The sequence below is a fragment of the Dyella sp. 05T440 genome (genome assembly GCF_056395965.1).
Genome location: NZ_JBFTKN010000002.1, coordinates 1 through 114,297, shown reverse-complemented (window position 1 = coordinate 114,297; position 114,297 = coordinate 1). Strand labels below are relative to the sequence as shown.

Genomic DNA, 114,297 nt, shown 5'->3' with positions numbered 1-114,297 from the left:
CTCGTTGGCAAGTGCCCGTCAACGCACCATGCACGCATCCCAACCCAAGGAGTTGTGCCATGTCGATTCACCCGCGCCGTGCCCTCATCGTGATCGATGTGCAGAACGAGTACTTCACGGGCAACTTGCAGATCGAATATCCGCCGTCGTCCCAGTCGCTGCCGCGCATCACGCGGATCATGGATGCGGCCACCGCGGCCGGCGTGCCGGTGATCGTGATCCAGCAGGATTCACCAGCCGATGCGCCGGCGTTCGCCAACGGCAGCGACGGCTGGCAACTGCATCCTGAGATCGAGCGCCGCCATCGCGACGCGCTGTTTCGCAAGCCGTTGCCGAGCGCCTTCAGCGACACGGGCCTTGGCGCATGGCTGGAGCAGCACGCCATCGACACGCTGACGGTGGTTGGTTACATGACGCACAACTGCAACGACACCACCATCAAGCATGCCTTCGATCGCGGCATCAACGTGGAATTCGTGCAGGACGCATCGGGTGCGGTCTCCTACGCCAATCGCGCCGGCCATGCGAGCGCCGAGGAGATCCACCGCGTGTTCAGCGTGGTGCTGCAGTCGCGGTTCGCCGCCGTGTTGAGCACGGACGAGTGGTTGCAGGTCTTGGCCGATGGTGAGCCGCCGGTGCGCGAGAACATCCTCGCTTCGTATCAGGCGGCGCGGGCGCGTCAGCCCGCAGCGGCCTGATCGGTCAACTGTGCCAGGGCAGTGAACGAGGCCCAGCTGCCGGGCTGCCCCGGCAGATGCGACAACTGGGCCACGGTGCGCAGGAATTGGGCGCGGGGGTATTCCACCGCGCCCAATTGCATCAGATGACTATTGGTCACCTGGGCATCGATCCAGGGAAAGTCCCAGGCGCGCAGCAGTTTCGCCAGTGCCGTGAGCGCCAGGCGCGAGCCGCCGCTTTCGCGGCTGAACATGGATTCGCCGCAGAACAACCGGCCCACGGCGATGCCGTAGATGCCGCCCACCAGGCGGTCGTGCTCCCACACTTCCACGCTGTGTGCATGACCCATCTCGTGCAGGCGCACATACGCGTCGATCATGGGCGTCACGATCCAGGTGCCGCTCTGGCCGGGGCGTGGCGCGGCGCAAGCTTCCACCACGTCGCGAAACGCATGATCCACCGTAACCCGCCAGTCCACCTGCGCCAGCCGGCGTCGAAGCGTGCGGTTGGGCAGCAGGGTGCTGGTGTGAAAGACGCAGCGCGGATCGGGCGACCACCACAGCAGTGGCTCGTCCTCGTTGAACCACGGGAAGATGCCTTGCGCGTAAGCGGCCAGCAGACGCCGGGGCGACAAGTCGCCGCCGAAGGCCAGCAGGCCGTTCGGATCGTTCAATGCCTTGCGCGGATCAGGAAAGTGTTCGGGCCTGGTCGCGTCGAGCAGGGGCAATCGAATCATGGGGCGCGGGTCGGGGCGATACGGGATCTGCGGTACATGCTACCGGCATGAGCTTGCGGTTAGCATGCCTCACTTTCACAACTCCAGGGATCGGGCATGCGTCGTCGCTTTTGCTGGTGGATGGTTTGTCTCGCGCCCGCGGCGATGGCCTCGCCTCCTGCGCTCGATCACGCCGTGTCGACACAGATCGACAGCAATGTTCAGGCGGTGCTGCAACGCACGGGCACACCTGGCGCCACCCTCGCGATCTACCGGGACGGCGTGGCCGTCTACCGCCACGCCTATGGCCTGAGCGATCGCGAGCGCAAAACGCCCGCAACGGTATCGACGACCTACGAAATCGGCTCGATTACCAAGCAGTTCACCGCCGCGGCCATTCTTCAGCTGCAGGAAGCGGGCAAGCTCGACATCAACGCCACGCTGGCGACTTATCTGCCGGATGCGCCGCACGCCAGGGAAGTGACGCTCGGGCAGCTGCTCTCCCATACCAGCGGCATGCCGGAGTATCTGGATGGACCCGACGTCGAGCAGTGGGCCGTCAAGCCGGCCGCGTTCGATCAGATCATGGCGCGCATCAAGGACAAGCCGCTGGATTTTCCGCCGGGCAGCCGCTGGTCCTATTCCAATAGCGGTTATGCGCTGCTGGGGCGGGTGGTCGAAGTCACCTCGAAGGAATCGTACGAACACTATGTGAAAACGCATCTGCTGGCCGCGGCCGGCATGACCCGCACGTATAACGTTGCCGACGAAACTCAGATTTCCGGTATGGCCAAGGGCTACCGGCACACGGATGGCAAGCTCGAGCCGGCGCCCACCATTCATGCCACGGTCGGCTGGGCAGCGGGCAACCTGGTCTCCACCGTGGATGAGCTGGAGCGCTGGAATGTGGCGCTGCGCAGCGGAAAAATCGTGCGTCCCGCCGACTACGCGCTGATGACGACGCCGGCGCCGGGCAGCACGGATTACGGCCTGGGCCTGTTCATCGACACGCTCGATGAACAGCCGCGCATCGGCCACACCGGTGGTTCGTTCGGCTTCACTACATCCAATCAGTATTTCCCGAAGCAGGACGTGCAGATCATTGCCTTCACCAATAACGGCGACAATCCGGAGCCGGGCCAGATGCTGGTGACCGCCACGTTCGAGGCCTTGTATCCGCAGATCGCTGCGACGGCACGCAAGCCTGCGGCTGGCGAAGATGCGGCGACGACGGCCGCGGTGCACAAGGCGTTCAGTCAATTGCAGCGCGGCGACCAAGACACCTCGGCCTTCGGCGACAAGTTGAAAGCGAAGCTGGCCGCCGGCCTGTCCGGTCGCATGGCCAGGCAGCTGTCGCCGTTCGGCGAGCCGTCGTCCTTCATCTTCAAGGGGCAGCGTCATGACAAGGACGGCATCTGGAACGACTACCGGATCGATTTCGGCCCCGGCAACAGCCTTCCGTTCGGTGTGAGGCTGGATGCCGACGGCAAGGTGGTTGGCATCTCCATCGGCTAGGGAATCAGGCGTCCGGCAGGTGTGCGTAGGGGCTGTGCTGCATCAGCTCCTGCGCGTAGTCGTCCATGCCTTCGGCTTCGTGTTGCAGCGCCTGCCTCACCGCATCGCGAAAACTCTTGTTCACCAGATAGTGCCGCGACTGCGTGCGTACCGGCAGGAAGCCGCGGGCGAGTTTATGCTCGCCTTGCGCACCGGGCTCGAAGCGCTGCAAGCCGTGACGGATTGCATGCTCGATGCCCTGGTAGTAACAGAGCTCGAAATGCAGGCCCGGCACCTCGACCTCGGCGCCCCAGTAGCGGCCATACAGCGTGTCGGTGCTTTGCAGGAACAGCGCCATCGCCACGATGCGTTCGCCATGGCGCGCCAGCGCAAGTTGCACCGCATCGCCCAGCGCGTCGCGCAGACCAAGGAACATCGACCGCGTCAGCGCGGCGTGGTTGCCCTTGGCGTCAAAAGTGGACTCGTAAAGCGCGTGGACATGCCGCCACTCATCGACGCTCAGCGAGCCGCCGCTGCGCATCTCGATCGCCAGGCCGCTGCGGGCCACGTGCGTGCGCTCCTGGCGGATGTTTTTCCGCTTCTTGTGATTGAGCGCAGCGAGGAACTGGGCGAAGTCCGCATAGGCATGGTTATGCCAGTGGAACTGCACATCGGAACGGACCAGCCAGGGGCTATCGAACGCCGCCAGTTCGTCGTCGCACAAAAAATTGGCATGCACGGATGAGAGGTTCATGCGCTCGGCGAAGGTGCGCATGGCGGTGGTCAAGGCTTGCTGGCGTTGTGCCGTGCGTTCGTCGTTGCCGGCCAGCAGGCGCGGTCCGGGCACGGGCGAGTAGGGCACGGCGTTGAGCAGCTTGGGATAGTAATCGCCGCCCGCGCGCTCCCAGGCGCTGGCCCAGCTCCAGTCGAACACGAACTCGCCGTGTGAGTTGCCCTTCAGATACAACGGGGCCGCGGCGATGAGCGCGCCGTCTTCATACAGGCCAAGGTGATGCGCCTGCCAGCCCCAATCGGGGCGGATGCATCCAGTGCGCTCCAGCAGCGCGAGGAAGGCGTGCGAGACAAACGGATTATCGTCGGCTCGAAGCGCATCCCAGGCGTCGGAGGGGATGTGCTCGATGCTGTCGTGGAAACGGGCTTCGATCACGGCGCTCCAAAGGCTACTGCAGAGACTGCGTCATCCTGACGTTACTTCAGTCTTCCATTCCGTCATTCCGGCGCAGGCCGGAGGCGATGTTCAACAGCCAAAGGCTGGTCATCCAGTTTCCGTGTAATGGGTTGTCGCGATAACCGTACACGGTCGCTACTGGATTCCGGCCTACGCCGGAATGACGGTCAAAAAACTCAGCTCGCCGGACCCTGCTGATCCAGCCAACGCTCCGCATCCAGCGCCGCCATGCAGCCAAAGCCCGCCGACGTCACCGCCTGGCGATACACATGGTCCGCCACGTCGCCGGCAGCAAACACACCCTGCACCGAGGTCATGGTGGCCATGCCGCCCAGGCCGCTGCGGATCTTGATGTAGCCGTCGTGCATGTCGAGCTGGCCGTCAAAGATGCCGGTGTTGGGCTGATGGCCGATGGCGACGAAGAAGCCGTTCACCGCGATCTCGCGGGTGGCGCCGGTGTTGATGTCCTTCACGCGCACGCCGTTGACGCCGGAGTTGTCGCCCAGCACTTCATCCACGGTGTGGTTCCAGATCAGCTCGATCTTGCCGGCCGCGGCCTTCTCGAACAGCTTGTCCTGCATGATCTTCTCGGCGCGCAGCTTGTCGCGGCGGTGCACGAGATAGACCTTGCTGCAGATGTTGGACAGGTACAGCGCCTCTTCCACGGCGGTATTGCCACCGCCGATCACCGCCACTTCCTGCTCGCGGAAAAAGAAGCCATCACAGGTGGCGCAGGCAGACACGCCGCGGCCCTTGTAATGCTCTTCGCTGGCGATGCCCAGGTACTTGGCGGTGGCGCCGGTGGTGATGATCAGCGCGTCGCAGGTGTACTCGCCCGAGTCGCCCTTGAGGCGGAACGGGCGCTGTTTCAGGTCCACGCTATGGATATGGTCGAACACCATCTGCGTCTCGAAACGCTCGGCATGCTGCGCCATGCGCTGCATCAGTTCCGGACCCTGCACGCCCTTGTCGTCGCCCGGCCAGTTGTCCACCTCGGTGGTGGTCATCAGCTGGCCGCCCTGCTGCAGGCCGGTGATCATCATCGGCTTGAGGTTGGCGCGGGCAGCGTAGACGGCGGCGGTGTAACCGGCGGGACCGCTGCCCAGGATCAGCAGGCGGCTGTGCTTGGTGGATGCGTTCATGCGTTCCTTCTATCCGCCGTGGTGGGCGGTGATGTTCGTGAATGGTGAGGGCAGGGGTGGAGCCGGTGGACCATGCTCAGGCGCATGGTGGTCAGGCGATCCACACCATATATGGGCTGTTAGCTGGTTTTCAGCAGGTTGGGCTGTATCTCGTTGACTTTGCTGCAACTGCGCAAAGGTGGTCTGCTTGCGCGGCGTCGCGGGAATGTGAAAACGGCCTGCCCATCTTGGTTATAATCCTTCGGGTTTGCTGGCGACTTGCATCAGTCATTCGCTCCATCCCTTGCGGCGGTTTCCTACGCGCCGACTAGGCACGATCGGTAGCGCGGTGTCCGAACCCGGAAGGATGGGGAAGACGCCGGGACGATTCAAGCACTGCCGGCCTTGAGGTTTGCCGGGCCGGGTGCGGCCTGGCGTCGTTGCCACTTAGCTTTCCCACAGGATCCACTCCCCATGCGTATTGGTATTCCCTCCGAAACCAAGACCCTCGAAGGTCGTGTTGCCCTCATTCCCGCCGCTGCTGCCGATCTGGTCCGCCGTGGCCACGAGGTGTTCATCCAGGCCGGCGCGGGCGAAAAGAGCGGCTTCTCCGACGAGGCCTATGCCAAGGTCGGCGTGAAGATCGCCGCCGACGCCGCTGCCCTGTACGAGGCTGGCGAGCTGATCGTGAAGGTGAAGGAGCCGGTTGCCGGCGACCTCGCCCTGCTCAAGAAGCACCACCTGCTGTTCTGCTACCTGCACCTGGCTGCCGAGCCGGCGCTGACCAAGAGCCTGCTCGACATCGGCCTGACCGGCGTGGCGTTCGAGTCGGTGGAAGAGAACGGCGGCCTGCCGCTGCTGCTGCCGATGTCGGTGATCGCCGGCCGCATCGCCACCCAGATCGGCACCACGCTGCTGCATCGTCCGCAGGGCGGCAAGGGCAAGCTGCTGGGCGGCATGGCCTCCACCCCGCGTGGCAAGGTCGTGGTGCTGGGCGCCGGCGCTGCCGGTGGCAACGCCGCTGCACTGGCCGCCGCTGCCGGCGCCAACGTGGTGGTGTTCGACAAGCGCCAGGATCGCCTGGCCGAGATGATGGCCATGGGCCCGAACGTCACCGCGCTGTACGCCTATGAGTCCTCGGTGGCCGAAGAAGTCGCCACGGCTGACCTGGTGGTCGGCGCCGTGCTGATCCCCAGCGCCAAGGCGCCGCGCGTGGTCACCGAAGAGATGGTCAAGACCATGGAGAAGGGCAGCGTGCTGGTGGATATCTCCATCGACCAGGGCGGCTGCTTCGAGACCTCGCGTCCGACCACCTGGAAGGAGCCGACCTATGACGTGCATGGTGTAACCCACTTCTGCGTCACGAATATGCCGGGTGCCGTGCCGCAGACCTCGTCGGTGGCGATTTCTGCCGCTATCCTGCCGTATGTGCAGCGTCTGGCCGCCGGCAACGAATGGCGCCAGTTCGAACCGCTGCGCGGGGGCATCAACGTCGACGGCGGCGAGCTGGTTCATCCGGCGCTCAAGGGCATGATCTAAGGTCTTGCCTGCCGTTTAGGCGGATGTTGTACCGTCCGGCCGCCCTCTGGCGGCCGGACTCACGCTTGAAGACAGGATAAGGATCACGGTGCCGCGTACCGCGAACGTCAAGAAAGACAAGCAAGAGCGCGAAGGCCTCAGTGAAGAACTGAAGCGCCGTTTGCGCGAGGCCGGGGCGCTGCTGCTGCTGCCGCTGGCGCTGTATCTATTGGTCTGCCTGTTCAGCTACAACGACCAGGACCCCAGCTGGGGGCATGCGGGCACGGCCGAGCACGCGCGTAACTTCGGCGGCGAGATCGGCGCGAATATCGCCAATGTGCTGCGCTACATCTTTGGCCTGATTTCCTATTTCTTCCCGTTGCTGCTTCTCTTCCTGGGCGTGCAGGTGCTGCGCCATCGCGGCGAGCGCACCGTGCAGCCGTGGGAGCCGTCGCTGCGCCTGATTGGTTCGGTGTTTTTCTTCATCACCGCGCCGGCGCTGCTTTATCTCAATTTCAACGATGAGCCGATCCTGCCCCAGGGCGTGGGCGGCATCATCGGCATGTGGGTGGGTCGCGGCCTGCTGCATGCGCTGGGCGACAAGGGTGCGCCGCTGTTGCTGCTGGCGATGTTCCTGATCGCGGTGACGCTGGCAACGGGCCTGTCGTGGTTCAAGGTCGCCGACCTCACCGGTCAGGGCGTGCTCAAGCTCGCCGGCTGGTTTGGCGGCAAGCTGCGCGAGGCGCCCGAAGTGCTGGCCGCCCGCCAGGCGCGCGCCGAGCGCGAGGTCGTCAAGAAGACCGAGGCCGTGAAGCAGGCCAAGCGCGAGCCGGTTCGCATCGAAACCGCACCTGCGCCCGTGGTAAAAAGCGAGCGCGCCAAGCTGGAAACTCAGATTCCGCTGTTCACCGGTGCCTCCGCCCCGGGCGAACTGCCGCCGTTGTCGCTGCTGGACGAAGCGCCGGAGCAGGGCCCGGGTTACTCGGAAGAAACGCTTGAAGTGCTGTCGCGCCAGCTCGAGCTGAAGCTCAAGGATTTCCGCATCGAGGCCAAGGTGGTGGGCGTGTATCCCGGCCCGGTCATCACGCGCTTCGAACTGGAGCCCGCGGCCGGCGTGCGCGGTTCGCAGGTGTCGAGCCTGGACAAGGACATCGCGCGCGGCCTCTCGGTGGTCAGTGTGCGCGTGGTCGACGTGATCCCAGGCAAGAACGTCATCGGCCTGGAAATTCCCAACGCCAAGAAACAGATCGTCTATCTCTCCGAGATCCTGCGCTCCGATAAATACGATGCGATGAAGTCGCCGCTGGCGCTGGCGCTGGGCAAGGACATCGGCGGCCGCCCGGTGGTGGCCGACCTGGCCAAGATGCCGCATTTGCTGGTGGCCGGTACCACGGGCTCGGGCAAGTCGGTGGCCGTGAACGCCATGGTGTTGAGCCTGCTGTACAAGGCCAGCGCCAAGGACGTGCGCATGATCATGATCGACCCGAAGATGCTGGAGCTTTCGGTCTACGAAGGCATCCCACATCTGCTGGCGCCGGTCGTGACCGACATGAAGGAAGCCGCCAACGCGTTGCGCTGGTGCGTGGCCGAGATGGAGCGCCGCTACAAGCTGATGGCAGCGGTGGGCGTGCGCAATCTCGCCGGCTTCAACAAGAAAGTGAAGGACGCCGAGAACGCCGGCCAGCCGCTGCTCGACCCGCTGTTCCGCCCGAACCCGGACATGCCGAACCTCGCGGCCGAGCCGCTGGAGCCGCTGCCGTATATCGTGATCATCATCGACGAGTTTGCCGACATGATGATGATCGTCGGCAAGAAGGTCGAAGAGCTGATCGCGCGCCTCGCCCAAAAGGCTCGTGCGGCGGGCGTGCATCTGGTGCTCGCCACGCAGCGTCCGTCGGTGGATGTGATCACCGGCCTGATCAAGGCCAATATCCCCACCCGTATCGCGTTCCAGGTGTCGAGCAAGATCGACTCGCGCACGATTCTCGATCAGTCCGGCGCTGAAGCGCTGCTCGGTCACGGCGACATGCTGCATCTGCCGCCGGGCACTGCGACGCCCGAGCGCGTGCACGGCGCCTTCGTGGACGATCACGAGGTGCATGGCGTGGTGAACTGGCTGCGTTCGCAGGGCGCGCCGCAATACATCGAAGGCGTGCTGGAAGAGGTCCAGGCCACCTCCGACGGCAAGTTCATCAACGACTCCGGTCTGCCGCAAGAGGGCGAAGAAGGTGGTGGCGATGCCGAGGCGCAGCTCTATGATCGCGCCGTGCGCATCGTGACCGAGACGCGCCGCGCTTCGATCTCTGGCGTGCAGCGCCACCTGCGCATCGGCTACAACCGCGCCGCCCGCCTGATCGAGCAGATGGAGCAGGATGGCGTGGTGAGTGCGCCCCAGCACAACGGCAACCGCGAAGTGCTTGCACCTCCGCCGCCGAAGAATTGATGGCTCGTCATTCCGGCGTACGGCGGAATGACGAACAAAAAACGTCTTGCCGTTAAGCCTTCACGCACCACAATTCCCACTCGCCGCCCCATTCGAAAAGCGCCCATGAAACGCCTGCTACTCATCGCCACCGCTGTCGCCGCGTTTTCCCTCAGCAGCCTCGCCATGGCCGCCGGCCCGGCCCGCGCCAAGCTCGATGCCTTTGCCGGCGACCTGCACTCGCTCACCGGCAAGTTCTCGCAGACGCTGAAAGATGCCAACGGCAACTCGGGCAAGACCAGCAACGGCACGCTCGCGCTGCAGGCGCCGCGCCAGTTCCGCTGGGAAACGCTGGCCCCGTCCAAGCAGACCATCGTCGCCGACGGCAGCCGTGTGTGGTTGTACGACCCGGACCTGGAGCAGGTCACGGTGCGCGTGCAGAGCTCCGAGGAATCGCATAGCCCGCTGACCGTACTCACCGACGTGAAGCAGATGGACAAGGACTTCAACGCCGTCGAGCAGGGCGACCACGATGGCCTGAGCTGGCTGCGCCTTACCTCCAAGGCCAAGGATCCGCAGTTCGACTACGCCGACCTGGGCTTCGATGCGAATGGCCTGGCGCGCATGATTTTTCGTGACCAGCTGGGCGCCGTCACGGACATTCGTTTTTCGGGTTGGCAGCGCAACGTGCCGATCCCGCCGGAGACCTTCAACTTCGTGCCGCCCCAGGGCGCCGACGTGATCGGCGACCTGCCGGTGATCCAGACGCAGCCGATCAAGAACTGAGCGCGCTGTGCTGCGCCAGCTCCCGCGCTGGGCTTGGGTGGGCGGCGGCCTGCTCGCGCTCGGTGCGGGCTGCATCAACGTGGTGGGCTATCTGTGTTTCCGCCATCAGCCGATCACCCATCTCACCGGCACCAGCACGGAATTCGGCCTGGCGCTGGCGCGTGGCGATGCGGGCGAGATAACGCATTGGGGACTGGTGATCCTGGCGTTCTTGCTGGGCGCCATGCTCAGTGGATTTATCGTGCAACAGGGCGCGCTGCGGCTCGGGCGGCGCTACGGCGTCGTGTTGATGCTGGAGTCGGCGCTGCTGTTTGCCGCCACGCCGTTGATTCATGGCGGCCACGATCTTGGCTTGTACCTCGCCTCGGCGGCGTGCGGACTGCAGAACGCCATGGTCAGCACGTATAGCGGCGCCACGGTGCGTACTACGCATCTGTCGGGCATCTTCACCGACCTGGGCATCTATCTCGGCCATCGATTGCGTGGCCTCGAGGTCGACTCCCTGCGCATCAATATCTGCCTGCTGGTGGCGAGTCATTTCATCGTGGGTGCCACGCTCGGCGCGCTCGGCTTCATGGTCTGGCAGGAGCGTGTGCTGCTGGCGCCGGCCACGCTCACCGGTGTGGTCGGCCTGGGTTATGCCATCTACCGGCATCGGCACTTCGACTGACGGCTGGGCGCCGAGCACGTGTTACTGGGCAGCCACGACCCGATTGCGTCCGCTGTTCTTGGCCTCGTACAGCACGCCATCGGCACGCGTCAGCCACTGCGACAGCGTCTCGCCGGCATGGTACGCGGCCACGCCGATGCTCACGGTGACTTCGATGGGCTGCCCCTCATAGGTCAACGGCTGTTCCGCAACCGCGGCGCGTATGCGTTCGGCTATCAGCATGCCTTGCTCGAGTGAGCTTTCCGACAGGCAGGCCACCAGCTCTTCGCCGCCGTAGCGGCCCACGCAATCGCTGTCGCGGCACTGCTGCTGCATGATTTGACTCACATGGCGGATCACCGCGTCGCCGGCGAGATGGCCGTGGGTGTCATTGATGCGCTTGAACCGGTCCAGATCCAGCAGTGCGATGCAGGCGCTGCCGTCGCTGGTTTGCGCACGCATTTCCTCGACCAGCTCCAGCAGGCGGCGGCGATTGCAGACGCCAGTCAAGGCGTCCGTATTGGCCAGCTCATCGAGTCGCTTGTTGGCCACCACCAGATCGCGTGTGCGCAGCTCGATCTGGTGCTGCAGCTGCTTGGCCTGGCGTCGCAGATACATGGTGCGCAGCTGGATCACACCGAAGATCGCGGCCAGCGCCAGCAATCCGGCCGCCACCATGGCCGATACCGTTTCGTACCAGCGCGGCTCGGCGCTGACGTCGACGGTCGACTCGATCAGGCGCGGCTGCATGCCATGCGTCTGTGCACGCAGGCGCAGCTTGTAATCGCCGTGGGGCAGGTTGGTGTAGATGGCGGTTGGTAGGCCGCCACGGGGGATGTCGATCCAGCTTTCGTCGAAGCCTTCCATCCGATAGCTGTAGCTGGTTTCGGCGGGCGCCTCGTAATCGAGCAGCGCAAAGTCCACCCGCAGGCTGCGATTGCGCGAACGGATCTTCAGCGATTCGCCGGCGCGCGGCAGTCGCCCATACGACAGTGGCACGCCATTGACGGCGGCATGAGTGATGGCGAGCGGCGGGTCGGGCTGATCGGATGGCTGCCATTGCGGGCGCACTACGGTGAGTCCACCCAATCCTCCAAACAGCAGCTCGCCACCCGGCGCGCGTGCCGCCGCGGCGTAGATGTAACTGGAAATGCGCAGGCCGTCGCGCACGCCCAGGTTGTGCACGGCATGCGTATTGCCGTCGATCATCGCCAGGCCGTTGGACAGGCTGACCCAGGGATTGCCGAAGTCATCCGGCTGCACCGCGTTGATGTTTTCGCTGGGCAGTCCGTTGGCCGAGCCAATGGTGGTGAAGCGATAGGGTTCGCCGGCGCTGTGTGGCTGCAGCATGGCCAGCCCGCCATAGGTGCCGATCCACAGGCCGCCTTGCGGATCCATGGCGATCGAGCTGGCCAGATTATTGGGCAGGCTGGTGTTGTCGCCGGGGCGGTTGAGCAGGTTCTGGAAACCCTTGTTCTGCGTGGTGCTGGTGGCGATGCTGATGCCGCGGCCGGTGACGTACCAAAGGTCGGCGCCGATGCGTGCGATGCGTCGCACCGTGTCGCTGGCCAGGCTGGTCGGGTCGTTCGCGTCGTGGCTGAAATGCGTGAGTGCGTGCGTTCGCGTGTCGTAACGATAAACACCGTCGTACGTGGCGATCAGCAGCCGCTGGCCATCCGGCAGCAGATGCAGCACCGGTTTGTCGTCCAGCTCGGGCACGGCCGAGCCGACGATGGCCAGCGTGTTGGGATCGACACGTGCCAGGCCCTGGGTGCCCACCCAGATAGTGCCATCGGGCATTTCGGCAAACGCCTGCACATCGCGGCGCGTCTGCACGCCGCCCAGTTCGAGATGACGTATGCTGGCGCCGGACAGATCGATCACGTCCACGCGGCCGGCACTCATGCCCAGCCATACGCGTTGCCGGCTGTCGACAAAAATACCGCGCACGTTGGTGTTGGCCAGCGAGCGGTGGTCGCTGGTCGAGGGCAGCAGGGCGAAAGCCTTGCGGGCGTTGGGGTCGTAGCGCGCCACGCCCAGATCGGTCGCTACCCATACGTTTCCGGTGCTGTCCTGTAGCAGTCCGCGCACGGAATCGCCGGGCAACGAGGAAGGCATCGCGGTATCGTGCGCGACCGCGTGCAGGCTATGCGTGGCCACGTCGTACGACAGCACGCCGCCACCATCGGTGGCCATCCACAGCACGTCGCCCGCCAACTCGGTGAAGGCGCGCACGGTCGGGCGGCGCGAACGATCGTGTTGATAGCCGCTGAAGCCGGGTATCGCATGCCATTGGCCCGTTTCATCGCGATACACCGCGCCCGACTGCGTGCTGCCGACCCACAGTCGTCCCTCGCGGTCTTCCAGCAGCGCCCAGATGCCGTCGTTCAACACCACGTCGATGCCGCTGCCGTCCGCCGGTCGATCGGGGCGTTTGAACGCCGTTTCTCCGGTGCGCCGGACGAACAGTCCATTGGTGTTGCCGACCCACAGGTTGCCGGCACGATCCTGTAGCACGCTGAAGCTGCGTTGGGCCATGCCATCGCCCAGCGGGATCGGACTGATGCGGTTGCTGCGCAGGTCCAGGTAATCGATGCCGCGCTCCGTCACGATCCAGATGCCGCGCTGGCCATCGGGCGACATCGCGTAGATCTTGCGGTCGCTGGTGCCGCCCTTGCCCACGGGGTAGGTGTGAAAGGTGTTGTCGAGCGGATTGAAGCGGCTCAGGCCGCCGGCATTGGTACCCACCAGCAGGCTGCCGTCGGGCAGGGTGAGCAGACAGCGCACATAGGCGTCCGGAATATCGGTCTTGCTGCCGCCATTGCCGGTGAATACCTGCATGCGGTAACCGTCGTAGCGCACCAGGCCGGACAACGTGCCGATCCAGATCAGGCCGCGCTTGTCCTGTTCGACCGTGGTGGTGATCGAATGCGGCAGGCCGTCACTTACCCCCAGACGATCGAACCAGGGGATGTCGAACGGCGCCCAGGGGTCGCTGTCGCGTGCCATTCCCAGCGACGGAAGGATCAGCAGGCAAAGCAGGGCAAACGCGCGCAGCGGCTTGCCGCGCCAGGCCGCGGGCAACCACGCGCTCAGCCCGACGTCCTGCTTGCTCGCCCGCCCCATCCCTTGCGCCACGTGCCGACTCCGTCCCGTCGTGTGGGGCACATCATAGCCATGGCGACAGGCGCCGTAGCGGTGGAGCCCGGGTATTTCCGACATGGTTTGCGCGAAAGCCGATATGACAGGCAGGGGATGGCCGATGAAATTGTCTAACAGGCGGCTCGCCGTCTAGGATCCCGAAGATGTCATCCCGGTCCCTGCCATTGCTTCTTCGCCTGCGCCGCCATCGCGGCTTGTGGGCGTTGGTGGTGGCTGTGCTGCTGATCAAGCTGGTCAGCGGGTCCGTATGCCTGGCCGATGGCGGTGAGCGTGATGCCAGCCCGGGGCGTGGCTACGCTGTTGCGTCGGCGGCCATGGTGGTTGCTGCACCTGTGCCTGCGGGTGATGGCGAATGCCTGCTTGGCGAAGGCGCTTCCTGTCATTGCGCCTGTCCCCATGCCGCCGGCTTGCCTAGCCTGGTGATGCTGACCGTGAACGCGCCCGAGGCGCCATTCCTCGTTTCATCCGCACACGCCGGACGCGTGCCCGCCGTCGCGGGCTCCCTGTTGCGACCACCTATCGCCTGACCTCGAACGCCTGTGTTGCGCCCTCCCGGGCGCATTCCTCGTGATCGTTGTCAGGAGATGGTTTCATGTCCGTTTTACGTGCGGCCCTGTTCGGGGCTGCCTGTTTGTTTTCTGTCGCCAACGCGGCGGCGGTGCCGATCAAAGGTGAGCGACCGCTTCCTGCCGCATCGCCCATCGGTGGCGCGATGCAGCTCGTATGGGCTGCCAACCCCGACATCCAGGCGGCTCGCGCCGAGCTGGAGGCGGCCCAGGCGCGGGTACGCGCGGCGGCCCAGCCTGTCTATAACCCCTCGCTGTCGCTCGATGCCGAGAACGCCGACGTCAATCGGCGCACGGCGGGGCTGTCGCTGCCGCTGGATATGTCCGGCAAGCGCCGCGCCCGTACTTCGCAGGCGCAGGCCCAGTGGCGCAGCCGCGAGGCGTCCTATGAAGTGCTGCGGCGGGACATCGCCTCGCGTTGGCTGAAAGCCTGGTCTGCCGCTGCCCTGGCTGCTCGCCAGCGCGAGCTCGGCGAGCGTCGGGTGAGCTTGATGCGGCGATTCGATGCGCTCGCCGCCGACCGCCTCGGTGTCGGCGATATCAGCAGTCCCGAACGCGATCTGGCCGCGCTGGCCCTGGGTGAATCGCAGATCCAGCAGGCTTCGCTGGCGGGTGCCGAGGCGGCGGCGGTGGCCGCGCTCGAGACGGTCGCCGGCGAGGCTGTGACGAAGCCGCCGCTGCCTGCAGGTCTGCCGCCGGCTTCGAACAGCATCTCGCCGATTCCCGTCGAGCAACGGCCGGAGCTGGTGAAGCTGCGCGCTGATGAAGAGTTTGCGCAGGCGGGCATCGACGTGGCGCGGCGCGCGCGTCTGCCCGATCCCACCGTCAGTTTGACCGGTGGACGCGTGTACACCGGCGTCAGGACCGACCAGGTCATCGGCGTCAGCGTGTCCATACCTTTGCCGGTGCTCAACAACGGACGCGCGGAAATCGACGCCGCACTCGCGGAAGCCGGGGCGGCTGCCGCCTTGACGCGCTCGCAGCAACTGGCGAGCCGCGCCTCGCTGCGTGAAGCGCAATCGCGTTACGACGCCTTGCTCGCTGCTGGCCACGCCTTTCGCCAGGGACGCGCCGCCGCCTTCGACGATCGCACCGCGCTGCTCGAAAAGCTCTGGCGGGCCGGCGAGATCAGCACCTCCGATTACCTCGTCCAGCTGAAGCAAAGTCTCGACACCGCGCTGTCCGCGCTCGCACTGGAAAGCCAGGCCTGGCAGGCCTGGTTCGACTACCTCGTCGCCGCCGGTCGCCTGACCGACTGGCTGGATGGCCGCACACAGGATGTATCTCCATGAATCATCTTTTCCGACGCGCCTCCTGCGCGCTGCTGTTTTCGCTTGCGATGAGCGCGGCTTTCGCGCAGCAGGCGGCCAATCCGCTGACACTGGATGCCCGTGCCGTGCAGGACGCCGGCATCGTCGTGTCCAGACTCGCTTCGCGCGACCTCGCGGAAGAAATCAAGGCGCCTGGCGAAGTGAAGGTCGATGCGTATTCGACTGTACTGGTGTCGCCGCGCATCGAATCGATGGTGCTGTCGCGCCAGGTGAAGCTGGGCGATGTGGTGAAGGCGGGGCAGCCGCTGGTCACGTTGTCGAGCGTGCAGGTTGCGGAAACCCAGGGTGCGCTCATCGTCGCCGAGCAGGAATGGCGCCGCGTCTCCGCGCTGGGGCCGCAAGCTGTCTCCGCCCGCCGCTACACGGAAGTGCAAGTGCAGCGCGACCAGGCGCGCGCTCGCTTGCGCGCCTACGGTCTGTCCGATGCGCAAATCCAGGGCGTACTGCGCGCCGGCTCGGCCAAGGCTGACGGGAGTTATGCCTTGCTCTCGCCGACGGATGGACGCATCACTACTGACCAGTTCCTCGTGGGTGAGCGCGTCGATGCGGGGCGCGCGTTGTTCACCGTGGTGAAAGAGGACTCGGTATGGGTCGAGGCGCAGATGCCGCCGTTCGAAGCGGAGCGCGTGGCCACAGGCGCCGCGGCACGCATCCTCATTCACCGGCAAAGCCTGCCCGGCAAGGTCGTACAGCGTTCGCACCAGACGGATGAAAAGACCCGCACGGTAGCCGTGCGCATTGCCGTGGACAACAGCCGCGACCTGCTGCACCCGGGAGAGCTCGTCGATGCTCGCGTTGCCGTGTCTGGACGCAGCGCACTCGCGGTGCCCGCCGAAGCCGTGGTGCTGTTGCAGAACCAGTCCACTGTCTTCGTCGTCGCCAGCGGCCAGGCGTTCGAGCCGGTAGCCGTGCAGACAGGCGAAAACCGTGACGGCTGGGTGGAGATACGCCAAGGCCTCAAGCCCGGCGCGTCCTACGTCAGCAAGGGCGCGTTCGCGCTCAAGGCGCGCCTGCTTCGCTCGCAACTGGGAGAAGACTGATGCTCGCGCGTCTCGTCGAACTCTCTTTACGCTACAAGCTGCTGGTGCTGATCGCTTTCGCAGTAATTGCTGCGCTCGGCTATCAGGCGCTGCGCAAGCTGCCCATCGATGCCTTTCCCGATGTCACGCCGGTGCAGGTCAACGTGTACACCGAGGCCCCTGGACTGGCCGCGGAAGATGTGGAGTCGCTGCTCACCACGCCGGTGGAGTCCGCGCTCGCCGGTCTTCCGAAAGTGGACGAGGTACGCTCGGTCAGTCTGTTCGGGCTGTCCTATGTGTCCGTGTATTTCAAAGACGACATGGACATCTACTTCGCCCGCCAGCTCGTCAATGAGCGTCTGCAGCAGGTGGGCGATCGCTTGCCTGCAGGCTATGGCAAGCCCGAAATGGGCCCCAATACCTCAGGCCTCGGCCAGGTGTTCTGGTACACCGTGGAGCGTGCCGAAGAGACCCTGAAGGGATCCCCCAGCGACAGCGACCTGCGCACGCTGCAGGACTGGAGCATCCGCCTGATGCTGCGCACCGCCGCTGGTGTCGATGATGTGACGTCGTGGGGCGGGCAACAAAAGCAATATCAGCTGCGCATCGACCCGATGAAGCTGATTGCGCACGGCCTGGGCTTCAAGCACGTGATCGAGGCCTTGCAGGCGAACAACGCGCAAGTCGGCGGCAACTTCGTCGATGTCGGGCGCGAGCAGTATCTCGTACGCGGTCTGGGGCTGGTGCAGAGCGCGCGTGACATCGAGCAGATCGTGCTCAAGACCGAAGACGGCACACCTGTCTACGTGCGCGACGTGGCCACAGTGGACGAGGCCGGCGCGCCGCGCACCGGCGCCGTGACACGCGACGGCAAGGAAGTGGTGATGGGGCAAGCGCTGTCGCGCATTGGCGAAAACGCCAAGAGCGTGGTGGATGCCGTAAAGGGCAAGCTCGCCACTGTGCAGCAAGCCTTGCCCGCCGGCGTGGTGGTCAAGCCGGTCTACGAGCGTACCGATCTGGTTAACAAGGCGGTGGGTACGGCGGTGCGTGCGCTGGTGGAAGGTTCGATCCTGGTGGCGATCGTGCTGTTCCTGTTTCTCGGCGAGTTGCGCAGCGCGCTGGTGGTAGTCGTCACCTTGCCGTTGGCCATGCTGATCGCCTTCATCTGCATGGAGCAGGCGGGTCTATCGGCCAACCTGATGTCGCTCGCGGGGCTGGCCATCGGCATTGGCATGATGGTCGATGGTGCGGTGGTGATGGTGGAGAACGCCTTCCGCCTGATGGCCGAGCGCAAGGCGCATGGCTTGCCTGTGGACCGCAGTGCCGCCGTGCTTGCTGCGGCGAAGGAAGTGGCGAGCCCGATCGCGTTCGCCATTGTCATCATCATCGTGGTGTTCCTGCCGCTGTTCAGTCTGCAAGGGCTGGAAGGCAAGATGTTCAAGCCGATGGCTTTCAACATCAGCTTCGCGATGGCCGGTTCGCTGGTGCTGGCCCTGACCCTTGTTCCGGTACTCGCTGCGCTGGCGCTCAAGCCCAAGGACGAGCGCGATACGCGCCTCGTGGCCTTCCTGAAGAAACACTACGGCGTCGTGCTGGCATGGGCGCTGCGTCGACGTCGCTGGGTGCTGGGCATGGCCGGCGGTGCGTTATTGGGCAGCCTCGCGTTGTTTCCCTTCCTCGGCAAGGAGTTCATGCCGAACCTCAAGGAGGGCGCGATCATGTGGCGCATCACTTCCATTCCTTCCGCGTCGCTGGATGAATCCATCGACCTCTCGCGACAAGTGGCCACGCGCATCAAGGCCTCGTTTCCCGAGGTGGAAACCACGCTTGCGATGATCGGTCGGGCGGAGAAGGGCGAGACAGCGGATGTGAACTACATGGAGGTCTACACGCCGCTCAAGCCACGCGATCGATGGCGCAAGGGACAGACGCTGGAAAGCATCGAAGCGGACATGCAGCGCGAACTTTCCGAGGCGTTGCCGACGGCCGTGGTGAGTTACACCCAACCGATCCAGATGCGTATCGAGGAGCTGATCTCCGGCGTGCGCGCCACGCTGGCATTGAAGCTCTACGGGGAAGACTTGGGCGAACTCGATCGCCTGAGCGCCCGAATCAAGGATGTGCTGGGCGGCGTGCCGGGCGTAGCCGACCTGGCCCTGGAGCCCAATATGGGCAAGCCGCAGATACGCGTCAGCGTGGATCGCGATGCGCTCGCGCGTTACGGCCTCAACGCCGACGACGTGCTCGCCGTGGTTCGCAACGGCATCGGTGGCGAGCCGGTGAGTACGCTGATCGATGGCGTGAAGCGGTTCGACATCGCCGTCCGCCTGAACGAGAGTGACAAACGATCCCTGCAGGCGATCCAGCGCATTCCGATCCAGGCACCAGGTGGCGCCATCGTGCAGTTGTCACAGGTCGCCGAGGTCACCGAGGCAGAGGGTTATTCCTTTATCCGGCGCGAGCAACTGCAACGCTATGCGGTGATCCAGATGGATGTGCGCGGTCGCGATATCGATGGCTTCGTACAGGAAGCGAATGCGGCACTCGCACAGAAAGTGAAGCTGCCGACGGGCTATTACACTGAATGGGGCGGTGCGTTCGAGAATCAGCAGCGCGCCTTGAAGCGGTTGTCGCTGATCGTGCCGGCCACGATCTTCTTCATCTTCATTCTGCTCTACACGGCATTCAACTCGACGAAGTACGCGGCGTTGATTCTCGCAAACGTGCCGTTCGCCACCATCGGCGGCATCTTGGCGCTGGCGATCTCCGGGCAATACCTCTCGGTGCCTTCCGCGATCGGCTTTATCGCCGTGTTTGGCGTGGCCATGTTGAACGGCATCGTGCTGGTGAGCTTTCTCAACGAGCAGCGCGCCAAGGGCATGGCTGTGCGTGAGGCCGTGCTGCGCGGCACGGCACTGCGTCTGCGGCCGGTGCTGATGACGGCCAGCGTGGCGATCCTTGGCCTCCTGCCCATGCTGCTTTCCAGTGGCGTGGGCGCGGAAACGCAGCGGCCGCTGGCAACGGTGGTGGTGGGCGGGCTGATCACCTCGACCCTGCTGACCTTGCTGTTGTTACCCGTGCTTTACGACTGGATGGAACAACGGGCGCAGTCGCGCCGCAGCCATCCCTAGGACTGTTCCTACTGCCATGGGTGACACGGCGGCGGCAAGTCCGTCCGTGTCACACTGACGCCATGACAACCCGGCGTGGCTGGAGATGGATGGTCATGGTTTTTCTATGGATAGTGATAGGTGCAGTGCTGGGCGGGCTGGCCTCCGAAGGCGGCCTTGCGGGCATCGTTGGCGGTGCGGCCGTGGGATTGATCTGGGGCAGGCAGCTGCAGTTGTCCCGCGAGCTGAAAAGCCTGCGTGCGCAACTCAACGAAGCCAGGCCCTCGCCGACGGTTGCCGCTGAGCGACCGTGGGTGACTGCCCAGGAGGCGCGCGAGGCAGTGCAAGAGCCGCCACCGGCGACGACTGTGGTTGCCGCTCCTCCGCCGGTTCCAACAGCAGCGGCCCCTGCGCCCGTGGGACCCGCCGCATGGCCTGCGGCTGACCCGACGCCTCGCGCTCCATCGACGCCGTCTGCGCTGGACCGCCTGACCAGCCGCGTGTGGCGCTGGTTCACCGAAGGCAACGTGCCGGTGAAGATCGGCATGCTGGTGTTGTTCGCCGGCGTGGCGGCCTTGCTCAAGTACGCCGCGGATGCAGGCATGCTGCGCGTGCCCATTGGTTTGCGCGTGGCGATGGTGGCGCTGGCCGCCGTGGCAGGACTCGCCTTTGGCTGGAAGAAGCGCGAGAGCCAGCGTGTCTTCGCGCTATCGGTGCAGGGCGGCGCGATCGGCGTGCTGGTGATGACGGTGTTTGCCGCGTTCCGTCTCTACGACCTGCTGCCTGCGGGCGCCGCGTTCGCCTTGTTGATCGTGCTGGTGGCCGGCGTGGGCGTGCTTGCCGTAATGCAGGACGCATTGGCGCTGGCCGTGCTTGGCCTGCTGGCCGGATTTGCGGCGCCCATCCTGGTGTCCACTGGCAATGGCAGCCACGTGGCCTTGTTCAGTTACTACGCCGTGCTCAACCTCGCCATCCTGGGCATCGCGTGGAAACGTTCGTGGCGCGTGCTGAACCTGCTGGGTTTTATCGCAACTTTCGGCGTAGGCACGGCCTGGGGCGTGCTTCGCTACGAGCCCGCGCTGTTTGCCAGCACCGAGCCGTTCCTGGTGCTGAATTTCCTGTTCTATCTGGTCATTCCCTGGCTGCACGTGGTGCGCGCGCCGGTGGATCGGCGCCTGGTGATCGATGGCTGCCTGATGTTCGGCAATCCGCTGATCAGCCTGTTGCTGCAAGGCGCGCTGTTGCATTGGGATGGCAAGGCGCTGGCAATGTCCACGCTGGTGGCAGCAGTGATTTACCTGGGCGTGGCCTATGTCTCGCGTCGCCAGCCGGCCATGCGTCTGCTGCGCGATACCTGGGCGGTGCTGGCCGTGGCACTTGCCACGCTAACCGTGCCGCTCGCACTGCGCGCCGATGTGACTGGCAGCATCTTCGCGCTCGAAGGTGCCGGCCTGATCTGGCTGGGCTTGCGTCAGCAGCGATGGCTGGCCACGTGGAGCGGCGTCGCGCTGCAACTGTTCGCCGGGTTTGCCTTGCTGATCGACCAGTTCATGCATGGCGGCTATGGCGCGTTGCCGGTGCTCAATCGCGAATTCATCAGTGCGCTGATGATCGTGCTCGCGGGCTTCGCCAGCAGCGGTCTGTTGTCGCGATGGAGTGCGGGGCGCGTGCTGTATCGCGTGTTCTCATTGGTGATGTTCGCCTGGGCGCTGCTCTGGTGGTTGGCCGCCAGCGCGCAGGAGATCGTGCATTTCGTACCGGATACGAATCTGTTTGCGGCCTGGATGGCGTGGCTCGCATTCACCGCATGGGCACTTGCCGAAGCGGCGCGCTATCGCTCTACGGCGGAACTCGGCGCGGCACTGGTATGGACGCCAGTGGCCTTCATGGCCGCCATGCTGCTGCTCATTCTGATGGCCGCGGGCTTTCACCAGCAGCCATGGCGCGGCTGGAATCTGCTCTCCGTGCTGTTCGCAGCCATCCTTGGTTGGCGCACGTTGCTCAACTTGCGCGACACCTCATGGGCAGGCGCTGCGGCGCACGGGCTGTGGCTATGGCGATGGATCCTGCTGGCAGCGGTGGGCGTGGCGGTGGCCGTGGATCGGCTGCGCTGGTTGTCCGATAGCTGGGTGATGCTGCTGAGTTTTGCGCCGCTGCTCATTGCGTTTGCGGTGTCGCACGCGCGGCCCCGCCTGATCGCAGCGCCCATGGAAAACGTCATGCCCTTGTGGCTGGCGCCGCTGAAGTATTCGCTACTCGCGGTACTTGGATTGGTCGGTTGCGTGGCCTTGTTCCATGCAGGCGACGCAACGCCCTTGCACTACGTGCCGCTGGTCAATCCGCTGGAGATGCTGCTGCTGTTGATCGCTCTCGCTTATGCAGCGTGGCTGGCCGAGCCATCGCTGCCTGCACTGTTGCAGCGCAGTCGCGGCCCCGTGCTGGGCGGCATCGTGCTGGCACTCGCTACCAGCTTCACCTTGCGTGCAGTCCATCAACTAGGCGGCGTGCCATGGGGTAGGGAGCTGGTCGATTCGAGCGTCACCCAGATGTCGCTCACCTTGGTATGGAGCGTGTTGGGCCTGTTTGCCTGGGTGTGGGGTTCGCGGCATGGCCATCGCCTGTTCTGGCTGGCGGGTGCGGTGCTCATGGGCGTCGTGCTGGCCAAGCTGATCCTTATCGACCGTCGTCAGCTGGGCAACCTGTTCGGTATCGGTTCGTTTATCGCCTTCGGCCTGTTGTGCAGCGTGATTGGATACCTGGCGCCGGCTCCGCCGCGCCGCTCATCGTCGATGGAGGAGACCGGGCATGCGCCTTGATATGCGTTGGATCGCACTCGCCCTGATGTTGCCCGTGGCGACGGCCCGGGCAGACAGCAATGTGGATTACGCCTATGCGTTTGCGCTGGATACGAAAGCATCGGGCGAGGCCTATCGGGTGACACTCACACCGGAGGTGTATGCCTCCGTCAATCCCAATGCCGATCTGCATGATCTGATCGTGGTCAACGCACTCGGCCGGCCGGTGCCGTTCGCGCCGCTGCCGCCCTCGCCACCCATCAGTCGTCCCTTCGAGGCGATGGCGCGGATGCTGCCGTTGCCGGTGTCGGCCGCCTTGGCCGATAGCGTCAAAGTGGAGCGCAATACCGATGGCGGCATCGTCATCAGCCAGACCGACCGCGCCGCTCCGGTGCAACATCCGGATGCATGGTTGATCGACGCGGGCCGCACGATCAGCCTTGATCAGCTCGCGCTTGATCCGGCCTCGCTGAGCGAGGATTTCCAGCTTCATCTGACGGTGGAAGGCAGCAACGATCTGCGGCAGTGGAACCTGCTCGCATCGGACCTCAGCCTGACCCGCGTGCACGGCGAGCAGGACGAAGTCGAGCAGCTGGCGGCGGAGGTGGCGAGCAGCGATGCGTATCGCTATTTTCGCGTGCGCCTTGCTGACGGCCAGGTGGATTGGAGCGCAGGCCACGCGCCCATCGCCAAACTGTCCGGCAGCATCACTGACGTCGCCGCCGAGCGCGCGTCGAAATTGCAGTGGCTGGTGGCCAAGGCAAGCGGGCAGGGCGCGGCCGACTACGACTACGCGTTGCCTGCGGCGCTACCGGTGGAGTCGGTAGTCGTTGCGTTGCCTGCAGCCAACAACGCCGCCCGCGTGCATGTGCTGGTGCAGGGCGCCGGCGCGTCCCCGTGGATGGAAGTGGCGGCACTCGATCTGGTTCGCGCTGGCGGCAAGAGTGGCGAGGTCACGGCCACCATCGGCGAGCGCAACGTGAAGCAGCTGCGCGTGCACAGCGACACGCCGCTCGCTGGCGCGCCCGCGGTGCGCGTGGGCTGGTTGCCTGCGCAATACGTATGGCTTCCCGAAGGCAGCGCGCCCTATCGATTGCTGGCGGGCAGCTACGCAGCGCGACGTGGCGACTATCCGGTGGGTGAGGCCTTGAGCCGCTTGCGCAGCCAACGCGGCGAGGAATGGCAGCCGCCCGTGGCACAACTGGGGCCGCGCATGGACGAGGCCGGCCCTTCAGCCCTGAACGCGCCGAAGGTCCCTTACGACTGGACCAAGCCCTTGCTGTGGGTAGTCCTGACGCTGGGCGCGCTGGTGGTGGCAGGCATGGCCTTCAGCCTGCTGCGCCAGGGCCGCGAGGACGCGCCGAAATCCTGATGCGATCGGGGGCATGCCGCCCCCATGGCCCGATGTCCTAGAATGCCCGGCATGTCACGCAGCGATATGTTCGATGCGCCGGGCCTGTTTGCCGAGCCCGACGATCTCAAACCCCTGGCCGAACGCATGCGGCCGCGCACCCTGGATGAAATCGTGGGCCAGCAACGCGTGCTGGCTCCCGGCAAGGCGCTGCGCCGTGCGCTGGAAGCGGGCCGCGTCCATTCGATGATCCTGTGGGGCCCGCCCGGTTGCGGCAAGACCACGCTGGCCTTGCTGGTGGCGCGCTACGCCGATGCGGATTTCCGCGCCATCTCCGCCGTGATGTCGGGCCTGCCCGATGTGCGCAAGGCGCTGGCCGAGGCCGAGGTGAATTTTGCGCAGGGTCGTCGCACGGTGTTGTTCGTGGACGAGGTGCACCGCTTCAACAAGGCCCAGCAGGATGCCTTCCTGCCGCATATCGAACGCGGCGTGATCATCTTTGTTGGCGCCACCACCGAAAACCCTTCGTTCGAGCTCAACTCCGCCTTGCTGTCGCGCTGCCGCGTGCATGTGCTGGAAGCCGTCACGGTGGACGACATCGTGATGGCGCTCAAGCGCTCACTCGAAGACAACGAGCGCGGCCTGGGCAGCATGCAGCTCGATGTCGCCGACGAATCGCTCAAGCTGATCGCCCAGGCCGCCGATGGCGACGTGCGCCGCGCGCTCACGCTGCTGGAAATTGCGTCGGAACTGGCCGAAGACCACCGCATCGACGACACCACGCTCACCCAGGTGCTGGCCGATCGCACGCGCCGCTTTGACAAGGGCGGCGAGCAGTTCTACGACCAGATCTCGGCGCTGCACAAATCGGTGCGCTCGTCCGATCCGGATGCGGCCGTGTACTGGCTGACGCGCATGCTCGATGGCGGCGTCGATCCGCTTTACCTCGCGCGCCGCATGACGCGCATGGCCGTGGAAGACGTCGGCCTCGCCGAGCCGCGCGCCTGGCGCATGGCGCTGGATGCGTGGGACACCTATGAGCGCCTCGGCAGTCCCGAAGGCGAGCTGGGTCTGGCGCAGCTCGCCATCTGGCTGGCCATCGCGCCCAAGAGCAACGCCGCCTACAAGGCCTACAACGCCGCCCGCGCCGTGGTGCAGCAGACCGGCACGCTCGACGTGCCGATGCATCTGCGCAATGCACCCACCAAGCTGATGAAAGGCCTGGGCTACGGGCAGGGCTATCAGTACGACCACGACAGCGAAGGCGGCGTCGCGCTCGATCAGCAATGCCTGCCCGATGCGCTGGACGGCACCGTGTTCTACGAGCCGGTCGATCGCGGTCTGGAAGTGAAGCTGCGCGAGAAGCTGCTCAGCCTGCGCGAAGCGCGACGCAAGGCGCGCGGCGAATAAACCCACCCTCCGGTACGTGGAGTTGAATCATGTCCATCACTTGGTATTTCGACTTCATCTCCCCGTTTGCCTGGTTGCAGTGGCCCAAGGTGAAACTGCTGGCGGCGTCTCGGCCGGTAACGTTGCGACCCATCGTGTTCGCCGGCGTGTTGGAGCGGCACGGCCAGAAAGGTCCGGCGGAAATCCCGGGCAAGCGTGAATTCACCTATCGCCATGCGCTGTGGCGCGCACGCCAGAACGGCCAGCCGCTGCGTTTTCCGCCGGCACATCCGTTCAATCCGTTGGCTGCGCTTCGGCTGTGCATCGCGGCCGGCAGCACGGTGGCGGCGACGGATGCGATCTTCGACTGGATATGGGCCCAGGGAAATGCGGGCGACAGCATCGCCGCACTGGCGTCGGTAGCCGCTCGTCTGGGCATCGCCGACCCAACGACCGCCATCGCCGATCCCGCCGTGAAGGCGCAGTTGCGCTCCAATTTCGACGAGGCCATGACTGAGGGCGTGTTCGGCGTGCCCACGCTGTCGCTGGATGGCCGTCTGTTCTGGGGCGAGGACGCGCACGCCTTTGCCTTGGCCTGCCTGGACGATCCCTCGCTGTGGGACGAGCCGGAGATGCATCGCCTGGGCGCGCTGCCGGTCGGCGTCTCCCGCACCGGCTGATCCCGTCGCCGTCGCTGCTGCGACCGACCTTGCGGCGCCCCGCACGGCGGGCATAGATTCGCCGCACCGTAGGTATCGAGGGAGAGCGAGCCATGCGAGTACTGGTAGCAGCACTGATGGGCGGGATCGTGATGTTTATCTGGGGCGCCGTGGCACATATGGCGCTGGGGTTGGGTGATGTCGGCATGCATCAGCCGGTGGCCGAAGACACGGTGTTAGCCAGCCTGCGGCCCGGATTGGGCGATCAGACCGGCGTCTACATCGTTCCCTCGGTCGACCCGGCCAAAATGCATGACAAGGCCGTGATGGAGGCCTATTCGGCCAAGACCAAGACAGCGCCCTATGCCTTCATCGTCTACATGCCCCAGGGCGAAGACCTCTCCGACATGAGCGGCCAGCTGCCGCGGCAATGGGCGTCGGACACCTTGTCCGCGCTCGCACTGGCCTTCGTGATGGGCCTGGCCGCCTTCAGCTTCATGACGCGCCTGAGCATCGCCCTGGCCGCCGCCGTGTTCGCCTGGCTGAGCACCCTGGTGCCGTACTGGAACTGGTACCGCTTCCCCACCAACTTCACCCTGGCCGCCCTGATCGAACAAGTCGTCGGCTGGCTCCTCGCCGGTGCGGTGATGGCGTGGTGGCTGGGGAGGAATGGGCGAAGGGTGCACTGATCGTCGCGCACAAAGGGGCGTGATCGGCACGCCCCGTCGCGCACAGGGTGCGCTCCCACAAAGGCGGGCCCCTACAGGGCGACCTGTCTGGGGTGCTCCCGCAACCCTTGTGGGAGCGCACCCTGTGCGCGACGGGGCGCCCATAATCAACGCCACGGCTGGCCGCCGACACGCTCTCCCATCGGCCTTCCTGGGTCCAGCCACCCCAAAACCCCAACATTGCCCCCCAGCCAGCCCCCCAGCGATAATCCAAGGTTCCAAGCCCCACATCTGGATTGATCATGCTGGACCCCGCACTGCTGCGTTCGCGCCTGGCCGAAACCGCCGCGCGCCTCAAGGACACCCGTGGCTACGAACTCGACGTGGTCGCCATCGAGGCGCTGGAGAGCCAGCGCAAGCAGTTGTCCACCGAGACGCAGGAGCTGCAGAACCTGCGCAATACGCGGTCCAAGGCGATCGGCCAGGCCAAGGCCAAGGGTGAAGACGTCGCCCCGCTGATGGCCGAAGTCGCCGGCATCGGCGACAAGCTCAAGGCCAACGAGCACGCCCTGACCGACGTGCAGGCCAAGCTCGCCGACATCGCGCTCGGCATCCCCAATATCCCGCACGAGTCCGTGCCGCTGGGCAACGACGAAACCCAGAACGCCGAGCAGCTGCGCTGGGGCACGCCGCGCACGTTCGATTTCCCGGTAAAGGATCACGTCGACCTCGGCGCCCGCCACGGTTGGCTCGATGCCGACGCCGGCGCCAAGCTGTCCGGCGCGCGCTTCACCGTGCTGCGCGGCCAGCTCGCCCACCTGCATCGCGCACTCGCCCAGTTCATGCTCGACCTGCAGACCGGCGAGCACGGCTACCTCGAATGCAACGTGCCGCTGATCGTCAACGCCGACACCATGAAGGGCACCGGCCAGCTGCCGAAGTTCGAGGACGACCTGTTCTCCACCGAGGTCAACGAGAGCAAGCGCTACCTGATTCCCACCGCCGAAGTGGCGCTCACCAACCTCGTCGCCGACAGCATCATCGAAGCGGACGCACTGCCGATGCGCCTCACCGCGCACTCCATGTGCTTCCGCGCCGAAGCGGGCAGCTACGGCCGCGACACGCGCGGCATGATCCGCCAGCACCAGTTCGAAAAAGTCGAAATGGTGCAGATCGCCGCGCCCGAACACTCGCACGCCCAGCTCGAAGAAATGGTCGGCCACGCAGAGAAAGTGCTGCAGCTGCTGAACCTGCCGTACCGCAAGGTGCTGCTGTGCACCGGCGACATGGGCTTCTCGGCCATCAAGACCTACGACATGGAAGTGTGGCTGCCCAGCCAGAACACCTACCGCGAAATCTCCTCGTGCTCCAACTGCGGCGACTTCCAGGCCCGCCGCATGCAGGCCCGCTGGCGCAACCCGGCCACCGGCAAGCCCGAACTGGTGCACACGCTCAACGGCTCCGGCCTGGCCGTGGGCCGCACCCTGGTCGCCGTGATGGAGAACTACCAGAACGCCGACGGCTCCATCACCGTGCCCGAGGTGCTGCGCCCGTACCTGCGCAACCTCACGCAGATCGCCTGAGGCACCGGACATGAGCATCCAGCGCTGGGACAAAGTGGAACTCGCCGCCAGCTACACCTTGCTGGTGATCCTGGCGACCGAACTGCTCACCCGTCTCGGCCTGGTCACCATGTTCCCCATGGCCACGGTGGACCTGGTGCTCAGCGCCATCGCCACCGTGCTGGTGGTGGGCTCCTTCTGGTTCGCCCGCCACAGCCGCAACCTCCGCTTCGCCATCATCGCCTTCGCCTCTGCGACGCAGCTGGTACCGATGGTGATCCGCCAACCGATCCTGTTACTCCCGCTGCTTGGGGCCGCCATTCCGGTCGCCATCATGCTGTGGGCGATGATTGCCTTGTCGAAAAAAGGGCAGGGAGCTGCACCGCATTCCTGATAGGATGACGACCCGCACAGCTCGTCATTCCTGCGAAAGCAGGAATCCAGTGCCTTAACGGCGCAACCCGAGCACACAAAACACGGAGAGATGGCCGAGCGGTTTAAGGCAGCAGTCTTGAAAACTGCCGTAGGTGTAAGCCTACCGTGGGTTCGAATCCCACTCTCTCCGCCAGAAATGAAAACGCCCCCGCATGGGGGCGTTTTCGTTTCTGATGGACAGACTGGGTGAGAACCCACCCGGGTCCGACAAATTTGTCCGGAACAAATTTGGACAGCCGTAGGCTGGCCCTGGAGCGCGAAGCGCGGAAGGGTTGGGTGCATGGATGCACCCAACAATCCCACCCGTCCACAAAACTTCAGTCAAGCTTTCCAACACCAGAGTCAAACAGCGTCGGTCGACAGAAAAGTGCACTCTGACCCTGGTTTTATCATCGACTATTCCCGCGGCTCCCCTTAAGCGGACGGATGGCCGGACAGCTATGATAGGCGGGCGAGAGGCGCTGACATGACGACGAGCTCACGGATCGAATGGACCGAGCAAACCTGGAACCCGACCATCGGGTGCACGAAGGTCTCTCCGGGCTGTAAGCACTGCTATGCCGAGACGCTTGCCCGTCGCCTGCAGGCAATGGGCCTGGACGCCTACCGCAATGGCTTCCGGCTGAATCTGCTACCCGACCGGCTTGACGAGCCCACGCGGCGGAAGAAGGCGACCATATATTTCGTCAACTCGATGAGCGACCTGTTTCACGAGCGCATCCCGGACAGTTTTCTCGACCAGGTGATGGCCGTCATTGCCAGCACGCCTCAGCATCGATACCAGATCCTGACCAAACGGCACGAGCGCCTGGCTAAATACTTCGCGACCCGATCCGTGCCCTCCAACGTGTGGCTGGGCGTGTCGGTGGAGAATCGCCGCCATGGCGTACCGCGCATCGACGCGCTGCGCAATATCCCTGCGAAGATCCGCTTCCTCTCCTGCGAGCCTCTCCTGCAGGACTTGGGTGACCTAGATTTGACCGGGATCCATTGGGTTATCGTCGGTGGTGAGTCCGGGCCGAAGGCGAGGCCCATGAGCCCAGAATGGGCGCGCGCGATTCATAGACAGTGCGACGCGCAGGGCTCGACCTTTTTTTTCAAGCAGTGGGGCGGCTGGGGTGCCGACGGCAAACGCCGCTCGAAGAAGGCCAACGGGCGGGAACTCGACGGCCGGCAATGGAATGGTATGCCCGACGCGGTGGCGGCCGCTGCGTTGTAACGCACATAGCAGGGGGCAAGGCCTGCCTCCTTAGACAAGGATGAAGCATGAAGCCACGTCCGGCTCAGGAGGCGCTCCAGCAATATCCCGAGCGCGAGCACTCTCTGGTCAAACACACTATTCTCGAGGCTTATCTCGAGCGGCTCCTGATGATCGTTGGGCAATGGGCGCCCAAGATCGCCTACATCGATGGGTTTGCCGGTCCGTGGAAGTCCACTACAGCTGACCTATCCGACACGTCTCCAGGCATCGCCATTCGCACGATGGCCAATTGCCAGGACAATCTGCAGAAGAAGCTCGGCAAGCCCGTGCGGTTTCGGTCGATCTTTATGGAGACCGACAGCGAACGTGCCAATTTCCTCGACGGGCACGTGCAAACCGCGCCGGCTAACATCACCCGGCCTGAAGTGTGGTGCAAACCCTTCGAGTCCAGCATCGCAGACGTGCTGCATTGGCTGGAGCCTGATGAGTTTGCCTTCGTCTTCGTTGACCCGTTCGGTTGGAAGGGCATCATCGAGGCCGACAGCTTGGCACCGCTGCTGCGACGACCGAAGACCGAGCTGCTCATCAATGTCATGTGGAACTTCATCAATCTCGCCACTGGTCATCCTGAGCAGAAGGCCAATCTCGCGGCAGTATTTGGCAAGGATTGGGAATCCGCCCTGGTGGGCACCGAGGGAAGAAGCCGCGTCCTTATGCGGCGATACCGCGACCAGCTCGTCCAGGCCTGTGTCGGTGCTCACCGGCAGCGACTGCGCACCGCCATGTTGCCGGTTGAGTACGTCGACAAGGACAAGGTGATTTTCTACTTGGTGTATACCACCGCCAATCCGACCGGTTTGACGACCTTTCACCAGGAGGCCGAGGACGTGAACCGGACACAAGCCAGGCTGAAGCTGCAGTATCGCCTGGATACATTCGCCAAAAAAAAGGGGCAGCCCGATATTTTCTCGGCCGACGCCCATGAGCCCGAGCGGCAGGTGTCGTTGAACCAAGTCAAACAGCAGTGGATGGCACATTTTCCCAACGTTGGGAGTGAACTGCAGGTGGACGCCGCCGTCATGGCCGACCTCATCGAGCACAGCGACTTCCTGCTCTCGGAGTATCTGATGGGCATAGGCGAGCTTATCGAGGCGGGCGTCATCGAGAACACCCAGGCGAAAGGGCACCGGACCAAGTTCCCTGTCAACTTCAAGAAGAAAGGCGAGCTGCTTCGACGGCTAAAGTAACACGTAGTACCTCGGCGCCGACCTCAAACACCCATCAACCTAGGTCGGAAAGCAAAGGTTTTTCTGGTGGATTGGCAATCAGCGGTGATCCAGGTTCACTTCTATCGATGGACTTCCATTTGAGAAGTGAACCTGGCCTCGCTTTTTCGCTTAGTCAAAGTCGCGCGCTTACACCTGATATCAACAGCGCATAACTTGCGACGATAAGTACTAATTTGGCGTAATAGCAGAATGTGTGCGGGTAGTTTAGCCACTGCGGAGCGTCGTCAATCTCGTCATCGTCTGAACCGCCGTGCTTTTTTGCCTGATAGCTGCCGTATCCTCTCCACTCGATGCCACCGAATGCGTACTGCAAAAAGTCGCACAAGAGTGTGAGTACCAGACAAAACAGAGCCAAAACAAAGTCGTTCGGAATCACCGCGGTTTGAGTGTTGTTCTTGAATACCCACACGACGGCAATGCCGGCAAAGGCCAGCTGCCGGACAAGTTCGCTAGCCTTGCCCGTGAAGTAGTCAGCGTGTGCCCATGCTTGTTTTAGCTGCATCAGGAAGCCTTCGGACCGCCGCTGTTCCCGTTACCCTTACGCTTCCGGATAGGGGGCGCGGTTACGGTTTCAGCGTCGTCTTCGACAAAAAGAGCTAGCTCCATGTAGTCAAAGGTCTTTCCGGCACTCATGGAGGACTGCCGCGCAATCCGCGTTTCGGGCCCCCTGACCATCGCCTTCTTTGCTACGACCTTCTTTACTGCCGGCCGTTTGGTTGCAGTGACCTTCTTCGAAGCAACTTTCTTGGCAGTAACCTTCTTGGTAGCAACTTTCTTAGTGGCTGCCTTCTTTGCAGCAGGCTTTGCAGCGCGCTTGGCTATGGTTGTGGCTTTCTTCGCTACCCGCCTAGCCAGGGGCTTCTTTGCCGCAGCCTTTCTTGCCGCTGGCTTCCTCGCCAATGGTTTCAAAGCCGCCTTCTTTCTCGCTTTCTTGTTAGCCGCTTGCTTCGCAGCCCCCTGCTTCACAGCGGCGTTCTTCACCGCCGCCTTCCTAGCCGTCGCCATTCCCTGTCCCCCCCCTTTTTTAGACGTAACCACCCGGCACTCTCGCCGGCATCCAATCAAGATTGCCGCCATCTTGCAACTGCATCAGTCTCCGGCAGTCACTTCCAAAGAGACTCTTTTTTCTGCCGCACTACGCGGTAGCGCTTGAAGCTGGCTCGTGCCTTGAATACCTCAACATCCTTCGCATTTTCCCCGAGAGCACGCGCGATATCTGCTCTGGCCAACTTCGATTGATCACCAACTATGACACGCCGAAGCGGTAAGCCACTCTCATCATAGTTGACGTAGTAGTGCCCGTCGGGCGACCGGTCTGTTAATTCGCAATGCAACCTGCGCTCTTTCTCGTACGCCCAGTGCGCGTATTTAGTAAGAAGGATGTCTTCCATGAACTCGTGAGACACGGGACCATCGGGCCAGAGCAAGCGCCCCTCCCTGTACTTAACGCGCGCGAGATTGCTGGGCGGCACATCGAAGCCTAGACAAACGCCACGATGGCTTTCGGCGTAATGCGCCCATTGAACAGGGTTCTGCCAACTCTTGCTAAAAGAGACAACGCCCTTTGTAGCATTCATCTCTTTCTTCATCTTTTTCAGCGCTACGCGCCGATCAGGATTTGACAGCTCGGCCGCGAGGAATTCGAATGGATCGTTCAAATTGGCGATGCGCGAAAGCCGCAAATGGCGAAACTCGATGATCGCCAGGGCGGTTTCCGCTTTGGTGAAGTGATAGACGAGCATGAAGGTCCTTTTCAAGTGGCGGTGATGATTCGGAGGCCAAGGATGGCAGCCCAACCAAGAAGAATGGTGCAGAAGAACGGTGCAGGGACAATTTTCGGGAGACCAAATTGTCCCTGGCGCTTTTCGAGCCATCACTGGCACTCCCGGCGCCCATGCTTTCTCACCTGCGCGGGGTCCTGTTGCCCTAACTCGTCTAATCAACGAGAGGACGATAAGCGCGGACCACAGGCTTCGCCCTTTCGAGATCGTACCGCGCCTGAAGTGCCAGCCAGTAGAAAGCGGTGGTGTTGAAGGCGAGGGACAGGCGAATGGCGATCTTGGGGGTGATGGGGTGGGTGTCGGCGATGAAGGCTTTGATCTGATTGGAGGGGATGCCGGTGCGGCGAGCAAGTTGGGCGGGGTTGAGTGCGTGCGGTATCAGGTAGGCGTGCAGCAGGATGTCGCCGGGGGCTCGCAGGGGTTGCGAGGGGTCTACTTCCGAGTGCGGGGTGAGTTGGATCAGTTCCATGGGGGTTCCTCCCTGTCGGACACGGCCGCGCAGCGGATAGGCGCTTACAGCGCTCCGTGTCAGTGAATGCTTGGCGTCTTCGTCGGTGATCGCCCGAGTGCGGCGCATCGCCATGCCGGCCGATGCGCCCTAACGGCGATCATCGGAGGCGTGTGGTGTTCAATCGAGGCTCGTCACCGAGCAGGCGGGCGTACTGCTGCAGGCAGTGGATGGCCGTACCGAGGCTGGTCGTGACGGCCACCGGAAGCGGCCATGGCAGCGGTCTGCCGGGGAATCCCCGCGCCTGCGCGTGGCGGCATTGCTCGCTGTCGAGACGCAGACGCGAGAGGGCGAGCACCGCCAATGCGATGTCGCCGCGAGTGCTGTGACGCAGGGTTTCGGGTCGTGCCACAGACGTGGATGACGGGCTGCAAGGCGGAGCGGTGAGGGTGTCGTCAGGGGGAACGGACGAGCGAATGCGTACCGTATGATCGCGGATAGCCATGATCAACTCTCAATCAGTTGTTGATGGTTAGCGGGTCGTGGGTGTTAGCCGCACTCACGGCCCGCGCCTCATGACCTGGTGGTCATGGTCACTCGCGAGGCCGTGCAACACGACAGCGCGAATGACTGACTGACCCTAACAAGCAGGGTTGGCATCGTCTGTCAGGGATCGGCGAGATGGGTGTCCATCTGGGCGAAGCGATGCGTGACGGTGCAAGGCCGATCGAATGTCAGCAGCATCCCCTTAGATGACATGAAGGCAGTGCGCGCTCTCAGCGACGCGCACGCAGACCCATGAAATTGTCCCTGGCACTTTTTCGCATCGGGTGGTCCCTGAATCAGAAACCCCTGATCTGTCGGCTGGATGTCGGCCCACTATGGATGCGGCGCCCAGTGGTGTGTACTATACACATCATGCTCGCGGCAGGGACGCCATGGGCAGCAAAGAGCTAATAAAACTGCTCGAACGTGCCGGATTTAAGCTGATCGGTGTGAATGGAAGTCACCACAAGTATCGGAACAGCTCAAACGTTACGGTCATTGTCCCTCATCCAAAGAAAGACCTGCCGCCAGGGACTCTGGCAGCTATCAAGAAGCAAGCCGGCCTGTGATGGTCGGCGCGGAACTCTATTGCGCGATTTGCCCGAAGGACTTAGACCATGCGTTTTCCCATTGCAATCGAACACGGCGACGAGAAGCACGCTTTTGGCGTCGTTGTCCCGGATGTTCCGGGGGCGTTTAGCGCGGGCGACAATATCGACGATGCAATCACCAGCAGCGAAGAAGCGATTCTGATGGTGCTTGAGGATTACATCGAACGTGGTGAGGCGTTGCCGAAGCCATCCACCATAGAGTCATTGCGACGCCGCAAAGAGTTCAAGGGTTGGACGTGGGCGTTCGCCGATGTGGATCTGGCCAAGTTGAGCGGCAAAGCTGTCCGCATCAACATCACCATTCCGGAACGTCTGTTGGCATCCATTGATGCCTTTGCGCATGCAAAAGGCGAGTCGCGCAGCGGCTTTCTCGCTCGCGCGGCTGCGGAAGCGATGGCGGCCTGATCGCGGTCGCGGCGCGCGAAAAAGGGATCGAGAAGAATAGTGCCAGGGACAATTTTCGGGAGCCCAAATTGGCCCTGGCACCTTTTCGCCTGGCACCTTTTCTACCTCATTCCGTTTCCCAGTGAGGATTTGGCACCCAGGCACGCAACCTCAATGCGGTAGCGGAGGTTGATCCACAGGGTCTCTCGTTGCGTGGTACTCAGTCGTCAGCCACATCAAACCCATGCCGGTGTTTTGCAGCGACAAGGACCACGTCTGGGTCCAGCCTCCGTTCGTGATGCTGACGATGGCCGAGTCACCGACCCTGTAGCCGCTCGTCCCCGGTGTCCAGGGAGGGGGTGGCATGATCGGCGCGTCCATGGCGGCGACGCTGCCTTTGGTTGTGACCTGATGCACGACCTGGACGTGGATGCTGGCACCGAGGCTGTCGCTTGAGAGGTTTGCTGGAGAGCCAACGCGATCGCCGGTGCGAGTGATTGCCTCAGTAAGCCATGCGCGGATCTGGTCGTATTCGGGCGATCCACGCGGAACATCGAACGTGTTGACGACCTTTCCATAGGAGACGACGTTGGAACTGGCAGGCGTGACCTGCGCTTTTAATGCAGTGATCGTTCCAAGGCAGGCTAAGCCTATAAGAATGACCTTCCTCATCTTCATCAAACGTTCTCCTTGTCCAATGGTTGAGAGCACGCCCGAGGTATCGCCGTGACATCGCCAGCTGTGTTTGAACAACCAGAAACGAAACGGTATGGGCCCGCGGATTCATCGCGATGCTCGGGGGACTTGGATGGCGAACGTCTAATGGGGAGGGCGAGGCACCTCGAGCGATCGGACAATCAATCGCTGTTGGGCTCGTGGTCAATCGCAACCTTCGATTTTCTGCGTAGGTCGTGCGATCGATCGGTGTAAGTGGTCGGCGCTACTTATTTATGTTGATACGCCAACCGACGATTTCGGGGCTCGAGAAATGGTGCCAGGGACCATTTGTCACCGATTCTTTTGGGCAGGCACCCGTGCCCCAAGCCACCAGCCCAGCGCCATGCTGCCCACAAGCACAAGCACCGACGCGTAGCCGCCACTCAACGACGCCAACGCAGGCCCCGGGCAGTAACCGGCGATGCCCCAGCCCATGCCAAACAGCAGCGCGCCAATGACCAGGCGTTTGTCGAAGCGTGTTGCATCAGGCACGTGGAACGCATCGTCGAACCAGGGCCTCGGACCGCTCCACACCCAGCGGTAACCAATGGCCGTTGTAAGCACGGCGCCCAACATCACAAACAGAAGACGGGGATTCCAGGCGCCGGCGATGTCCAGGAATCCAAGCACGACGGCAGGGGAGGTCATGCCTCCCAGGCTGAGACCCAGGCCGAACAGCAGGCCGGCCAGCAACGCGATGCCAAGCTTCATGCGCCCAGGCCTCCCAGCAGATGTCGTATGACGAAGACGGTTGCCATGCCGGCGGCCACGAAAAGTGCCGTGGCCAGCAACGAACGTCGTGACAGTCGGGCGACGCCGCACACGCCATGACCGCTGGTGCAGCCACTTCCAAGCCGGGTGCCCAAGCCAACCAGCAAGCCCGCTGTCGCCATCCAGGGGCACGAGACCACGGGCGCGCCGATGGCGCTCTCGCCTTGCCACAGAAATAGCAGCCAGGGCGCCGCAATGAGGCCGATCAGGAAAACGATGCGCCATCCCCGGTCCCGCGCACCCGTCAGCAGGCTGCTGGCGATGCCGCTGATGCCGGCAATGCGACCCATCGACGCCATCAGCAAGACCGCGGCAAGCCCGATCATGACGCCGCCAATCAACGAAGAGATCCAGGGGTGCATATCGGCACCGATCTTGGCGATTGCGATGGATCGAATATAGGCCCCGAGGGTTTCGGAATGCTAGTCGTCGACGTTTGGTTGGAAGGGCGAGTCAGGCTCTCTTCTCAACCAACGCCAAATGGGACCCGACTCGGTTCGCAGGGTAGGGCGGCTTCCACGCCAAGAAGTGCACGCCGCCCCTGTTTCGCGAAGCAGCTCCATCAAGGTGAAGCGTCAGCCTTGGCCGTCTCACCACCACACCCAACTGCAGGTGTCGTCTCGTCCGGCTTCACCGGCACCGACATCAGCGTGCCCCGCAAGGTGCGCAGCAACATGCGGCCGCACTCTTGGGCAAGCGGTTGGCCGCGCTCCATGCGCTCTTCATGGCCTTCCATATACCTGACCGTCTCATACGGTTGCTGGCTTTTTGCTTTGGAGGCATCGGCAATGGCGATGTCCAGGGATGTCGCGAGCAGTTCGGCGCTTGCTTCGATGAGCGGGGCGCCCTGGTTCTGCATCCAATAGGACTGTATGTCCTGTTCCGGCCGGGCGGAGGCTATGACGCGAATGGTGTTGATGTATGACGCCTTCTTGCGTTCGTTGGGCGCATAGATCTCCACCACGTCGTCCAGGACCAGCGTGGTCTGGTCCTGCGTCATCGCGTACTCCGGCGTGACGCGCACCCACCAGCCCTGGTGGTTGTCTTGTTTTTCGCGCACGGCCTCTCTGCCGGCGCCGACGGTGGCGAGCGACGCGCTGCGCCCCAGCAACGTGCCGGTGAGGAAGTTCTGGAGAACGGGCTGGTACGGATCGAGCACCTTGTCGGCGTCTTGCTGAATTTTTGTCTTCTTGGAATTGCGGCTCGACTTTTCGATGGCGGCGTGGGTCAACACGGCCGCGAGCAGACCCACCGCGCTGGGCGCGGGATACAACATGGCGCCGGCGGACGTGCCGGAACGATCGAAGTTGGCGACGCCGCTGAAGGACACCCTGGTATCCACCGGCACATCAAGCGACCAGTGCAGTTCAGCGGCTGCCGGAACATTGGCAACCGGCTTCTCGGTCGCCACCGAGGTGCGTGCAAACGTGCAGGATGCAATGGCTAGCATGGTCGCGGCGACCATCAATGCAGAACGGTTCATTCCCCTCTCCCTGGGCGTAGGTCCAGTGCTCGATCGGAACCGGCGACGGATGCCGCCGGTTCACTATGGTTTGCCGATCAACCCTTGAACGGCGCGAGGAACTGGTCCTTGCCCTTTTCCAGTGCCTGGAAATAGGCATTGGTCAGGCCGGGGAACGACGGCGGCTCATCCCACTTGCCATCGGACGCAATGCGAATGCCCACCGGCGAGTACCACTCGTAGGCGTTGGTGGCGAGGTTCACCTCGTAGCCCAGTCCGGTCACCACGCCCATCGGCTCGCTGGTGGGGATGTAGGCAGAGTAGGGACGCTCAAAGCCAACCTGCTGGATGTCGATGACAACCAGGTGATCGACCGAGTACTTCGCGCGCAGCGACGTGAAGTCCTTCTTTGCAAGATCGGGTCCGCTGGTCTTGGCGCTGGGAAGCTTGGACACGTCGATGTCTTCATTGATGACGACGGCATTGATGCCACGCTTGCGCAGAAGACTGCCAACGTCTTCCTTCAGTTTGGAAAGCCCTTCTTCGGGCAGCGAGTGCGAATAAGTGGTGAGCTTGGAATTGGCCATCGACGCGGCGGCCATGCATAGCAGGCAGCCAGCGCCCGGCGTATAGACGTCCGATTTGGGCAGCGTCGTCATGATGACGCCGACCTTCTGCGCATTCGCATTCTGCGCGTCAGGAGAAAACGCGATAGGCCGCTGCGGCGCTGCCGCACACCCAGTCAACAAGGCAGCCGCGGCTGCCAGAACGACTCCGATACGAAACTGCATGTGTTGCTCCCTGTGGTTGTCGGACGGTATGGACATGTTCTGGGCGACGCGCCCGTGACTACGCTGCGCGAACGTATGGGGTTCGCGCGAGCCAGCCATCGGCTCAGTGTGCGGAATGGGATCGGGTGCGCGCGTCAGGTGATCGCAGCGCAGGGCGTCGGACACGATCTCGCTGGATCCATGCGCACACGATCGCGACAACCGGAACGGTCGCCTTGCGGAACGAAGATGCGTTGGTCGAGATATCTGGCGATCGCGCGCAATCGCGCTGCCGCAAAATGCGGTCGCAAATTGTTTTTCATAAATCCCCCTGAGCTAAAAGCTAGCATGGCGATTTACGACTCGCTAGAGTTCGCGGGGGGATTTTTGCAATCGTTCTTGTCGTAATAAGTTGCGATACGGGCGATGGTCGCCTCTGCTCCATGGGAGCGTGTGGCGATTCTCGTCATTAGAGTGGCTAAGATTGTCCGGCGCGCTTTAGTCGTGCCGAAAAGGGGGAATATGAAAAAGGTCTTTCAGATCCTTGGCGGGATCTTTTTGGCGTTGCTTTTGATCATCGCCGTGATGGTCGGTATCGGCGTCTATCAAGGGACTCGCCTGGACTCGTCCAGCAAGGCTTATGTCGAGACGAACGTGAAGCCTGTGGTTGCGACCTGGTCGAAAGACGAGCTTCTGAAGCGCTCCTCACCACAACTGATGGCGATTCTGGCCAAGGATCCCGACCAGGTGGATCGACTGTTCGCAAAGCTCTCCAAACTCGGCGCACTGAAGAGCCTGGGCGAGCCGAAGGGGCAGTCGCTTGTCGCGGTCAATATCGGTAGTGGCAAGGCAGTCAGTGCGTCCTACACGGAATCGGGCGAATTTGAGAACGGTCACGCCGAGCTCAATATTCGACTGATCCAAATTGACGGCCAATGGCGCTTCCTCACGTTCTACGTGAACTCGCCAATCTTGCTCCAGTAGCTTTGGAAAATCGGGCTTGGAGAGGAGCCCATTTTCGAGAAAGGGCGGGCGCAGCGTTAGTTGCGTGCGTATCGCAGGCTTTCAAACACCAGGAGGGTGCGGTGAAAGAAAATCGCTCGGTACGTAGCCAGTTCAACCTGAGCGGACTCGCTGGTTTTCTCGGGTTCTGCATCATCCTGGGTGTCCTGATTTCGTTTCATTCTCGAAATATCGACAGGGTCAGTGCGTTTGTCTTTCTCGGTTTTCGTTTTGCGACCGGAATCATGTTGATGTGGATGATCTGGTCCTCACGTCTCCGCGGTGGGGCGAAAGGCCGCAGCATGCCTCGCTGGTACCGAAAATGGTTTCTCGGCGAGGATGACCAATCACCGCGATAAACAGCGGCGCCCGATGCCGACCCATATCGGTCATGGCTGCGCTGGCAAGCCGGATGGCGGTCAGGCGACGCGGATCTCAGAGTTAGCCATCCAAACGGAGTATTTGATCGCCATTGAACTTCGATAACATGCAAAGGGGCGGGCACGTTAGGGGCGGCCTGCCAAAGGGGAATCCACCAGCCATGCATCCCGGGGCACACCCGTGCGGCGGCCCGTTCGCATGCGTGACAGGTGGAATGCTGGAATCGTCTTGTCAACTCAACAGGGGAGCTCGATCGTGATGAAGAAGGTATTAGGGACGTTCGCGACTGCGGCTTGCATGCTTGTTCTCGCTGGTTGCTCGGCCACGCCGACCAAGCCGGCAGACTCGGCACCGAGCATCGTCTACAACAAGCCGGAAACGGCGGTCCAGAAGGCAGCTGTTGATGCGCTGGTAGCCAACGGTTTCGTGGTCAGCCGATCCGATGCGGAGTACGTCGAAGGTGCGCGGCCGCACAAGGTGGGCCTCGTAGTCGGCTCTGGCGGTGAATCCGCGGGCGTCTGGCTCTCGTCGCTAGGCAGCGATAAGACCGCAGTGAAGGTCAGCACGGCCAAGTCGTTTGCCGGCATGGCAGGCCAGAAGAGCTGGGACAAGGAAATCATTGCCGAGATGGATAAGAGCATCGGTTCGCATCAATAACCGCATTGGACGAAACGGTGCGAGGAAGATCATGAAGAACTTAGTGTGGATGGTCTTCCTCGCATCCGGCCTGTGCGGTTGCATGGCGACGACGGGAAACTATCGATCGTTGAACCAAGGCAGCCCCGCCCGGCCGCCTGATTGCGAAGTCGCGGTGTTCAAGGACCAGCATCCAACCAGGCCGTACGTGGCGATCTCGCAACTGAATGTGCATCTCGAGAAGACCTTCTTCGCACCTTCCGACTTTGCATCGGCAAAAGGCGAACTGCGAAAGCAGGCCTGCCTGTCGGGCGCCGATGGCGTCATCGACATACAAGAGAAGAACTCCAGCTACTTGGAGACGCGCATGTACAACCTGTCTGCCACGGGGATCAAGTTCACCGATCGTGGCTCTGCGCCATAGAGAGTTTCGTGACGAGAACTTCGGCGGGAGGCGGAAAAGGTCGGATCAGCGCCTTAGGCGCCGGATGGGGGATCGGTGCGCGAGATCGTAGCGAACGTCGTAGGTCCAGCGGCTAGATTCATCGTCAGGGTGATCATCTGGGACTTCGTGCTTTCTCAACTGGGGCGCGTTGTCTTGCTTACGGTCACTTTCGGCCGATATCCGACCAAGAAGGACTGCGAGCAAGTCCGGGGCCGAATTCAATGGGCGGGTATGGCGGCGCTTGTAATTTCGTGGGCGGTGATCGCTGTCTTCAATAACCTTCGTGGCTAGACACTTCATTGGGTTAGTTGCTGACCCGAAGCGGACCTGGTGGAGCGACGCAGCTTGAACGTTATCGCGATGTATCGGGCGCTGGCCCCTGAGGAGGAGGAACTCCTGAGGTGGCTGTTGATCCACGGTATCGAGTCAGCCAAGACTTATTTGCCGCAGGTCGATCTGGTGAGAGTCTCACCTCGAAAGTGCCCATGCGGTTGCGCAAGCTTCGACCTGGTCATCCCCGGAAAGCCTCCGGCAAAAGGGGGTATGGGGATACTCGCGGATTTCGTATTCGGAGAGGGTGGCGAACGAAGCGGCATTTTTGTTTTTGAGCGCGGAGGGACGCTTGCCGGAGTCGAGCTATGCGGCTATTCGGGGGATGCGCCAAAGTCACTACCGGCAGTGGAAGCGCTTAGGCCGTGCTGAGGTCAGCGCCCAGCCCGATGCGGACCTCCAATACCGGGCCATTGACAGGTCATCGAAGACCTTTCGTATCCCGACTATCTCTCTGCTTGGGTGCTTGTCGTTCTGAACTATCGAAGATCCGAGCGAAGGTCGCGGACGCCACGACCCAGACGCTGGCGTAAAAGAGTGCGCAGTGTCGCCCCATCCTCATACCCAACTTCAGATGCAATGGCTTCCAGATCGAGGTTGCTGCCATGAATCAGCGAGCGAGCGCGTTCGACCCTAAGATCCTGAAAATAAGAAAGCGGTGATTTTCCAAGAACGGCTTCGCACCGGCGCTGCAGCGTCCTCGTGCTGGTGGAGAGCGCATTGGCAGCATCTTGCAAAGAAAAGCCTTGCTTCAAATGGTCCCGGGCCCATCGCTCAAAACGGAGAATCAGTGGATCGGCTTGAGCGAGGTGATTGGGAATGATGTATGGGGCCTGCAACGAACGAATATCTGCCAGAAGATATCTCGATACAACGGAAGCAAGCTCGGGGCTCGTCTTACGTATCAGCCATAAAGCGAGGTCAAGGTGGCCCATGGCTGCGCCAGCAGTCACACCGATGTCGCACGGTACGAGCATTCGAGACTCGTCCAGCAAGACATTGGGGTACCGCTGACGGAACAAAGGGGCGAGCCACCAGGTGGTCGTCGCCTGTTGATGATCGAGCAGACCTGCATCGGCAAGCAGAAACGTGCCGATACAAGAGGCAGCCAGCTGGGCCCCTTGTGCATGCCATGACAGCAGCTGTGCCTTTGCCTTCTTTACATCCGGGCGTTCGAGAGCCGGGACCAGCAGCTCCGGAGTTCCGGTAGCAAGCGCCGGAATGATGACCCAGTCCGGTGCACGACCCGTCGGTATGGGAACTACAGGAATCGTCATCCCCTGTGCAGTGCGCACACGCTTCTTTACGCCGACCACGGAAAGCCCGAACGGAGTCTTTCCGCCTTGGGCGGCAGCAAAGCGGTTGGCCAGAGAAAGGGCGTCGAGCAGCACAGTCAATCCCGTGTCGAAGACGTCTTCAAGTGCGAGCACAAAAATGCGCATGGTGAGTGTGTTCCTGATCTTGCATCGGCGGCTAAGCGTCGTCATGAAGGGGCGCAGCTGCCGTCAGGGTAGTGCTGTGGCCACTCGCATACAACAAAGTGCCGTGGCGTGAATGACCCTAAAATTGTCATTTACGACCATATCTACATAGCGTGCTTGGGACTAATTTGGCGCCTCCCATCCAAGCGAACGAGGAAAGCAGCAATGAAAGTTTTTGCAATTGGTACGGGCACCAAGCCGCTGACCGATGAACTGCGCCAGAAGTACATGCCGCATGAAGTCCCTGCGACGCTGAAGCTTTATCTCGACGGCAAAATGGAGCAGTTCTGGTTTCGCGGTGATACGCCGGGTGTGGTTTTTCTGATGAGCGTTGAGTCGATCGACGAGGCAAAGGCGCTCATGGCAGCTCTTCCGCTCGCCGCGGACGGTATTCTGGTGTTTGAATTTATTCCGGTCGGACCACTGATGCCGCTTGGTCTTTTGATCAAGGGTATTTAGTCGTCCGCAAAAGAGGGGCGGAGGTGGTTGAATCGGGCCGGTTAGCCACCACCGTTCCGTTTTCTACGCACTCATGCGTAGTGAAGGACCTGTCGATGGCGGGTCCTTGATCCATCTCCTGGAGACCAGGGAGCGGACGTTTCCCTGAACATGACCGGGTTCACAAGAATCGACCAAGACTCGCCACATGAGCCGTAAGGTCACGCACCTGACATAAGCCATGACTAGGTTCCCCCGGGCCACACATCTACGGGGAACAACATGTCGCGCTTTGGCTCTTGGCTGTTTGCAGTCTGTGTCTTCGTGTCCGGTGCTTCGCTTGCCGGTACGGCTTGTCCGAATTTCTTTGTCGCGGGCAAGGCGCCTGCGTTGGACGCGTCGCTGTTGAGTCGTACGACGGAGGTTTGTCACACGGAGTACGTGTTGTTTGCGTCGGGTGTCACGAAGGGTCCGCTGTATTCTGCTGAGCATTTGACGGCGGCCCAGATCGCCGGGGCGAACTCGATCAGTCGTGATGGTTCCTGGCATCAGGAAACGGGCATCCCGGCGGCGGATCGCTCGCAGTCGTCCGACTATACGAACAGTGGTTACGACCGTGGGCACATGAGCCCGGCCGGCGATCCGTCGACGATCCCGTCGGAGGACGAAACGTTTTCCATGGCGAACGTGGTGCCGCAGCTGCACGTGTTGAATGCGGGCGAGTGGGAGAAGATCGAGGACTCCGTGCGCAATCTCGCGACCCAGCTGGGTGAGGTGTACGTGGTCACCGGTCCGGCGTTCGCTACGGATTCGATCCCGACGATCGGCAAGGACGCGGTTGCGGTGCCGGCCTATACGTGGAAGGCGGTGTACGAGCCGGGTGTGGGCGCGGCCGCGTTTCTGTGCACCAACGTCACCAATTACACCTGCGCCGTGGTTTCGCTGGACGACGTGAAGACCATGTCCGGCGTCGATCCGTTTCCCTCGCTGTCCGCGTCGATGAAGTCCAATCCGATTCACTTGACGCTGCCCTGATTCATCAGGCCAGGCAGTTGGACAGACCTGCGCGGGGCTGAGCCAGTGTGCTCGCCCCGCGTTTTTCTTTTGGCGCCGAAGTTAGCTTCAGTCTGAGAACTCGGCGCCTGCGCGGCGTTCCCGTCGCAGCGCGAGCTCGTCGTCCATGTGGTGCGGAAAGCTGACTTGGCTTGAGCCTCCCATCGCGCCGTGCCACGATTCCAGAGTGACCACCACCGCGCCAAGCCTCCACGACTTGGCCCGCCTGCGCCGCGTCCGCGACCGTATCGATCGCGAGTATGCGGAGCCAAGACCAGAGTCAGAGTCGATCTCTCACTCTGACCCTGTGTGGATATCGGGAGCGGCTACGTCTTAGGGGCGGAAATGTCGCCTCGCGGCACACACAACCATGATCCATCGCCATTGGATTCATTGTTGCATGAATATGTCTTGGCCATCGTCTGTTCCAGATCTTTGTAGAGCTTGTCTGAGAACAAATAAATCCCGCCCGCCACGAGCCTCTCGCCGATTCGGGAGTAATCGCAGTGATAGGCAACCTGTTCGGGCAGGTCACGAGCTCCGTAAAAGTTGTTAGTCGGGATCTTGTGCTGTATGGCGAAGAGGCCGATGGACTCGTAGTTGCGAATCCCCAGTGGTGTGGCGTGGTTGTCGCACTCCCAGCTGGGGAAAACAAGAATCGCCGTGTATTGCCCTGCTGGAACGCCTCGAAGCTTTTGGGCCTCCCCGCTCGCCATGGACATCTTGGTATTGAACGCAATGGGTTGAATGTCGACGATTTGAACGACAAGAAGCGCCGTGAGCAGCAAGGCGGCTCGTCGGATACCCAGGCGGGCCACACTGGCGGCGACGCCAAGCAACACAATCCAGAATCCCGCGATCCAGAACAACCGGCCGCTACCTCTGAGCCGACTCAAGATCGAGTCAATCATTGTGGGTACGGGAATGTGGTAGCCGAAATGACCTAGCGTTAGCGTGGTCGATAGCGCGAACAGACAAGAAATGACGATCACCAGCATGGCACCCCAAAAAGGAACTTTGGTGGATGACCGTTTCTTGCTGAAGCACGCGACGATGGCGAAGGTCGTGAGAAGGATGACCCCCAGTCCAAGATAGTCAAAGCCTTCAAGATATTGATATGACGTCGCGTCAGGCACCTTGAAAGAGTTGAGTCGGCCCAGGCCCAGCGACCCGATCGGACCCAGCGCGTTCATGGAGAAACCGCCGTATCCGCCACCCGACAGTGCGGTGGCTCCCATGAAGCCGAAGACATAAAGGCCAACGCCCGAAGTAATGGCCACGCTGCTGATCCGCACTGCAGCATCGAACCATCCGATGCGACGGAACTGTGCTGCAATGATGATGGCGTTGTTTAGGGCAACCATGAAGGCTAGATACGGGTTGAGCCCTGTTGCCAGAAGCATTACAGCGCAGTTTTCGATGATAGAGCGGCGGGGCGACACCTCGCCGGCGCGCAGGGCGACCCAAATAGAAAGCACGAGCACCCACTGTGACGATAGTGCAGCGTGATATTGAAACCTGAAGAAGGTGAACGGGATCGTTGCAATGAGCAATCCACCAATCACGGCAGCATAGGTGCGCCACCGGGAATCCACTTCACCTTGCAATTTCAATATTTGGACAACCGCGAAGTAGCCGAACATGCCTTGGAGAATCATGCATGCAAGAAAATAGCACCCGAAAAATTGCATGCCGCTCGGCAGTAGCCATGCGATCGGCTTGGACAGCAACAGAAGGACGGGCATTGGATCGAACATGGAGATGCTTATTGGCAACGGATAGCTAAGTCGATCCGTCGATAGCCAATGGGCGTGAGGGTCGCTCAGATACTGGGACCAGGCGACATAGAAATCGACCAAATCGCCAGAAATCCAATGGGTGTTGTGTATATCGAGGGGTGACGGGCCAAGAACGTAACGTGCCCAAGCCGCCGACAAGATGATAACGACCATCAAGGCCGGAAAATGAACGTGACTTTGAGTGATGCCATTCGATTTCAAACTCGGCCCCCGCGAGAGATTCTTAAATCGGTTTAGCAGCCCATGTTGCAGCTTTGGGTGCAGCAGGCTGTTGAGAAATTATCAGACAGTACAACAATCATGCCCATCATCAGTAGCCGATCATCAATTTCTTTAACGCGGCTACCAGAGCGGTGGGTTCGTGCCCGGACTTGAAGGCACTCTCCAATCCAGGTTTTCCGCGCCGACGTCAGCTTAAGTCTGTGAGCTCGGCGCCTGCGCGGCGCTGCCGTCGTAACGGGAGGTCGTCGTCCATTTTCCGCGGAAAGCTGGCTCGGCTTGAGCCTCCGATCTCGCCGTGCCACGATTCCAGAGTGACCACCACTGCGCCAAGCCTCCACGACCTGACCCGCCTGCGCCGCGTCCGCGACCGTATCGATCGCGAGTATGCGGAGCCGCTGGATGTCGAGGCTTTGGCGCGGGGCGTGCAGATGTCCGCCGGCCATCTAAGCCGGCAGTTTCGGGCGGCCTATGGCGAGTCGCCTTATGCGTATCTGATGACGCGGCGCATCGAGCGCGCGATGGCGTTGTTGCGGCGTGGGGATCTCAGCGTCACTGACGTTTGTTTCACGGTGGGTTGCGCGTCCTTGGGTACGTTCACCACGCGGTTCACGGAATTGGTGGGCATGCCGCCGGGTGTCTATAAGCGGCAGGAATCTCAGGCCACGGCAGGTATGCCGTCGTGCGTGGCCAAACAGGTGACGCGGCCGATCAGGAATCGAGAAGCGCCGGCCGCGGAGCCCGATCTAGACTGAGGCCATGGATTTCACCACCACTGAGAGGAACGCCATGGATATCTCCATACACTCGAGCTTTCTGCCGCAGAACGACCCGGACGCCGCCCTGGCTTTCTATCGCGACACGCTGGGCTTCGAGGTGCGCAACGACGTGGGTTACGGCGGCAAGCGCTGGATCACGGTGGGGCCGGCGGGGCAGCCGGGCATCAACGTGGTGTTGTATCCGCCGGAGGCCAGCCCCGGCATTACGGACGACGAACGCCGCACCATTGCCGAGATGATGGCCAAGGGCACGTTCGGCATCATTCTGTTGGCCACCAAGGATCTGACTGGCACGTTTGAGAAACTGCAGGCGAGCGACGCGGACATCGTGCAGGAGCCGACCGATCAGCCGTATGGCGTGCGCGACTGTGCGGTGCGTGATCCCGCCGGCAACATGATCCGTATCCAGCAACTGCGCTGAAACGCAGCCCATCCAACCATGAGCGGGAGGACGCCATGAATCCATCGGAACGCATCGACGCGCTGATCGGAGGCATCACGGATTGGCGTGGCAAAACGCTGGCCGACGTGCGCAAGGCCTTTCTCGATGCCGACAAGGAGATCGTGGAGGAATGGAAGTGGATGGGCAGCCCCACCTGGTATCGCGACGGCATCATCGCGGTGGCCAATGCGCACAAGGAGAAGGTGAAGATCACCTTCTCGCATGGCGCGAAACTTGATGACCCCGACCAGCTGTTCAACAACGGCCTGGGCGGCAGCACCTGGCGCGCGATTGATCTGCTCGAGGGCGACAAGGTCAACAAGACCGCCCTGAAGAAACTGGTGAAGGCGGCCATTGCCTATAACCAGTCCAAGGCGAAAAAGCCGGCATCGGCATCGGCATCGCGCAAGGCGCCTGCAAAAGTGGCCACCAAGGCTGGCAAGACAGCCCGCAAGACGGTTGCCAGGACAGCGGCCAAGAAGACCGTGAAGAAAGCCGCCAAAACCAAGGCGTAAGGACTATTCGTTGCCTGCCCTTGGCCTCGCGCGTCGCGAGGTCAGCTGCTGCTGGGTTTTTTCCAGGTCGAAGCGCCACTGCAAGGCCATCCAGTAGAACGCGGTGGGTTCGAGTGCGCAGGCCAGTCGTAGGGCGATTTCCGGCGTGATGCGCCGGGTGCCAAGGGTGATGCCCTTGAGATGGCTGGCCCGCACGCCGGTGCGTCGACCGAGTTGGGCGGCGCTGAGATCGCGCGGGAGCATGTAGTCGTGCAGCAGTACATCGCCGGGGCGGCGTAGCGGGGTGTCGGGATCCACATCCAGGCGCGGGTCCAGTTGGGTGAGGAACATAAGAGTTTTCCTGTCGGACACGGCGGCAGTGTGGCTAGGCGACTACAGCCATCCGTGTCGGTGAATATCGGGGGCTACTGTCAGCCAGCATCCGTGGAGACCGGCTGGCCTTTGCGTTCGGTACGCCGCGGGGAAGTTCGGCGGACGGATGACGCGTTCATTTCACTGTGCGATCGAGCAACCCTGCGTATTGGCGCAAATAGTGGATCGCCGCGCCGATGCCATCGTCGTAGACCGGGGTAAAACGGCCATCAGCTGGGCTCCATAGGCCATCCCCAGGTACTGCCTGTGCACGCAGGTTCCGTTATCGGCAAGGAGGTCGGCGAGGGTATCGGCCACCTGCGCGATGCCGTCTTGCTTGGTGTGTGTGCACTGCATGGGCCCCCTCGCGTACGCGACGTGGAGGCATGAGGGAGGGGCCGTAGGAGGGGGCCATCCATGGCAAAGAACGAGCGGATGAGTGCCGTATGATCCGGCGCAGCCATGATCAACTTCCTGTCTTAGTTGTTGATGGTGAGCGGGTCGTCATGGGTGCCAGCCCATGCGACCCGCGTTACTCGCGGCAGGTTTGCCGTGGCCGCTCGCGCCTACCGATCAGGCACCACGCGTAGCGGCGTATGGCAACGTAACAAAGTGGGTTACGGCAGGCTGTCGGGCTTCATCGCGGACACGTGTTTGATATAGGTGACACATGGCGAAGTTCGCTGCCGAGGCGCGCGCCGGGGGAAGTGACGCGGCGCAGGACTGCGACGGCAGGCCACGAGGTCGGGGGAGTCTGGCGGCGTGTAGGGTGCGCGCAGTGGGGAATAAACGCTCTCTGGCACCGGTATGAATCGAAAGCGCAGCGCCACGTGACGCCACGCCGCAGCATGTTTCGCGTGCCACGGGCGTCGCGAAATGCGATCATCTCTGGAGCCTACTCAAGGGTTGGGAAGCAGTTTGATTCGGCGCAGGACATCACGGCGGTTTGTGGCATGGTTGGCGGTCGCCGCCATGTGGCTGCTGGTGGCTGCTCCCACGGTCTCCCGTGTGCTTCCGGCCTTGGTGTCGACGGACATGGCTGCCCACGCCGGCATGGACCATGCGTCGATGCCCGGCATGGACGATATGCCCGGCATGGTTCATCTGCCCGGCATGCCGGACATGCCGGGCGATCCGGCCCAGCACCTGGACCATTGCGGCTACTGCACGATGCTGGCGCATACGCCGCTGCTCTCGGGTGCGGTGGTTGCTCTCCTGCTCGCCGCACCGCTGCCGGCGGTCGCGCCTGTCGCGCGTTCCAGCATCACCTGGCACGCGCAGCCCGTGCTCAGCGCACATCCGCGGGGACCACCGTCCATCCAGCTGGGATGACGGCTTGATGGTGGGCGCCTGTCTGGCGCGCCCACCGCTATCGACGGCAAACACAGGGGATGGTGCGTAGGCGCGCGGGATCGCGTGCACGTGCCTGCGTCCCTGTGCTTGCCCGTGCCCCAGCCATGCGTCGCCTCGCGACGCTGGCCACAACGGATGTCTTGTCATGCGCTTTTCTTTCCTGCGCGGAGCGGCCCTTGGATTGCCGCTCACGCTGCTTGCTTCATCCATCGCCTGGGCGCAGAGCGGCCCCAGCGATCAGCCGGACGCGCCGATTCCGGAGTCCGACGTCACCAGCCTTGGGCCGGTGAAAGTCACTGCCGCCGCACAGCAGCTGGCCGCGCCCGGTTTCCCTGCCACGCTGGCATCCGTGCAGGCGGAGCGCGTGGAAGCCACCATCAATGCAGTGGATGTGGAGGACGCCGCGAAATACCTGCCCAGCATCTTCATCCGCAAGCGCAACTACGGCGACACCCAGCCGGTGCTCGCCACGCGCAACTGGGGCGTCAATTCCAGTGCGCGCACGCTGGTCTATATCGACGATATTCCGATCTCGGCGCTGATCGCCAACAACAACACCATCGGTGCGCCGCGCTGGGGCATGACCTCGCCGGAGGCGATCGACCACATCGACATGATGTATGGGCCGTATTCGGCGGCGTATGCGGGCAATTCGATGGGTGGGGTGATGCATATCGTCACGCGCATGCCGGAGAAAACCGAAGTCACCATCAAGCAGACCGAGGCGGTACAGTCGTTCGATCTGTATGGCACGCACGATAATTTCAGCACCAGCCAGACCAGCCTCACCGCGGGCGGGCATAGCGGCAAGCTCGGCTGGTTTTTTGGCGCGAGCGCGACGAACAGCTTCAGCCAGCCGCTGTCCATCATCACCGGCGGCACGACGCCTGCGGGCACCAGCGGCACGGTTCCCGCGCTGAACAAGATGGGGCAGGTGGCCAATGTCTATGGCGCCGGCGGCCTGCTGCATACGCGCATGCTCGACCTCAACGGCGAGCTGACCTATGACCTTACCCCGCAGTGGAAGCTGAGTTACCTGGTGGGCTATTGGAGCAATCACGGCCAGTCGAACACGGACACTTATTTGACGGATGGTGCGGGCGATCCGACCTACGGCAAGGTCGCGGGATTTGCCAGCAACCTCTACCAGCTCAGTGCGCATCACCTGATGCAGGGTCTGTCGCTGAAGTCCGATACCAAGGGCGACTACGACGCCTCGTTGGTGGCCACGCATTACGCCTTCCTCAAGGACAACCAGTGGCAACCGGCAGGCGTCACCAACGGCACGGGAGTCACTACCAACGGACGCCTGGCGAGCTACGGCGGCACGCAGTGGTCCACGGCAGATGCCACCGGCATCTGGCGTCCGCAGGGATATGGCGGTGCGCACGAGGTGTCGATCGGCGCGCATGCCGATCAGTACGAGCTGAATAATCCCACCACCAATCTGAGCAACTGGCAGGACCCGGACAGCCTGACCACGCTGTATTCGACGGGCCGCGGCAAGACGCAGACGCAGGCGCTGTGGCTGCAGGATCAATGGAGCTTTGCGCCGGACTGGATGCTCACGGTGGGCGGTCGCTATGAGTGGTGGAAGGCCAGCGACGGCTACAACTTCAGCGGCAAGACGGCGGTGCAGCAGCCGGTGGAGAAGGCCGACGGCTTCTCGCCCAAGGCTACGCTGCAATGGAACGTGGCCGACAACTGGCGTCTCACCGGTTCGCTGGCCAAGGCGATCCGCTTTCCCACGGTGGGCGAGCTGTACCAGCTGGTGTCCACGGGCTCCACCTTCAGCGTGCCCAACCCCGATCTGAAGCCGGAAACCGCGCGCAGCGGCGAGCTGGCCGTGGAACACTCGCTCGAGCAGGGTCTGCTGCGCGTGTCGCTGTTCCAGGAGAACACCAGGAACGCACTGGTTTCCCAAACTTCCACGTTGCCGAACGTCGCAGTGCCGGTGAGCTACGTGATGAACGTCGGCGAGCTGCGCAATCGCGGCATCGAGCTGGTGGCGCAGAAGGACAATGTACTCGTGCGCGGGCTGGAGCTCTCCGGCAGCGTGACCTTTGTCGATTCCACGGTGCTGTCCAACGATAGTTTTGTCAGCGCCACGGGCACCACGTCGGAGGGCAAGCATGCGCCGTACGTGCCGCGCTGGCGTGCCACGGCGGTGGCGACGTACCGACCCGATGCGCAGTGGGCGTTCACGCTGGCCGGGCGTTACAGCGGCAAGCAGTATTCCACGCTGGACAACACCGACAACACGCCGCATGTGTTTGGCGCGTTCGACAAGTTCACGGTGTTTGATGTGCGCGCGCACTATCAGATCAACGAGCATCTGGCGGCATCGTTTGGCATCGATAATTTCACCAATGAGAAGTACTACCTGTATCACCCGTTTCCGCAGAGGACGTTTGTGGCGGATGTGAAGATGAGTCTTTGAGGGGAGGGTGTGGCGGGTTGAAGTCGCGCACAGGGTGCGCTCCCACAGGGTAGGGCTAGGGGCCTGGCGGTCGGACGACTCGCCGGGCTCCTGCACATCTCGCCAACGCAACAGGATTAAACTGGCACCCGGAATCCAAGGGAGGCCAGGTGATGTTCAAGAACATTCTTCTGCCGGTGGACGGTTCCGAGCGTGCGTTGAAGGCGGTGGAAACGGGTATCGAGCTGGCGGCCAAGCTGGAGGCGAAGGTATTCGCCGTGCATGTGATGCCGCCGCTGTCCACGGTGTCCTTCATGTCCGAGCTGCTGCAGCACAGCGGCTGTTACAGCGAAGTGGCCAAGACGCGTGCGCAGACCTATCTCGATGAAGTGGCCAAGCGCGCCAGCGCGATGAACGTGCCCTGCGAAACGGAGTACATGTTCGACCTGCGTCCGGACGTGGCGATCGTGGCTGCCGCGGCCAAGCATCATTGCGACCTGATCGTGATGAGGTCGCGCGGGTCCGAGGGCCTGGAGCGCGTGCTGCTGGGCAGCGTGCCGCACAAAGTGATGCTTTGCTGTAACACTCCGGTGCTGATCTGCCAGTGAGCGACGCGGCCGGCTAGATCTGGTCGGCGGGCGGCACCAGGTGATGCTTGACCTGGATGGCATCGAGCCGGTCGCAGACCCAGGCGCGGTCGCCGGGCTGGGCGTGATCCTGGATGGCCTGGGCCAGGCTGGTGAAGCTGTTCCAGAAGTCGCCAGGCGCAGGGCTGGTCTGCACCAGACGCGGGACGGATTCGTCCAACGCGTCCAGCATTTGCTCGAGTTGCGCGTGCGTGTGGGTCATGCGGCGAGCCTACGCCCACGGCCCCTCAAGGCCGCGCAAAGGACTTAGCCAAAGTCTCACGGCGCATTAACGGGCTCAGAGGCAACGTCTGTATCCCACCCCCATGACGATGCGGTGCTTTATGGAATGGGATCGCGACAACGACTTGCTATCGCGCGCCTGCGACGAGCTGATCGAGCAGAACGCGTTGCTCCAGCAGGAGATCGAGCTGCTACGCGCCCAGCTGCGCCGGCATCCGACCGGCGAGCTGCAGATTCGCGAGGCGCGTCGCCAGATGGACGAATGGCAGGAAGCGACCCATGGACACACGCCGCTTCCGCTGGGTCAGCAAGAGATAGCAGCGTACTGAGGCCTACATCACCAGCACGATCTTGCCGATGTGCCGGCTGCTTTCCATTTCGCGGTGCGCATCGGCCGCACGCGCGAGCGGATAGCTGGCGTGAATCATCGGCAGACAGCGGCCTTGCGCCAGCAGCGGCCACACATGCTCTTTCAGCGAGGCGGCGATGGCCGCCTTTTCTTGTGCCGTGCGAGGGCGCATGGCCGAGCCGGTGACCACGGCGCGCTTGGTCATGATGCTGTGCAGGTTCACCTGTTCGGCGGTGCCGCCGCCGAGAAAGCCGATCAGCAACAAGCGTCCGTCGCGTGCGAGCGTAGCCAGGTTGTCGGCGAAATAGGCGGCGCCCATGATGTCCAGAATCACATCGGCGCCACGCCCCTCGGTGCGCGCGAGCACCACTTCGACGAACGATTCCTGCCGGTAGTTGATCGGCTCGCCACCGAGTTCGCGGATGGCTTCGCATTTCTCGATGCCGCCGGCGGTGGCGAACGTGCGCAGCCTAAATTCGCGACACAGCATCAGTGCAGTGGTGCCGATGCCGCTGCTGCCGCCATGGATCAAGGCCACTTCGCCACGCCGTGCGTGACCCATCAGAAAGAGGTTGGCCCACACCGTGAAAAACGTTTCGGGAATCGTCGCGGCCTGCAGCATCGATACGCCATGAGGGATCGGCAACACCTGTCCGTCGGGCGCGACGCAGTACTCGGCATAGCCGCCGCCATTGGTCAATGCGCAGACCTCATCGCCTACCGCATGGGTAGTGACGCCCTCACCGATGGCTGCCACGATGCCAGCCACTTCCAGTCCGGGCAGGGGATTGGCGCCGGGCGGAATCGGATAATTGCCCTGGCGTTGCAACACGTCGGGGCGATTCACGCCTGCGGCCCTCACATGGATCAACACTTCGCCAGGCTGAGGCACAGGCACCGGCACTTGTTGCGGCTTCAGTACGTCCGCAGGGCCGGGCGCAGTGATCTGGATGGCCGTCATGACGGCCGGGAGCGATGGACGCATGGAGCGCTCCTGGCAAAGGTGTTCAGGGGTGGCCGGCGCGGGCGTGACGTCGGCGTTTGAACCACCAGCGTAAGGACAGCGCGATGACGATTAAGAGAAGAATGCCGGCCACGCTGATCACCTGCAGCATGCGCGCCTGGCTATACATCACGAACCGGCCCGACTGACCGTAGAAACCGTTGAACGAGGCCAGTACCTGCGGCAGGCCGGCAAGGTCTTGCTTGCTCAGCGGCAAGGGCGCTTCGTCCGGATGCCAGTTCGATCCCATCGGTTCGACCTGGCCGCGCGTGTCCAGTTCGACATGGCCGCCGAGCACATGGCTTACCGGTCGGTCGCGCAGATAGTCGTTGATGCGCGCGGCGCTGGCGCGATCTGCCGCCGGGTCATCGATGATCAGTCGTCCGGGCAGGAAGAAGTCGCCGGTGAACGCCAAGCCCGTGGTCGCGTCGTAGTAGGACACGTGCGAGGGGTAGTGACCTGGCGTGGGGATGGCGTCGACCACGCGCCCGCCAAGATCGATGTGCGCCACATCGTCGGGCCACTGGCGGAAACCAAGGCCGGCGGTCACCTGCGGCAGATCCGTGCCGACGATTGTCACCTGGGGTGCGGAGGCAAATTGCGTATCGCCCGAGCGGTGATCCAAATGTCCATGCGTATGAACAATCAGCAGCGGCAGCCGCTGGCCGTTCACTACGGGAAGCAATCCCAACACGGTCGATGCCAGCGGCATCTGTTTGGCGTCGGCGACATCGCCGGTGTCGATCAGCAGGGCGCGGGTCGAGCCGATCAGCAGGTAGATGAACGGACCTTCGTAGGTCTGGCACAGACTCTCGCGCAGGATGTAAGTGCGCTCGTCGTACCGGTGGACCTGCAGCGGGCGGGGCGGGTGGGCCTGGCAGTCGGCCGCGCCGGCGTCCCAATGAACGGTCAGGTTGCCTGGCGCCGGTTGAGAGGTCGCGGGCGCGCCCCACAGGGCCGCCACGCAGCACAGCACGATCAATGCGATTCTCATCCTTGCCTCGACAGACCGGGCGCGACCGGTGCGGCGCGCATACGGACGATCCGATGCCGGCGAGGGCACGAAGGTTTAGGCCGCTGCCGTCGGGCAGCGGCCTTCCGTTCAGGGTTGGTTGACCGGCATGGCAGGTATCGCCGGATCGATCGATGCCGGGTCCAGTCGGCTGTTCAGCCATGCGCTGACGGTGGCCAGCGGGCAGCTGTCCAGCCCGTGGCAGGGTGTCAGGGGCAAGGCGTGGCGGACCAGGGCGTTCTCGCTGCGGAAGTCCGCCTGGCGCAGTGCCGCCAGCGTGGGCATCCAGCTGGAGACGCGCAGCGCGTAGCCATCCTCCTGCTTCAGCAGGTCAAACACCAGGGCGCCGCCGGGCGGGTAATCGTCGGGCTGGCGTTCGTCGTGCCAGTCGACACCGAGTACGCCGGCCAGGTTGGCCAGGTTGGTGTCGTGTCCGACCAGCAGGATGGTGCGTGTCTTGACCGGTGCCAGTGGTGCCACGGCGGTGCTGACGCCTGCCGCCTGTTGCAAGGTGGCGAGGACATGGGCCAGCAGGTTGGAACCGGCCTTCGCTGCGGCGGGCATGCTTTTCTTGGCCAACGCAAACTGCAGGTTATGCAGCGTGATGATGTGGCCAATCGTGGCGGCATCGCCCTTGCCCCACGCCACCTGCGTCGGTGCAAAGCCCTGGGCGTATTCAAGCATCAGGTTTTCGCTGAGGCTGCCCGCGGTCTTGAGCGACTTGGCGTGGGCCGCGTCGTCGTCATGCGCGGGATCGAGCAAGAGTTTGCGGCCTTGCTTACCCGCGTCCTGCAGACAGGCATCGCCGCGGCAGCCCAACAACACGGACTGCAGTTCAACCAGTGCGGACGCAGGCCACTGCGACGGTGCAACCGGCGCGTCATCGTCCTTCGTGCCGGACTTGTCGACGAAGTGGAACAGCGCGTTGTTCTGCTCCGGCGCCAGCGCGAGATAGCCCGCGTGGCATACGGGCTGCAGCCCCTGCACCAGCGCGGCGCCACTGGCGCGGTTGCGCGGCGTGCTGTCGGCGATCACCAGCCACGGATCATCGCAGCTGCCGTGGCCCAGTCCATCGGCCGTCAGCATGCGCGCCATGCGCTGGCCGAGCGCGCGGATGCCTTGCGCGCCGTGCTCGGTGAGCACGCCGGGAGCCACCGGCCACGCCTTCCACGGGCGACTGGCATAAGGCGCCAGTTCATCCGGCGAGCTGGTGGGCGAACGCACACCGTGGCGCAGCACGATGATGCGGGCGGCGACTTCCTCGCTGTGCGCGAGCACCGGCAATCCCGCCAGCGCCGCACCGAGCAGGCAGGCGCGCAACAGCAGCGTACGCGTCGCGCCCATCACAGCTTCACCGACAGGTCGAGGAATACACCGCGGCCGGGCAGGCCGAAGAACAGCGGATTGCCACTGACTGCCTGCGTACCCGCATAGCCGGTGATCTTGTGCACGTTGAACAGATTATTGATGTCCACGCTCACCGAATAACCCTTGGCGCCCCACGGGCCGGAGGCGGCGCGATAGCCGATGGCGGCGTCGGTGGTGAAATAGCCGCCGATGCGCTGGTCGTTCTTGAACATCGTATTGCCGTTGCTGTCGGTCACGTTGTCGACACCGTACTGCTCGCCGGCGAATTTGCCCATCAGCGAGCCGAAGTAACCGAGGGGGCTGCTGTAGAGCAGGCCGAGTGCGGCGGTGACCTTGGGCGTGGCGGCTACCTGCACGTCGGAATTCTTATAGGTCGCCTTGTTGTAGCTGGCATTGCCGTACAGGCTCAGCGTCTGCGTGAGCGCGTAAGTCGCTTCGGCTTCCGCACCCTTGTAGATGGCGCCGCCGGCATTGATGTAGGTGCTCTCGTTGCCGTTCGAGGTGGCGACCTCGGTGGTGGCGAGGAAGTTGGAGAAGTCGATGTAGTAGACGTCGGCGCCGAAGGTGAATTCACGCGTGGCGTAGGCAGTGCCGAGCTGATAGTTGGTGGTCTGCTCGGGCTTGAGGCTGCGCGAGCCGTTCACTTCGATCACATCGATGGGCGGCGCGAGAAAGCCCTTCGCCACCTGCGCATACGCGCTCCATTCGTCGCTGATCTTCTCGTGCGCGCTCAGCGAGGGCAGGGTGGAGTGATAGGTGGCTTGGGCATACGACGGCACCGGCGGGGACACCTTGTTCAGCGGCGCATCGAGCTGACGCGTCACTTCCGAATAGCGCACGCCGGGGCTCAACGTGAAGCGATCAGTGATGTTCCAGTCGTATTGCAGATAGGGCTGTACGGTATCGGTGCGGTCGTCCAGCAGATAGTTGTAGGTCGGACCGTACTTGGTACCGGTCAGCTGGCCGGTCGTTTCGTCGATCGGATACTGGTAGCGCGCGTCCAGGCTGCGCTCCAGCCACACGCCCGTCTGCAGAGAGCCGGGGCCAAGGTCGCGAGCGAGGCGCAGCACATCGCCGAACGCATGAAAGCCTGAGTCGGACAGCTTGCCAGGCACGTCGGCGTTGACCTTTTTCAGCTTCTTGCCGTTGGCGTCGTAAAACGTCACGCCATTGTCGGCGGGATTATTGTCGCTGGCGTCGCTGGTCTTGCGCGCCCAGTGATCGAAGGTATTGAGGTAGACCTTGTTGTCCACGTCCCACTCGCCAAGTCGGCTGGTGACGCCCAGATAGGTGAAGCTCGAGTAATACGCCGCGTTGTTATAGCCCTGGTAGGACTGCAGGGTCGGATCGTTGGTCAGGCCATAGCGCCAGCCGAACTCGTCGATCTCCTGCTTGGTCGCGCCCTGCACGGTGTTCTGGTGCTCGCGGTTGTAGCTCGTGACAAACGTCAGCAGCGTGTTCGCGCCGAGTTCGGTGATGGTCTTGAGAAAGATGTGCTCGCGCTTGTCGTCGGTACCCTTGAGGTAGGTGTCGCTCGATTCCTTCGACACATCGGCGAACAGCCTGGTGTGGTCGCCCAGTTGTTCATCCGCGCTCACGCCGCCGGCGCGCGTATTCCAGCTGCCGATCGTGAGATACGGCGTGATGCCCGATACATCGCTGGGATCGCGCGAACGCAGGCCCACGGTGCCACCGAAGGTGGCGTTGCCGATGGTGGAGCCACCACCCGGGCCGCGATCGATTTCCGCCTGGCCGAGCACGTGGTTATTGAAATAGGCCGACGTGGTGTGGTGCAGGTCGCTGGCGTCGCCGAACGGAATGCCATCGAAGGTGATGTTGAACTGGCCATCCTGGAAACCGCGGATGCTGATGCCTTCGTTCTTGCCCAGGCCCGGGCCTTCCGGCGACGTCACGGTGACGCTGGGCGCGTACTTGATGATGTCGTCGAAGTTGGCATTGAAGCGCAGACCGTCGCGGATGAAGCGCTCATCGATCACCGAGGTCGGCTGGGTGGCATCGAGCGGCGCGGCGCTGGGTGCGAGCGTATCCACGGCGTTGGCGCGGACGCTGATCGGCGCCAGGTCGCGCGTGCCGTCGTTGGTGTTGATCGGCGGCAGGCCGCGCGACGCCTCAGCGTCCGCGGCCAGAGCCTTTCCCGCATTGGGGTCCCGCACGATGGTCACCGTGGTCGGCGTCACGTAGCGATAGCTCAGGCCCGTGCCCTTGAGCAGTTGCGTCAGCTGCTGTTTCGCGTCAACGCCGGCGGCCGCACCGCTGCTGCGCAGGCTGTCGGCAACGGCGGGGTCATACACCACCTGCAAGCCGGTGCTGCGCGAGAACTGGTCGAGCGCCTGGTTGAGCGGCATCGGCGCAATCGCCGGTGCTGCCGATGAGGTTGGCGCCTGGGCGAAGGCATGGGCGGGCAAGGTGCTGCCGAGCAGCAGCGCGATCTGGAGAGCAAGCAGTTTCCGCATGGTGCGTCTGACCTTCGATGGAGTGACATGTGAGCGGGAGGAGGTCACTCCTCGCCGCGGCATGACTCACTACGAGTGTCGAGCGGAGCCATTGGGTACCGCTTTCTTCATGAATTTTTTCTTACAGCGCGAACGTGCGACAAGGTCGCCACCGCGTGCACGACGCGCACATCGTCCACGCTGCGGATCACTTGCACGTTAGGCAAGGTCTGCAGATACGCCACGAAGGCATCCATGTCGCGCGCGTGGAATCGCCCTGAAATCAGCGTGGCGCCGATGCGCGCATCCTCGATCACGAGCGGGCGGCTGTTATAGGCGTTGAAGCGACGGGCCACCTCGGCGACGCTGGCGCTTTCGAAATGGATGTCCGCAGGCAGCCAGCGCGTGCTGCGCGCGAGATCGGCGTGGTGATCGACCACGTCGAGCGATCCATCCATGTGCATGGTCGCTTCCTGGCCGGCGGTGAGTTCCGCCAGGGGCGACCGGGCAACTGCAAAACCCTCCGGCGCCCACGACTTTTCATCGCGCTGCCATAACTTGACCTTGCCGCTGATCACGGTGACGCGGCCGCCGTCGGCGGAGTGATGCGCGTCGAACACCGTGCCGATGTCCTGCAGCTCGTTCGCGCCCAGGCGCACACGCAGCGGGCGGGCTGGATCGTGCGCCACGTCGAACAAGGCGCCGCCGCGCAGCACGTTGATGCGGCGCGAGCCGGCATCCATGCTCACGATCACCACGCTGTCGCGATCGAGCTGCATGTCGGTGCCATCAGCCAGCGTGGCGCTGCGCACCGCGTCATTGGACGAGGCGTAGCTATCCCAGGCTTGCGGCGCGGACTGCAGCCAGGCCGCGCCGCCGGTGGCCACCAACATGACCAGGGCTGCTGCTTGAGCGAGCCACGCGGTCCAGCGCGGACGCGGCCGTACGTTGGGCAACGCCTTGGATGGACGCGGCACAGGCAGAGACACCACCGAGGTGTCATCCGCGGCCAGCTCGCACAGTTCCGCCTGGTTCAATGGATCGAGCGCGCTGGCGGCGCCAAGATCGCCGTGCAGATGCGCCATCGCAAGATATTCGGTGACATGCAGCGGCGACTCGCGCAGCCATGCCATGAAGGCCTGCTGCTGCGCTTCGTCGAAACCTTCCTGCTGATCCAGGTACCAGCTGGCGGCTTCTTCGGTGGCGCGGCGCTGGCGCTCGGCGGCTTCGCGGTGGCGGGCGAATTCAGTCATAGCGCGCCATCCCGACGCGGCATACGGCCAGCGCCTTGACGATGTACTTCTTCACCATGTGGGTGGAAATATTCAGTCGTTCACCAATGTCGCGATAGCCCAGCTCATCGCGGTAATGCATCACCAGGGCGGCGCGACACTTGGGCGTGAGTCGCATGATCACCGCGGCCAGGCGCTGGCGACGCAGATCGCGATCGACGTCGGCGGCAGCGTTGCACGGCGTGAACAGTCGCTCGAGTACGTCGTTCACTTCAGCGCCGGTTTTGGGGCTGCGCTGCTTGCGCGCGGCGTGTTCCTTGACCAGGTTCGCCGCGACGGTGAACAGATAGGCCTCGGGCTTCTCGATCAGTTCGGCGCCGCTGCGGTCGGTGCGCAGCAGGCGCAGGTAAAGCTCCTGCACCAGATCCTGCGCATCCCATGCGTGCGCGGTGCGCTTGAGGAAATAACGGTTGAGCGTGTCGTGTTGTTCTTCGAACAACTGCGCCAGCCCGGTGGTGGAATCGGCGGTCACGTGCACTCGCAGCGCCGTCGACGCGGTCGTCGGCTGATGAGCCAGGATGTCCGCCCGAAGCTAGCGGGACATTGTGACGAATCCGTGAAACCGATGAATGCATGGCAACCGAGCGCGTCAAAGCGTGGCGCGTGACGCTCTGCCGGCACTTACCGCCCATATGGGCTCTGGTGCAGAGTCTCCCGGCTGGCGATACGCCGCAACGGCCTGCGCCAGTGATGATCGGTCTTGAGTGATGCCAGCGGCATCTCGGAATAGGGGATCAACATGGAGGAAAAACATATGCATCATGCATCGAGCCGTCGGTTTCGTTGGTTGGCCTTGGGCGCTTTGGCGATGTCGTTGACATCGATGGGCGCGATGGCCGCCAACAGCCTGCCGTCCAGTGGATTGGGCCAGTCCTGGCCGAACGCCACCGACGTCAGCGCCAGTCCGCATTGGCATGTCTATGTGTTCCAGCGCAACGGTGTGCGCTATGTGCAGATCAACGATCTGGGCGGCAAGGTGCGCGCCGCGTTCGCCACGGCCTCGGGCAGCTTCCTCACCTTGCCGGTGGGCTCCGATGCTGCGCGCGTGGCCACGCCTGATGAGCCGCTGCCGGCGTCCGGCAATACCAAGGGCGATATCGTCTATCAGGACAGCACCGTGAAAGTGCTGGTCGCGCCGCAAGCCGATGGTTCGACAGCGACGTATGTCGCCGCTGGCGACTGCCACGATCCGGTCGAATGCAGCTCGCGCTTCCAGGGGCCGTCGACCAATGCGGTAGCGACTCCGCAGGCTCCTGCGACCACCAAGAACGCGACCACCTCGTCCGGTGATTGCCACGATCCGGTGGAATGCAGCTCGCGCGCCAATTGATGTTGCAGTAAACCCTGCCGGAGCGCTTCTAACGCGAAGCGCTCCGGTGGTGGATCGCGCTGCTGCGCAACGAATCGTGCAGCAGCAACGTCACGCTGACGCTCGATCCGATGTCGCGCAGATGCACATCGCCGCCATAGATATGCGTGCGATCGCGTATCGAGGAGATGCCCAGCCCGCTGGCGCCCAGCAGGGTCATCGCCTGCTTCCAGGGTTCCTCATCCAGCTCTGCATGGGGCGTCGCGTCGCCCATGCCGCGCCTGCCGACCAGGCGCATCACCACCCAGCGTCGGCCGCGCGTGTGTCCGCCGCGCAGCTGCAGCTGCACATCCTGCATGGGGCCGCGTGACAGCACGTGGACCAGCACTTCGCAGGCCAGCCGATACAGCGCCATATGCACATCGGGGGCGAGCTGGCTCAGGCCGCGTCCGGAGAGTTCGCATTGATAGGTGGCGCCTGCCATCTGGATGGCCTGCGCAAACGGCCCTTCGCGCAGCGTGGCCGGTACGCCGCGCTCGCGCCAGCCGCGTGGATACAGCGCATTGGCGAGGCGATGCATTTCGTGTTGCGCCAGCGCTACCTGCTTGGCATAGCTGCGTTCTTCGCTGGTGGGCAGCACATGTCGAAGACGGTCCAGCAGGCGGTTGTGGTTGTCGCGGATGGTGACGCCGATGTGTTCCAGCGTGTCGGCCGCCTGGCGTAGCCGCAGCTCTTCCAGGTAAAGACCTTGCTGGGCGAGCTGAAAACCGCGCAAGGTATCCATCTGCGTGGCGTGCTCCGCATGCGTCTGATGGGCGATGCGCGAGCCGAGCATAAGCAGGGTGGTGATGGCGAACGCGATCAGCGCCTGGGCCTGGATGACGCCCGGATCACGCACGATCGAGGAGGTCATGGTCACCGCCAGGCTCGCCAGCGTGCCGCCCAGCGCCGCGCCTTGCCAGCCGTGGCGCGAGGTGAGCCAGACCACCGGCAGGAACATGGCGATGCGGAACACCTGCATGCTGTCGCCCTGGCTGCTGAATACCAGGCCCATCAGCACGAGCAGCGGCGTCACCACGCCGATCAAGGTGTCCTTGACGAGGCGGCTGCGCCACAGTTCGGCTTCGCGCGGATTTGCTGGCCTGCGCGTCTGCCATAGATAGATCGCGATCACCGTGGGCGCGATGGCCAGTGCACCCAGGTAATTGCCGAGGAAATAGCCAAAGATGATCTGGATGTCCAACGGCGGCAGCGGGACGCCGGCTGGCACTTCCGCCGCCATCAGTACCAGCGCATTGCTGATCGCCGTCAATACGGCGCCAGCGAGTATCACGCCCAGCAGCATGGGCATGCTGATCTGGTGTGCGCCCAGCAACAAACGTGCATGGCGGCGCGCCCAGGCCACGGCGCCCATCAAGGGCAGGATCGGCGGCACTGCGGCCAGGGCCGACCAGCGCCAACCGAAGTCGTCGATGCAATGAAAGGCGTGATAGTCCACCGGGATCATTTCGCCGATCAGCAGCGCAGGCCAATAGCGATAGGGAAACAACAGCAGGCACGCCACCCGCAGGCCCGCAGGCAGATTCCAATGAGAGACGGATACGTCGCGTAGCAACGCATAGCTGACGGCGTACGCCATGCAAACAGCCACATGACGGCCCCAGGCGCGTGGCGCGATAGCTTCCCCCATGCTGTTCTTCCCCTTGGCTGCCGTGACTCCCCTGGCTCTCGTGGGCCAGGGTTTATGTGCTCGGTGCAATATCGTCGTGCACCGGCACCCCCATCATCCAGGTCGGGTATCGGTTGTCCTGCCGCCCTGAATCACCTGTTGGGCTGCGCCACGTTTTCACTCTGCAATCAGGCGCGGCCGTGTGACACCAGCGCGGACTCTCTCATAAAAGCCGGTGATGTTCTGGTGAAGGGTGTCGCATTGTGACGCAGTGCAAATACTTGCGATTGCGTTCACACAATTTCGCGATCAGATCGTTAAATCAGGGGCTTAAGCGGCCTCGCCACGGCGACTTGAGATGGTCACGCCCTCGCGCATCGCCTTGGTCACCGGGGTATTGGCGACAATTTCCAGCAAGCGGGCCCATTGCTCGTCGCTCAGCGCGGCCGAAGCGTGCAGCGTACGCATCACCTGCAGGCGACCCTCGTCGTCGCGATCGAGCTGCAGCTCGGCGCGGAACTCGCCCAGCTCCCAGCCCTTGCGTTCGGCATACATGCGCAGGGTGATCGCAGTGCAGGCGGCGAGCGCAGCCAGGTAGTAATCGAACGGCGCTGGTGCTGCACCTTGTCCACCGAGCTTGACCGGCTCATCGGTGTCCAGTTTGAAGTGCGCGGTTTCGATGTGATGAAGGTAGTGGCTGTCGGTTGAAACGATGCTTGCAGAGGACACATGGGACATGGGCGTTGATCCTTGAGGTTGAGCACAGAGACGCAGCGTAAGCGCCGATGCACGCGACGCCAAGCGCCGTGGAGCGCGACATCGATCTGACAATTGGACAAAAGTCGCCCCTGTCTGGCTGTTTGTCGTTGCCTCGCAGCCCTGCGCGAGCTAGAGGCGGGGCGATATAATCGACGCACACGTGCAGGCTTCTGCATGTTGCGTACGCGCCGGCCATCGATTCACCAAGGGTCGGCAGCGACGACGCGCAGCTCCGCGCTCCACTTTTCGGATGATCCCGCCATGCGTTCCCTCGTCCTTCCTGTCGCCATCGCACTCAGCCTGGTTATCGCCGGCTGCACCACCAGTCGCGGCTTGCACACCACGGGCACCATGACCGAACCGGGCAGCCTGAAAGCCGAGCGCAGCCTGGCCGATGTGCAGCTGAGCCCCACGGCATGGCCGGCGCAGGATTGGTGGGTGGCCTATGGCGACCCGCAGCTCACCGCCTTGATCGAGGAAGCGCTGCAGAACAACCCCAGCCTCGAGCAGGCGCAGGCGCGTGCACGCCAGGCGCAGGCCGTGGCGGACAGCATCAATGCGCTGCGCAAGCCGCAGTCGAATTTCGACGCGTCGATCACCGGCGCCTACCTGTCGAAGAAGAACCCGATCTATCCCGAATATGCGATTGGCACGTTTGCCTGGAGCAAGTCGCTCACCGCCGATTTCTCGTGGGATCTGGACCTGTGGGGCGGCAAGCGCGCGGCATGGGAAGCCTCGCTGGGTCGCAGTCGTGCCGCGCAGATTGAAGCACATGCGGCGCGCATCGAGTTGTCGGTGAACGTGGCGCGCGCCTATGTGCAGCTCGGCTATGCGTTTGCGCAGAAGGATGTCGCCGATGCGGAAGGCGATCGCACCGGTCGCTCGCTCGACATCACGCGCAAGCTGGTGCGCGGTGGGCTTGGCACACCGCAGCAGGAGCATCTGGCCGATTCGGAAGCGGCCGGCGCCGAGCAACAAAAGGTGGCCGCCGACCGCGCCATCGATGCAGCGCGCAGCTCGCTCTCGGTGTTGCTGGGGCAGGGGCCGGATCGCGGCCTGAGCATCGAGCGGCCGCAACTGGTCGATCGCGGCCCGGCCGTCCTGCCCGACAAATTGCCGGTGGATCTGCTCGGACGTCGCGCCGATCTCGTGGCGGCGCGCTGGGAAATCGAAGCGGCCAACCGCGACGTCACGGCGGCCAAGAAGGAATTCCTGCCCAATATCAGCGTCAGCGCCATGGCCGGCCTGATTGCCGTGGGCGGCAGCACCAACGTGCTGTCGCTGCAGGCACGCCAGTATGTGTTCGGTCCCGCGCTAAGCCTGCCGCTGTTCGATGGCGGCCGTCGCCGCGCCCATCTGGCGGGCGCCGATGCCGAGTACGACGCGATGGTGGCGCGTTACAACAGCTTGCTGGTGAGTGCCTTGAACGAGGTGTCCGATCAGGTCTCCGCGCTCACTTCGGTGCGCCAGCAGATCGTGTTGGAGCGACGCTCGGCGGACGATGCGCAGAAGAGCTGGGATGATGCGATCAAGGCTTACGAGGGTGGGCTGCGCGGCCCGCTCACGCCGCTCACCAGTCGCCAGCAATTGCTGACCGCGCAACAGCGCCTGGCGCTGCTGGAAAGTCAGCAGGCGGATATCTCCATCCGACTGATCGAGGCGCTGGGCGGTGGCTTCGACGGCGTCAACGACGTTGCCGAGATGAACCAGGCGAGCGCGCCGCCGCAGGCATCGGCGACACCGGATGCCACGCGCCGATGAGCTACGAACTTCACGCTGTCCACGCGCCCGATGCCGCCGATCGCGAAGCCATTGCGGCGCCGCTGCGCGCTTACAACCTCAGCAAGGTACCGACGCTCGACATCCAGCCGCTGGTGATCGCGCTGCGTGACGAGCACGGCCACACCATTGGTGGGCTGTGGGGCGAGACCGCGCTGGACTGGCTGCACATCGACCTGCTGGGCATTCCTGAGTCCATGCGCGGGCAGGACGTGGGTACGGCGATCCTGCGTCGTGCGGAAGAGATCGCGCGCGAGCGCGGCTGCGTCGGCGCGTGGCTGGATACGTTTGCGTTCCAGGCCCGCGGTTTCTACGAAAAACTCGGCTACAGCGTGTTCGGCGAGATTCCCGATTATCCGGTGGGCGGCGCGCGCTATTTTCTGCGCAAGCGTTTCTGACTCAGCGCAGGATCTCCACCAGCAGGATCCACGCGCCGAACATGCCGCCGATGAGGGAAAACAGGACACCCGGCACCAGCCAGTAAAGGCCGCCGCCGGTACCGAGCTCAATGGAGATCGCCATCACCAGGAAGGGCAAGGTGGCGATCTGCGTGATCAGTGCGCGTGTGAGGATCCAGTCCTTGTGTTCGCGCCAGTTCCAGTTGGCCGTGGCCTGGCGCAGCTGCATGAACTGGTTCCAGGTGGGGATGAACCATGCCACCAGGCCAATCGCCAGCGCCACCCAGCCGAACAGCCGCGCCGAGATGCCGGGCACCAGGCCCAGCGACGCAATCATCAGCACGTTGGCCAGCTTGCACAGCGCGTCGATGGCGCGGCTGGGCAGGATGGGATTGGCCACGATGCTCGACAGGTTGATCGAGATCGCCACAAACAACAGGCCGGTCAGCGCCGCTGCTGCACCCACTTCAGCCGACAGCAGCGAACCCCAGCCAGCAAGATCGTAAGCGTGCATATGCGCTCCTCGACGGTACCTGACTGACCTTACAACGCCGGCCCGGCGTATGCTTGGGAACGTGGCCTGCAACCCCATCTTGATGGGCTGCATAGCGTTGTATTGGGCCGGCGCCGATGGCGTGCGACGGTCCCGGGAGGCAAGAGATGGCAACAGGTTGGGCCGGCGACGGCGCCGTACAGGACCAGATCGACGCGACCGTGGACGATGCGGTCAAGCGTGCGCGCAGCCGCATGCAGAGCGGTCCTGGTCTCACTCATTGCGAAGAATGCGACGCAGCCATTCCCGAAGCGCGACGCAAGGCCGTGCCCGGCGTACGCCTGTGCGTGAACTGCCAGACGGCGCACGACCAGGAAGAGGCCGCCTTCAGCGGCTATAATCGTCGCGGCAGCAAGGACAGCCAGCTGCGCTGAACAGTGTCCGACGATGCTGCGTCGTTTCACCCGTTGTGCACGTCTGCATAGGCGTTTCAGGCGGTTTTGCTCTTGACACGCGACGCTGCGGCGAGGGTCAATGGTTCCTTTCTGTCGAACCAGGATGCGCCCTCGCATGACCATGTCCTACCGCCTGTGCCCGTTCGCCCGTTCCGTCACTGCCGAGACGTGCCGATGAGCCGCCTCAGCCCGCTGGCCGGCAAGCTGGTCCCTGAGAATCAACTGGTGGATGTGGGCCGCTTGCGTGATGCCTATGCTGATCTGCGCCCGGATGTGGGTGTGCCCAGTCAGCGCGTGGCGTTTGGCACTTCGGGTCATCGCGGCAGTTCGTTCGAGCGCAGCTTCAACGAGTGGCATGTGCTGGCGATCACCCAGGCCATCTGCGAATACCGTGCAGGCAAGGGCATCGACGGCCCGCTGTTCATCGGCATCGATACGCACGCCTTGTCGCAGCCGGCTCTGGAAAGTGCGCTGGAAGTGCTCGCTGCGAATGGCGTGGAGGCGATGGTCTCCAAGGGCGGCGAATACACGCCGACGCCGGCGATTTCGCACGCCATCCTCACGTACAACCGCGGCCGCAGCCACGGCTTTGCCGACGGCATCGTGGTCACGCCTTCGCACAATCCGCCCGACGGTGGCGGCTTCAAGTACAACCCGCCCAACGGCGGTCCCGCCGATACGGACATCACCGGCTGGGTGCAGAAGCGCGCGAATGCGCTGATCGAAGGCGGCTTGCGCGACGTGCGCCGCGTGCCATTCGCCGAAGCCATGCGCGCGTCGACGACGCACCAGCACGATTTCCTCGATGCCTATGTCACCGACCTCGCCAACGTCATCGATTTCGATGCGATACGCGGCAGCGGCGTGCACCTGGGCGTCGATCCGCTGGGCGGTTCGGGCGTGCACTACTGGGCGCCGATTGCCGAGCGTTACAACATTGACCTCACCGTCGTGAGCGATGTGGTTGATCACACCTTCCGCTTCATGAGCGTGGACTGGGACGGCAAGATCCGCATGGATCCTTCCTCCTCGCACGCCATGCAGCGCCTGATCGGCCTCAAGGACAGCTACGACGTCGCCTTTGCCTGCGATACCGATCACGACCGCCACGGCATCGTGACGCGCAGCACCGGCCTGCTGTTGCCCAATCACTATCTGTCGGTGCTGATCGACTACCTGTTCCGCCATCGTCCGCATTGGCGCAGCGATGCCGCCGTGGGCAAGACGCTGGTGAGCACGGGCTTGATCGACCGCGTGGCGAAGCGGCTGGGTCGTCGCCTCTACGAAGTGCCGGTCGGCTTCAAATGGTTTGTCGATGGATTGTTCGATGGCTCGCTGGGATTTGGCGGCGAGGAAAGTGCGGGCGCGTCGTTCCTGCGTCGCGACGGCAGCGTGTGGAGCACCGACAAGGACGGCATCGCCGCCGCGCTGATGTCGGCGGAAATCGCCGCGCGCACGGGCAAGGATCCGGGCGAGTTGTATCGCGAGATGACCCGCGCCCTGGGTACTCCGGTGTCAGAGCGTGTCGATGCGCCGGCTAACACGGAGCAGAAGGCGAGGCTTTCCAAGCTGTCGCCCGATCAGGTGAAGAGCACGCAGCTGGCCGGCGAGAAGATCGAAGCGGTGATGGATCGTGCGCCGGGCAATGGCGCATCGATTGGCGGCATCAAGGTGGCGTCGGCCAATGGCTGGTTTGCAGCGCGACCGTCGGGCACGGAAGACATCTACAAGATCTACGCGGAGAGCTTCAAGGACGAGGCGCATCTGCAGCGATTGCTGGAAGAAGCGCAGGCGATGGTGGACGCGGCGCTGCACGCAAGCTGATTCATTCGCATCGCTGTACTCGAAGAGGCGCGCAGTGAGTTGCGCGCCTCTTTGCGTTTGGCCTTACACCGGCGAGGGATTGCGTTCCTGGAAGCCAGCCTGGTGCCAGTACGGATAGGCCGGCGTCACGGCGCTGGCTTCATCGAGCTTGGCCACCTGTTCCTTGCTGAGGTTCCAGCCCACCGCGCCGAGGTTCTGCTTCAGCTGCTCCTCGTTGCGCGCACCGATCACCACGGTCGATACCGTCGGACGCTGCAGCAGCCAGTTGAGTGCGATCTGCGGCACGCTCCTGCCGGTTTCCGCGGCGACTTCGTCCAGCGCATCGACCACGCGATAGAGATAGTCGTCCGACATCTGCGGGCCCACGTCGCCGGTCTTGTGCAGACGGCTGGTGGCGGGCAACGGTTGGCCGCGGCGGATCTTGCCGGTGAGGCGACCCCAGCCCAGCGGGCTCCACACCACCGCGCCCACGCCCTGATCGATGCCCAGCGGCATCTGCTCCCATTCGTAATCGCGGCCGATCAGCGAGTAGTACGCCTGGTTCGCCACGTAGCGCGAATAGCCGTAACGGTCGGACACGGCGAGCGATTTCATCAGGTGCCAGCCTGAGAAATTGGAGACGCCGATGTAGCGGATCTTGCCGGCGCGCACGAGATCGTCCAGCGTCGACAGCGTTTCTTCCACGGGAGTCTTTGCGTCGAAGCCGTGCAGCTGGAACAGGTCGATGTAGTCGGTGCCCAGGCGCTTGAGCGCCGCGTCGCAGGCCTTGAGCAGATGGAAGCGCGAGGAGCCCACATCGTTCGGGTCGTCGCCGGAACGGAACGTTGCCTTGGTCGAAATCAGCACGCGATCGCGGCGGCCTTTGATGGCTTCGCCGAGCACCGATTCGGCAGCGCCTTCGGAATAGATATCGGCGCTGTCGAACATGGTGAGGCCGGCATCGAGGCAGACATCGACCAGGCGCTTGGCTTCCGCCACGTCGGTGTTGCCCCAGGCGCCGAAGAATTCGCCTTTGCCGCCGAAGGTGCCGGTGCCGAAGCTGAGCACGGGGACTTTGAAGCCGGATGCGCCTAGGTGACGGTATTCCATGGGGAGGGTCTCTTTTGGATTTGGGGAGTGGGGGAGGTGGAACGTCTGTTCCGTAGTTCGAAGATACGGAACTAAGGGTGGGGAGGCAATGTTTCGGGAGGGGTATGGTGCTTGGGTGTTCGCATGAATGGCGTGTGCGGGCTTGGAGGCGTTCGCGTGGTGGCGGGTGTCTCGGTGAAGGCTCTTGCTCGTCATCCAGGCGTACGGCGGAAGCGCTCTTCAACAGCCGAAAGGCTGGCCGTCCAGGGCCTTGGTGTTTGGCTGTCGCGTAGTCGCGGCCTGACTCGCCCGCCGCGTCATACGGGGACCGGGGGCGAGAGCGACATCAAGCGCCGAACAACGCCCGGCATCGCGGGCCGGCAGCTTTTCTGTAGGAGCGCACTTGTGCGCGACCGCAGCGCTCGGACCTGCCGCTCCGTTGGCTGGTCGCGCACAAGTGCGCTCCTACAAGGGAGGGCGCAGGCCTGTGGATGACGGATCAACATTGCCGGTCGGCTTCTTTGTGGGAGCGCACCCTGTGCGCGACAAACCTACGGAGCGGTACACCCCAGCTCTGCGGTCGCGCACAAGTGCGCTCCTACAAGGGAAGGCGCAGGTCTGTGGATGGTGGATCAATCTTGCCGGTCGGCTTCTTTGTGGGAGCGCACCCTGTGCGCGACAAACCTACGAAGCGGTACACCCAGGCGTCGCTGTCGCGCACAGGGTGCGCTCCCACAGACAAGCGGGCGCGGCGATGGCTGAAGGGATAAAGCCAATGCGAGTTGAGGCGATGGGTGCGCCCCCTGCACCTCTTTTGCATTGCAGCAAGCATCCCGGCTGCAAAGCAGGTTAGAGTTGGGGACAGGCACAAGTCGCTGTCATCCGGGAACCGGGTCCATCACTTCGTGGCCTTTTTTTAGATGCTCAATTTAGATCGATCTAAATATGTGAAGACGGCTAAACGCCCGTCGGGGAGAGGTGGCATGGGGCAGGGCTTGTCGGGTAGGCAGGGGCTTCGTCGCGCGTGGATCGCGGCGCTGGCGTGTGGCGTGTCGATGGTGGCCGCGTCGCCCTTGTTGGCGCAGGGCGCGAGTCAGCCGGCGGACGAGGTCAATCCGCTGATTGGCAGCCGCCATGGCGGCAACACCTATCCGGGCGCGGTGGTTCCGTTCGGCATGTTGCAGTGGAGCCCGGAGAACACGCGCGGCAAGCACACACGTACCGCCTCGCCCAGCGGCTATCTGTACGACGCGCCGCGCATGCGCGGTTTGAGCCTCACGCATATCTCCGGCGCCGGTTGTGCTGGCGCGAGCGGCGATGTGCCCTTCATGCCGGTGACCACCGCCGTGCAGGCCTCGCCTTCGGCTGATCTCACCGATGCCACCTACGCCAGCGACTACACGCACGCCAACGAGCAGGCCACGGCCGGCGCGTATCGCGTGCGCCTGGCCAATGACGTGCAGGTTGAACTGGCGGCAGCAACGCGCAGCGGCATCGGCAGCTTTGCGTTTCCCGCCAACAAGCCGGCCAACCTGCTGATTCGCACCTCCGATTCCGAAGTGGGCAGCAGCGACGCGAACGTCAGCATCGATCGCGCCACGCACACCGTCACCGGTTCGGTCACCAGCGGCAATTTCTGCGGCTACCTGGCCAAGGCCGATCAGCGCAGCTACTACACGCTGTACTTCGTGGCGCAGTTCGATCAGCCGTTCGCCTCCACGGGTGCCTGGCATGACGGCGAGGTGCAGCCCGGCAAGACCGCGGCGCAAGGCGGCACGGGTTACGACGCAAAGGGCTTCCCCACCGCGGGCAAGGGCTCGGGCGTGTGGCTGGGTTTTGATCCGGCCAAGGGCGCCGTGAACGTTCGCGTGGGCATTTCGTATGTGAGCCTCGACAACGCCAAGGCCAACCTCGCGGCGGAGATTCCCGCGGGGCAGACGGTGGCGCAGGTGCAGGCCAAGGCTCGCCAGGCGTGGAACGATGCGCTCGGCAAGGTCGCCATCACGGGCGGCAGCGCCGATGAGCGCACCACGTTCTACAGCGCGCTCTATCACTCCCTGCTGCACCCCAACGTATTCAGCGACGTCAACGGCGAATACCGCGGTTTCGACCAGCAGGTGCATCGCGTCGAAGGCAAGCAGCGCGTGCAGTACGCCAACTTCTCCGGCTGGGATATATACCGCTCGCAGTTGCAGCTGGTCACCTGGCTGTATCCGGACGTGGGCAGCGATATCGCGCAGTCGCTGTTCAACCAGGCCAATCAGAACCACGGTGAGTGGGATCGCTGGACGCACAACAACGGCGGCACCCACGTGATGAGCGGCGACCCGGCCGTGCCCGCGTTGGCTGCCATCGATGCCTTCGGCGGCCACGAGTTCGACCTGAAGGGCGCGTATGCCTCGCTGCTGACGGCGGCGACTGTGACGACTGCCAACGATCTCTCCGACGACGGCTGCAACGTGGAGTGCGTGGGCCAGCGTCCGTCGCTCGACCAGTGGCTGAAGTTGCATTACATCGCCACCACCTCGCACGCCTGGGGCGGCGCGGCGGAAACGCTGGAAGACGTGACGGCGGATTTTGCGCTCTCGCAGCTTGCTGCCCGTGTCGGCGACAAGAAGAACGAAGCGCTGTTCCTGACGCGCGCCGGCTACTGGCGCAACCTGTTCAACCCGAAGGCGGCGCCGGAAGGCGGCTATATCCAGAACCGCAATGCCGACGGCAGCTGGCCCGCGTTCAAGCCCGAGGCGGACGATGGCTTTGTCGAAGGCAGCGCGGCGGTCTATCTGTGGATGGTGCCGTTCGACGTGCGTGGCCTGTTCGATCAGATGGGCGGCATCGAGAAGGCATCGGCTCGTCTGGATCGCTTCTTCCACGACGACAAGGGCAAGTGGGCGTTGACCGAAGCGGGCCCGTTGCACGCCGAACTCGACAATGAGCCCTCGGTGGGCACGCCCTGGTTGTATGCCTTTGTCGGCCAGCCGTCCAAGACGCAGGAGGCCGTGCGCATCGTGGTGAACACGTTGTGGAAGAACACGCCCGAAGGCATTCCCGGCAATGACGACCTGGGCGAGATGTCGTCCTGGTATGTGTGGTCCGCGCTCGGCATGTATCCGGCCATTCCGGGTCGTGGCGAACTCATCCTCGGCAGCCCGTTGTTCACCCATGCAGTGATTCATCGCACGCAGGGTGATGTGGTGATTGCCGCGCCATCGGCTTCGGCGCAGACACCGTTCGTGCAGTCCCTGAGCGTGAACGGCAAGCCGCACGACAGTCCGTGGTTGCCGGCGAGTTTCGCCGAGCATGGCGGGAAGCTTGAATTTACCCTGGGTGCGCAGGCCAATAAGGCTTGGGGCAGCGATATCGCCAAGGCGCCGCCGTCGTTCCCGCCGCCGAAAGCGTAAGCGGCACGAGCATGCATCACCCCATGTTGGGCGGACTGGATTGCGGAGAGCGTGGATGAATAAGCGGACGGCTATGCATGGCATCACGGCGGCGCAAGGTATGCGTCGTCAGGTGATGAGTCTCGCTGTTGCACTGGGTCTTGCGTCGGCGGCGCATGCAGCGACCGCGCCGACCCAGGGCTTTGCCACCTCGTTCGAAACCGGCGACGCCCAACCCGATTCAGCCAGCGTCAAAGGCTGGCGCATGAGTGTGGTGTCCGGCCCCGGCAAGGAGGAATCCCTCACCTCCAAGCCGGGTGTCGGTTTCACTGGCACGCACAGTCTCCGCTACGACGCGGACGCGGTCAGCGACGCGCATGAGCGGCGCACGGTGCTGTTTCACGCCAAGCAGCCGCTGACGGCGAACTCGCATCTTTCCTATGTGGTGCTTCCCGCCGATCCGAGCGGAGAGGCGCGCGGCCTGGCGCAGTACGTGGCCGTGGACCTGGTGTTCACCGACGGCACGCGGCTGTCGTCGCTGCATGCCCAAGATCAGCATCGTGTACCGGCGAACGCGTCCGCGCAGGGCGCTGCGCGCATGTTGCACGACAACCAGTGGAATGCGCTCGATATCGACGTGGGTGCGGTGGCGGCCGGCAAGACGGTGGCCGCGATCGAACTGGTGGAAGCGGCGCCCAAGGGCACGGACGCTTTCCACGGCTATATCGATGACCTGCGGCTGAGTGATGTCCCTGCGGCCGCAGACGCATCGCCCAACACCTATGTGGACACGCGTCGCGGCAGCAACGCCAACGCGCATTTCTCGCGCGGCAATAATTTTCCGGCCGTGGCCCTCCCGCATGGTTTCAATTTCTGGACCCCGACGACGCAGGCCGGTTCGGACTGGATCTATCAGTACCAGGACCGCAACGGCCCGGATAACCATCCGCGCATCCAGGCGTTCGCGCTGAGCCACGAGCCCAGCCCGTGGATGGGCGATCGCCAGACCTTCCAGATCATGCCGGCCGCCGTGGCCAGCGGTGCGCCGCCGCTCGATCGCGATGCGCGCTCGCTGAGCTTCACCCACGATCACGAAACCGCACGCGCCGATCTGTATCAGGTCACCTTCGACAACGGCATCAGCGCCGCGATGACACCGACCAGTCACGCCGCCATGATGCGCTTCACCTTCAAGGGCGATCGCTCGCAGCTGGTGTTCGACAACCGCAATGACAAGGCGGGCATCGAGCTCGATCCGCAGCACGGCAGCATCAGCGGTTATTCCGATGTGGCCAGCCATCTGTCCACGGGCGCCACGCGCTTGTTCTTCTACGCCAGCTTCGACCGGCCCGTGACCGAGAGCGGACGACTGAGCGCGCAGGGACGCGATCACGTGGGCGCGTGGTTTGGCTTCGACACGGGGGCGGAGAAAACGGTGACGATGCGCATCGCCACCTCCTTGATCAGCCTGGAGCAGGCCAAGCGCAATCTGGCCCAGGAGATTGCCGACACCGACACCTTCGACAGCGTGCAGGCACGTGCGGCGTCGCGCTGGAATGAGATGCTCGGCCACATCGAGATTCCCGGTGCCGTCGCGTCCGACAAGGTGACGCTGTATTCCAACCTGTATCGCCTGTTCCTGTATCCGAACGAGGCGTACGAAAACGTCGGCACGGCAGCAAAGCCGGACTATCGCTACGCCAGCCCGTTCTCCGCAGCCACGGGCGCCAATACACCGACGCAGACAGGCGCGCGCATCGTTGCCGGCAAGCCGTACGTCAACAACGGCCTGTGGGACACCTATCGCACCGCATGGCCGGCCTATGCACTGCTGACGCCCACGCAGGCGGGCGAGATGATCGACGGCTTCGTGCAGCAGTATCGCGATGGTGGCTGGATCGCGCGCTGGTCATCGCCCGGTTATGCCGACCTGATGGTGGGCACGAGCGCCGACGTCGCGTTTGCCGATGCCTGGAACAAGGGCATCCATAACTTCGATGTGCACTCGTTCTATCAGGCTGCCCTCAAGGACGCGACCGTGGTAAGCGAGATTCCCGGCGCAGGCCGCAAGGGTATCGAGCGCTCGGTGTTCAAGGGCTATATCGACAACAGCACCGACGAAGGGCTGTCGTGGTCGATGGCCGGTTATCTCAACGACTTCGGCATCGGCGAACTGGCGCAGACACTGGCCGCCGGGCATGAGGCGAGCGATCCCTATGCCGCGCACTATGCCGACGACGCCCGCTACTTCCACAGCCGCTCGCTGAACTTCGTGAACCTGTTCGACAAGGCGGTCGGCTTCTTCGTGGGCCGCAAGCCGGACGGTTCCTGGCGCGTCGATGCTGAGCATTTCGATCCGAAGGCCTGGGGTGGCGATTACACCGAAACCAATGCCTGGAACATGACGTTCGAAGGCGTGCAGGACGGGCAGGGCCTGGCCAATCTCTACGGTGGCATCGATGGCCTGGCCAGGAAGCTCGACGCGTTCTTCGGCGCCGGCACCGATTTCAACGTGGGCGAATACGGCGGCATCATCCACGAGATGCTCGAGGCGCGCGACGTGCGCATGGGCCAGTACGGCCACAGCAACCAGCCTTCGCACCACATCCTTTACATGTACGACCTGGTCGGCCAGCCGTGGAAGACGCAGGACAAAGTGCGCGATGCGCTGTCGAGGCTGTATATCGGCAGCGAGATCGGCCAGGGCTATCCGGGCGACGAAGACAACGGCGAGATGTCCGCGTGGTGGGTGTTCAGTGCGGCGGGTTTCTATCCGCTGCGCATGGGCACGCCCACCTATGCGATCGGCGCGCCGTATTTCCCGCACATGATCATCCATCTGGACAACGGCAAGACCATCGACATCCGCGCGCCGGACGTGAGCGATCGCAATCGCTATATCCAGAGCATGACGATCAACGGCAAGGCCTACGACCGTAGCTGGCTTGCGCATGCCGATCTGGTCAACGGCGCGGTGCTCGATTTCCGCATGGGCGCCGCACCGTCCCAGTGGGGTAGTGCGGACGGCGAAGCACGACTGCCGTCGCAGACGTCGGGCGCGAAGGCGCCGGCGCCGCTGGTCGATCTTGCCGACGGCAAGGGTGCGCACGTCGTGGTCGCAGGCGATGACGGCGCAGCCCGCGCATTGAGTGACAACACCTCCGATACCGGGGCTTCGCTCAAGGGTTCGTCGCCGACCGTGCAATTGGATCTCGACCAGCCGCGTGAGATTTCGATGTACACGCTCACCTCGTCGGCCAAGGCGGGTCGCGATCCCAAGAGTTGGAAGTTCGAAGGTTCAACCGATGGCGTTCACTGGGTCAGCCTGGATGAACGTCGCGGCGAAGCATTTCCATGGCGTCGACAGACGCGCGCATTCGGTGTGGCGCACCAGGGGAATTACGCGCACTACCGGTGGCGTGCGGAACATGTCGATGCATCGCAAGGCGTTGCATTGTCAGAGGTGGAGTGGCTTGGGTTAGCGCCTACGCCCTGAGTTGATCCAGCAAGGAAAGGCCTGGACCGCAGAAGGCTGACTTCTGCGGCATAGGGGGAGTTTTGTGTCTTCGTTTTGCCGTCGGCCAGAGACGGTGGCGAGGTTTGTCTTGGCAAGCCGTCTTAGAGGGGCGGTGAGCACATTCCGGGGAGAACCGCTGTTTATGAAAGCTCACGTAGTAAGTGCATTTGCAGTCAGTTTGCTGGCCTTGTCGATTGGACAGGCGCTGGCCGGGGACAACGACGTTGCGGCGCCAGCGCCCATCGCGCAGTCGAGCTCGGCGCAGGACAACAGCACGCCGCCCGTGGCGACGGCAACCGACGAAAAGAAGACCAAGAAGCTCGAAGCGGTGACGGTGACCGGCTCGCTGATTCCGCGCGCGCAGATCGAAGGCCCGTCGCCCATCACCACTATCACCGCCAAGGACATCGACCAGCAGGGCTTTACCGATACGTTCGATGCGCTGCGTTCGCTGCCGATTGCCAACGGTTCAGTGCAGGACCCGCAGTTCACCGGTGGTTATACGCCCGGCGCCAAGACCGTCAGCCTGTTCGGCCTCAATCCCAGTTTCACGCTCACCCTGCTCAACGGCCGGCCGATGGCGAGCTATCCGCTCGCGTACAACGGCAATAACAACATCACCGACATCGCCAATATTCCGGTGGGCCTGATCGACCATATCGACGTGCTGACCGGCGGCCAGTCCTCGATCTACGGCTCGGCGGCGATCGCCGGCGTGGTCAACATCGTGATGAAGGATCACATCGACGGCACGCACGTCAGCTTCCGCTATGGTGACTACAGCGACGGCGGCGGCGCCAGCAAGCGCCTGCAGGTGAGTTCGGGTCACCAGTGGGGTGATTTCGAATTGAGCGGTGGCCTGCAGCTGTCCAAGGAAGACCCGATCTGGGCTTATCAGCGCAGCTACATCGACTCCTACAACGACGACCCGACCGGCAAGCCCGGCGTGCCCTCGCGCACCTTCCTGCGTCTGGCCGAAGGCGACAATCCGCACTACATCGATCCGGGCTCGGCCACCTGCGCGCCGCTGAGCTATCTGTACAACGGCACCACCGCGTACAGCTACCGCGCGGGCTCCAATCTCGGCTATTACTGCGGCAGTCCGAACAACGTGAGCTATGCCACGCTGGCCAACAAGAGCACCGAAGCCAACGGTTCATTGTTCGCGCGCTATCACCTCAACGACAGCACCGAGCTGTATGCGGACATGCTGTACAGCTACAGCAACCCAACCTACAACGGCGGCAGTCCGTTCTGGAACAACACGTTCTACAACAAGACCAGCGGCCAGTACGAGGAATGGCAGCGCATCTTTGCGCCCGAGGAAGTGGGCTCCGATGCGCAGGACCAGCACGTGTTCACCCGCACCTACAACGTGAGCCTGGGTGTGCGCGGCAGCATCGGCAATTCGAGCTGGAACTACGACGGCTACTACAACCGCTCGCAGTCCAATGTGACGCGCAAGTCGACCGACTTCCTTGCCGCCAATGGCATCGACGATTACTACCTCGGGCCGCAGCTGGGCACCGACCCCAATGGCTACGCTATTTACGCGCCGAATTTAGATCGATTGTATCAACCGCTGACGCGTGCCCAGTACGATCAGTTCACCGCGCCCAACATCTCCCAGTCGATGGCCTGGACGCAGAACGAGACCCTCACCGCCAACACCACCTCGCTGTTCTCGCTACCCGCGGGCGACGTGGGCTTTGCGGCAATCGTGCAGAACAGCAACGAGCGATTCGACAACAGCTCGGCCAGCCCGGCAGCCGCCGAAGGCTACTATCGCGGCGTGACCGGCAGCACCACCGCATCAGGCAAGCGCAGCCAGTACGCCTTCGGTGGCGAAATGCGGATTCCGCTGTTTGAGTCGCTGATCGCCAACGTGTCCTCGCGCTACGACAAATACAGCTACGCAGGCACGGGCAACGGCAAGGCCACGTACAAGCTCGGCCTGGAATACCGTCCGATCGACACGCTGCTGTTGCGCGGCAGCTACGCCACGGCGTTCCGCGCGCCGGACATGTTCTACCTGTTCTCCTCGCACAGCAGCGGCTATTCGCAGTCGACCGACTACTACAAGTGTCGCCAGGAGGGTTACAACTCGCAGAACTACGGCGACTGCGCGCAGTCGGGCACGTCGATGCTGGCGGTGTCCTCCGGCAACACCAACCTCAAGGACATCACGGCCAAGTCCTTCACCTACGGCTTCGTCTGGTCGACGGCGGACAACAACCTGAGCTGGTCGGTGGACTACAACGCCATCCGCATCTCCAACGAAGTGGTGACCTTGAGCAGCGACGAGATCCTGCAGCAGGAAGCCAACTGCCGCCTCGGCACCTCCGAGAACGGCCAGCAAGCGTTCGACATCAACTCGCCGACCTGTCGCGAAGTGCTGGGCGAAGTGAAGCGCCTGCCGTCCACCGATCCGGTCAATCCGGGCGGCATATCGGAAGTGGATACCTATCCGATCAACGTGGCCACGGAATACCAGACCGGCATCCAGTCCAGCCTGAACTATCACTTCAAGACGTCGTCGATCGGCAGCTTCCTGTTTAGCCTGGACTACTACGACGAGCTCAAGCACACCTATCAGGAAAAGGCCGGCGATCCGGTGACCAACTACCTGTGCTGCGCCAACTCCAACGAGTTCAAGAGCAGGGTCAGCGGCACGGCCACCTGGAATATCGGCAAGTGGAGCAGCACGCTGTACGGCATCCGCAATGGCACTTCCTGGAACTCCATCGGCACCGAGAAAAACATCGGCCCGTGGATCACCTTCAACGGCAGCGTGAACTACAAGATCATGCCGAAGACGACGATCTCGCTGGTGGTCAACAACATCGCCAACAAGCGTCCGCCCACCGACACCACCAACGGCAACTGGCCGTACTACGACGTGACCCTGTACAACGCGCTGGGTCGCTCGGTATATCTCGAAGTGGGGTATGACTTCGGCAAGTAAGCAAGCAGACCCGCCGAGCCTGGTGCTCGGCGGGTCACCACGTGGCTCAGCCGAGCCCGTGTTCGTGCGCGTAGTTGTACAGCTCGGGGTCGTTGCGGATGCCGAGCTTGTGCATCGCGCTCATCTTCTGATGGCTGATGGTCTTGACGCTGCGCTCGCGCTTGGCGGCGATCTCCGAGATCGTGGATCCGGACACAAACAGCCGCAGCACTTCGATTTCCTTCTCGGTCAGGGCGAGCAGGCCGTCCTCGCGCACGCTGCCGGCGGAAAGGCCTAGCAGGCGCACCACCGAGGCGCTCATATACGTTTCGCCCGCCTTGATGGCGCGAATCGCGCTGGCGATGTCGTCGAGCCGGTCCGATTTGCTAAGCAGGGCGGCAACGCCTTTGGAGCGGATCGCATTGAGCAGCCCGGCGTTCGACAACATGGTGAGCACGATCACCTGGATGTCCGGCCAGCGGCCGCGAATTTGCTCCAGCAGCTCCATGCCATCGTCGCCCGCAGGGCCTGGCATGCTGAAGTCGGTGATGACCAGGTCGCAAGGCGTGCGCTGCAGCGTCGCAAGCAGTTCCCGGGGCGAATGGGCTTCGGCGACGACGTCCACGCCGGCGATCTTTTGAGATTCCGCGATGACGCTGACCCGAACGATCGGATGGTCATCGGCAACGATGATACGGAGAGGCATGACGCAACTTCACAGTGATGATCTTGCGATCACTGTAGTTTGTGCAGCGCATGATTCGACGAAAGCTGGGCGTAAATCAGAGGACTCTCAGCAACGGTGTCAGTGGCTGATCATCACGACGCGTCGCCCGGCAACAGCAGGATCGGCGGTCATGAGGAGGCCGGGCGCATCGGGGGGCTGATCGAGAAGCGGCCCTGGCGTGCGGCGGACCCGTTCATCGCAGATCGGTATGTCAATCTCAGATTCGTCCGATTTGCCTGTCAGCGAAATCCTGTGAATATGGCGCCCTGTCACTGGACGGACAGAAGAAACAAGGATGTCTGACAGCCCCTCACGTAGGGGCTGTCTCTTTTTACGCCCAGGCGGGTGCCTGTGGCCGTGTCGGCCCGCGCGGGCCAAAGGCAAAATGCACGCGCGTTTCACGGCGTTCGACGATTAATAAAGTCGCAGATCAGGCCCGATACGCGACGAGGCAATCGTATGAAAGCTCATGTCATGGGGTGGTTGGTGATGCTCGCTGCCGGCCCGGCAATGGCTTTTCAGGCAGCAACGCCGAAGGAAGCGGCATCGCAGGTGCACAGTTCCGCCGACGCGCAGCTGCAGGCAGCGGTGCGCAAGGCGCTGGCGAACGATACGTCGCTCTCCGATGCCGGACACCGTGTGGAAGTGATTGTCTCCGATGGCGCCATCGTGCTGCGCGGCCCGGTCAAGAACGATACCGAGTCACTGCGGGTCGAGACCGTCGCGCGGCAGGTGAACGGCGTCAAGGAAGTCACCAACGAGCTCGATGTGATGCCCATGGTGCGCTGACCTGATGCCCTGGCGGCTGATGACGGCACCTGCACGCGGCGATTGGCACGATCCGGGGCCTTGAGTTCCGGACCTGAGGAAGCGCGCCATGCCGTCACTCGATCCCGTCCTGATGGACCGGATGCATCGCTACTGGAATGCAGCGAACTACCTCACCGTCGGGCAGATCTACCTGCGTGACAACCCCCTGCTTGAAGAGCCGTTGCGGCTGGAACATGTCAAACAGCGCCTGCTCGGCCACTGGGGCACCACCTCCGGGCTCAACTTCATCTACGTGCATCTGAACCGGGTCATCCGGCAGCATGACCTGGACATGATTTACGTGATCGGGCCGGGGCATGGCGGTCCCGGACTGGTTGCGAACAGCTATCTGGAAGGCTCCTATACCGAGGTCTATCCGCACGTCGGTCGCGATCGCGAAGGCATGCACCAGTTGTTCCGCCAGTTTTCCTGGCCGTACGGCGTGTCCAGTCATGTGGCGCCCGAGACGCCGGGCTCGATCCATGAGGGCGGCGAGCTGGGATATTCCTTGTCGCATGCGTATGGCGCGGCCTTTGACAACCCCGAGCTGATCGTCACCTGCATCATTGGCGATGGTGAGGCGGAGACCGGCCCGCTCGCCACCAGCTGGCATTCCAATAAATTCCTCAATCCCGCGCGCGACGGCGCGGTGTTGCCGATCCTGCATTTGAACGGCTACAAGATCGCCAACCCCACGGTGCTGGCGCGCATCGGCGATCGCGAGCTTAAATATCTGTTGCAGGGCTACGGTCACGACCCGATCTTTGTCGAGGGCAACGATCCGGCCCTGATGCACGTCGCGTTTGCCGCGGCCATGGATGCCTGTCTCTCGCGGATCCAGCGCATCCAGCGTCGCGCCCGTCGCGCAGGTGCCGGCGCCGCCACGCGGCCGCGCTGGCCGATGATCGTGTTGCGTTCGCCCAAGGGCTGGACGGGCCCCGCGTTTGTCGATGGCTTGCCGGTCGAAGGCACCTGGCGCGCGCACCAGGTGCCGCTGTCGGACATGTCCAAGCCCGGGCATCTGCAGATCCTCGAACAGTGGATGCAGAGCTATCAACCGCAGGCATTGTTCGACCGCAATGGCACGCTGATCGACGAGCTGGCCGAATTGCCGCCCACCGGGCATCGACGCATGAGCGCCAATCCGCACGCCAATGGCGGCAGCTTGTTGAAGCCTTTGCGCATGCCTAATTTCCGTGATCATGCGCTGAGCTTCGAACGCCCCGGCGCACTCAAGGCCGAGGCGACGCGCAATCTCGGGCGCTGGCTGCGCGATGTGATGGCGCTCAATCGCGATACCGGCAACTTCCGTCTGTTTGGTCCGGACGAGACTGCATCCAATCGCCTGGAAGCGGTCTACGAAGTCTCGCCCAAGGTCTGGATGGCCGAGACCGTCGATACCGACATGAATCTGGCGCCCGATGGCCGCGTGATGGAGATGCTCAGCGAACACCAATGCCAGGGCTGGCTGGAAGGCTATCTGCTCACCGGTCGGCACGGCCTATTCAACTGCTACGAGGCCTTCATCCATATCGTCGACTCGATGTTCAACCAGCACGCCAAGTGGTTGAAGGTGACCCGCACCATGGCCTGGCGACCACCAATCGCCTCGCTCAATTACTTGCTCAGCTCGCATGTGTGGCACCAGGACCACAACGGCTTCTCGCACCAGGACCCGGGCTTCATCGATCATGTGGCGAACAAGAAAGCCGAGATCGTGCGCATCTACCTGCCACCGGACGCGAACTGCCTGCTGTCGGTAGCTGATCACTGCCTGCGCAGCCGTCACTATGTGAACTTGATCATCTCCGGCAAGCAGCCGGACTGGCAGTGGCTGGATATCGAATCGGCCATCGCGCATTGCACGGCCGGCGCCGGCATCTGGCACTGGGCCGGCCACGGCGATGACGATCCGGATGTGGTGCTGGCCTGCGCCGGTGACGCACCCACCGTGGAAGCGTTGGCAGCCGTCATGTTGCTGCGCCAGCGCATCCCCGACTTACGCATCCGCGTGGTCAACGTGGTCGACCTGCTGACCCTGCAGACCGCCGACGAACATCCGCACGGCATGGATGATGACCAGTTCGATCGCCTGTTCACGCGCGACAAGCCGGTGATTTTCGCCTTCCACGGCTATCCGGGCATCATCCACAAGCTCACCTATCGCCGGCACAACCACGACAACATCCATGTGCGCGGCTACAAGGAAGAGGGCACCACCACCACGCCATTCGACATGATGGTGCTCAACAACCTCGACCGTTTTCAGCTCGCCCTGGATGTAGTCAATCGCGTGCCCAGGCTCGTGGCCATGCGCGCGGAGGCGAGACAGCGCTATTGGAGCGATATCGAGCGCCATCGTCTCTACGTGAGTGAGCACGGCGTGGATCTGCCGGACATCCTCAACTGGCAATGGCAGCCTGCATGAAGGTATTGACCCTGAATGTCGGCTCCTCGTCGCTGAAGTTCGGCATCTATCGGGTGGACTCGAACCGGCCACAAGCAGTGGCCGAAGGTGAGATCCAGACACGGGGTGAGCGCCGGCAGTTGCGCTATCACGACGGATCCCGCTCGGTGGAGCGGGAGCTTGCTGGTGAGGGCGATGAGGCAGCGCGTGATGCCTTGCGTAAGCTCGCGGGCATCACCACGATTGACGCGGTCGCTCACCGCATCGTGCATGGCGGTCCATGGCTGCGGGAACACTGCCTGATCGACGACGATGTGCTGCGCAAGATCGAAGCTGCCGCCAGCTTTGCGCCGCTGCATGTTCCCGCCGCCCTTGGATGGGTGAGGCATGCGATAAAAGCGCTGCCGCAGGCTTCGCAAATCGCCTGTTTCGACACCGCCTTTCATCGCGACCTTCCTGATACGGCGCGCATCCTGCCGTTGCCGCACGCCTTGCTGGCAAAAGGCGTGCAGCGCTATGGCTTTCACGGCCTCTCGTGCGAGTCGATCCTCGCGCAGCTGGATCCGGTGCCGGTCCGGTTGATCATCGCCCACCTCGGCAGCGGCGCCAGCCTCACCGCCGTACGCGATGGCCAGTCCATCGACACCAGCATGGGCATGACCCCGACCGGCGGCATTCTGATGGGAACGCGCCCGGGCGATCTCGATCCCGGCGTGATGCTGTTTCTGCTCCGCGAGGGGCACGCCAGCCCGAGCGAGCTGAACGACTTGCTGGAACATCGCTCGGGTCTGCGTGGCATTTCTGATCTCAGCGCCGACGTACGCGAACTGCGCGCCGCCAAGCATCAACCGCTGGCCGCACTGGCGCTGGAGCAGTTCGCCTTGTCTGTGTCGCGGCAGGCCGCCGGCATGGCGGTGGTGCTGGGCGGCGTCGACCTGCTGGTCTTCACCGGCGGCATCGGCGAACACGACGAACCGACGCGCGCCAGCGTCGAGGCCCATCTCGCTCCGTGCTTTCCATCGCTGCAGACACGCGTGCTGCCGGCGCAGGAGAACCGCATCATGGCGAGCCATGCCGTCCGCCTGGCGACGCACTGATTTTTTGCTCGTCATCCCTGCGAAGGCAGGGATCCAGCGACTTTCGTCTCACGAAGCGCGAAGGCACTGGATCCCTGCCTTCGCAGGGATGACGGTGGTTGAGATGGCGCGCCTTGACGCGGCCTTTCCTGTCACGGTGCCACGCTAACGTTTTTCGGATTCCCCCTGGCAGCCATCATGACCAAGCGATTCGATGCAGTAGTGATTGGGGCAGGGCAGGCCGGCCCATCGCTGGCCGGACGCCTGGGTGCCGCCGGCCGCAAGGTCGCCTTGATCGAGCGCAAGCTGATGGGCGGCACCTGCGTCAACACCGGCTGCATTCCCACCAAGGCGATGGTGGCCAGTGCAGAAGTCGCCCATATGGGACGTCGCGCCGCCGACTACGGCGTGGGCACCGGCGAGATCACCGTGGACATGGCCCAGGTGTGGAAGCGCACGCAAGGCATCTCGGGGCGCTCGCGCGAAAACGTCGAGAACTGGGTGGCGGGCATGGCCAACGTCACCTTGTTTCGCGGTCATGCGCAATTCGAATCGCCCCGGACGCTGCGTGTCGGCGATGAGCTGATCGAGGCCGACCAGTTTTTCATCAACGTGGGCGGCCGTGCGGTCGAGCCGAATTTTCCCGGCGTAGGCAGGGTGCCTTACCTCACCAACGTCGGCATCCTCGAATTGCAGGAACTGCCCAAACATCTGGTGATCGTGGGCGGCAGCTATATCGGCCTGGAATTCGGCCAGATGTGCCGCCGCTTCGGCGCCGAGGTCTCCATCGTGGAGCGCAGCCAGCGCCTGTTGCCGCGCGAAGATCCGGATGTCTCCGCCGCCGTCGTGGATATCCTCGAGCGCGAAGGCATCACCCTGCATCTTGGCGCGGAGTGCATCGAGCTGGAGGGCTCGGCGGGCGAGATCTGCGTGATCGCCGAATGCGCCGAGCCGCGCATGAAGGTGCACGGCACGCATCTGCTGCTGGCCGTGGGCCGGCGTCCGAACACGGACGACCTCGGCCTGGACAAGGCCGGCGTCAAGATGGACAAGAACGGCTACATCGTGGTCGACGATCAATGCCGCACCAATGTCGAGGGCATCTGGGCCATGGGCGATTGCAACGGTCGCGGCGCCTTCACCCACACCTCCTACAACGACTACGAGATCGTCGCCGCCAACGTGCTGGACAACGAGCCTCGCCGCATTTCCGATCGCATCCCCGCCTATGCGCTGTACATCGACCCGCCCCTGGGGCGCATCGGCCTGACCGAAACCGAAGCCGTGCAGAAGGGCCACGACGTGCAGGTCGGCGTGCGCCCGATGACACGTGTCGGCCGCGCCATCGAACGAGGCGAGACGCTGGGCTTCATGAAGGTCATCGTCGACGGCCAAAGCGAACGCCTGCTGGGCGCTGCCATCCTCGGCGCCAGCGGTGACGAGGCCATCCACTGCCTGCTCGATGTGATGTACGCCGACGCGCCGTACCGGACTGTAACGCACGCGGTACACATCCACCCGACCATCAGCGAGCTGCTGCCGACGACGTTGCAGGACCTGCATCCGGTGACCGCTCCCGCGCCGGCTGTCACCACTTAGGCCCTGGCGCCGCCCCCGCTTTTGAGTACCCCGGAATTACACCTAAGTAGGGCGTCACATCGCCATCACATGGCGCATACTGGCCCGGGGTGGCGATCGGGGAATCATCAACGTCATGGCAACACAGGACGCATCCGAATACGTCTGGCCGCCCACCGTGGCCGGATTCGACCTGCCGGCGCCGTGCGTCGATGGTGAGGGCAAGGCCGAGCCGCTGATGCTCGCCTTCCTGAGCGCCCGCCCCGATCACTACTGGATCGAAGCCTTCGTCGCCGAAGTCGACGAGTTCAAGGCACAGCATCAACTGCACGACGTGCGCATCGATGCCCGCCAGTTGGTGGTGACCGGCCCCGCCGCGCAGCTGCGCGCGGTGACCAGCGATCTGCGCGACTTCGTGCATCGCGTGTCGCGCCTGAGCCTGCAGCGTCGCATGCGCGAGCGCCTGGCGCCCGGGTCCACCTTGGCTACCGGTGAAAACGCAACAACCAGTCGCGATGTCGCCCTGATCGCACGCATGCCCGGCGTGGCATCGATACTGCAGGCCGTATCGCGCGAGACCGGCATGCGCTTCGTCACCGTGGCCAAGGTATCGGATACGCGATGGACCGCCTGCGCGGTGTACGACGCGATCCAGTTCGGCTTGCGGGCAGGGCAGGACCTGGTGCTGGAAACCACCATCTGCAACGACATCCGCCAGCATGGCCAGACGGTCACGTTCAACCATGCGAGCACGCACCCGATTTTTTCGAACCACCCCACGCCGGCGCTGTATGGGTTCGAGAGCTATATCGCCGTGCCGATCTACCGCGCCTACGGACAATTCTTCGGCACCTTGTGCGCGGTCGATCCGCAACCCAGGCAACTGGATCCAGCCACCATCCAGGCGGTGGAGAAATTCGCTCGCGACATCGGTACCGAGATCGACACGCAGTTGTTGCTCGCCGAAAGCCAGGTAGTGCAGGCCGTCGTTCGCAACGAGTGACGAGTGCGTTCCGCAATTCCTACCTATGAGCGTGTAGTACTTACACCGCCTGACGCCTTCTGCTTGCCTGAATTTCTATCAGGCATCCTTTCCTGGCACGCGCATTGAAGCGGATGAGGCTGCAGTTGTTGTTCGATGCGTCCGCCACACAACTGCGTTTCACGCTTCGCCGCCACGGACTCAACGCGCCCTGCGTTTTTTTCGACAGAGCCAGCCTAAGAAGCATCTCGTTGTAAATATCGAGTCGGCTGCGATCATGTGCGTTCGGTGGTCATCCGTGACACGGAATTTTGTGTCGACCCTGCATGTGCCTGTCGCGATAGGCGAGGGATGCGACGCAGCTATGGCTCCTGCATCGGCGAAAAACATGCGTCGAACGATCCTACCTCTAGAGATGGAATTGCGATGGATGGCTAAACGCGTCCCCGCAGCACATCGCTGCGCCATGGAAGGGATGTGACATAAAAGTTCCAAGCTTACAGAGCTTTTGAGAGTGCTCTGATGTATTCGCGAAGCTGACATCACGATCATACGCACGTCGAACACGGGGACTTCCTGTCGACGAGCTGCCTCACCCCCTAGTCAGGGGAGATCGGATCGCGAGGCTATCCACATCTTCCAGCTGATCCCTGGAAAGACGTCAATAAAACCAAGGAAATACTCATGAAGAAGACCCTTTTCTCGGCTGTCCTGGCTGCTGCGTTTGGCCTCGTTGCCCTGCAGGCTTCCGCTGCCGACGGCACCATCACCTTCAACGGCCAGATCACCGACACCACCTGCACCATCACTGGCGGCGGCGCAGCCACCGGCACGGGCAACATCACGGTGACCCTGCCGACCGTCAGCACCTCGGCCCTGTCGGCTGATGGCAAGACCGCCGGTGACACCAACTTCTCGCTGATCCTTGGCGGCGGCACCAACTGCGCCAACGGCAAGACGGCTGCCCTGTGGGTCGAGACGACCGCGACGCCGGCGCTGGATACCGCCACGGGCGCGCTGAAGAACCAGGCCTCCGGCGGCGCTTCCAACGTGCAGGTCCGCATGGTGAATCCGGCCAACAACCAGCCGATCAAGCTGAACATTAACGCTGCTGTCGTCAACGGCGCCACGCTGATCGCCGCCAGCAACCAGCCGGCTGCCACCATCGCCAGCAACACCGCCACGCTGAACTATGTGGGTCAGTACCTCGCCAAGGGTGGCGCCGCCACCTCCGGTGCGGTCTCCACGTACCTGACGTACTCCATGCAGTACAACTGATCGCTCTTGGGCTTTCAGGAGCAAGACCGGTTCGCCGGTCTTGCTCAACCCGATCCGGGTAAGTGTGGTTCGTTTCCCGCCTAGAGAGCAGTGATATGCATGTCTTCAGCCGCGCCTTGTGCGCCGTGACCGTCATCGCCGCGAGCCTCGGCTCCGCCCATGCCGGCATCACCATCAACGGCACCCGCGTGGTGTATCCCGCCGATCAGCGCGAGGTCTCGTTGAGCATGGTCAATGACGGCAAGGAAGCACGGCTTATCCAGGCATGGATCGATACCGGCGACGCCAGCGAGCGCGCCGAAACCAGCAAGGCACCGTTTGTGATCACGCCGCCGATGTCGCGCGTCGATCCCAGCAAGGGCCAGACTCTGCGCATCATGTTCACGGGCGCCGGCGATCTGCCCCAGGATCGCGAAACGGTGTTCTGGCTCAACATTCTCGAAATTCCGCCCAAGCCCAAAGCGGGCTCGGATGCATCAGACAACTTCATGCAGCTTGCGGTGCGTTCGCGCCTCAAGTTGTTCTACCGTCCCAAGGGCTTGCAGGGCTCGGTGGACGACGCGCCCGACCAGCTCCATTGGCGGCTGGTGTCCAGCGACAACCGCTACGACGTGGAGTGCACCAACGACACGCCGTACAACATTTCCTTCAGCGACGTTTCGTTCAAGGGCACGCCCGAGCAGCCGTCGGTAAGCAAAGGCGGCATGTGTCCGGCCAAGGGCAAGGGCACTTATCCGATTGCGGGCACGCCCGATGCCGAGGGCAAACTCGTGGTCACCGTCATCAACGATTTCGGTGGATTCAATCCACATGAAATGAGTTTCACGCGCTGACTCCTGGGTGTGAACGGCGCACTTCGCGCCACGGAGGAAGAGCGCGGCAAGGGCGCGACCGCACCGTTCGATGATGTAAGCGAATGGCGGGCAGGGCGCGGCGCCGGTCAGTTCGTCTTGAGTCGAGACGATGCTGCAGGCTCTACGAAGTGGTGGCCTCTTAAGGCGGCTCTGATGTTATCGGTGCAGCCGTAGCGCGATCCCCATCAACGCAAAAGGATCTGGATCATTTCCCGCACAGGTTTGGCGCGGCGCTCCAACGGACCATCAAGAGCCACATCCAGCAAGCCGCCCGACAGGGCATGACCCATCAAGACTGTCTCCGGCGCCGCAACGGCGGCTCGCCCGGCGGGGAGTTTTTGTCTCAAGGAACGCGGTGACATCCATGAACGCGACGAGCATCCCATCCATGTATTCCTTGCACGCGAAGGAAGCCGCTTCGCGCTGCATGCCGCGCCCAGGCTTTCTGAGCTGGTCGGTGATGTTGGCGCTGGGCCTGGCGCCGGCCGCCGTGCTTGCCGCCCCGGCTGCCGCCCCTGCGGCGGCGGCCCCCGCGCTGGAGCCTGCCGCTGATCCGGGGGGCGCCATCGAGTTCAGCAGCGCCTTTACGGCCTCCAGTCAGTCGGTGGACGTGTCGCGTTTCGAAAAGGGCAATCCGGTGCTGCCGGGCAGCTACAACGTCGACGTGTTCGTCAATGACGGTCGCGTCGCACGCAAGAACATCCAGTTCCACGCGGCGGACAGCGGCCAGGTGGCGCAGCCGTGCTTCGACTACGCGACCTTGGTGCAGATGGGTGTGGACGTCAACGCACTCGATCCGCAGGTAGTCAACCCGCAGAACATGTGCGTGTCGATCCGCGATATCAGCGCGGACGCCACCGTGACCATGGACGTAGGCGAGCTGCGCCTGGATGCATCCATCCCGCAGGAATCACTCAAGCGCCAGGCGCGCGGCTATGTGAGTCCGGATCTGTGGGACCAGGGCGAAACCGCCTTGCTGGTCGGCTACAACTTCAACGCTTACTCGCTCAACCAGAGCTACTCCGGTCCGCGCCATCCGGGCTACGGCACCGCCGTGGCCGAAGACGGCACGCCGCTCCAGGTGCAGGGCAGCCAGTATTACGTGCCGGGTCCTGGCGGTACGTATACGGCGGCTCCCTCGGGCAACTACATGCTCAATACCGCTGGCCAGTACGTGTCGGTGCAGCGCGGCACGTTTGCACCTGCGCAGGCCAGCGGCTACAGCTCCAACGACATCAACGCCTATCTCGGCCTCAACCTGGGTCTGAATGTGGCGGGCTGGCGCGTGCGCAGCCAGGAAAACGTGCAGTGGGACGAGCGCACCGGCAAAAAGCACTGGACCAACGTCAATACCACGGCCACCCACGACATTACCGCGTGGAAGGCCCAGCTCACCGTTGGCGATAGCTACACCCAGGGCATCGTGTTCGACACCACGCCGTTCCGCGGCCTTACCGTGTACAGCGATGACCGCATGCTGCCGGACTCGCAGCAGGGTTACGCGCCGACCGTGCGCGGCACCGCCAACACGCAGGCTCGCGTGGAGGTACGGCAGAACGGCAATCTGCTGTACCAGACGACGGTGGCTCCGGGTCCCTTCGTGGTCAACGATCTGTATGCCACCGGTTACGGCGGCGATCTGACGGTAAGCGTGTTTGAAGCCGACGGCAGCATGCACAGCTTCATCGTGCCGTATTCGGCCGTGCCGATGCTGCTGCGCCCGGGCGTGGGTCGATGGGCGATTACGGACGGACAGGTGCGCAACGATGCTCTGCGCAACGACAAGCCGTACTTCGTCGAAGGCACGTACCAGCGTGGCATCAATAACTGGCTGACGGTTTACGGTGGCGTGCAGTCCACCTACCGCGACCTGTACCACTCCTACCTGGGCGGTGCCGCCATCAACACGTCGATCGGCGCATTCGCGCTGGACGTGACCAACTCGCACACGACCTTCAAGGGTGCGCAGTCGCTGTCCGGCTACAGCTACCGTGCCTCCTATTCCAAGGTGTTTGCCACCTCGGGCACCACGTTCGCGCTGGCGTCCTACCGTTACTCGAACGGCAAATACCTGTCACTGAGCGATGCGGTACTCACGCAGGACATGATGACATCGATGCGCACGTCCAGCATGGATGTGCTCAACACGATGCGCCAGAAGCAGCGCCTCAACGTCACCGTCAACCAGGATTTTGGCGGCAAGTACGGCCAGCTGTATTTCAACGGTTCGCGCAACACCTACTGGAATGGCATGACCAATGCCACCACCTACCAGATGGGTTACACCAACACGTATAAGCGCGTGAACTTCGGCGTCACCGCCAGCCGCACGTTTTCGGCGGGCCCGATGTACAACGGCTCGCACTACGACAACCAGTTCGGTGTCAATGTATCGATCCCGCTGGGTGGGCCGTCCTCGCGCAACGCACCGCAGTTGTCCTTCAGTGCCACCCATGACGACGTCATGGGAAGCAACGACCGCGTCGGCGTCATCGGCACGTTCGGCAGGAACAGCGAGTTCAACTACGGCGGCAACGCGACCTACAGCGATTACAACAACAGCAGCTCGCAGACATCCGCAAGCGGCACGCTGGGCTGGCAGGCGCCGTACGCCAACCTCAACGGCAGCTACTCGTACTCCAGCCATTACCAGCAGGCGTCGGTCAGTGCGGCCGGTGGTGTGGTGGTGCATGGCGGTGGCGTCACGTTGTCGCCGCAGCTGGATCTCAGCAGCCCCATCGGCATTATCCAGGCGCCGGATGCCAAGGGTGCCCGGATCAGCAGCAGCGGTCAGGCCACCGTGGACAGTCGCGGCTACGCGGTAGCCACCAACCTGATTCCGTATCGCATGAACGACGTCACGCTCGATCCGGCGGGCACCTCCAGCGATGTGGAATTGCAGACCACCCGCCTGCAGACGGCGCCGCGCGCGGGTGCGGTGATTCCGCTGAAGTTCGAAACCACCAGCGGCCGCGCTGTGCTGATCCATGCGAAGCAGCCCAATGGGGATGCGCTTCCCTTTGGCGCCGAAGTGCTCGATGCCCATGGGCAGAGCATCGGCGTGGTGGGTCAGGGTGGGCAGTTGTTTGTGCGTGGCGCGGAAGAGGACGGGACGTTGCAGGTGCGTTGGGGTGATGACGAGGCCAAGCAGTGTCGCGTCAGTTATCAGTTGCCGGCGCGTGCCAGGAGCTCGCGTGCCGATATCGAAACGACCGACGCGATTTGTCGCTAACGTCCTGGTCCGCTGGAGCCAATCACATGAAAACAGATATCACATGGCGCACCGGCAGGCAGTTCATCTTGCTTGCCTGTTTGCTGACTCTCTTTACAGGCCGCGCGTTCGCAGCCTCATCATCGTGCACGGGCGGCAACCAGTCCTTTACGGTGACGCTGCCAAGCACGGTTTCGGTGCCGCGCGATGCGGCCGTCGGAACGCTGCTGACCAGCTGGTACTACAGCGTCAGCAATAGCGCGCTCTATCGCTGCACGGCTTCCGACGGCTACGTCGGCGGAAAAGGCCAGGTAATGTCTTTCACCTCGCCCACGGCTGTTTCAGTCGCTATTCCCTCGGGCTCAGGGACCGCCTCGGTCTATCAAACCAACGTGGCGGGCGTGGGCATTGCCGTGGTGGGATCGATTTACAACAGCTACGCCGGTTGGTCCGCTTGGAACGGATTCACCACGACCTATGAAGGTCCCATATGGACACACCTCAACGGTACGATTACGGAAGGCGTGCAAATTGCCATTGCGCTGGTCAAGACAGCCACTGTCACGGGTGGCGTTGTACCCGGCGTCGTCGTCCTGAACTTTGCGCCCGTTACGAATGCAGGGACGCAGACGAGCCAGCTTGACACCTTTGCGGTCACGCCCGTCACCATCGTCTCGCTGGCGTGCACGACGCCCAATGTCACGGTGCCGCTAGGTACCCATTCGCCCAGTGAGATGGCCAGTGTTGGCGCCACGACCACTGCCGTGAGTTTCAATGTCAGCCTCAATAACTGTCCTGCTGGATTGAACGCTATTCAGTACCGCATCGACCCGGTGACCACCCTGGTGAATAGCTCGCAGTCGATTGTTGCTCTGGATGGCAGCTCGTCCGCTTCCGGCGTGGCCGTGCAGCTCTTGAATTCCGCCGGGACCGCCGCTTACCCCTTGAGCAGCTATCAGTCCTTCAGCGGGTACACCAAGAGCACGGGCGGCAGCTACACCATTCCGTTCAAGGCGCGCTACTACCGCACAGGGGCCATTACACCCGGTACGGCCAATACATCGATGACGTTTACCATGCAGTACTTGTAGTCATCCAGATCGCTGCGTGAAGACGAAGGGCCGGGATTCCGGCCCTTTTTTTTGGGGACGTAAGCGTATCGGGCCCACTCCCGCCACCTCTCCCGGCAGAAAGTAGCAAGCATGAGATCGCATTTTCGATAGCTTCCACGGTGGCAGTGGCCCTGCCTACACCATTTTTCGACACACAGCTCACGACACAAGCTGACTGCGACCCGCTTTATCTGTGCGTGCGATTCATCCTGCCGCAAGGAAACGGAATGCACACTCCGGTAACAATGATTTCGGCCTCGTGCCTCGAACGGAGATAGACCCATGCGCAACGCTTCCTTGCTCCTGGCCGCTACCCTAGCGCTTGTCCTTAGCTCGCACGCCTTTGCTTCGGACCGCCCCGATCCCGGCAAGCTGACCACCCGCTGCCTGGATGCGGCGGCGAAAAAGTTCGATGTGAAGAACGACTATATCCAGCTGCAGCCGGTGCAGGCTGCCGATGCTGGCTACACGATCACCGGCGTTGCCGACGCCGGCATGGATGGCAAGAAGAACTTCAGCTGCCAGTTCGACAAGAAGGGCAAGCTGGCCAATCTCGTGCCCGAAGGCAAGTAATCCGAGGGAGGGTGGCCGCGCGCAAGGCGCGGCCACCGATCAGGCGACGGCTCTTTGACGTTGCACGGCGTAGCGTGTGGCGGACTGCCGGGAGTTTCCGGTGCTCTGCGTTCCCTCCGGGAGATGACCTATGCCAACGCCTGCCAAGCTGAGTTTCGCCAGCGATATCCTCCCCATGTTCACGGGCATGGATGTCGCTCACATGATCAAGAGCATGGACCTTGGTGACCGCGACAGCGTGTTCCAGCATGCGGACGCCATCTACAAATCCGTATCCAGTGGTCACATGCCGCCGCCGTCGTGTGGCGAGCCTCGCTGGACCGAGGACATGTGCGCGAAGTTCAAGCAGTGGCAAGAGCAGGGCGGCGAGCCGTAACACGCCGTCGATGTCGATCGGGCAGGGCTCGGCGAGCCGCGCCCGGAATGGCTGCGGCGTCACGTTGCAGTCGACATCTTTCGCTTCGATAAGGACGCTGCCATGCCTGCCACGAACGATAGCCATCGCGACCCATGGCCCGAACTTTCCTACCCGGACTTCGCCGGTACCCAGTACTTGCTGCACATGGGTCTGCAAGCCGTTGGCAAGTTGAAGCTCAAGGCACCGTTTCAGCCGCAGTGGTCCGCGATCGCGATGGCGATGAGCGCACGTGGATTGACCACGGGGCCGATCGACTATGCGGGTGGTGTGTATGAGGTCAACGTCGACCTGATGGCGCACGAGCTGATCTGTGTCACCAGCTGGGGCAGCTCGGGGAGCTTCAAGTTGGCGCCGATGTCGGTGGCTGAGTTTGTGGAACGGCTCTTCGACGTGCTGCGCAAGGTAGGCGTCGACGTATCCATCAACCTGATGCCACAAGAAGTGGCCAACCCCATTCCATTTGACCAGGACAAAGAGCCTCGCCCGTATGAGCCAACCCTGGCCCATCACTGGTGGCGCATCATGCTGAGCACACAGCGCGTGATGCAGGTTTTCCGCGGTGCCTTCGAGGGCAAGACGCAACCCATCGGCCTGATGTGGGGAACGCTCGATATCCGCGATGTGCTCTACAACGGCAAGGCCGTGGCGCCGCCGCCCAAGTCCGACTATATCCGCCGCAATGCGATGAACGCCGAGCTGATCGAGATGGGTTGGTGGGCTGGCAGTGCCGCGTACCCGAAGCCGGCGTTCTATTCGTTTGCCTATCCGCAGCCCGCAGGCATCGAAGGCGCACCCATCAGCCCGGCAAGCGCCCGCTGGGATTCGGCCATGGGCGAGTTCATCCTGGATTACGACGACCTGCGCCAATCGAACGATCCGGATGGCGATCTGCTGGCGTTTTTTCGGACTGCCTACAACGCCGGGGCTCAGCGTGCGGGTTGGGATCCGAAGCTTTTGGGGAGCGGAAGGCCTGTTTAGCGACTGCTTTCCGTTTGGCAGGGCCCTGGTTTGTCCGCAAGTTGGGGCACAGGCTCCGATGGAAGCGGCATCAACGCAGGTAGCTACGCAGCACGGCCATCACGGGTTCCAATTCCCGTAACGCCTTTGGGTTGGCTGCAGCCACATGTTCCCTCAGGTGTTCCTCCAGCAGTTGGCTCATCAGTCCTTGGACCGCACCGCGTATCGAGGCGGCCTGTTGTAACACCGCATCGCAGTCGGCATCCGCCTCCAGCGCCTTTTCCAATGACGCCACCTGGCCGCTGATGCGGCGCACCCGCGTGATCAAGGACTTTTTGTTCTGGATGGTGTGAGACATGGTGATCTCCTGATGATGCGCGTAGTATAGGGGGGTATACCATGTATGAGATACCCGTCGTGACGATCCCTGACCCATCGCCCTTCAAGCACCCCCACCAGTTCAACGAAGGCAATCCGCTTGCCGAGAAGAACACCCTTCGGGCCGTCGTCATCACCGCGATCATGATGGTGATAGAAATTGTTGGCGGGTACTGGCTCAATTCCATGGCCCTCCTGGCAGACGGCTGGCACATGAGTTCCCATGCATTGGCCTTGGGCGTCTCCGCGGGGGCTTATGTCCTGGCGCGGCGATTGGCCACAGATAGCCGCTTTGCCTTTGGCACCTGGAAGATCGAAGTGTTGGGTGGTTATAGCAGCGCGCTCTTACTGGGCGTGGTGGCTGTGCTGATGCTTGTGCAATCCATCGAGCACCTGGTGAACCCAGCCCCCATTCACTACAACCAAGCCATTCCAATCGCGGTGGTGGGGCTCTTCGTCAACCTGCTTTGTGCTTGGCTATTGAAAGATGGTCATCACCACGATCACGATCACGGCCATGGTCACGCGCACGATCACCACCATGACATCAACTTGCGCTCAGCCTATCTCCACGTGATTGCTGATGCGGCTACATCGGTGCTTGCCATCCTCGCTCTGCTGGGTGGCAAATTTCTCAACATCTCTTGGCTGGATCCCGTCATGGGTGTCGTTGGCTCCGTCCTGGTCGCTCAGTGGGCCGTCAGCCTGCTCAAGCAGTCTGGTCGCATCTTGCTCGATGCGGATATGGATGCGCCCGTAGTGGAAGAAATCCGCGACGTCGTAACCGACAAGCTCCCGGGCACGTCCATTAGCGATCTCCATGTCTGGCGGGTGGGCAAAGGCCGCTACGCCTGCATCCTGGGCCTCGTCACCGACGCACCCCTGACGCCGGCCCTGGTGCGCGGGCATTTGTCCATCCATGAAGAATTGGCGCATGTCACCGTCGAGATTGCCCAGGCCGATGCGCCAACCCTGGTGTACTTTCCCCGACCGCAGCAGGTCTGAAGGTCACGTGCAGGCTCAATGCTGAGGTTCGGTGATTCGTAACGGAGGTTTCCCGCCAACTGGATTCAACCCGCTTTCGCTTGATCACCATCGCGCCTACCTATGTAGTTTTGCGTGGTATCAGCTCAGTAGTATTTCCTTTGGCATTCTGGCGTGCATGTTTCCGCAATGGTATCGACGTCGGTAACCATCGTACGCAAGCGCGGCTTGCGTCGTGATCGCTTCGCGACCGATTCACGTTATCTCGCCGACAATCGCTGGTGCAGCGCGGGTAGCACACGCCCACTGCATTCTCAGGAAACTGCAATCACCGCAGACGCCGTTCGACCTTCATCACCCTTTCCAGGGAGTGGTCGCCATGAGCATCCCCTTCACGCACTATTTCCGCATCCTCGTTGCCGGTGACCGCAGCGAGGAGGTCAGCAGCGTCATCGAGCAGGATCTGCATTTCCGCACGTCGGTAGTGTCGCCGCGGGATTTGGCAGAGGCGATTCGATCCGGTGCCGATGTGGGTGCCATCGTGGTGTCGCGGGAACTGGCGCCCGTCGCTATCGAAACCCGCGATGCGCGTGGACTGCGCATGCCCATCTTCATGATGAGCGACCGCCACGATGAGACATTCCACGATCCGTTCCTGAAGTCGCTGGATGGCGTCGTTATCGCTGATCTTGAAAGCCGCGACTTCTACGAGAAGCGCCTGGCGGCCTCGGTGGAGCAATACGTGTCGAGCCTGCTCACGCCGTTCTTCGGCACGCTGATGCAATACGACTTCGACGCCAATCGCACCTGGGCCTGCCCGGGTCACCAGGGTGGACAGATGTTCATGCGCCATCCTGCTGGACGGTTGTTCTACGAGCACATGGGCGAGAACGTGTTTCGCGATGACATCTGCAATGCCATGGTGTCCCTGGGTGACTTGCTGATCCACGAAGGACCCGCATTGGCGGCGCAACAGGCCGCGGCGCGCGTGTTCCTGGCCGATCGTACGTACTTCGTGCTCAACGGCACCTCGGCATCGAACAAGGTGGTCAACACGGCGCTGCTGACCAGCCGCGACATCGTTCTGTTCGACCGGAACAACCACAAGTCCAATCACCACGGTGCGCTGGTTTTCGCCGGGGCCATTCCCATTTATCTGCAAGCCGATCGCAATGGATTCGGCATGGTCGGCCCGATCGACTGGGCTGCTTTTGATGAAGAGTCGATACGCGACAAGATCAAGCATCATCCGCGCCTGAAGGACACCGATGCCTGGAAGCGCGAGCGGCCCATCCGCGTTGCCATCATCGAGCAATGCACCTATGACGGCACCGTGTACAACGCCAAGAAGGTGCTGGAGAAGATCGGCCATCTTTGCGAGTACATCCACTTCGACGAGGCGTGGGCCGGTTTTGGTGCCTTCCATCCGCTGATGAAAGATCACTTCGGCATGAGCCTGTCGCTGACCGACAAGGACCCGGGCATCATTGCCACCCAGTCAACTCACAAGCAGTTGGCCGGCTTTTCGCAGGCCTCGCAGATCCATGTGCGCGACGCGCATATCCGCGAACAGCCGTTTCGCGTGAACCATAAACGGTTCAACGAGATGTTCATGCTGCAGGCGTCGACGTCACCGTTCTATCCATTGTTCTCCAGCCTGGACGTCAACGCGCAGATGCATGCCGACAAGGCTGGTCGCGTGCTGTGGGATGACATGGTGAAACTGGGGATCGAGGCCAGGAAGGCGATACGCAAGCGGTTTGCCGGCTTCCTCAACCCGTTCGTGCCGGACACCGTGAAATACCAGGGCGAACGCGTCAAGTGGGAGGACGTGCCCACCGATGTACTGGCTGTGGAACAGGAGTACTGGCAGCTTGACCCGCAGGAAACCTGGCACGGCTATCGGCATCTGGGTGCCGATGCCGCGATGGTGGACCCGACCAAACTCATGCTCACCACGCCCGGTATCGACCCGAGAACGGGCGCATATGCCAGCAGCGGCATTCCTGCCACGGTGATCGCCAACTACCTGCGGGAGAACCATGTCATCCCGGAGAAGAACGACCTCAACAGCATTCTCTTCCTGATGACGCCTGCGGTAGGCGAGGGCAAGATGGCGATGCTGCTCGCTGCACTGGAGCGCTTCCGCGATCACTATGACGAAGACCATCCGCTCGATCAGGTGCTTCCAGCGCTGTCCCGCAAGTACCAGGAGCGATATCGCGGCTACACCGTGCGTCAGGTCGCGCAGGAAATGCACGAGTTCTATGCGTCAAAGAACGTCAAGGAATTGCAGCGCCTGAGTTTTCGCTACGAATCGTTCCCGGAGCAGGCGATGTCGGCACGCGAAGCGAATGAAGCGCTGGTCAGCGGACGCGTGGATTTCGTGCCCATGGATCAGGTCAAGGGTCGCATTGCAGCCACTCTCGCGCTGATCTATCCACCGGGCATCGGCATCGTGATACCGGGCGAGCGCTACGACGATCGCGCGCAACCCATGATCGATTACTTCCTGGCTTTCGAGGAAAGCTGCAACCGGTTCCCGGGCTTTTCCTATGAGGTGCAAGGGGTGTATCAGGTGCCGGAGGACGGCCGAGTGCGCTTCTATACGTACGTGGTCAACGAAGGTAAAAGCTGACGGGGATTTCGAGCGGTAGCGATTATCGCGGCCGATATGTCCAGTGGCGACCATGCGCTGACATTTTGTCAGCCCCGAGCCCTCACGCTCGCCTGCGGCCACGCGGACATCCATCTCGCCCAACCCTGACAGACGCTACGAACCTTGCTTGTTAGGGTCAGTCGGTCATTCGCGCTGCCGTGTTGCACGGCCTCGCGAATGACCATGACCACCAGGTCATGAGGCGCGGGCCGTGAGTGCACCAACACCCACGACCCGCTAACCATCACCAACTTGAAGAGAGTTGATCATGGCTATCCGCGATCATACGGTACGCATTCGCTCGTCCGTTCCCCCTGACGACACCCTCACTCCTCCGCCTCACGCCCCGTCATCCACGTCGATGGCATGGCCCGAACCCCTGCGTCTTGTCACTCGCGGCGACATCGCGCTGGCGGTGCTGGCCCTCACGCGCTTGCGTGTCGACAGCGAGCAGTGCCGCCAAGCGCAGGCGCGGGGATTCCCCGGCAAACCGCTGCCATGGCCGCTTCCCGTGGCCGTCACGGCCAGCCTGGGCACGGCGATCTACTGTCTCCAGCAGTACGCCCGCCGGCTCGGTGACGAGCGTCGAGTGAACACCATACGCTTCCGATGATCGCCGTTTCAGCGCATCGGCCGGCACGGCGATGCGCTGCACTCGGGCGATCACCGACAAAGCTGCCAAGCATTCACTGACACGGAGCGCTGTAAGCGCCTGAGCCGCTGCGGAGCCGTGTCCGACAGGGAGGAACCACCATGGAACTGATCCAGCTCACCCCGCACTCGGAAGTAGACCCCTCGCAACCCCTGCGTGCCCCCGGCGACATCCTGCTGCACGCCTACCTGATCCCGAGCGCCCTCAACCCTGCCCAACTCGCCCGTCGCAGCGGCATACCCTCCGATCAGATCAAAGCCTTCATCGCCGAGACTCACCCCATCACGCCCAAGGTCGCCATCCGCCTCTCCCTTGCCTTCGACACCACCGCCTTCTACTGGCTGGCACTTCAGGCGCGGTACGATCTGGAGAGGGCGAAGCCGGTGATCCGTGCCTATCGTCCCCTCGTTGATTAACGACAGACGCACGATAAATGGAGCGGAGACGGTTGAGTCCAACCGCCATTGGTTGATTTAACTACCTCCGTCGCGTTTGCTCGAAAAATCCCTCTGCAAACTCGATCAAAAGCAAACACCTGTGCCATGAAAAATCTAACTGGAATTCTGGCCGCAATGTTCGCCGTCGCAGGAGCAGGTACGTCAATGGCGAAGGATGAATCAGTGCTTCGAGCCACGGTTCTTAAAGTCTCGGAACGCCCATCGCTTGTCGCGGGTTACATAGGCGCTTGGATCGAAATTTCCACAAGCGCCGACGGTGGCAGAACAACCTCCGACCTCTATCTTCTATATGGCTCTGAACAGCAGAGCGTCCCAGGCGCGGGACGGCTTTGTAGCTTTCGCTACCATCTGGGAATTGTCAGCGGCGCAATCGGAAGCCAGCCTGGGCGAAAAGAGGGTGTCAAAATCATCGACCACTTCGATTGTGAGCCTGCTCAAAGCGCTTCGCGTTAGCGTCTGCGCCACCGCCTGCCGCTGACCCCGTACGTGCGCGAAGCATTCTGGGGCGGTGCGGAGAAGCATTGCATCGACTTTGAACCCTATCCGCAGGCGATTGTTGCCTGACCAGCATCGCGCGAGCCTGCTGGTCCGCGGCAGCTGGCTCCTACACTTGTGCGAGTCAGCGACGCCGTGATTGACTCATCTGCTGAAGAATCCGGCAGTGTTCGAACGCTCACACACTTCGCCGTGACCGTTCCCGGCTCTCGATGGACAAGGAAAGCGCGATGAAGCTTCTCCTCACCTCCGGCGGCGTCAGCAACCCGAGCATCCGCGACGCGCTCGTCGACATGCTCGGCAAACCCATCGCCGAATCGACCGCTCTGTGCATCCCCACCGCGATGTACGGCATGCTGCCCGGGACCGCGGTCATGACGTGGCGGCAGATCGCCGGACAGACGCCCACGCCCATGGTCGAGCTGGGATGGAAGTCCGTAGGCATGCTTGAGCTGACCGCGCTGCCCAGCATCGACGAGGAGAACTGGGTCCCCTTGGTCAGGCAAACCGATGCCTTGCTGGTGTGTGGTGGCGACGTCCTGTATCTGCACCACTGGATGCGTGAGTCCGGCCTGGCGGATCTGTTCTCGTCGCTCAGCGAGACGGTCTATGTGGGGCTGAGTGCCGGCAGCATGGTGATGGCTCCGTACGTGGGCGAGAGGTTCGTGGGCTGGAAGCCGACCGCCGGCGGTGATGGCGCGCTGGGCATGGTCGGCTTTTCGATCTTCCCGCATCTGGACAACGCCATGTGCCCGCAGAACACGATGGCCGACGCCGAGACGTGGGCCGCGCGGTTGCCGGTGCCAGGGTATGCGCTCGACGACGAGACAGCCATCAAGGTGGTGGGCGGTGCCGTCGAGGTGGTCTCCGAGGGGCACTGGAGGCTCTTCGAGCGTCAAATCGTGGGGCCGTAGCCCCGTGTCGATCCCGCAAGCACTCGTTCGTCGCATCCATGTAGGTGACCATGCCGGCCACCCCTTCCGCGAAGGAGATAGTCATGTCTTATATCGATGGTTTCGTGATCGCCGTACCCAACGCCAACCGCGAGAAATTCATCGAGCACGCCCGTACTTTCGACGCCATTTTCGTGGAGTTCGGCGCTATCCGGGTGGTGGAGTGCTGGGGAGACGACGTGCCCGATGGCAAGCTCACCGATTTTCGCCGCGCCGTGCAGGCGACGCAGGATGAATCCGTAGTGTTTTCCTGGGTGGAATGGCCCGACAAGGCCACCCGCGATGCCGGCATGGAGAAATTCATGAAAGATCCGCGCATGGACGCCGCCAGCGAGTGCCCCTTTGACGGCAAGCGCATGATCTTCGGCGGCTTCAAGGCAGTGGTCAGCCTGCCTAAGTAGGGCGGCCCTGTTTGATGCTGCTGAAAAGGGGCTCTGCCTGACGATTCGTCGTTGCGGCAGGCCCGCCTTCGGCTTAACTGGCCACTAACGGGAGGAAGCGCAGCTTGAGAGGTGCGGGAGCTTCGCCCGAACTCCTCGCTGGCCTTCTCACCTGGATCGCCATCTCGGCGCACGCAGGGTCCCCTTTAGGCGATAGCCGTGGCCGGCCACTTTCCTCTCGATACTCACCGTTCTGCGAGTGCTCTCGGCCAGCTCGCTATTCACCTGCGCGATGTGTGGGATCGCCTGTTGGGAGCGCCCGCATCGAAGCCACCTCCGATCCTGTCGCGAAGACAGCACCTCGCGGCGGTCGTGGATGCGGCCCGAAGGATCAACCGGGGCGGCGGGCGATGATCGTCCGCGCCTTGGCGGGATGGGGGCATTGCTTCCGACCATTCCGTCGCGGCGCTTATCGACACGCGCCGGCCATTGAAGCGCCGTCGTGCGGCAGGGTTACCGTGGCGAATAACAGACTCATGCAAGAGGTTTGTTCGATCTGTCTTGAAGCCTGGGGGCGATAGACTGCATGGCGCTTACTCGATCACAGCTGGCTGATGGACTCTTGTCCCTGGATGCAGAACTGCTCAGGCTCCAGAGCAATGGTGAGCCCGAGGAAACGATGCAGTTGGCGTTTGAGCACATGGTCTATACCTCGACACGCACCGTCGGGCCGCCAGATCGCCTGTGGTGGTGGAGTCAACTTTATTCGGCGATGGACCAATGGGCTGCTCGCGCAGAGCGGCCGGCGGGGCTGAGCCGTGACCACGAATCTTGACCCGACCCAAGAGGGCCTGTGTCGCTATCCCTCGACAGACGGTTTTTTTGATATCGCCTCGTTCTTCGTGATGCGCAGGGGGCAGACCCGGTTCGTGCCCTGTCGATGCAGGTCAAGCTGCAGTCGACCGTGTCTGGGTCGATGTGGTTGCCAGGCCTGCGCTTGGCGTTCTGCGGCTGAGGGGCCGGAGCACAAAAGCTATCCAGCGAAGTTTTGACAGGGGCGACGTGCGCCTCCGCCCCCTGGCGGACATTCATCGTGGCGGCACTGGGCTGAGGTCCGGTATCCATGAAGTCCCGGTAGCCGATACTCTTGGCCCGAACGCCCCATTCGTCCGCCTCAGCACGCAGGAGGGTTGATCGATGAGCACATCAAGCCTGGTACTGACGCTCTTCATCGCATGGACACTCTTCTTGCTCGTGCTCATGGAGGGCATTCGCTCTTATCTGGTTGTCTCCGGGCGCGCCCGATCCAACGAGTTCAAGCCTGATAACGCGAACCTCTCGCCATTTTTGCAGCGGCTGGCGCGAGCGCATGCCAACTGCATCGAGAGTCTCCCTGTGGTTGGCGGTCTTCTTCTCGTGGCCATCGCGACCGGCCGCAGCGGTGTTACTGATGGGCTGGCCCCGTGGCTTCTGGTAGCCCGCATGGCCCAATCCATCACTCACCTGGTCTCCTTGAGTGTCTTGGCGGTCAACGTTCGGTTTTTCTTCTTCGCCGTGCAGCTGGCAATCGCGATCTACTGGACGTGCGCCTTGCTTGCAGGATAGTTACCGCGCCTGGACCCAAACAAACTCGATGTCGTCCTGGACGGCTTCGCTGATCTCTCCGGCGGGGACGCCCGTAAGTTCGCTGACGCGACCATGCCGCATGCCGAAGAAGACACCGCTGCGCCGAAAGATGGCAGTCCATGTGACGCGATCCGGATTTGCGTGTTCGTAGTCGCCTTCATACGTAAAGCCGTTGGTGGTCTTGCCCGAAATGCTGGTCATGAGGATTGCCTTTGTGCTTATTTGGTTGAGCGGGGCGTAAAGGGATCTGGCGACTGAACAAGGATTGAGCGCCCGTCGGCAATCTCGCTGGGCGCCGCTTGTATGGGTGCACCGTCGTCATCCATGCGGGCATCGTCCATTCCCTGGCGAATTTTGTCGCTGTTGCGCGAATCGCGCTCAGGAGCGCGCCTGGCTTGCGCTACCGGCGTTTTTGCCCACATGCTCGCGGCAGATGCTTTGTAGCTCGGAAACCAGCGATTACGCTGCTCACTGTCCGTCGCTTCCGGAACGGGAGAGAAGTGCAGCGTGTGCGGATAGAAGTAAAGCGAGTTCACTTGATTGGGGTTGTACATGGCGATGCCTCGAGTGTGGACCTGCGGCTGGCAAGTCAAGAGCAAGCGCTAGCCTGCGGCTCCGACATACGCGGAGAAAGCTCAGAGGACCTACTACAAAGCCATGCAAACAATCTGAGGCGCGAGGCGGGGCTAACCGTGCCTCGGCACACCCTCAACATGCGCCTTCTCCCGTTACGCGGCTGTAAGGGGAGAGCGCTCGATATCGGGTGAATAAAGGGCAAGGGGGCGACGCTTCCCGTGCTTCCACTCCCATGAGGTGGGGCTGAAAAGGGTACTCAGGCCCCGACTCTTACTTTCTTCGCGTAGCCAACGGATCGCACAAGGATCAGCACAAACAACAGCGCGATGAAGATGGCGTAGGCATATTGGCTCCTCGACACCCCCGTTCCATACGGAAACCAGATTCCTGGCACTCCTACGGCGCTGAGCTCCGTCGCGAACAGGCCTATGCCCACAAGGATCGCTGCAAGGGCGGCCAGCCAGGTGGAGGGCTTGGCCGATCGCATCACGCCAAGGCCAATAGTCCAGAGGTAAAGCGCTGCAAATACCAGGCGCAGGCCTTCGATGATCATGCCGGCAAATGCCTTGAAGCCATGGGTTGCTTCGGGCGCAAACCAGGGGCGGCCGAGGCATGCAATGGCCACATAAGCCACCGTGAGTGCGCCGACGGCGCGCCCAAGCCATGAGTGCCGGTTCAAGCCAAACCAGTCGCGCCATGCCAGCGTCCATGCGGCCAGCGTGAGGGGCCTCAGCAGTACGGTGACGGCAATGTCGTAGCCTCGCAAGCTGAGATAGGGCGTCCAGAAAAACAGCACCTGATTGAGGCGAAGAAGCGCCAGAAAGACCAGCGCGGCGACCAGCCATCGATAACTGTCGGCGCTCCTGCTCGCCATCAACCCCACGACCATGATCGCCAGCAGCACCAGGGCGAGCGGCTCGACCGCATCAACCACGTAACCCTTGAACGTCTGTAACCACTGCGTCTGATGGAGCTGGCCTATGGCATCTGCCGCGCCGATCACGGGAGCAACATGCATCCCGCCGCTCTCCGCACCCGCTTCAAGAGGATCCAGCCATACACGAAATGCAATGACGTAGGTCTGCGTTTGAGTCGATGGTGACGTGGGCAACACGAAGACAGTTGGTTTGGCGGCGAATACCGTGGGCGGTGCCTGCGAGAACTCGCCCGGGCCGCCGACCAGCGTTCCGTCGACATAGAGCTGATACGTTGAATCCACCAGCGTCGGGCCAGCCAAGGCAAGTGCGCTACCTTTATCGCTGTCGACTGCGACCTTCATTCGATACCAGGCATAGCCGGTGTAGTGGGCATGGCCGCGTTGACTCCAGCCGGTGACGTAACCCGGCAGGCCGACATCGCCATCATGCGCGCCGGCGGCAGGCGTGAGGTCAACGGTTTCCCATCCGCTGTCGTCGAAGTCCGGTGAGGACCAGCGATCATCGTCGCCAGGGTGAAATCGCCACGGGCCGTTCAGCGGTACAGTCGAATGCCCAAGGACGACACTGGCGTCGGGCGGAGGGCTGGCCACCGCATGTGCGCTTCCGATCGTGGAAGCCATGAGCAGGCAAAGCGAAACCAGGTAGCCAGACCATCGCATCACATCGAGCTCCGTGGCGATTCCTGGCGGCAGTCTAAGAGTCCTTTTGGGAAAACGCACGAACGTTGGTCGCCAGGGCAACGCCGTCCCGGGCCTTCGCCCACCTCGATTACCGCTAGCATGGGGCGGGCACCCACCAAGGTCACCTGCGGGCGACAACGTTCGCTTTCGATCCGAAACGGACTATCAGGAATGCCTGTTTGCAACCATTTCAAGTGGAAGCCATGGGGGGAGAAATGCTCAAACGACTCGTTGCAGCTTTTGCGTTTGTTGCATTGCCATGCCTGTCAGCACAGGCCGGCCCAAGTGCGCAGACATTAGAGCGAGAAGATGCGGCGGTCTTGCGAGCCGCCCTGAGTTCGCAGTGCCAGGCCGAGGATGGTTACGTCCTGCTCTCGTCTACGACTGTTGCCCCCAGGGGGAGCGACGATCTGGAGTCGATCGATGAGTCAGGTGCTTTTGCCGACCTGAAACGCAGAAGCGGCTCCGCAACTTCGTTGCCGGAAAGCCTTGAATGCAAGGGGGTGCGGCTGCACCGCGAGCAGGAGATCCAACGGATTTTCGACGGTCAATCCATGGCGGCGGGCAAGGCATCGTTGGACGAGGCCTGGAAGAAGCTGTACGAATCTTATCCCGGAGCCACTGGCTGGACGTCCGTGAGTCTTCCGGGCTATTCCCCGGATGGAGAAATCGCGGTTGTCTACGTGGCTCATCACTGCGGTAGCCTTTGCGGGCAGGGTTTGTATGTGTATATGCGCCGCGCCAAAGATCAGTGGAAGCCGCTCATTCGCTTTCCCGTCTGGGTTTCGTGAATAAGTCTGCTTTCGAGCCGAAGCGGACCGTCGAGACATGACCGGTCTTGGGCGAGGGGGATAGGGTGAGCCAGGGGGATTGCGTGCGCAGACTTCAATGCCTGTTTTTCTTCTTGCTCGTCGCGTCATCAAGCACACTGGCCAAGGCGGCAGGTGACCCGGCCGTGCTTGTTGCCGCGCACGACGTGGCGATGGCAAACATGCGGGGTGACACCATCTGTGGAGGCGCGGCACCTGGCGCCTCGCGGCCTGATCGGAAAAGGCTCGCCGCCTTGGTGGCTGCGTTGCCCGATCCCAACAAGAGTTATCCGTTCGGCGACCTGGAGATAACGCCTCTCGGGTTAGCCGTGCTTGCCGACGACGTGCCGCTGCTGGACAGCCTTTTCGGTCGGGGAGCGCAGTGGCGCAAAGACGCCGCCGACAGCATGGCGATGCATGAGGCCGCCCAACACGGTTCACCGGCGATGATCAAGGCGCTCTTGCGCCACGGCCTTCGCCCCGATCCAGGGCAGCCAGATGAATTTTCGCCGTTGATGGCGGCGGCCTGGGAGGACAGGGCGGAAAACGTCGCCGTTTTACTTGAGGCCGGAGCCGATGCCAGTTTTGCGCTGCCCAATGGCAACAGCGCATTGCGCGGCGCCGTGACATGCAGGAACCAGCGCATTGTCGATGCCCTGGTGCACCGCGGCGCTCACCCAGATGCCAAGACAATGCGCCTGGCTGTGGAGCGCGGCATCAAATTTCCCGACTTTTGAAGGTTGCCCCCGTGCCATGCACGTGCCAGCCGTTGTGCGCGTGCCGCTGCACCGACAAATGCGGCTGCGAAGCATGCGTGCTTCAGTCCGGTGACGTTTGCGATGAAGCAGGCTTATGCGAGGTCACGCCAGGCAGTCCCGCGGGGCAGTCGGTAACAGGCCACCCGCGGGTTAACGGTGAAGTGGACGGCGGCCGCACCTGGGCGCGGGGCGAAAGCGCGAACGCCGTCCGAATGCCCGTCATGGGCCCATGCATTATTGGGCAGGCGAGCGTGGCTCCAGGCCGACTATTCGCCGTGCATCAGCGACAGGTCAAGGGCAGATATTGAAGAGGGATGCCATTGATGTTTCGGTCGGTACACACCCATTGGACCGAGCCATTGGTGATTACCGCGGCAAACCCCAGCTGAAGGCCGGCGATGGCGGCGTTGGCCTGTTGCCCATCTGTGTTGTCGAAGTGCACCAGAACGTTACCGGGCCGCGAAAGTGCATCTACACGGCCCACGTACTTGCCGGCATAGGCATTGGCGCTCTGCAGCCCCGCCTCAGCTTCCGTGGTAGGGAACGTGCCGGTGTTGTAGTAGTACTCGGCGACTGCGAGCTTTGGGCCTTCGGCCAACGAAAAGCCTTCCATCACCTGAGAACGAATCACGTAATTCTGATACGCAGGTATCGCAATGGCTGCCAGGATCGCGATGATGGCTACGACGATCATCAATTCGATCAACGTAAAGCCCGCCTGCCGATGAGTGTCCATATAAATTCTCATATGCCCCCTAGCACTCAAGAATTTGGCCCAGTAGAAGTGATGCGCATGCTTGGTTGCTAGTGCAACAAACCCGGAATACCGAAGGTGGCGCACCGTCACGATTCTCTGCGCGAAGGAAAGATCGACGGCAAGCTGCTATCGGCCAAAGAGCAAAGACCTTGAATGCGGGTCCTGCTTTGCACGAAATAATCCGTCCAAGGCACGCGAGCGCTCGAGATCCCATGGGTACCAACTACCACGCGCGGCGACGATAGCCAGCGCCATCACGGCGGACAACTCGGCCCAACGAGAAATGTGACGTCGTTACGCTTTTTAGGGACGATGCTTTTTTGGCCGTGATGCGGTCGTTGTTTGTAACAATTCCAGTTGTCTATCGAGACAGCTGAAACGGTTACTCGCCTGTTGGGCTTCCATCAACGGCTCCTTGTACAAACCGTGCGAACGCAACTTAGCCAAGATGGGCCTGTTTGCCATGGACGTTCGGCTTCTTGCTCCGGACGTCGCCACCTTGCTCGATGTCCCTGAGCTTGCGATGCTGCCCAGGTCAGCGTTGGACACTTCCGTAGGCGGAGGGAACATGGCAGCAACCTATCGTGTCACCGTGTCCTGCGCAGGTATTTCCCCGGAGGAAGCTGCTGCCGGCATTCCTGCAATTCTTGAAGAGGACAAAGGGGTCAGAGCACTTTTCTAGTCCTGCCTCGTGGCCGAACTCTCGCTACGCGAACTGGATCTTCCTCAGCGAGCTTATAGAGAGAGTGCGCTGACCCCTTTGTTGAGCTTCGGAAAGGGAGTGTCCGACTCCCACTCAAAGCGGGCTTGGGTGCGCTGATTTGACCGGGATCCATTGTTACAATTTCTATATATAAACAGGGGGGGCTTGTATGCGAATAGGGAAGGCGACAGTGCTTTGCGCGTGCCTGGGATTGACAGCGTTTGCTGGCCACGCAGGCGATCTGCGCAAGCAAGTAGTGGCGAGTACTCTGGTGACCGGCTCGGTGAAGATCAGTCCCGAGGGCAAGGTGGATAGCTACACCATTGACCAGGCAGCGAAGCTTCCGCCGTTCGTTCGTGACTTGCTGGACAAAAACATCCCCACTTGGACATTTGAAAGGGCCATGACCTTGCCGGTGGATATCACCGAGCGAATGACCATCCGACTTCTGGCCAAGGCCGTCGACGATAAGCACGACACGATAAGCATTGTTTCGGCCTCGTTTGACGATGACTTCAAATCCGTCGACGAAACCGTGAAGCCGGATAAACAAGTGCAACCGCTATATCCCGGGACATCGCTCAGCGCAGGGGTAAGCGGCACGGTCTATACGTTGATCCTGGTTGGAAAGGACGGCCATTCCGAGAAGGCCATTGCTGAGCAGGTGAATCTGCGCACGGCAGTACCCGCCGAGGCTCAGGAGCGCTTTCGAAAGGACCTTGGCTATGCCGCCACCAAGGCTTTGAAGTCCTGGACATGGCACGTGCCGACATCAGGCAAGTTCGTCAACCGATCCGGTTGGTGGGTTCGGGTTCCCGTCGCTTTCATCGGGCGCGTCTATGGCACCCCGGAGCCTAAGCAGCCCGGCCCGGGCGATTGGGACGTCTACATCCCGGGGCCGCGCGCTGCAGTGACTTTTGGCGAAGCTGAGCCCGATGCGCATGCCCAGGCATCGGATGCCATGGCTGACGGTACCGTTCACCTTACCGACTCATCGGTAAAGCTGACTACGCCTTTGGGTGGCAGTTAGGAGGCGGCTGTTGGCAGGGCTGGGGGTATATGCGCTCGCGGCAGTCCGAGAGGGCTGATGATGCCGCGGTCTGCTTGTGACCCAGAGTGGACATGCCGGTCAGGGTCATGGAAATCGTCGACAGGGGGACTTATGACGAGCTACCAGCGGATTGCCACGCTAGTTCTTCGGCTCTTAGGAACCGTCTGGACTGCGTTCTTTGCCTTTGGCTGGAGCCTGTACTTCATCGAGATGGCGCTTGGCGTTGAAGTTCAGCGCTACCCAACGCATACAATCTTTGGTAACGCTGCTTACGTAGCTCTTGGGCTGCTGGTGATTGTCATATCGAAGCCCCTGGGACGTTTAGTCGCCCTCGGGCTGGAGTAGAGGCGAAAGGTTCGCTTTCGACCCAAAGCGGACTTGGACGCGCTAATTTGACCGGCATACATTGTTAGGATTTCTACATACTCGGATGGGCTGTGGGGAGCTCGGTCAATGAGGTGTCTAGCGTTTCTGTTGTTCGCGTTCATTTCCTTTGATGCTGCGAGCAAGCCTTCCAGCTTCTTTCCGGAAGATCTCAAACCCGCTGCGCGCGAATACGCGCGTGCCGCTTGGCTTGCACCGTTAACGTCGACCGCCGACTTTGAGCTCCGCGTCTGGACCCGCGACTACATGTCCGGCGCGGTCACTGGATTTATTGTGTCTAACCGCACGCAGCGCTCATTCGAAAGCGAGTCGTCCCATGATCAAGGAAGGTTGCTCGTCAAAGCGGCCAATCTAGGAGCCGAGAAACCGGCGCTCGATCTGGTTCGACTGAGAAAGCTCATTGAGGTCTTGAAGGCTTACAACGGAAAAGCTGTGTCGTGCGGTGTTATGGATGGCGAATCGGATCTGGTGGACGCGGTTGTGCAAGGCCAGATTGTTACAATCAAAGTCGACAACCCAAGATTTTGTTCCGACAAGGCGTCTAAGACTGTGGCACTTCTTCTCGATGCACTTCGGCACTGAAATAGGGCAAAAGGTCAGTCTCCATGTGGCAACCCATGCGGTGTCCCCAGCGCCGACTGCCTACTGGTTATCGAGGTTTTGGGGGTTAATGATCCCAGTCCTATGCGAGACTGAACTGTCCGCTTTCGACTGCGACTTCAGCCGGTCGACGCAACACATTGCTGGAATCGTTCGGCCGGCGTGTCGAAATCCAAAGTAGACGGTGCGAGGATCTTCGAGGCGGAAATGGCCTATAGGGAAGGGGAAATGAGAGGGTCAACAGCTTCGGCTAGATGGATAGGGCAGTGGCTAGTGGGCTGGATGTCCATTGGCCCGTTCGCGATCGGATTCGATCTGGCCTTCCACATTTTCAGCTCGACGCCAGTCATACAGCGCATGAGAGGCGAGGCGCCCATTGCGCACGTTGGTTGGGTGGCATGTGGGTTCTTGGGCATTGCCACAATCATTTGCCTTAAGCGGCGCCCGCTTGTTGGTTTCTTTCTGTCGTTGGCCATGGCTATCTTGTACGTGATTTCGGGTTTGGCCCTATGGCATCAGCTGACGTTCTATTCGTTTCTCGCAGGGACTCTTCCTTTCATCGCTGGCTACGTCGCATTTGGGCCGCCTGAGGAACGTGCGGAGGGCAGTTGATGTTGTTGCATGCTCCGTTTTCGACCCGCGGCGGATAGTCGCCAAGGAGGCAACATGGTGGGTTTTGTGCTCGTTATCATCGGCGCCTCCGTTGTCGGCGGACTGCTCTTGCACATATCGCACAAGAGCATGGAGCTCTATCGTGGGCGGAAATGTATGGGGAAGCTTTGGCGCAGGGAGTTCCCCGGCTCGCCGAAAGAAGACATCCGGCAGTTCCTTTGGTTGTTCGCCGCCGCGTTTGCCATTCCTCGGCGGCAGGCTCTCCTGCTTCGCCCGGATGACGAGTTATTGGCCATTTATCGGGCTCGCTATCCCGTGAGCGACTGGCCCGACGCGCTAGAGTTTGAGGTTCTCGCGAACGACCTGGATAGAGTCCATCACCTGTCGTTAGAGGAGATCTGGCACGACCGGCTCTCCATGGGTGAGCTTTTTGCGATCCTGGGTAAACAAGGGCGAAAGCGAGCCAAGTAGAAGGTCTGCTTTCGACCCGGAGCGGACGCTCTTGTTGCCGGCTCTGAAGCCATAATACCGGGCCGAATGACTCGCTTGCCAAACTTTCTGAGGGGAGAGAGCGACGATGAAGTGGACACCGCTCAATAGGGGGCTAGCTGTATTCGTGTTCTTCTTCTTTTCGTTTGCCGTCGTTATCAACGCTACGCCGAACAATTGGATAAATCTTTACAGACTTAGCGAGCAGGGTGTTCCCGTTCGCGCAACTGTCACGGCAATCCACCCGGAAAATCATCGTGCTTGCGACTTTTCGTACGAAGTTGGTGACCGCGTATACAGTCACTCGGAATCGTGCCATTTGGAGATTGGTGAAGAATCCGTGCTGAGCTACTTACCACGCAGGCCATCGGTCGCAATTGGTGGGTCGGCGAACGACGAGCTAAAAGCGGCGGTTCTTGTCCCCCTTGGCATGTCCCTGGCATTTGCGATTTTTGCTGCCCTGGGTACGTGGTTGATGGGGCGGCGTCGGGCGAGACACGCTTGATGAAGTGCCCGCTTCCGACCCAAAGCGGGCAGTATTTACTAGGGACGATACGCCTGTGCCAATGAAGGGCTTTGCATGAATTCAGCTAGCTATTCACTTCTCTTCTCGCTGGCCGCACTCGCAGCAACGCCCTGCCTGGCGGATGTGGATGGCTGCTCGGACATGGCAAAGGCTGCTTCTGATGCGGCACTGCCGGCCATAAAGAAGGCGTTCGCCATCTGGAGAGCAATTCGATGCAGCGTGTATTAGGTGCCAACACGGCAGTCGCCCTGGCTTTGCTCTCCTGGGTATTTCTGTTCTTCGCGTTGACCTCTCTTCTAGGAGATCCGAAGCCCGGACTGGCGGCTGAGGTTGTAGCCCTCAAGCTAAGGGGCTTCTGGGCGCTCTCGGGAATAGGCCTGGGTCTGATCTTGTGGTCGGGATGGCTCGCCGCACGGGTCTTTTCAACGGCGAAATGGCGCGCGATGTTGGCGATCTTGTTCTGCATCATGGGTGCTGCGTTTGTCGCTTACACCCTGTTTTGAAGCCGTCGTTAATGTCCGCTTTCGACCGATGGTGTTGAAAAAGTCGTCATTTCGCCAGTGGCTCGTCGGTCCGATGATGAGTTGGTCGGTTCCCAAGTGAAGAATCGACAGGCAAACGCTCTGGCTCTGTCATGCGGGGACCACATCGATCCCTTTGGTC

General features: G+C 62.6%; 104 protein-coding genes and 1 tRNA gene. 71 read left to right on the top strand and 34 right to left on the bottom strand.

Annotated features, from left to right (window positions below; all coding sequences use genetic code 11):
* Positions 1-59 precede the first annotated feature (59 nt).
* The gene (locus AC1DE1_RS02255) at positions 60-698 is read left to right on the top strand and encodes a cysteine hydrolase family protein (RefSeq protein WP_477175692.1); all 639 of its coding nucleotides are present in this window, start codon (positions 60-62) and stop codon (positions 696-698) included.
* On the opposite strand, the gene aat is transcribed toward AC1DE1_RS02255, so the two are convergent.
* Entirely contained in the window at positions 680-1,414 is a 735-nt protein-coding gene (gene aat / locus AC1DE1_RS02250) for a leucyl/phenylalanyl-tRNA--protein transferase (RefSeq protein WP_441603285.1), read from the bottom strand. The two genes, AC1DE1_RS02255 and aat, sit on opposite strands and share 19 nt — an antisense overlap.
* 96 nt (positions 1,415-1,510) lie before the next feature.
* Here aat and AC1DE1_RS02245 point away from each other — a divergent pair, with 96 nt between their 5' ends.
* Positions 1,511-2,908, top strand: coding sequence for a serine hydrolase domain-containing protein (locus tag AC1DE1_RS02245; protein ID WP_477175691.1), 1,398 nt, complete (start codon positions 1,511-1,513; stop codon positions 2,906-2,908).
* A 4-nt stretch (positions 2,909-2,912) separates the two neighbouring features.
* Here AC1DE1_RS02245 and AC1DE1_RS02240 read toward each other — a convergent pair whose 3' ends face one another.
* Both AC1DE1_RS02240 and trxB read right to left on the bottom strand, forming a co-directional pair.
* Positions 2,913-4,055, bottom strand: coding sequence for a GNAT family N-acetyltransferase (locus AC1DE1_RS02240; RefSeq protein ID WP_477175690.1), 1,143 nt, complete (start codon positions 4,053-4,055; stop codon positions 2,913-2,915).
* A gap of 197 nt (positions 4,056-4,252) precedes the next feature.
* Positions 4,253-5,218: a thioredoxin-disulfide reductase gene (gene trxB / locus AC1DE1_RS02235; protein ID WP_477175689.1), complete on the bottom strand. Its 966-nt coding sequence runs from the start codon at positions 5,216-5,218 to the stop codon at positions 4,253-4,255.
* Between the two features lie 453 nt (positions 5,219-5,671).
* Here trxB and ald point away from each other — a divergent pair, with 453 nt between their 5' ends.
* From ald to AC1DE1_RS02215, 4 genes are all read left to right on the top strand, one after another.
* Positions 5,672-6,736 carry an alanine dehydrogenase gene (gene ald, locus AC1DE1_RS02230; RefSeq protein WP_046971678.1) on the top strand — a complete coding sequence of 355 codons (1,065 nt, stop codon included), beginning with the start codon at positions 5,672-5,674 and terminating at the stop codon, positions 6,734-6,736.
* An 88-nt stretch (positions 6,737-6,824) separates the two neighbouring features.
* Complete coding sequence (locus AC1DE1_RS02225) at positions 6,825-9,158, top strand: DNA translocase FtsK (RefSeq protein ID WP_477175688.1); 2,334 nt, start codon at positions 6,825-6,827, stop codon at positions 9,156-9,158.
* 105 nt (positions 9,159-9,263) lie between these two features.
* Positions 9,264-9,923, top strand: coding sequence for an outer membrane lipoprotein periplasmic chaperone LolA (gene lolA / locus AC1DE1_RS02220; RefSeq protein WP_477175687.1), 660 nt, complete (start codon positions 9,264-9,266; stop codon positions 9,921-9,923).
* A 7-nt stretch (positions 9,924-9,930) separates the two neighbouring features.
* Complete coding sequence (locus tag AC1DE1_RS02215; protein WP_477164117.1) at positions 9,931-10,593, top strand: YoaK family protein; 663 nt, start codon at positions 9,931-9,933, stop codon at positions 10,591-10,593.
* A 21-nt stretch (positions 10,594-10,614) separates the two neighbouring features.
* On the opposite strand, the gene AC1DE1_RS02210 is transcribed toward AC1DE1_RS02215, so the two are convergent.
* Positions 10,615-13,710 (bottom strand): ligand-binding sensor domain-containing diguanylate cyclase, encoded by a 3,096-nt coding sequence (locus AC1DE1_RS02210; RefSeq protein WP_477178884.1) that lies wholly within the window; start codon positions 13,708-13,710, stop codon positions 10,615-10,617.
* Between the two features lie 167 nt (positions 13,711-13,877).
* On the opposite strand from AC1DE1_RS02210, the gene AC1DE1_RS02205 reads away from it, so the two are divergent.
* The 14 genes from AC1DE1_RS02205 to tcmP all read left to right on the top strand — a co-directional run bounded on the left by AC1DE1_RS02205 (position 13,878) and on the right by tcmP (position 31,067).
* Positions 13,878-14,261: a hypothetical protein gene (locus tag AC1DE1_RS02205; RefSeq protein ID WP_477175685.1), complete on the top strand. Its 384-nt coding sequence runs from the start codon at positions 13,878-13,880 to the stop codon at positions 14,259-14,261.
* Between the two features lie 185 nt (positions 14,262-14,446).
* Positions 14,447-15,592: a TolC family protein gene (locus tag AC1DE1_RS02200; protein WP_477175910.1), complete on the top strand. Its 1,146-nt coding sequence runs from the start codon at positions 14,447-14,449 to the stop codon at positions 15,590-15,592.
* Positions 15,589-16,671, top strand: coding sequence for an efflux RND transporter periplasmic adaptor subunit (locus tag AC1DE1_RS02195; RefSeq protein WP_477175684.1), 1,083 nt, complete (start codon positions 15,589-15,591; stop codon positions 16,669-16,671). Before AC1DE1_RS02200 ends, AC1DE1_RS02195 begins: the two co-directional genes overlap by 4 nt.
* Positions 16,671-19,781, top strand: coding sequence for an efflux RND transporter permease subunit (locus tag AC1DE1_RS02190; protein WP_477175683.1), 3,111 nt, complete (start codon positions 16,671-16,673; stop codon positions 19,779-19,781). The genes AC1DE1_RS02195 and AC1DE1_RS02190 overlap by 1 nt, the downstream gene beginning before the upstream one ends.
* Before the next feature lie 95 nt (positions 19,782-19,876).
* A complete protein-coding gene (locus tag AC1DE1_RS02185) occupies positions 19,877-22,576 on the top strand; it encodes a DUF2339 domain-containing protein (RefSeq protein WP_477178883.1) in 2,700 nt (899 codons plus the stop codon).
* Entirely contained in the window at positions 22,566-23,927 is a 1,362-nt protein-coding gene (locus AC1DE1_RS02180) for a DUF3999 family protein (RefSeq protein ID WP_477175681.1), read from the top strand. The genes AC1DE1_RS02185 and AC1DE1_RS02180 overlap by 11 nt, the downstream gene beginning before the upstream one ends.
* Positions 23,928-23,969: 42 nt before the next feature.
* Positions 23,970-25,316 (top strand): replication-associated recombination protein A, encoded by a 1,347-nt coding sequence (locus AC1DE1_RS02175; RefSeq protein ID WP_477175680.1) that lies wholly within the window; start codon positions 23,970-23,972, stop codon positions 25,314-25,316.
* A gap of 26 nt (positions 25,317-25,342) precedes the next feature.
* Complete coding sequence (locus AC1DE1_RS02170; RefSeq protein WP_477175909.1) at positions 25,343-25,975, top strand: DsbA family protein; 633 nt, start codon at positions 25,343-25,345, stop codon at positions 25,973-25,975.
* 92 nt (positions 25,976-26,067) lie between these two features.
* A complete protein-coding gene (locus AC1DE1_RS02165) occupies positions 26,068-26,643 on the top strand; it encodes a hypothetical protein (protein ID WP_477175679.1) in 576 nt (191 codons plus the stop codon).
* 281 nt (positions 26,644-26,924) lie between these two features.
* Positions 26,925-28,205: a serine--tRNA ligase gene (serS, locus tag AC1DE1_RS02160; RefSeq protein WP_477175678.1), complete on the top strand. Its 1,281-nt coding sequence runs from the start codon at positions 26,925-26,927 to the stop codon at positions 28,203-28,205.
* A 10-nt stretch (positions 28,206-28,215) separates the two neighbouring features.
* Positions 28,216-28,578 carry an LrgA gene (locus AC1DE1_RS02155; protein WP_477175677.1) on the top strand — a complete coding sequence of 121 codons (363 nt, stop codon included), beginning with the start codon at positions 28,216-28,218 and terminating at the stop codon, positions 28,576-28,578.
* A gap of 84 nt (positions 28,579-28,662) precedes the next feature.
* Positions 28,663-28,752, top strand: a tRNA-Ser gene (locus tag AC1DE1_RS02150).
* A gap of 333 nt (positions 28,753-29,085) precedes the next feature.
* Positions 29,086-29,838 (top strand): DUF5131 family protein, encoded by a 753-nt coding sequence (locus AC1DE1_RS02145; RefSeq protein WP_477175661.1) that lies wholly within the window; start codon positions 29,086-29,088, stop codon positions 29,836-29,838.
* A gap of 47 nt (positions 29,839-29,885) precedes the next feature.
* On the top strand, positions 29,886-31,067 hold the full coding sequence (tcmP, locus tag AC1DE1_RS02140; protein ID WP_477175660.1) for a three-Cys-motif partner protein TcmP: 1,182 nt from the start codon (positions 29,886-29,888) through the stop codon (positions 31,065-31,067).
* 154 nt (positions 31,068-31,221) lie between these two features.
* On the opposite strand, the gene AC1DE1_RS02135 is transcribed toward tcmP, so the two are convergent.
* The 5 genes from AC1DE1_RS02135 to AC1DE1_RS02115 all read right to left on the bottom strand — a co-directional run bounded on the left by AC1DE1_RS02135 (position 31,222) and on the right by AC1DE1_RS02115 (position 33,843).
* Positions 31,222-31,611: a hypothetical protein gene (locus tag AC1DE1_RS02135; protein ID WP_477178882.1), complete on the bottom strand. Its 390-nt coding sequence runs from the start codon at positions 31,609-31,611 to the stop codon at positions 31,222-31,224.
* Positions 31,611-32,114 carry a histone H1-like repetitive region-containing protein gene (locus AC1DE1_RS02130; RefSeq protein ID WP_477178881.1) on the bottom strand — a complete coding sequence of 168 codons (504 nt, stop codon included), beginning with the start codon at positions 32,112-32,114 and terminating at the stop codon, positions 31,611-31,613. The genes AC1DE1_RS02135 and AC1DE1_RS02130 overlap by 1 nt, the downstream gene beginning before the upstream one ends.
* A 98-nt stretch (positions 32,115-32,212) precedes the next feature.
* Entirely contained in the window at positions 32,213-32,851 is a 639-nt protein-coding gene (locus AC1DE1_RS02125) for a DUF2971 domain-containing protein (protein ID WP_477178880.1), read from the bottom strand.
* Positions 32,852-33,044: 193 nt separating this feature from the next.
* Positions 33,045-33,359 carry a HigA family addiction module antitoxin gene (locus AC1DE1_RS02120; RefSeq protein ID WP_477178879.1) on the bottom strand — a complete coding sequence of 105 codons (315 nt, stop codon included), beginning with the start codon at positions 33,357-33,359 and terminating at the stop codon, positions 33,045-33,047.
* Positions 33,360-33,498: 139 nt separating this feature from the next.
* On the bottom strand, positions 33,499-33,843 hold the full coding sequence (locus AC1DE1_RS02115; protein ID WP_477178878.1) for a hypothetical protein: 345 nt from the start codon (positions 33,841-33,843) through the stop codon (positions 33,499-33,501).
* Positions 33,844-34,276: 433 nt separating this feature from the next.
* Between AC1DE1_RS02115 and AC1DE1_RS02110 the strand changes: the two genes are divergently transcribed.
* Complete coding sequence (locus AC1DE1_RS02110; RefSeq protein WP_477178877.1) at positions 34,277-34,453, top strand: type II toxin-antitoxin system HicA family toxin; 177 nt, start codon at positions 34,277-34,279, stop codon at positions 34,451-34,453.
* A 48-nt stretch (positions 34,454-34,501) separates the two neighbouring features.
* Complete coding sequence (locus AC1DE1_RS02105; protein WP_477178876.1) at positions 34,502-34,900, top strand: type II toxin-antitoxin system HicB family antitoxin; 399 nt, start codon at positions 34,502-34,504, stop codon at positions 34,898-34,900.
* Between the two features lie 150 nt (positions 34,901-35,050).
* Here AC1DE1_RS02105 and AC1DE1_RS02100 read toward each other — a convergent pair whose 3' ends face one another.
* The 5 genes from AC1DE1_RS02100 to AC1DE1_RS02080 all read right to left on the bottom strand — a co-directional run bounded on the left by AC1DE1_RS02100 (position 35,051) and on the right by AC1DE1_RS02080 (position 38,620).
* A complete protein-coding gene (locus AC1DE1_RS02100; RefSeq protein ID WP_477178875.1) occupies positions 35,051-35,557 on the bottom strand; it encodes a hypothetical protein in 507 nt (168 codons plus the stop codon).
* Positions 35,558-35,887: 330 nt separating this feature from the next.
* On the bottom strand, positions 35,888-36,307 hold the full coding sequence (locus AC1DE1_RS02095) for a DUF6691 family protein (RefSeq protein WP_477178874.1): 420 nt from the start codon (positions 36,305-36,307) through the stop codon (positions 35,888-35,890).
* Positions 36,304-36,729 carry a YeeE/YedE family protein gene (locus AC1DE1_RS02090; RefSeq protein WP_477178873.1) on the bottom strand — a complete coding sequence of 142 codons (426 nt, stop codon included), beginning with the start codon at positions 36,727-36,729 and terminating at the stop codon, positions 36,304-36,306. Before AC1DE1_RS02090 ends, AC1DE1_RS02095 begins: the two co-directional genes overlap by 4 nt.
* A 200-nt stretch (positions 36,730-36,929) precedes the next feature.
* A complete protein-coding gene (locus AC1DE1_RS02085) occupies positions 36,930-37,832 on the bottom strand; it encodes a hypothetical protein (RefSeq protein WP_477178872.1) in 903 nt (300 codons plus the stop codon).
* A 95-nt stretch (positions 37,833-37,927) separates the two neighbouring features.
* The gene (locus AC1DE1_RS02080) at positions 37,928-38,620 is read right to left on the bottom strand and encodes a hypothetical protein (protein WP_477178871.1); all 693 of its coding nucleotides are present in this window, start codon (positions 38,618-38,620) and stop codon (positions 37,928-37,930) included.
* Between the two features lie 501 nt (positions 38,621-39,121).
* Here AC1DE1_RS02080 and AC1DE1_RS02075 point away from each other — a divergent pair.
* The 4 genes from AC1DE1_RS02075 (at position 39,122) to AC1DE1_RS02060 (ending at position 41,042) form a co-directional block, all read left to right on the top strand.
* Positions 39,122-39,583 (top strand): MCP four helix bundle domain-containing protein, encoded by a 462-nt coding sequence (locus tag AC1DE1_RS02075; protein ID WP_441611238.1) that lies wholly within the window; start codon positions 39,122-39,124, stop codon positions 39,581-39,583.
* 101 nt (positions 39,584-39,684) lie between these two features.
* Complete coding sequence (locus AC1DE1_RS02070; protein ID WP_477178870.1) at positions 39,685-39,960, top strand: hypothetical protein; 276 nt, start codon at positions 39,685-39,687, stop codon at positions 39,958-39,960.
* Positions 39,961-40,279: 319 nt separating this feature from the next.
* Positions 40,280-40,639 (top strand): hypothetical protein, encoded by a 360-nt coding sequence (locus tag AC1DE1_RS02065; protein ID WP_441611236.1) that lies wholly within the window; start codon positions 40,280-40,282, stop codon positions 40,637-40,639.
* A gap of 31 nt (positions 40,640-40,670) precedes the next feature.
* Positions 40,671-41,042 (top strand): hypothetical protein, encoded by a 372-nt coding sequence (locus tag AC1DE1_RS02060; RefSeq protein ID WP_477178869.1) that lies wholly within the window; start codon positions 40,671-40,673, stop codon positions 41,040-41,042.
* A gap of 830 nt (positions 41,043-41,872) precedes the next feature.
* Here the strand turns inward: AC1DE1_RS02060 and AC1DE1_RS02055 are convergent.
* Positions 41,873-42,835 (bottom strand): GlxA family transcriptional regulator, encoded by a 963-nt coding sequence (locus tag AC1DE1_RS02055; RefSeq protein ID WP_477178868.1) that lies wholly within the window; start codon positions 42,833-42,835, stop codon positions 41,873-41,875.
* A 204-nt stretch (positions 42,836-43,039) separates the two neighbouring features.
* Here AC1DE1_RS02055 and AC1DE1_RS02050 point away from each other — a divergent pair, with 204 nt between their 5' ends.
* A complete protein-coding gene (locus tag AC1DE1_RS02050; protein WP_477177214.1) occupies positions 43,040-43,333 on the top strand; it encodes a hypothetical protein in 294 nt (97 codons plus the stop codon).
* 261 nt (positions 43,334-43,594) lie between these two features.
* Positions 43,595-44,347 carry a DNA/RNA non-specific endonuclease gene (locus AC1DE1_RS02045; RefSeq protein ID WP_477178867.1) on the top strand — a complete coding sequence of 251 codons (753 nt, stop codon included), beginning with the start codon at positions 43,595-43,597 and terminating at the stop codon, positions 44,345-44,347.
* 344 nt (positions 44,348-44,691) lie between these two features.
* On the opposite strand, the gene AC1DE1_RS02040 is transcribed toward AC1DE1_RS02045, so the two are convergent.
* The gene (locus AC1DE1_RS02040; protein WP_477177212.1) at positions 44,692-46,365 is read right to left on the bottom strand and encodes a DUF6311 domain-containing protein; all 1,674 of its coding nucleotides are present in this window, start codon (positions 46,363-46,365) and stop codon (positions 44,692-44,694) included.
* A gap of 332 nt (positions 46,366-46,697) precedes the next feature.
* On the opposite strand from AC1DE1_RS02040, the gene AC1DE1_RS02035 reads away from it, so the two are divergent.
* From AC1DE1_RS02035 to AC1DE1_RS02025, 3 genes are read left to right on the top strand one after another with little or no spacing between them, the layout of a single operon-like run.
* Positions 46,698-47,138 (top strand): helix-turn-helix transcriptional regulator, encoded by a 441-nt coding sequence (locus tag AC1DE1_RS02035; RefSeq protein WP_477177211.1) that lies wholly within the window; start codon positions 46,698-46,700, stop codon positions 47,136-47,138.
* 34 nt (positions 47,139-47,172) lie between these two features.
* Entirely contained in the window at positions 47,173-47,583 is a 411-nt protein-coding gene (locus AC1DE1_RS02030; protein ID WP_477177210.1) for a VOC family protein, read from the top strand.
* A 35-nt stretch (positions 47,584-47,618) separates the two neighbouring features.
* Positions 47,619-48,119, top strand: coding sequence for a DUF1801 domain-containing protein (locus AC1DE1_RS02025; RefSeq protein ID WP_477177209.1), 501 nt, complete (start codon positions 47,619-47,621; stop codon positions 48,117-48,119).
* A 3-nt stretch (positions 48,120-48,122) separates the two neighbouring features.
* Here AC1DE1_RS02025 and AC1DE1_RS02020 read toward each other — a convergent pair whose 3' ends face one another.
* A complete protein-coding gene (locus AC1DE1_RS02020; RefSeq protein ID WP_477177208.1) occupies positions 48,123-48,449 on the bottom strand; it encodes a HigA family addiction module antitoxin in 327 nt (108 codons plus the stop codon).
* 969 nt (positions 48,450-49,418) lie between these two features.
* Here AC1DE1_RS02020 and AC1DE1_RS02015 point away from each other — a divergent pair.
* The 3 genes from AC1DE1_RS02015 (at position 49,419) to AC1DE1_RS02005 (ending at position 52,850) form a co-directional block, all read left to right on the top strand.
* A complete protein-coding gene (locus AC1DE1_RS02015; RefSeq protein ID WP_477177207.1) occupies positions 49,419-49,802 on the top strand; it encodes a DUF2946 domain-containing protein in 384 nt (127 codons plus the stop codon).
* A 166-nt stretch (positions 49,803-49,968) separates the two neighbouring features.
* A complete protein-coding gene (locus AC1DE1_RS02010) occupies positions 49,969-52,263 on the top strand; it encodes a TonB-dependent receptor (protein WP_477177206.1) in 2,295 nt (764 codons plus the stop codon).
* Positions 52,264-52,415: 152 nt separating this feature from the next.
* The gene (locus AC1DE1_RS02005) at positions 52,416-52,850 is read left to right on the top strand and encodes a universal stress protein (protein ID WP_441603314.1); all 435 of its coding nucleotides are present in this window, start codon (positions 52,416-52,418) and stop codon (positions 52,848-52,850) included.
* A gap of 13 nt (positions 52,851-52,863) precedes the next feature.
* Here the strand turns inward: AC1DE1_RS02005 and AC1DE1_RS02000 are convergent, their stop codons facing one another.
* A complete protein-coding gene (locus AC1DE1_RS02000; RefSeq protein WP_441603315.1) occupies positions 52,864-53,091 on the bottom strand; it encodes a hypothetical protein in 228 nt (75 codons plus the stop codon).
* Between the two features lie 121 nt (positions 53,092-53,212).
* On the opposite strand from AC1DE1_RS02000, the gene AC1DE1_RS01995 reads away from it, so the two are divergent.
* Positions 53,213-53,440 (top strand): hypothetical protein, encoded by a 228-nt coding sequence (locus AC1DE1_RS01995; RefSeq protein ID WP_441611232.1) that lies wholly within the window; start codon positions 53,213-53,215, stop codon positions 53,438-53,440.
* A 3-nt stretch (positions 53,441-53,443) separates the two neighbouring features.
* Here the strand turns inward: AC1DE1_RS01995 and AC1DE1_RS01990 are convergent, their stop codons facing one another.
* The 6 genes from AC1DE1_RS01990 to AC1DE1_RS01965 form a co-directional block, all read right to left on the bottom strand.
* A complete protein-coding gene (locus AC1DE1_RS01990; RefSeq protein ID WP_477177205.1) occupies positions 53,444-54,445 on the bottom strand; it encodes an NAD(P)H-quinone oxidoreductase in 1,002 nt (333 codons plus the stop codon).
* Between the two features lie 22 nt (positions 54,446-54,467).
* Complete coding sequence (locus AC1DE1_RS01985) at positions 54,468-55,457, bottom strand: MBL fold metallo-hydrolase (RefSeq protein ID WP_477177204.1); 990 nt, start codon at positions 55,455-55,457, stop codon at positions 54,468-54,470.
* A gap of 108 nt (positions 55,458-55,565) precedes the next feature.
* The gene (locus tag AC1DE1_RS01980; RefSeq protein ID WP_477177203.1) at positions 55,566-56,819 is read right to left on the bottom strand and encodes a histidine-type phosphatase; all 1,254 of its coding nucleotides are present in this window, start codon (positions 56,817-56,819) and stop codon (positions 55,566-55,568) included.
* Positions 56,819-59,317 (bottom strand): TonB-dependent receptor, encoded by a 2,499-nt coding sequence (locus AC1DE1_RS01975; RefSeq protein ID WP_477177202.1) that lies wholly within the window; start codon positions 59,315-59,317, stop codon positions 56,819-56,821. Before AC1DE1_RS01975 ends, AC1DE1_RS01980 begins: the two co-directional genes overlap by 1 nt.
* Positions 59,318-59,424: 107 nt before the next feature.
* Positions 59,425-60,549, bottom strand: a complete 1,125-nt coding sequence (locus AC1DE1_RS01970; protein ID WP_477178866.1) for a FecR family protein — start codon at positions 60,547-60,549, stop codon at positions 59,425-59,427.
* The gene (locus AC1DE1_RS01965) at positions 60,542-61,060 is read right to left on the bottom strand and encodes an RNA polymerase sigma factor (protein ID WP_477178865.1); all 519 of its coding nucleotides are present in this window, start codon (positions 61,058-61,060) and stop codon (positions 60,542-60,544) included. Before AC1DE1_RS01965 ends, AC1DE1_RS01970 begins: the two co-directional genes overlap by 8 nt.
* A gap of 336 nt (positions 61,061-61,396) precedes the next feature.
* Between AC1DE1_RS01965 and AC1DE1_RS01960 the strand changes: the two genes are divergently transcribed.
* Complete coding sequence (locus AC1DE1_RS01960; RefSeq protein ID WP_441603322.1) at positions 61,397-61,918, top strand: hypothetical protein; 522 nt, start codon at positions 61,397-61,399, stop codon at positions 61,916-61,918.
* Between the two features lie 28 nt (positions 61,919-61,946).
* Here the strand turns inward: AC1DE1_RS01960 and AC1DE1_RS01955 are convergent, their stop codons facing one another.
* Together AC1DE1_RS01955 and AC1DE1_RS01950 are read right to left on the bottom strand one after the other, a co-directional pair.
* Positions 61,947-63,587 carry an MASE1 domain-containing protein gene (locus AC1DE1_RS01955; RefSeq protein ID WP_477178864.1) on the bottom strand — a complete coding sequence of 547 codons (1,641 nt, stop codon included), beginning with the start codon at positions 63,585-63,587 and terminating at the stop codon, positions 61,947-61,949.
* A gap of 309 nt (positions 63,588-63,896) precedes the next feature.
* Positions 63,897-64,295, bottom strand: a complete 399-nt coding sequence (locus tag AC1DE1_RS01950; RefSeq protein ID WP_441603365.1) for an OsmC family protein — start codon at positions 64,293-64,295, stop codon at positions 63,897-63,899.
* 291 nt (positions 64,296-64,586) lie between these two features.
* Between AC1DE1_RS01950 and AC1DE1_RS01945 the strand changes: the two genes are divergently transcribed.
* Both AC1DE1_RS01945 and AC1DE1_RS01940 read left to right on the top strand, forming a co-directional pair.
* The gene (locus tag AC1DE1_RS01945) at positions 64,587-66,086 is read left to right on the top strand and encodes an efflux transporter outer membrane subunit (protein ID WP_477178863.1); all 1,500 of its coding nucleotides are present in this window, start codon (positions 64,587-64,589) and stop codon (positions 66,084-66,086) included.
* Positions 66,083-66,502, top strand: coding sequence for a GNAT family N-acetyltransferase (locus tag AC1DE1_RS01940; protein ID WP_477178862.1), 420 nt, complete (start codon positions 66,083-66,085; stop codon positions 66,500-66,502). Before AC1DE1_RS01945 ends, AC1DE1_RS01940 begins: the two co-directional genes overlap by 4 nt.
* Position 66,503: 1 nt before the next feature.
* Here the strand turns inward: AC1DE1_RS01940 and AC1DE1_RS01935 are convergent, their stop codons facing one another.
* On the bottom strand, positions 66,504-67,016 hold the full coding sequence (locus AC1DE1_RS01935) for a hypothetical protein (protein ID WP_477178861.1): 513 nt from the start codon (positions 67,014-67,016) through the stop codon (positions 66,504-66,506).
* Between the two features lie 146 nt (positions 67,017-67,162).
* On the opposite strand from AC1DE1_RS01935, the gene AC1DE1_RS01930 reads away from it, so the two are divergent.
* The gene (locus AC1DE1_RS01930) at positions 67,163-67,429 is read left to right on the top strand and encodes a DksA/TraR family C4-type zinc finger protein (RefSeq protein ID WP_441603327.1); all 267 of its coding nucleotides are present in this window, start codon (positions 67,163-67,165) and stop codon (positions 67,427-67,429) included.
* Between the two features lie 195 nt (positions 67,430-67,624).
* Positions 67,625-69,274 (top strand): phosphoglucomutase (alpha-D-glucose-1,6-bisphosphate-dependent), encoded by a 1,650-nt coding sequence (pgm, locus tag AC1DE1_RS01925; protein ID WP_477178860.1) that lies wholly within the window; start codon positions 67,625-67,627, stop codon positions 69,272-69,274.
* A gap of 63 nt (positions 69,275-69,337) precedes the next feature.
* Here the strand turns inward: pgm and AC1DE1_RS01920 are convergent, their stop codons facing one another.
* A complete protein-coding gene (locus AC1DE1_RS01920; protein ID WP_477177835.1) occupies positions 69,338-70,363 on the bottom strand; it encodes an aldo/keto reductase in 1,026 nt (341 codons plus the stop codon).
* 962 nt (positions 70,364-71,325) lie between these two features.
* Here AC1DE1_RS01920 and AC1DE1_RS01915 point away from each other — a divergent pair.
* The 3 genes from AC1DE1_RS01915 (at position 71,326) to AC1DE1_RS01905 (ending at position 80,204) form a co-directional block, all read left to right on the top strand.
* Positions 71,326-73,743: a GH92 family glycosyl hydrolase gene (locus AC1DE1_RS01915; protein WP_477178859.1), complete on the top strand. Its 2,418-nt coding sequence runs from the start codon at positions 71,326-71,328 to the stop codon at positions 73,741-73,743.
* A gap of 100 nt (positions 73,744-73,843) precedes the next feature.
* The gene (locus AC1DE1_RS01910) at positions 73,844-77,218 is read left to right on the top strand and encodes a GH92 family glycosyl hydrolase (protein WP_477178910.1); all 3,375 of its coding nucleotides are present in this window, start codon (positions 73,844-73,846) and stop codon (positions 77,216-77,218) included.
* Positions 77,219-77,381: 163 nt separating this feature from the next.
* A complete protein-coding gene (locus AC1DE1_RS01905; protein WP_477177191.1) occupies positions 77,382-80,204 on the top strand; it encodes a TonB-dependent receptor domain-containing protein in 2,823 nt (940 codons plus the stop codon).
* Between the two features lie 46 nt (positions 80,205-80,250).
* On the opposite strand, the gene AC1DE1_RS01900 is transcribed toward AC1DE1_RS01905, so the two are convergent.
* Positions 80,251-80,889 (bottom strand): response regulator, encoded by a 639-nt coding sequence (locus tag AC1DE1_RS01900; protein WP_441603332.1) that lies wholly within the window; start codon positions 80,887-80,889, stop codon positions 80,251-80,253.
* Between the two features lie 480 nt (positions 80,890-81,369).
* On the opposite strand from AC1DE1_RS01900, the gene AC1DE1_RS01895 reads away from it, so the two are divergent.
* The 12 genes from AC1DE1_RS01895 to AC1DE1_RS01840 all read left to right on the top strand — a co-directional run bounded on the left by AC1DE1_RS01895 (position 81,370) and on the right by AC1DE1_RS01840 (position 96,187).
* Positions 81,370-81,699, top strand: a complete 330-nt coding sequence (locus AC1DE1_RS01895) for a BON domain-containing protein (RefSeq protein ID WP_441603333.1) — start codon at positions 81,370-81,372, stop codon at positions 81,697-81,699.
* Between the two features lie 88 nt (positions 81,700-81,787).
* Complete coding sequence (locus AC1DE1_RS01890) at positions 81,788-84,148, top strand: phosphoketolase family protein (protein WP_477178858.1); 2,361 nt, start codon at positions 81,788-81,790, stop codon at positions 84,146-84,148.
* Complete coding sequence (locus AC1DE1_RS01885) at positions 84,145-85,224, top strand: acetate/propionate family kinase (protein ID WP_477178857.1); 1,080 nt, start codon at positions 84,145-84,147, stop codon at positions 85,222-85,224. The genes AC1DE1_RS01890 and AC1DE1_RS01885 overlap by 4 nt, the downstream gene beginning before the upstream one ends.
* A gap of 177 nt (positions 85,225-85,401) precedes the next feature.
* Positions 85,402-86,802: an FAD-containing oxidoreductase gene (locus AC1DE1_RS01880; protein ID WP_477178856.1), complete on the top strand. Its 1,401-nt coding sequence runs from the start codon at positions 85,402-85,404 to the stop codon at positions 86,800-86,802.
* 115 nt (positions 86,803-86,917) lie between these two features.
* Positions 86,918-87,784 carry a GAF domain-containing protein gene (locus AC1DE1_RS01875; RefSeq protein WP_477178855.1) on the top strand — a complete coding sequence of 289 codons (867 nt, stop codon included), beginning with the start codon at positions 86,918-86,920 and terminating at the stop codon, positions 87,782-87,784.
* 663 nt (positions 87,785-88,447) lie between these two features.
* Positions 88,448-89,041, top strand: coding sequence for a fimbrial protein (locus AC1DE1_RS01870; RefSeq protein ID WP_477177827.1), 594 nt, complete (start codon positions 88,448-88,450; stop codon positions 89,039-89,041).
* A gap of 95 nt (positions 89,042-89,136) precedes the next feature.
* The gene (locus AC1DE1_RS01865; protein ID WP_477178854.1) at positions 89,137-89,874 is read left to right on the top strand and encodes a fimbrial biogenesis chaperone; all 738 of its coding nucleotides are present in this window, start codon (positions 89,137-89,139) and stop codon (positions 89,872-89,874) included.
* A gap of 385 nt (positions 89,875-90,259) precedes the next feature.
* Positions 90,260-93,127 (top strand): fimbria/pilus outer membrane usher protein, encoded by a 2,868-nt coding sequence (locus AC1DE1_RS01860; protein WP_477178853.1) that lies wholly within the window; start codon positions 90,260-90,262, stop codon positions 93,125-93,127.
* 26 nt (positions 93,128-93,153) lie between these two features.
* The gene (locus AC1DE1_RS01855) at positions 93,154-94,197 is read left to right on the top strand and encodes a fimbrial protein (RefSeq protein WP_477178852.1); all 1,044 of its coding nucleotides are present in this window, start codon (positions 93,154-93,156) and stop codon (positions 94,195-94,197) included.
* Positions 94,198-94,500: 303 nt separating this feature from the next.
* Positions 94,501-94,791, top strand: coding sequence for a hypothetical protein (locus AC1DE1_RS01850; RefSeq protein ID WP_477177823.1), 291 nt, complete (start codon positions 94,501-94,503; stop codon positions 94,789-94,791).
* 130 nt (positions 94,792-94,921) lie between these two features.
* Positions 94,922-95,167: a hypothetical protein gene (locus AC1DE1_RS01845; RefSeq protein ID WP_121879940.1), complete on the top strand. Its 246-nt coding sequence runs from the start codon at positions 94,922-94,924 to the stop codon at positions 95,165-95,167.
* Between the two features lie 102 nt (positions 95,168-95,269).
* Positions 95,270-96,187: a DUF5996 family protein gene (locus AC1DE1_RS01840; RefSeq protein WP_477178851.1), complete on the top strand. Its 918-nt coding sequence runs from the start codon at positions 95,270-95,272 to the stop codon at positions 96,185-96,187.
* Between the two features lie 70 nt (positions 96,188-96,257).
* Here AC1DE1_RS01840 and AC1DE1_RS01835 read toward each other — a convergent pair whose 3' ends face one another.
* On the bottom strand, positions 96,258-96,524 hold the full coding sequence (locus AC1DE1_RS01835; protein WP_441603346.1) for a metal/formaldehyde-sensitive transcriptional repressor: 267 nt from the start codon (positions 96,522-96,524) through the stop codon (positions 96,258-96,260).
* Between the two features lie 41 nt (positions 96,525-96,565).
* Between AC1DE1_RS01835 and dmeF the strand changes: the two genes are divergently transcribed.
* The 7 genes from dmeF to AC1DE1_RS01800 all read left to right on the top strand — a co-directional run bounded on the left by dmeF (position 96,566) and on the right by AC1DE1_RS01800 (position 104,730).
* On the top strand, positions 96,566-97,549 hold the full coding sequence (gene dmeF, locus AC1DE1_RS01830; RefSeq protein WP_477178850.1) for a CDF family Co(II)/Ni(II) efflux transporter DmeF: 984 nt from the start codon (positions 96,566-96,568) through the stop codon (positions 97,547-97,549).
* A gap of 358 nt (positions 97,550-97,907) precedes the next feature.
* On the top strand, positions 97,908-100,166 hold the full coding sequence (gene speC, locus AC1DE1_RS01825; protein ID WP_477178849.1) for an ornithine decarboxylase: 2,259 nt from the start codon (positions 97,908-97,910) through the stop codon (positions 100,164-100,166).
* Between the two features lie 289 nt (positions 100,167-100,455).
* Positions 100,456-100,800, top strand: a complete 345-nt coding sequence (locus AC1DE1_RS01820; protein WP_477178848.1) for a hypothetical protein — start codon at positions 100,456-100,458, stop codon at positions 100,798-100,800.
* Positions 100,801-100,940: 140 nt separating this feature from the next.
* The gene (locus AC1DE1_RS01815) at positions 100,941-101,255 is read left to right on the top strand and encodes a HigA family addiction module antitoxin (protein ID WP_477178847.1); all 315 of its coding nucleotides are present in this window, start codon (positions 100,941-100,943) and stop codon (positions 101,253-101,255) included.
* Between the two features lie 767 nt (positions 101,256-102,022).
* The gene (locus AC1DE1_RS01810) at positions 102,023-102,706 is read left to right on the top strand and encodes a Type 1 glutamine amidotransferase-like domain-containing protein (RefSeq protein WP_477178846.1); all 684 of its coding nucleotides are present in this window, start codon (positions 102,023-102,025) and stop codon (positions 102,704-102,706) included.
* 83 nt (positions 102,707-102,789) lie between these two features.
* On the top strand, positions 102,790-103,146 hold the full coding sequence (locus AC1DE1_RS01805; RefSeq protein WP_441603352.1) for a DUF1428 domain-containing protein: 357 nt from the start codon (positions 102,790-102,792) through the stop codon (positions 103,144-103,146).
* A gap of 1,176 nt (positions 103,147-104,322) precedes the next feature.
* Complete coding sequence (locus AC1DE1_RS01800) at positions 104,323-104,730, top strand: MAPEG family protein (protein WP_477178565.1); 408 nt, start codon at positions 104,323-104,325, stop codon at positions 104,728-104,730.
* Here AC1DE1_RS01800 and AC1DE1_RS01795 read toward each other — a convergent pair whose 3' ends face one another.
* From AC1DE1_RS01795 to AC1DE1_RS01785, 3 genes are all read right to left on the bottom strand, one after another.
* Entirely contained in the window at positions 104,731-104,952 is a 222-nt protein-coding gene (locus tag AC1DE1_RS01795; RefSeq protein ID WP_441603354.1) for a TonB-dependent receptor, read from the bottom strand.
* Between the two features lie 17 nt (positions 104,953-104,969).
* A complete protein-coding gene (locus AC1DE1_RS01790) occupies positions 104,970-105,305 on the bottom strand; it encodes a hypothetical protein (RefSeq protein ID WP_441603355.1) in 336 nt (111 codons plus the stop codon).
* 278 nt (positions 105,306-105,583) lie between these two features.
* Positions 105,584-106,927 (bottom strand): glycoside hydrolase family 2, encoded by a 1,344-nt coding sequence (locus AC1DE1_RS01785; protein ID WP_477178845.1) that lies wholly within the window; start codon positions 106,925-106,927, stop codon positions 105,584-105,586.
* A gap of 197 nt (positions 106,928-107,124) precedes the next feature.
* On the opposite strand from AC1DE1_RS01785, the gene AC1DE1_RS01780 reads away from it, so the two are divergent.
* Both AC1DE1_RS01780 and AC1DE1_RS01775 read left to right on the top strand, forming a co-directional pair.
* A complete protein-coding gene (locus AC1DE1_RS01780) occupies positions 107,125-107,736 on the top strand; it encodes a hypothetical protein (RefSeq protein WP_477178844.1) in 612 nt (203 codons plus the stop codon).
* A gap of 83 nt (positions 107,737-107,819) precedes the next feature.
* Entirely contained in the window at positions 107,820-108,491 is a 672-nt protein-coding gene (locus AC1DE1_RS01775; RefSeq protein WP_477178843.1) for an ankyrin repeat domain-containing protein, read from the top strand.
* Positions 108,492-108,792: 301 nt separating this feature from the next.
* Here the strand turns inward: AC1DE1_RS01775 and AC1DE1_RS01770 are convergent, their stop codons facing one another.
* Positions 108,793-109,359 (bottom strand): pilin, encoded by a 567-nt coding sequence (locus AC1DE1_RS01770; RefSeq protein WP_477178842.1) that lies wholly within the window; start codon positions 109,357-109,359, stop codon positions 108,793-108,795.
* 896 nt (positions 109,360-110,255) lie between these two features.
* Here AC1DE1_RS01770 and AC1DE1_RS01765 point away from each other — a divergent pair.
* The 7 genes from AC1DE1_RS01765 (at position 110,256) to AC1DE1_RS01735 (ending at position 114,137) form a co-directional block, all read left to right on the top strand.
* Positions 110,256-111,002, top strand: a complete 747-nt coding sequence (locus AC1DE1_RS01765; protein WP_477178841.1) for an energy transducer TonB — start codon at positions 110,256-110,258, stop codon at positions 111,000-111,002.
* A 132-nt stretch (positions 111,003-111,134) separates the two neighbouring features.
* Positions 111,135-111,368: a hypothetical protein gene (locus AC1DE1_RS01760; RefSeq protein WP_477178840.1), complete on the top strand. Its 234-nt coding sequence runs from the start codon at positions 111,135-111,137 to the stop codon at positions 111,366-111,368.
* 129 nt (positions 111,369-111,497) lie between these two features.
* A complete protein-coding gene (locus tag AC1DE1_RS01755) occupies positions 111,498-111,989 on the top strand; it encodes a hypothetical protein (RefSeq protein ID WP_477178839.1) in 492 nt (163 codons plus the stop codon).
* A 684-nt stretch (positions 111,990-112,673) separates the two neighbouring features.
* Positions 112,674-113,090, top strand: a complete 417-nt coding sequence (locus AC1DE1_RS01750; protein WP_441603990.1) for a hypothetical protein — start codon at positions 112,674-112,676, stop codon at positions 113,088-113,090.
* Between the two features lie 106 nt (positions 113,091-113,196).
* Positions 113,197-113,613 carry a DUF3592 domain-containing protein gene (locus AC1DE1_RS01745; RefSeq protein WP_477178838.1) on the top strand — a complete coding sequence of 139 codons (417 nt, stop codon included), beginning with the start codon at positions 113,197-113,199 and terminating at the stop codon, positions 113,611-113,613.
* 75 nt (positions 113,614-113,688) lie between these two features.
* Positions 113,689-113,862: a hypothetical protein gene (locus AC1DE1_RS01740; protein ID WP_477178837.1), complete on the top strand. Its 174-nt coding sequence runs from the start codon at positions 113,689-113,691 to the stop codon at positions 113,860-113,862.
* Positions 113,847-114,137 (top strand): hypothetical protein, encoded by a 291-nt coding sequence (locus AC1DE1_RS01735; RefSeq protein WP_477178836.1) that lies wholly within the window; start codon positions 113,847-113,849, stop codon positions 114,135-114,137. Before AC1DE1_RS01740 ends, AC1DE1_RS01735 begins: the two co-directional genes overlap by 16 nt.
* The last annotated feature ends 160 nt before the right edge of the window (positions 114,138-114,297 follow it).

What these genes read in the sequence shown, in the direction of transcription:
- AC1DE1_RS01800 (WP_477178565.1), top strand. Translation starts at nt 104,323, where the DNA reads ATGAGCACATCAAGCCTGGTACTGACGCTCTTCATCGCATGGACACTC.
- AC1DE1_RS02165 (WP_477175679.1), top strand. Translation starts at nt 26,068, where the DNA reads ATGCGAGTACTGGTAGCAGCACTGATGGGCGGGATCGTGATGTTTATC.
- AC1DE1_RS02120 (WP_477178879.1), bottom strand. Translation starts at nt 33,359, where the DNA reads ATGGAACTGATCCAACTCACCCCGCACTCGGAAGTAGACCCCTCGCAA.
- AC1DE1_RS01815 (WP_477178847.1), top strand. Translation starts at nt 100,941, where the DNA reads ATGGAACTGATCCAGCTCACCCCGCACTCGGAAGTAGACCCCTCGCAA.
- AC1DE1_RS01835 (WP_441603346.1), bottom strand. Translation starts at nt 96,524, where the DNA reads ATGTCTCACACCATCCAGAACAAAAAGTCCTTGATCACGCGGGTGCGC.
- AC1DE1_RS02065 (WP_441611236.1), top strand. Translation starts at nt 40,280, where the DNA reads ATGCTTGTTCTCGCTGGTTGCTCGGCCACGCCGACCAAGCCGGCAGAC.
- AC1DE1_RS01875 (WP_477178855.1), top strand. Translation starts at nt 86,918, where the DNA reads ATGGCAACACAGGACGCATCCGAATACGTCTGGCCGCCCACCGTGGCC.
- AC1DE1_RS02095 (WP_477178874.1), bottom strand. Translation starts at nt 36,307, where the DNA reads ATGAAGCTTGGCATCGCGTTGCTGGCCGGCCTGCTGTTCGGCCTGGGT.
- AC1DE1_RS02025 (WP_477177209.1), top strand. Translation starts at nt 47,619, where the DNA reads ATGAATCCATCGGAACGCATCGACGCGCTGATCGGAGGCATCACGGAT.
- AC1DE1_RS01970 (WP_477178866.1), bottom strand. Translation starts at nt 60,549, where the DNA reads ATGACTGAATTCGCCCGCCACCGCGAAGCCGCCGAGCGCCAGCGCCGC.
- AC1DE1_RS02080 (WP_477178871.1), bottom strand. Translation starts at nt 38,620, where the DNA reads ATGCAGTTTCGTATCGGAGTCGTTCTGGCAGCCGCGGCTGCCTTGTTG.
- speC (WP_477178849.1), top strand. Translation starts at nt 97,908, where the DNA reads ATGAGCATCCCCTTCACGCACTATTTCCGCATCCTCGTTGCCGGTGAC.
- AC1DE1_RS01960 (WP_441603322.1), top strand. Translation starts at nt 61,397, where the DNA reads ATGTCGTTGACATCGATGGGCGCGATGGCCGCCAACAGCCTGCCGTCC.
- AC1DE1_RS01855 (WP_477178852.1), top strand. Translation starts at nt 93,154, where the DNA reads ATGAAAACAGATATCACATGGCGCACCGGCAGGCAGTTCATCTTGCTT.
- AC1DE1_RS02000 (WP_441603315.1), bottom strand. Translation starts at nt 53,091, where the DNA reads ATGACCCACACGCACGCGCAACTCGAGCAAATGCTGGACGCGTTGGAC.
- AC1DE1_RS02075 (WP_441611238.1), top strand. Translation starts at nt 39,122, where the DNA reads ATGAAAAAGGTCTTTCAGATCCTTGGCGGGATCTTTTTGGCGTTGCTT.
- AC1DE1_RS01900 (WP_441603332.1), bottom strand. Translation starts at nt 80,889, where the DNA reads ATGCCTCTCCGTATCATCGTTGCCGATGACCATCCGATCGTTCGGGTC.
- AC1DE1_RS02050 (WP_477177214.1), top strand. Translation starts at nt 43,040, where the DNA reads ATGAAAGTTTTTGCAATTGGTACGGGCACCAAGCCGCTGACCGATGAA.
- AC1DE1_RS01915 (WP_477178859.1), top strand. Translation starts at nt 71,326, where the DNA reads ATGGGGCAGGGCTTGTCGGGTAGGCAGGGGCTTCGTCGCGCGTGGATC.
- AC1DE1_RS01985 (WP_477177204.1), bottom strand. Translation starts at nt 55,457, where the DNA reads ATGAGAATCGCATTGATCGTGCTGTGCTGCGTGGCGGCCCTGTGGGGC.
- AC1DE1_RS01995 (WP_441611232.1), top strand. Translation starts at nt 53,213, where the DNA reads ATGGAATGGGATCGCGACAACGACTTGCTATCGCGCGCCTGCGACGAG.
- AC1DE1_RS02115 (WP_477178878.1), bottom strand. Translation starts at nt 33,843, where the DNA reads ATGGCTATCCGCGATCATACGGTACGCATTCGCTCGTCCGTTCCCCCT.
- dmeF (WP_477178850.1), top strand. Translation starts at nt 96,566, where the DNA reads ATGTATGAGATACCCGTCGTGACGATCCCTGACCCATCGCCCTTCAAG.
- AC1DE1_RS01890 (WP_477178858.1), top strand. Translation starts at nt 81,788, where the DNA reads ATGCCGTCACTCGATCCCGTCCTGATGGACCGGATGCATCGCTACTGG.
- AC1DE1_RS01805 (WP_441603352.1), top strand. Translation starts at nt 102,790, where the DNA reads ATGTCTTATATCGATGGTTTCGTGATCGCCGTACCCAACGCCAACCGC.
- AC1DE1_RS01735 (WP_477178836.1), top strand. Translation starts at nt 113,847, where the DNA reads ATGCAGCGTGTATTAGGTGCCAACACGGCAGTCGCCCTGGCTTTGCTC.
- AC1DE1_RS02130 (WP_477178881.1), bottom strand. Translation starts at nt 32,114, where the DNA reads ATGGCGACGGCTAGGAAGGCGGCGGTGAAGAACGCCGCTGTGAAGCAG.
- AC1DE1_RS01930 (WP_441603327.1), top strand. Translation starts at nt 67,163, where the DNA reads ATGGCAACAGGTTGGGCCGGCGACGGCGCCGTACAGGACCAGATCGAC.
- AC1DE1_RS01795 (WP_441603354.1), bottom strand. Translation starts at nt 104,952, where the DNA reads ATGACCAGCATTTCGGGCAAGACCACCAACGGCTTTACGTATGAAGGC.
- AC1DE1_RS01810 (WP_477178846.1), top strand. Translation starts at nt 102,023, where the DNA reads ATGAAGCTTCTCCTCACCTCCGGCGGCGTCAGCAACCCGAGCATCCGC.
- pgm (WP_477178860.1), top strand. Translation starts at nt 67,625, where the DNA reads ATGAGCCGCCTCAGCCCGCTGGCCGGCAAGCTGGTCCCTGAGAATCAA.
- AC1DE1_RS02020 (WP_477177208.1), bottom strand. Translation starts at nt 48,449, where the DNA reads ATGTTCCTCACCCAACTGGACCCGCGCCTGGATGTGGATCCCGACACC.
- ald (WP_046971678.1), top strand. Translation starts at nt 5,672, where the DNA reads ATGCGTATTGGTATTCCCTCCGAAACCAAGACCCTCGAAGGTCGTGTT.
- AC1DE1_RS01850 (WP_477177823.1), top strand. Translation starts at nt 94,501, where the DNA reads ATGCGCAACGCTTCCTTGCTCCTGGCCGCTACCCTAGCGCTTGTCCTT.
- AC1DE1_RS02030 (WP_477177210.1), top strand. Translation starts at nt 47,173, where the DNA reads ATGGATATCTCCATACACTCGAGCTTTCTGCCGCAGAACGACCCGGAC.
- AC1DE1_RS01910 (WP_477178910.1), top strand. Translation starts at nt 73,844, where the DNA reads ATGCGTCGTCAGGTGATGAGTCTCGCTGTTGCACTGGGTCTTGCGTCG.
- AC1DE1_RS02190 (WP_477175683.1), top strand. Translation starts at nt 16,671, where the DNA reads ATGCTCGCGCGTCTCGTCGAACTCTCTTTACGCTACAAGCTGCTGGTG.
- AC1DE1_RS01750 (WP_441603990.1), top strand. Translation starts at nt 112,674, where the DNA reads ATGGTGGGTTTTGTGCTCGTTATCATCGGCGCCTCCGTTGTCGGCGGA.
- AC1DE1_RS02010 (WP_477177206.1), top strand. Translation starts at nt 49,969, where the DNA reads ATGCGCTTTTCTTTCCTGCGCGGAGCGGCCCTTGGATTGCCGCTCACG.
- serS (WP_477175678.1), top strand. Translation starts at nt 26,925, where the DNA reads ATGCTGGACCCCGCACTGCTGCGTTCGCGCCTGGCCGAAACCGCCGCG.
- AC1DE1_RS02085 (WP_477178872.1), bottom strand. Translation starts at nt 37,832, where the DNA reads ATGGTCGCCGCGACCATGCTAGCCATTGCATCCTGCACGTTTGCACGC.
- AC1DE1_RS02205 (WP_477175685.1), top strand. Translation starts at nt 13,878, where the DNA reads ATGTCATCCCGGTCCCTGCCATTGCTTCTTCGCCTGCGCCGCCATCGC.
- AC1DE1_RS01955 (WP_477178864.1), bottom strand. Translation starts at nt 63,587, where the DNA reads ATGGGGGAAGCTATCGCGCCACGCGCCTGGGGCCGTCATGTGGCTGTT.
- AC1DE1_RS02135 (WP_477178882.1), bottom strand. Translation starts at nt 31,611, where the DNA reads ATGCAGCTAAAACAAGCATGGGCACACGCTGACTACTTCACGGGCAAG.
- AC1DE1_RS01920 (WP_477177835.1), bottom strand. Translation starts at nt 70,363, where the DNA reads ATGGAATACCGTCACCTAGGCGCATCCGGCTTCAAAGTCCCCGTGCTC.
- AC1DE1_RS02105 (WP_477178876.1), top strand. Translation starts at nt 34,502, where the DNA reads ATGCGTTTTCCCATTGCAATCGAACACGGCGACGAGAAGCACGCTTTT.
- AC1DE1_RS02155 (WP_477175677.1), top strand. Translation starts at nt 28,216, where the DNA reads ATGAGCATCCAGCGCTGGGACAAAGTGGAACTCGCCGCCAGCTACACC.
- AC1DE1_RS02175 (WP_477175680.1), top strand. Translation starts at nt 23,970, where the DNA reads ATGCCCGGCATGTCACGCAGCGATATGTTCGATGCGCCGGGCCTGTTT.
- AC1DE1_RS02180 (WP_477175681.1), top strand. Translation starts at nt 22,566, where the DNA reads ATGCGCCTTGATATGCGTTGGATCGCACTCGCCCTGATGTTGCCCGTG.
- AC1DE1_RS01945 (WP_477178863.1), top strand. Translation starts at nt 64,587, where the DNA reads ATGCGTTCCCTCGTCCTTCCTGTCGCCATCGCACTCAGCCTGGTTATC.
- AC1DE1_RS01745 (WP_477178838.1), top strand. Translation starts at nt 113,197, where the DNA reads ATGAAGTGGACACCGCTCAATAGGGGGCTAGCTGTATTCGTGTTCTTC.
- AC1DE1_RS02245 (WP_477175691.1), top strand. Translation starts at nt 1,511, where the DNA reads ATGCGTCGTCGCTTTTGCTGGTGGATGGTTTGTCTCGCGCCCGCGGCG.
- aat (WP_441603285.1), bottom strand. Translation starts at nt 1,414, where the DNA reads ATGATTCGATTGCCCCTGCTCGACGCGACCAGGCCCGAACACTTTCCT.
- AC1DE1_RS02195 (WP_477175684.1), top strand. Translation starts at nt 15,589, where the DNA reads ATGAATCATCTTTTCCGACGCGCCTCCTGCGCGCTGCTGTTTTCGCTT.
- AC1DE1_RS01895 (WP_441603333.1), top strand. Translation starts at nt 81,370, where the DNA reads ATGAAAGCTCATGTCATGGGGTGGTTGGTGATGCTCGCTGCCGGCCCG.
- AC1DE1_RS01870 (WP_477177827.1), top strand. Translation starts at nt 88,448, where the DNA reads ATGAAGAAGACCCTTTTCTCGGCTGTCCTGGCTGCTGCGTTTGGCCTC.
- AC1DE1_RS02045 (WP_477178867.1), top strand. Translation starts at nt 43,595, where the DNA reads ATGTCGCGCTTTGGCTCTTGGCTGTTTGCAGTCTGTGTCTTCGTGTCC.
- AC1DE1_RS02145 (WP_477175661.1), top strand. Translation starts at nt 29,086, where the DNA reads ATGACGACGAGCTCACGGATCGAATGGACCGAGCAAACCTGGAACCCG.
- AC1DE1_RS01760 (WP_477178840.1), top strand. Translation starts at nt 111,135, where the DNA reads ATGACGAGCTACCAGCGGATTGCCACGCTAGTTCTTCGGCTCTTAGGA.
- AC1DE1_RS02005 (WP_441603314.1), top strand. Translation starts at nt 52,416, where the DNA reads ATGTTCAAGAACATTCTTCTGCCGGTGGACGGTTCCGAGCGTGCGTTG.
- trxB (WP_477175689.1), bottom strand. Translation starts at nt 5,218, where the DNA reads ATGAACGCATCCACCAAGCACAGCCGCCTGCTGATCCTGGGCAGCGGT.
- AC1DE1_RS01820 (WP_477178848.1), top strand. Translation starts at nt 100,456, where the DNA reads ATGGCTATCCGCGATCATACGGTACGCATTCGCTCGTCCGTTCCCCCT.
- AC1DE1_RS01845 (WP_121879940.1), top strand. Translation starts at nt 94,922, where the DNA reads ATGCCAACGCCTGCCAAGCTGAGTTTCGCCAGCGATATCCTCCCCATG.
- AC1DE1_RS02090 (WP_477178873.1), bottom strand. Translation starts at nt 36,729, where the DNA reads ATGCACCCCTGGATCTCTTCGTTGATTGGCGGCGTCATGATCGGGCTT.
- AC1DE1_RS02100 (WP_477178875.1), bottom strand. Translation starts at nt 35,557, where the DNA reads ATGAAGATGAGGAAGGTCATTCTTATAGGCTTAGCCTGCCTTGGAACG.
- AC1DE1_RS01975 (WP_477177202.1), bottom strand. Translation starts at nt 59,317, where the DNA reads ATGCGGAAACTGCTTGCTCTCCAGATCGCGCTGCTGCTCGGCAGCACC.
- AC1DE1_RS02060 (WP_477178869.1), top strand. Translation starts at nt 40,671, where the DNA reads ATGAAGAACTTAGTGTGGATGGTCTTCCTCGCATCCGGCCTGTGCGGT.
- AC1DE1_RS01790 (WP_441603355.1), bottom strand. Translation starts at nt 105,305, where the DNA reads ATGTACAACCCCAATCAAGTGAACTCGCTTTACTTCTATCCGCACACG.
- AC1DE1_RS01940 (WP_477178862.1), top strand. Translation starts at nt 66,083, where the DNA reads ATGAGCTACGAACTTCACGCTGTCCACGCGCCCGATGCCGCCGATCGC.
- AC1DE1_RS01980 (WP_477177203.1), bottom strand. Translation starts at nt 56,819, where the DNA reads ATGGGCGCGACGCGTACGCTGCTGTTGCGCGCCTGCCTGCTCGGTGCG.
- AC1DE1_RS02200 (WP_477175910.1), top strand. Translation starts at nt 14,447, where the DNA reads ATGCAGCTCGTATGGGCTGCCAACCCCGACATCCAGGCGGCTCGCGCC.
- AC1DE1_RS01885 (WP_477178857.1), top strand. Translation starts at nt 84,145, where the DNA reads ATGAAGGTATTGACCCTGAATGTCGGCTCCTCGTCGCTGAAGTTCGGC.
- AC1DE1_RS01905 (WP_477177191.1), top strand. Translation starts at nt 77,382, where the DNA reads ATGAAAGCTCACGTAGTAAGTGCATTTGCAGTCAGTTTGCTGGCCTTG.
- AC1DE1_RS02125 (WP_477178880.1), bottom strand. Translation starts at nt 32,851, where the DNA reads ATGCTCGTCTATCACTTCACCAAAGCGGAAACCGCCCTGGCGATCATC.
- AC1DE1_RS02255 (WP_477175692.1), top strand. Translation starts at nt 60, where the DNA reads ATGTCGATTCACCCGCGCCGTGCCCTCATCGTGATCGATGTGCAGAAC.
- AC1DE1_RS01840 (WP_477178851.1), top strand. Translation starts at nt 95,270, where the DNA reads ATGCCTGCCACGAACGATAGCCATCGCGACCCATGGCCCGAACTTTCC.
- AC1DE1_RS01865 (WP_477178854.1), top strand. Translation starts at nt 89,137, where the DNA reads ATGCATGTCTTCAGCCGCGCCTTGTGCGCCGTGACCGTCATCGCCGCG.
- AC1DE1_RS01740 (WP_477178837.1), top strand. Translation starts at nt 113,689, where the DNA reads ATGAATTCAGCTAGCTATTCACTTCTCTTCTCGCTGGCCGCACTCGCA.
- lolA (WP_477175687.1), top strand. Translation starts at nt 9,264, where the DNA reads ATGAAACGCCTGCTACTCATCGCCACCGCTGTCGCCGCGTTTTCCCTC.
- AC1DE1_RS02055 (WP_477178868.1), bottom strand. Translation starts at nt 42,835, where the DNA reads ATGCGCATTTTTGTGCTCGCACTTGAAGACGTCTTCGACACGGGATTG.
- AC1DE1_RS02110 (WP_477178877.1), top strand. Translation starts at nt 34,277, where the DNA reads ATGGGCAGCAAAGAGCTAATAAAACTGCTCGAACGTGCCGGATTTAAG.
- AC1DE1_RS01935 (WP_477178861.1), bottom strand. Translation starts at nt 67,016, where the DNA reads ATGCACGCTTACGATCTTGCTGGCTGGGGTTCGCTGCTGTCGGCTGAA.
- tcmP (WP_477175660.1), top strand. Translation starts at nt 29,886, where the DNA reads ATGAAGCCACGTCCGGCTCAGGAGGCGCTCCAGCAATATCCCGAGCGC.
- AC1DE1_RS02185 (WP_477178883.1), top strand. Translation starts at nt 19,877, where the DNA reads ATGGTTTTTCTATGGATAGTGATAGGTGCAGTGCTGGGCGGGCTGGCC.
- AC1DE1_RS01990 (WP_477177205.1), bottom strand. Translation starts at nt 54,445, where the DNA reads ATGCGTCCATCGCTCCCGGCCGTCATGACGGCCATCCAGATCACTGCG.
- AC1DE1_RS01860 (WP_477178853.1), top strand. Translation starts at nt 90,260, where the DNA reads ATGAACGCGACGAGCATCCCATCCATGTATTCCTTGCACGCGAAGGAA.
- AC1DE1_RS01880 (WP_477178856.1), top strand. Translation starts at nt 85,402, where the DNA reads ATGACCAAGCGATTCGATGCAGTAGTGATTGGGGCAGGGCAGGCCGGC.